Raw genomic sequence first — 115,343 nt, 5'->3', positions numbered from 1 at the left:
CCAGCAGGTCGTCCTTGTCGGCCACGTGCCGGTACAGCGACATGGTCGCCACCCCGAGCTCGGCGGCCACCCGGCGCATCGAGACCGCGGCCAGCCCCTCCGTGTCGGCGACCGTGACGGCGGCACCGACGATCCGTCCGAGCGTGAGCGCCGCCTGGGCCGAGGACGCATCAGACGGGCCGCCCGGACGTGCGGCGGCAGAAGGCCGGGCCGCCCGCACCGGGCGGCTCGGGGCCGCCACAACCGTCCCGACACCGGGGACGGCGCGGACCATACCCTCCCGGCGCAGCTCGGTGAGCACCTTGGTCGCGGTCGCCATCGCGACGCCCCACTGCTTGGTGATCTCGCGGGTCGAGGGCACGCGATCGCCCGGTGCCAGTTCGCCCGCCTCGATCTGCTGCCGTAGTTCGGCGACGATCTGACTGTAGCGCGGTACCGCCTGTCCGCCCACCGACCCTCCCCTGCACTAGTGCACCTGGATGGATGTCATCCTAGCTGTCGACGCCGGGCGATCCCGCGAACGAGCCACACTCTCGCCCAGCCGCACTAGTGCAGTAACGCCCAACAGCTCAGCTCGAAAAGCAATTTCATGCTTGCGCACTGTCTTGCGTACGGCGTACGTTCGGCGTCATGCCGAACAACGAGATACTCATCTGCGGTGCTGGCATCGCCGGGCCCGCGCTGGCGTACTGGCTACGCAGAGGAGGCTCCAGGGCCACAATCGTGGAACGCGCGCCGGAACCCCGGCCCGGCGGGCAGACCGTGGACCTGCGCGGCGCCGGCCGCACCGTGATCGAGCGGATGGGTCTGATGGACCGGGCCAGGGCGGAGAGCGTGGACCAACGCGGCCTCGCACTCGTCGACGCCTCCGGCCGGACCACCGCGCGGGTGCCCGCCGACAGTTTCGGCGGCGAGGGGATCGTCTCCGAGATCGAGATCCTCCGTGGCGATCTCGCCCACCTGCTGTACGAGGCCACTCTGCCGGACACGGAGTACCTGTTCGACGACACCGTCACGGGGATCGCCCAGGACGCGGACGCGGTCACCGTCACCTTCGAGAAAGCCGCGCCGCGCCGGTTCGGGCTGGTCGTCGGCGCGGACGGACCGCACTCCGTGGTACGAGCGCTGGCCTTCGGCCCGGAGCAGGAGTTCGTCCACCCGCTCGGCCTCTATACGGCCTGGTTCACCGCCACCGACGACCTGGACCTCGACGGCTGGTACCTGATGCACAACGCGCCCGGTGGACTGGTCGCCTCCGCACGGCCCGGCCGCCTCCCCGGCGAGATCAAGGTCGGCCTGAGCTTCCGATCGGCACCGATCGCCTACGACCGCCGCGACGTCGCCGCCCAGCAGGCACTCGTAGCCCAGCGCTTCGCCGGCGTCGGCTGGGAGACCCCACGCCTGCTGCGTGCCATGCGCGCTGCTCCGGACTTCTTCTTCGACTCCATGGGCCAGGTCCGCCTCGACCGCTGGTCGCGCGGCCGTGTGGCGCTGCTGGGCGACGCCGGATACTGCGCGACCCCGCTGACCGGCCTGGGGACCAGCCTGGCTCTGGTCGGTGCATACGTACTGGCCGGTGAACTCGCCGCTGCCGAGGGCGACCACCGTATCGCCTTCCGCCGATACGACGAGGTGATGCGCCCGTACGTGAGCCAGGCCCAGCAGCTCCCGCCGGGCGGCGCCTCGGGATTCGCGCCTTCGGGCCGACTCGGCATCCGTCTGCGGGACCTCTCCATGCGGCAGATGACCCGCTGGCCAATGCGGAACCTGCTCGCCGCACAGTTCGCCAAGGCTGGGGACATCGCGCTGCCGGAGTACGGTCTCGCCGCGGACATACGGTAATCGGCCCCAGCCACGGGTCAGCCCCGTTCCTCTCCGTCTCGTCGTGGAGGGCACGGACCGCTCGCCAGGGGTTGGGCCGGCGCGCTGCCCAAGCACTGCGCCGGCGCCCTACGCGCAGGTCTCGGCCGTGGGGCCGTACGCGGTCGGCTTCACCACCACGTCGGTGCGGGACGTGCCCGTGCAGGCCGCGGCCTGCCCACGCACTGACGGACGAGCCACGGACCGCCGGGCGCGCGGCACCGCCGTACGCCTCGCCCTGGACATCCCGGGCCGCGCGGCACCTTCCCGGCCTCGCCGGAGCGCACGCCCTGCTCACCGCCGCCGCCCGGAAACCGCTGAGAAGGGGGTGAAGGGCGGCCCCGGTGGTCAGGATGGAGGCATGGGATTCCACGTCGACTCCGAGGCCGGGCGCCTGCGCCGGGTCATCCTGCACCGGCCCGACCTAGAGCTCAAGCGGCTCACCCCCAGCAACAAGGACGCCCTGCTCTTCGACGACGTGCTGTGGGTGCGCCGGGCGCGTGCCGAGCATGACGGGTTCGCCGACGTCCTGCGGGACCGCGGGGTCGAGGTCCACCTCTTCGGGGACCTGCTCGCCGAGACCCTGGCGCTCCCCGAGGCCCGCGCCCTGGTCCTGGACCGGGTCTTCGACGAGAAGGAGTACGGCCCCCTCGCCACCGGCCACCTGCGCGATTCCTTCGACCGGATGCCCCCGGGCGAGCTGGCCGAGGCCCTGGTCGGCGGGATGACCAAGCGGGAGTACCTGGCCGGCCACGAGGAACCGGTCTCCGTGCGCTTCCACGTCATGGAGCTGGACGACTTCCTGCTGCGCCCGCTGCCCAACCACCTGTTCACCCGCGACACCTCGGCGTGGATCTACGACGGCGTCTCCATCAACGCCATGCGCTGGCCCGCCCGGCAGCGCGAGACCGTGCACTTCGAGGCGATCTACCGCCACCACCCGCTGTTCCGCGGCGAGGCGTTCCACGTGTGGTCCCGGGGGCAGGCGGACTACCCGTCCACCATCGAGGGCGGTGACGTCCTGGTGCTCGGCAACGGCGCCGTGCTGATCGGGATGAGCGAGCGCACCACCGCGCAGGCCGTGGAGATGCTGGCGCACAAGCTGTTCGCGGCCGGCTCCGCGCGCACCATCGTCGCGCTCGACATGCCCAAGCGGCGTGCCTTCATGCACCTGGACACGGTGATGACCATGGTCGACGGCGACACCTTCACCCAGTACGCCGGCCTCGGCATGCTCCGCTCCTACACCATCGAGCCGGGCGACGGCGAACGGGAGCTGAAGGTGACCGACCACCCGCCGGAGCACATGCACCGGGCGATCGCCGCCGCGCTCGGCCTCGGCGAGATCCGGGTGCTGACCGCCACCCAGGACGTGCACGCCGCCGAACGCGAGCAGTGGGACGACGGCTGCAACGTCCTCGCCGTCGAACCCGGTGTCGTCGTCGCCTACGAGCGCAACGCCACCACCAACACCCACCTGCGCAAACAGGGCATCGAGGTGATAGAGATCCCGGGCAGCGAGCTGGGCCGGGGCCGAGGCGGCCCCCGGTGCATGAGCTGTCCCGTCCAGCGAGACAGTGTATAGAAATGTGAAGGCTCGTATAGACTTACACGGTCCCCTGTAGTCGTACACCTGGAGCGCCCCCATGGCGACAGTCCCGACCGCCCTCGCCGGCCGCCACTTCCTCAAGGAGCTGGACTTCACCGAGGCGGAGTTCCGCGGCCTGGTCGAGCTGGCCGCCGAGCTGAAGGCCGCCAAGAAGGCCGGGACCGAGACCCCGTACCTGCGCGGGCGGAACATCGCGCTGATCTTCGAGAAGACCTCGACGCGCACCCGCTGCGCGTTCGAGGTCGCCGCCGCCGACCAGGGCGCCCACACCACCTACCTGGAGCCCTCCGGGTCCCAGATCGGGCACAAGGAGTCCGTCCGGGACACCGCCCGGGTGCTGGGCCGGATGTACGACGCCATCGAGTACCGGGGCGACAGCCAGGCCAAGGTGGAGGAGCTGGCCGCGTACGCCGGCGTACCCGTCTACAACGGCCTCACCGACGACTGGCACCCCACCCAGATGCTCGCCGACGTGCTCACCATGACCGAGCACTGCGCCAAGCCGCTCAGCGGCATCGCCTTCGCCTACCTCGGCGACGCCCGCTACAACATGGGCAACTCCTACCTGGTCACCGGCGCCCTGCTCGGCATGGACGTACGGATCGTCGCCCCGAAGTCCTACTGGCCCGCCCAGGAGATCCTCGACCGCGCCCGCGAGCTCGCCGCCTCCAGCGGCGCCCGGATCACCCTCACCGAGGACATCGCCGAGGGAGTGCGGGGCGCCGACTTCGTCGCCACCGACGTCTGGGTGTCCATGGGCGAGCCCAAGGAGGTGTGGGCCGAGCGGATCGCGGCCCTCGCCCCGTACGCGGTGACCATGGACGTGCTGCGCGCCACCGGCAACCCGGACGTGCGGTTCCTGCACTGCCTGCCGGCCTTCCACGACCTCGGCACCACGGTCGGACAGCAGATCTTCGAGGCGCACGGCCTGGACTCGCTGGAGGTGACGGACGAGGTGTTCGAGTCCGCCCATTCGGTGGTCTTCGACGAGGCGGAGAACCGGCTGCACACCATCAAGGCGGTGCTGGTGGCCACACTCGCCCGGGAAACCCTTGCCTGACCCTCCTCACCAGGCCTTATCCTGACCGGCGGCCCGGAACCACCCCTTCCGCGCCGCCGCCGCGGCCCCACCACGGCCGCCCGCACCACCAGAATCGAGCACCACCGGCATGCCCGCTCCCCGCATCAAGTCCCCGCGTCTGCTCGTCGCCGAATCCGGCGCCGACCGCGAGGGACACGGCCTGAAGCGCACCATGGGCCTCTTCCAGCTCATCTGCTTCGGCGTCGGCGCCATCGTCGGCACCGGCATCTTCGTCGGACTGTCCGACTCGGTCGCCCAGGCCGGCCCGGCCGTCGTCGTCTCCTTCGTCCTCGCGGCCCTCACCTGCGTCTTCACCGCCTTCTCCTTCGCCGAGCTGGGCGGCGCGATCCCGGTCTCCGGCTCCTCCTACTCCTTCGCCTACGCCGGCCTTGGCGAGTCCACCGCCTTCCTCGTCGGCTGGTGCCTGCTGCTGGAGTACGGCGTCTCCATCTCGGCCGTCGCGGTCGGCTGGAGCCAGTACGTCAACGAACTGCTGCACAGCCTCACCGGCCTCCAGCTCCCGGCCGCCCTGTCCGCGGGCCCCGGCGACGGCGGCGTGATCAACCTGCCGGCCGTGATCGTCATCGCCATGGCCTCGGCGCTGCTGGTGCGCGGGGTGCGGGAGAGCGCCGGGGCGACCGCCGCCATGGCCGCGGTGAAGCTCGCGATCCTGCTCGCCTTCTGCGCCATCGGCTACAGCGCCTTCAAGGACGGCAACCTCACCCCGTTCTCCCCGGCCGGCCTCGGCGGCATCGGCGCGGGCACCACCGCCGCCTTCTTCTCGTACATCGGCTTCGACGCGATCACCACGGCCGGCGAGGAGGCGAAGAACCCGCGCCGGCACATCCCCGTCGCGATCATGGTCTGCATGGGCATCGTGACCCTGCTGTACTGCGCGGTCGCGCTCGCCGCGATCGGCGCCATCGGCGGCGACCAGGTCGCCGGCCGCCCCGCCGCCCTGTCCTACGTCGTCAACGAGGTCACCGGCTCCGCCATCGGCGGCGGTGTCATCGCCTTCGGCGCGGTCGTCGCCATCGCCTCCGTGGTCCTCGCCGTGATGTACGGCCAGACCCGCATCCTGATGTCGATGTCCCGGGACGGCCTGATCCCGCGCGTCTTCGAGAAGGTCAGCCCGAAGACCTCCACACCGGTCGCCGGCACGCTGATCGTCGGCGCCGTCTTCGCGCTCCCGGCGGCCTTCGCCTCGCTGGACGCCGTGATGAACCTGTGCACCATCGGCACCCTCGCCATCATGGCCGTCGTCAACGTCACGGTGCTGGCCCTGCGCCGCCGCGAACCGGGCCTCGACCGCAGTTTCCGGGTCCCGCTGTACCCGGTGGCCCCGCTGCTCGGCATCGGCTTCTGCCTGTACCTGATGTGGGAGACCGGCTGGCGCACCTGGCTCCAGTTCGCCGTGTTCCTCGCGGCGGGCCTCGCGGTCTACGGACTCTACGGCCGCCGGCACTCCACGCTGGCCGGCGCCGTCCCGGCCGGTGAGGTCACGCCGGCCGGGGCCGAGCGGGAACCACAGGCAGTCTGAACCACACCGCCTTGCCCGAGGGGGTGGGGCGGTGACCGCAGGAGGAGCTCAGGGCCCGGATCAGCAGCAGCCCGCGCCCGTCCTCCTGCCACACGTCGGGCTCCTCGAGCACCGGCGCGGTCAGCCGGCCGGGCGGCGCCGGGTCCGGGTCGTGCACCTCGACCTGGCAGCCGGTCGGCCGCAACTCCACCACCAGCTCTATCGGGCCGCGCCCGGCGGTGTGCTCCACCGCGTTGGCCACCAGCTCGGCGGTCAGCAGCTCGGCCGTGTCGCAGTCGGTCACGTGGTCGACCTCGGTGAGGGCCGTGCGCACCAGGGCGCGCGCCACGGGCACCGCCGCCGCGGTGTGCGGCAGCGCGATGCGCCAGGAGGCCGATTCGGCGGGGGGTTCGTGCACGGCGAGTCCTTCATGGAGCAGGCTGTCCTGCTGTCCGACTCCAGGCATGGTACGGGCCCGGCGGGGCACGGCCGTCGCCGGGCCGGTCGACCGCCCCGTTTCTGTCGCGCCATCGTGACGATGGTCACAAACCGGTGATAACTTCATGGGGGAGCGCACCGTACGGCACCGTCCCCCAAGGAGGCCGCACGTCATGAGTCCCTTCACCGGCTCGGCCGCCCGCACCGGCGACTGGGAGCATCTGCGGGTGCGGATCGCCGACCAGGTCGCCACCGTCACCCTCGCCCGCCCCGAGAAGCTCAACGCCCTCACCTTCGGCGCCTACGCCGACCTGCGCGACCTGCTCGCCGAGCTGTCCCGGGAGCGCGCGGTACGGGCCCTGGTGCTGGCCGGCGAGGGCCGCGGCTTCTGCTCCGGCGGCGACGTGGACGAGATCATCGGCGCCACCCTCGCCATGGACACCGCCCGGCTGCTCGACTTCAACCGGATGACCGGGCAGGTCGTGCGGGCGGTCCGGGAGTGCCCGTTCCCGGTGATCGCCGCGGTGCACGGCGTGGCGGCCGGCGCCGGCGCGGTCCTCGCCCTCGCGGCGGACTTCCGGGTCGCCGACCCCTCGGCCCGGTTCGCGTTCCTCTTCACCCGGGTCGGCCTGTCCGGCGGCGACATGGGCGCGGCCTATCTGCTGCCCCGGGTCGTCGGCCTCGGCCACGCCACCCGCCTGCTCATGCTCGGCGACCCGGTCCGGGCCCCCGAGGCCGAGCGCATCGGCCTGATCAGCGAGCTGGCCGAGGAGGGCCGGGCGGACGAGTCGGCCGCCGCCCTGGCCCGCCGCCTGGCCGACGGCCCAGCCCTGGCCCACGCCCAGACCAAGGCCCTGCTCACGGCCGAACTGGACATGCCGCTGGCCGCCTCGGTCGAACTGGACGCCGCCACCCAGTCCCTGCTGATGACCGGCGAGGACTACGCGGAGTTCCACGCGGCCTTCACGGCGAAGCGCGCGCCGAAGTGGCGGGGGAGGTGAGCTTCCATGCCGACCTCAGGGAAACCGGCCCCAGGGGCGCGGGGCTCTGCTGATATGCGGCTCCGCCGCGGGGCGCGAGTGACCACGGACGGCCCGCATCCGCCGGCGACGAGAAACCACCCCCTACGCGTCGCGATAATCGGCGGCGGCCCCGGAGGGCTCTACGCCGCGGCCCTCCTCAAACGCCTCGACCCCGCCCGTGACATCACCGTCTGGGAACGCAACGCCCCCGACGAGACCTTCGGCTTCGGCGTGGTCCTGTCCGACGAGACCCTCGGCGGCATCGAACACGCCGACCCGGTCGTCCACGAAGCGTTACGGCGGGACTTCGTCCGCTGGGACGCCATCGACATCGTGCACCGGGGGAGGCGCCACCGCTCCGGCGGCCACGGCTTCGCCGCGCTGGGCCGCCACCGGCTCCTCGAAATCCTGCACGAGCGCTGCCGCTCCCTCGGCGTACGACTCCACTTCCGCACCGAGGCCCCCCACCCGGACACCCTGAGCGCCGAGTACGACCTGGTCATCGCCGCCGACGGGGTGCACAGCGCCACCCGTGAGACCTACGCCCACGTCTTCCGCCCCCAGGTGACCGAACACCGCTGCCGCTACATCTGGCTCGCCGCCGACTTCGCCTTCGACGCCTTCCGCTTCGAGATCGCGGAGACGGAACACGGCGTTGTGCAGCTGCACGGCTACCCCTACGCCCGCCCGTCGCCCGACCACCACCCCTCAACGGGGCCCTCCGGGCCGCAGAATCATTTCGGCGCCTCCACCGTGATCATCGAGATGCGCGAGGAGGTCTGGCGGGCCGCGGGCCACGGTGACCTCACCCCGCGCGAATCCGCCGAGCGCTGCGCCAAGCTCTTCGCCGACGCCCTGCGCGGACGCCCGCTGCGCTCCGGGAACTCCGCCTGGACCAGCTTCCGTACGGTCGTCAACGACCGCTGGTCGCACGGCAACGTCGTCCTCCTCGGCGACGCCGCGCACACCGTGCACTTCTCCATCGGCTCCGGCACCAAACTCGCCGTCGAGGACGCCCTCGCCCTGGCCGCCTGCCTGGAGGAGCAGCCGGACGTGCCCCGCGCGCTGGCGGCCTACGAGGAGGAGCGCAGGCCCGTCGTCGCCTCCACCCAGCGGGCCGCGCGGGCCAGCCTGGAATGGTTCGAGAACATACGGCTGTATCTGCGCCAGCCGCCCCGCCAGTTCGCCTTCAACCTGCTCACCCGCTCCCGCCGCGTCACCCACGACAACCTGCGGCTGCGCGACGCCCGCTTCACCGAGTCCGTGGAGCGCGAGTTCGGCTGCCCGCCCGGCACGCCGCCGATGTTCACCCCGTTCCGGCTGCGCGGCCTGACCCTGCGCAACCGGGTCGTGGTGTCACCGATGGACATGTACTCGGCCGCCGACGGCGTCCCCGGCGACTTCCACCTCGTCCACCTGGGTGCCCGGGCGCTCGGCGGGGCCGGTCTGGTGATGACCGAGATGGTGTGCGTCAGCCCGGAGGGCCGGATCACCCCGGGCTGCGCCGGCCTCTACACCGGCCGGCAGACCGAGGCGTGGCGGCGCGTCACCGACTTCGTGCACCGGCAGTCCCCGGGCACCGCGATCGGCGTCCAGCTCGGGCACAGTGGCCGCAAGGGGTCCACGAAACTGATGTGGGAGGGCATCGACGAGCCGCTGCCCACCGGCAACTGGCCGCTCGTGGCCGCCTCCCCGCTGCCGTACAAGCCGGGCAGCCAGATACCGCGCGAGCTGTCCCGGGCCCGGCTCACCGACATCCGCGAGCAGTTCACCGCGGCCGCCTGGCGGGCCGCCCGGGCCGGCTTCGACCTGCTCGAACTGCACTGCGGCCACGGCTATCTGCTCTCCGGCTTCCTCTCCCCGCTCACCAATCACCGCACCGACGCCTACGGCGGTTCCTTCGAGCGGCGCCTGCGCTTCCCGCTGGAGGTCTTCGACGCCGTACGCGGGGTGTGGCCGGCCGAGCGGCCGATGACCGTCCGGATCTCGGCCACCGACTGGGCCGACGGCGGGACGGGCGCCGAGGACGCCGTGGAGATCGCCCGCGCCTTCGCCGCGCACGGCGCCGACGCCATCGACGTGTCCACCGGGCAGGTGGTGGCGGAGGAACGCCCGGAGTACGGGCGGTCGTACCAGACGCCGTTCGCCGACCGCATCCGGCACGAGGTCCGCGTACCGGTGATCGCGGTCGGCGCGATCTCCTCCTGGGACGACGTCAACTCGCTGATCCTGGCGGGCCGTACCGACCTGTGCGCCCTGGGCCGTCCGCACCTGTACGACCCGCACTGGACCCTGCACGCGGCGGCCGAGCAGGGCTACGAGGGCTCCGGCGCCCCCTGGCCCGCCCCCTACCGGGCCGGCAGCCGCCCACCCCGAACCGGCCGCACGGATGCCTCCAAGCCCCGTCTTTCGCTGGGTGGTTGACGGAGTATCAGAGACCTACGAACCGCGCCCCCGCGTCCCGCAGGCGTTCGTGCAGGCCGCGGAAGACCTCCGCCGAGCGGACGCCGGGCCAGTCGGGCGGCAGCAGGCGGGCGGGCAGGCCCGGGTCGGTGTAGGGGAGGTGGCGCCAGGAGTCGAGGGCGAGGAGGTAGTCGCGGTAGGCCTCCTCGGGCGGGGTGTCCGGGCGCCGGGACCACGCTCGCAGCACCGGCGCGTGCGCGTCCAGGAAGCGCTCGTGCTCCTTGGCGATCGCGGCCAGGTCCCACCAGCGGGCCACCGCCTCCGCCGTGGGCGCGAAACCCAGGTGCTCGCCGCGGAAGAAGTCCACGTACGCGTCCAGCCGCAGCCGGCGCAGGGTGTGTTCCGTCTCCTCGTACAGCCGGGCCGGGGCGATCCACACCCCCGGCGCGGCGGTGCCGAAGCCCAGGCCGGCCAGCCGGGAGCGCAGCACGTGCCGCTTCTGCCGCTCCGACTCCGGGACCGAGAACACCGCGAGCACCCAGCCCTCGTCCGCCGCGGGCGCGCCCGCGTAGACGCGCCGGTCGCCGTCCTCCAGCAACTGGCGTGCGTCGGGCGACAGTTCGTAGCCGGCCGCGCCGGACGCCGTGCGGGCCGGCAGCAGCAGACCGCGCCGCTTGAGCCGGGACACCGAGGAGCGTACGGAGGGCGCGTCCACGCCGACCGCGGCCAGGAGCCGGATCAGCTCGGCGACGGGCACCGGGCCGGGCAGGGAGCGGCCGTACGCGCCGTAGAGCGTGACGATGAGGGACCGGGGGGCGTGCTGGTCGGACACGTTGATCATTTTAGGTCGTCGGCATCACGGCTGGTCACCACCGGTGCGCAGCAGGAACCGCTGCACCTTGCCGGTGGCCGTGCGGGGCAGCGCGTCGAGGAAGACGAACTCGCGCGGGCACTTGTAGGGCGCGAGTTCCGCGATGAGGAACGCGCGCAGCGCCTCGGGGTCCGGGCGGGCGCCGGGGCGCAGCACGGTGTAGGCGACGGCCACCTGACCGCGGGCCTCGTCCGGGCGGCCGACGACCGCGGTCTCGGCCACGTCGGGATGGCGCAGCAGCGCGTCCTCCACCTCCGGCCCGGCTATGTTGTACCCGGCGGAGACGATCATGTCGTCGGCGCGGGCCACGTACCGGAAATAGCCGTCGGCCTCGCGTATGTAGGTGTCGCCGGTGAGGTTCCAGCCGTCGCGCACGTACTCCCGCTGCCGCGGGTCGGCGAGATAGCGGCAGCCGACCGGGCCGCGCACGGCCAGCAGACCGGGCTCGCCGTCGGGCACCGGCCGGCCGTCGGCGTCCTGGACGCGCGCCCGCCAGCCCGGCACCGGCAGGCCCGTGGTGCCGGGCCGGACGTGCTCGTCGGCGGCGGACACGAAGATGTGCAGTAGCTCGGTGGCGCCGATGCCGTTGATCAGGCGCAGGCCCGTGCGCTCGTGCCAGGCCCGCCAGGTGGCCGCGGGCAGGTTCTCGCCGGCCGAGACACAGCGCCTGAGCGACGACAGGTCGTGGCCGTCCAGGTCGCGCAGCATCGCCCGGTAGGCGGTCGGCGCGGTGAACAGCACGGAGACGCGGTGCTCGGCGATCGCGGGCAGCAGCTGCCGGGGGCCCGCCTGTTCGAGCAGAAGGCTGCTGGCCCCGGCCCGCAGCGGGAAGATCACCAGCCCGCCGAGGCCGAAGGTGAAGCCGAGCGGGGGACTGCCGGTGAACACGTCGTCCTCATGGGGGCGCACCACATGCCGGGAGAACGTGTCGGCTGTCGCCAGTACGTCCCGGTGGAAGTGCATGCACCCCTTCGGGCGGCCCGTGGTGCCGGAGGTGAACGCGATCAGGGCGACGTCGTCGGAGGCGGTGTCCACCGCCGGGTAGGGGGCGGTGGGGGCCGGGCGGCGCAGCAGGTCGTCGGGCCCGTCACCGCCGTACGTCGTGACGCGCAGCCCCGGTACGGCCGCCCGCAGCAGGTCGTCCACCGCCCGCACGTCGCACAGCGCGTGCGTGATCCGGGCGATGGCGCACATCTCCGCCAGCTCCTGCGGGCGCTGCCGGGCCAGCACGGTGACCGCGATCGCGCCCGCCTTCAGCACGGCCAGCCAGCAGGCGGCCAGCCACGGCGTGGTGGGGCCGCGCAGCAGCACCCGGTTGCCCGGGACCACGCCCAGGGTGCCGGTGAGCACGTGCGCGATCCGGTCGACACGGGCGCGCAGGTCCCCGTACGTCCAGGCGGGGCCGGTCGCGGTGCGGAACGCCGGGCGGGCCGCGTCGGCGTGGTCCAGCAGCTCCGCGGCGCAGTTCAGCCGGGCGGGGTAGCGCAGTTCAGGCAGGTCGAACCGCAGCTCGGGCCACTCGTGCGGCGGGGGCAGATGGTCGCGCGCGAACGTGTCGACGTGGGCCGAGGGATGCATGACGATGGGCCCCCTTGCCGTGACTCCGGGTCCGGGCCTGGCCGCCCGAACGGGCTTCCTGGTGGGCTCGCGCTTCGAGCGTAGCGGGCTGGTGACGGCAGTCAACGGTCCGCGATACCGTCGGGGGACGGGCTGACCCGCCCCGGAGGGAGGAACGGCCGTGTCCGCATTCGCACTCGCGCCGGAGCAGGCCGCCTGGTGCGCCGAGCTGCGCGCGCTGGCCGCCGGGCGGCTGCGCCCGCTCGCCGACCGGGGTACACCCGGCCACGTCGACCGGCCGCTGCTCGCCGAACTCGGCCGGACCGGCCTGCTGGCCCGGCTGTTCGACTCCGGGGCGCTGGAGCTGTGCCTGCTGCGGGAGTCCCTCGCGCAGGGCTGCACCGAGGCCGAGACCGCCCTCGCCCTCCAGGGCCTCGGCGCCCACCCGGTGCACGCCCACGGCACCCCGGCCCAGCGGGAGCGCTGGCTGCCCCGGGTCGCCGACGGCAGCGCGGTCGCCGCGTTCGCGCTCAGCGAGCCCGGCGCCGGGTCGGACGCGGCGGCGCTGTCCCTCGCCGCCGAACCCGACGGCGACGGCTGGCGGCTCACCGGCGCCAAGTGCTGGATCTCCAACGCCCCCGACGCCGACTTCTACACCGTCTTCGCCCGCACCACGCCCGGCGCCGGAGCGCGCGGGGTGACCGCCTTCCTCGTCCCCGCCGACCGGCCCGGACTCACCGGCCGCCCGCTGGAGATGCTCGCACCGCACCCCATCGGCGCCCTCGACTTCGACGCCGTGCCCGTCACCGGCGCCGACCTGCTCGGCGCGCCCGGCCGCGGCTTCGCCGTCGCCATGGGCACCCTCAACCTCTTCCGGCCCAGCGTCGGCGCCTTCGCGGTCGGCATGGCCCAGGCCGCGCTGGACGCCACCCTCGCCCACACCGCCCGGCGCGAGGCGTTCGGCGGCACCCTGCGCGACCTCCAGGCCGTCTCCCACCAGGTCGCCGAGATGGCCTTGCGCACCGAGGCGGCCCGGCTGATGGTGTACGCGGCGGCCTCGGCGTACGACGCGGGGGCCGACGACGTGCCCCGGCGGGCCGCGATGGCCAAGCTGCTGGCCACCGAGACCGCGCAGTACGTCGTCGACACCGCCGTCCAGCTGCACGGCGCGTGCGCCCTGCGCCGCGGCCACCTGCTGGAGCACCTCTACCGCGAGGTGCGCGCGCCGCGCATCTACGAGGGCGCCAGCGAGGTGCAACGGAGCATCATCGCCAAGGAGTTGTACGCCACGGCGGCGAGGGAGGCCCGGTGACGGCCGAGCGCGTCAACCCGCCCGGGCTGTCCCCGCCCACCGGTTTCAGCCACGCCGTGGTCGCGGCCGGCACCCGCGTGGTGTTCCTGGCCGGGCAGACCGCCCTCGACGCCGACGGGGAGATCACCGGGGACACGCTGCCCGAGCAGTTCGACAGGGCCCTCGGCAACCTGCTCGGCGCCCTGCGCGCGGCCGGCGGCACCCCCGCCGACCTGGCCCGGGTCACCGTCTACGCCACCGACCTCGCCGCCTACCGCGCCCACGCGCCCGAACTGGGACGGATCTGGCACCGGTCGGCGGGCCGGGACTATCCGGCGATGGCCGTCGTCCAGGTCGTCCGGCTGTGGGACGAGCGGGCGCTGGTGGAGCTGGACGGGTTCGCCGTACTGCCCTGACCCCGGCCGCGGGCACCCGGCACAACCGTCGGGAGCACGGACGCGCCACCGTAGGGGTGACGGTCACGTCCGCGGGCCCGGCCGCCCGGTACCAGTGGAGGCCTCGAACCCCTGCACACGGGAGGTACCCCATGCCCGTCCGCCGTTCCCTCCTCGCCGCCGCCCTCGGCGCCGCGGCGCTGCTGTGCGCGACCGCCGCTCCGGCCGCCGCCGCGCCCGGCGAGTACATCACCGTCGACGCGACCGGCCGGATCGCGGCCGACGGCACGGTCACGCTCTCCGGCAGCTACCGCTGCACCGGCGCCACCGGGCCCGCGTTCATCGGCTCCTCGGTCAGCCAGGGCACCGTCCGCCAGCAGGGCATCGGCGGCAGCGGCGCCCGCTGCGACGGTGTCGAACACCGCTGGCAGAACTCCGGCAAGCCCTACGGCCAGACGCTGCGGCCGGGGCCCGCGCGGGTGCAGGCCACCGTCGTGGAGCTGCGCCCCTCGGGCATCGTCCTGCTGCCGGTCTTCCACGCCCAGTCGGACCGCGACATCACCCTCGTCCAGGGCTGAGCCCCGCGCCACCGGTTCAGTGACCCGTCCGGCGGCTGTCGCGGGCTCCCTGGCCGCTCAACGGCCCGTCCGGACGGCTGTGGGGCGGCTCCCAGCCGGTTCACGGCCCGTCCGGGCGGCTGCGGTCGGTCGGCTTCCTGCCGGTTCGAGGTCCGGGCCGGCTGTCGTCGGCTTCCCGCTCGCTGCCGGTTGACGACCCGCCCGGGCCGTCGCCCGCTCCTCCTCGGGTCACAGCCCCTCCAGGGCCGTGACCCGCTCCCCGCCGGTTTCCGGGCCGTCCACGGCCGGCGGGGCCGGTACGCGTCGGACCACCGTGCCGCCCGGCCGGCGCAGGGCGGCGACGAACTTGTAGCGGGAGCCGCGGTAGACCGAGCGCACCCACTCCACCGGGGTGCCCTGCGCGTCCCGCGAGTGCCGGGACAGCAGCAGCATCGGCAGCCCCACGTCGGTGGCCAGCAACTGGGCCTCGCGCGGGGTGGACAGCGACGTCTCGATGGTCTCGTCCGCCTCGGCCAGATGGACGCCGTAGACCTCGGCGAGCGCCGTGTACAGCGACGGGTAGGTGGCCAGCGAGCGGCGCAGGCCGGGGAAGCGGCGCACGGACAGGTGGGTCGTCTCGATCGCCATCGGGTCGCCGCTGGCCAGCCGCAGCCGCTCGATGCGCAGCACCCGTTCGCCGATCCCGATGCCGAGCAGGCCCGCCAGCTGTTCGTCGGCCGGCACCTCCCCGATGTCCAGCACCTGCGAGGCCGGGGTGAGGCCCTGGGCCCGCATGTCCTCGGTGTGCGAGGTGAGCTGGAGCGTGCGGTACAGCTTGGGCTGGGCCACGAAGGTGCCCTTGCCCTGGATCCGGTCGAGCCGCCCCTCGCCGACGAGCTCCTGCAGGGCTTGGCGCACGGTGGTCCGGGAGGTGTCGAACCGGACGGCGAGCAGCCGTTCGGCGGGCATGGCCGAACCGGGTTGCAGCGCTTCGGCCATCGTCAGGAGCTGCTGCTTGATCCGGTAGTACTTCGGCACGCGCGCGGTGCGGCCGGGCGCCCCCCGGTACGGATGGGCGCTGCTGACGTCGGTGGTCATGCCTGCCTTCCCGGCTGTGTCGATGGGCTCCCGTTATAGCGACCAACTCCCGTATGGTCTAGTCCAACTGAACGGTCCGGGCGAAAGGGACGGAACGCGGAGGGACGCGCTCCGGTGACTTTCTCGTAACGGCCCGGACCGGCTTCCCGAACCACCCTTGACACTCCAAAAGGTCTAGGCCAAGCTCCACCGTACTGGTCTACACCATTAGTGGCCAGGTCCCGAGCCCTACGTGCAACAGCGTCGTACCGCAGGTCACCGCCGAGGGCGTGGGGGGTTAGTGGCATCCCTGAGGAGGGTGGCGTGAAGCGCAAGCTTGCGGCCGCGATAGTGATCGCGGGCATGATGGTCTCCGTGTCGGCGTGCGGCGGGGACGACGGCGACGAGGGCAACGCGGGACCGGACAGCTTCAAGGGCCAGACGCTCACCGTCTGGGCGATGGACGGCTCCACCCCGGACCAGTGGGTCAAGGACGTGTCGGCCGCGTTCGAGAAGAAGACCGGCGCCAAGGTGAAGTTCGAGACCCAGAAGTGGGACGGGATCCAGCAGAAGATCACCACCGCCCTCTCCGAGTCCACCCCGCCAGACGTGATCGAGGTCGGCAACACCCAGACCCCGGCCTACGCGGCCACCGGCGGCCTCGCCGAACTGGACGACCTGAAGAAGGAGATCGGCGCCGACTGGACGCCGTCGGTCTCGCAGTCCTCCGTCTACGACGGCAAGCAGTACGCCGCTCCCTGGTACTTCACCAGCCGCGTGGTCATCTACAACAAGAAGATCTGGGCCCAGGCCGGCATCAAGGACGTCCCCAAGACCCGGGACGAGTTCTTCAAGGACCTGGAGACCATCGACAAGAAGACCGACGCCGAGCCGATCTACCTGCCCGGCCAGAACTGGTACTTCTTCGACGGCCTGACCATCGGCCAGGGCGCCGACCTGGTGAAGAAGCAGGGCGACAAGTACGTCTCCAACCTCGATGACCCCAAGGTCGCCAAGGCCATGGAGATCTACAAGAAGTACGCCTCCTACTCCCAGGCCCCCAAGGACAAGGACGAGGCCACCCCGCAGCAGGCCGAGGTGTTCGCCAACGGCAAGACCGGCGCGTTCATCGGCATGGGCTGGGAGGCCGCCACCGCGGTCAACGCGAACAAGGCCATCGAGAAGGACCTCGGCTACTTCCCCATCCCCGGCGAGAGCGCGGACAAGCCCGAGAGCGTCTTCCTCGGCGGCTCCAACCTCGCCGTCGCCGCGGGCAGCAAGAAGCAGGCCCTGGCCAAGGAGTTCCTGCGGATCGCGCTGTCCGACCAGTACGAGGGCCAGCTTGCCAAGCTCAACGGCGTCATCCCGAACAAGAAGGCGCTGGAGTCCAACCTCAAGGGCAACCTGATCGCGGAGGCCATCGCCCCGGGTGCCTCGGTCGGCGGCACCACCCCGCTGATCCCCGAGTGGGGCGCGGTGGAGAACAACCCCAACCCGATCAAGTCCTACATGACGTCCGTGCTGAACGGTAAGTCCCCGGCACAGGCCGCCCAGCAGGTCGAGGACGAGATCAACAAGCGCCTGGCCCAGCAGAACTAATCACCGCGCCGGGGGTGCCACCAGACGGCACCCCCGGCCCACGCCTTGGCCGTGCCACGGGTACGGCCACGGTGTTTCGTACGGCCACGGAAGAGATGGCAACTCATGTCAGTGCAGACCGAAGGCACGGACACGGCCGGGGAGCCCGCTGTCCGCAAGGCCCGGGTGCCGGCCTCGCCACGAGGTGACGACCGCACCTTCGGGGCCCCCTCCCGGCGTCGCGCCGCCGCCCCCTACCTGCTCCTGCTGCCCGCGCTGCTGGCCACCCTGGTGCTGCTCGGCTGGCCGCTCGTGAAGAACGGCATGCTGTCGTTCCAGAACCTCAACCCGCGCCAGCTCATCCAGCACCTCACCGAGTGGAACGGCGTCGACAACTACGAAGAGGTGCTGACCGCCGAGGAGTTCTGGCGGGTCGTCGAGCGCTCCGTGTTCTTCACCGCCGTCAACGTGGCGCTGATCATGGTGCTCGGCACGCTGATCGGGCTGCTGCTGGCCCGGCTCGGCAAGCGGATGCGGCTGCTGCTCCTGTTCGGCCTCGTGCTCGCCTGGGCCATGCCGGTGATCGCGGCCACCACCGTCTACAAGTGGCTGTTCGCCCAGCGCTTCGGCGTCGTCAACTGGGTGCTGGACAAGCTCGGCTGGCACTCCATGGCCGACCACAACTGGCTGGAGACCCAGTTCTCCACCTTCGCCGTGGTCACCCTGCTGCTCGTGTGGCAGTCCATCCCCTTCGTGGCGATCAACCTCTACGCCGCCACCACCACGATCCCCCGGGAGCTGTACGAGGCCGCCGCCCTGGACGGCGCCGGCACCTGGAAGGGCTTCACCTCCGTGACCCTGCCCTTCCTGCGGCCGTTCCTGTACGCCACGACGTTCCTCGAAGTCATCTGGATCTTCAAGGCGTTCCCGCAGATCTTCGCGATGAACGAGGGCGGCCCGGACCACCTCACCGAGACCCTGCCGATCTACGCCTTCGTGGAGGGCGTCGGCAACCAGCACTTCGGGCTCGGCGCGGCGATCTCCTTCCTGACCATCGCGGTGCTGCTCGTCATCACCTCGTACTACCTGCGCATGGTGCTCAAGCAAGAGGAGGACGAGCTGTGAAGCGCTCGCTCTTCGGCCGCTTCTGGCCCAACGCGACCGCCGTCGTCCTCTTCGTCGGCTTCGCGTTCCCCGTGTACTGGATGTTCGCCACGGCCTTCAAGCCGACCGGCGACATCATCACCGACGACCCGGTGTGGTTCCCGACCGACGCCACCCTGGAGCACTTCAAGACGGCCGTCGACGCCGACCACTTCTGGACCCTGGTCCTCAACTCGGTCACCGTCACGCTGCTGTCGGTCGCGTGCTCGCTCGTCATCGCCCTGCTCGCGGCCTTCGCCCTGACCCGGATGCGGTTCAAGGGCCGGCGCGGTCTCATCGTGACGTTCATGCTGGCGCAGATGGCTCCCTGGGAAGTCCTCATCATCGCCATGTACATGATCGTGCGGGACAACGACATGCTCGACAGCCTGGTCCCGCTCACCGCCTTCTACACCATGATGGTGCTGCCGCTGACCATCCTGACGCTGCGCGGCTACATCGCCGCCGTGCCCAAGGAGCTGGAGGAGTCGGCGATGGTCGACGGCTGCACCCGCCCGCAGGCCTTCGTGAAGGTGATCTTCCCGCTGCTCGCGCCCGGCCTGATGGCGACCTCGCTGTTCGGCTTCATCACCGCCTGGAACGAGTTCCCGCTCGTCCTGATCCTCAACAAGTCCGCGGAGAAGCAGACCCTGCCGCTGTGGCTGTCGCAGTTCCAGACCGCCTTCGGCGACGACTGGGGCGCCACCATGGCCGCCTCGTCCCTCTTCGCGCTGCCCATCCTGATCCTCTTCATCTTCCTGCAACGCAAGGCTGTCAGCGGTCTGACCGACGGCGCCGTGAAGGGATGACGCCCCGATGACCATCATCGCCCCCGGCACCGACACCCTCACCCGCAACGCCCTCGCGGTGCTCCAGCCCGGCTTCGACGGCACCACCGCCCCCGACTGGGTGCTCCGCCGCATCGACGAGGGCCTGGCCTCCGTCGCCCTGTTCGGCCGCAACGTCGTCAGCGAGGAACAGGTCACCGCGCTCACCGCGCAACTGCGCGCCGGACGGGACGACCTGCTCGTCGCCATCGACGAGGAGAGCGGCGACGTCACCCGCCTCGACGTGCGCACCGGCTCCGCCTTCCCCGGCAGCCACGCGCTCGGCGCCGTCGACGACCCCGGCCTGACCCGGTCCGTCGCCCGCGAGCTGGGCCGCCGCCTGGCCGCCTGCGGCGTCACCTTCGACTGGGCGCCCTCCGCCGACGTCAACGCCAACCCCGACAACCCGGTCATCGGCGTCCGCTCCTTCGGCGCGAGCCCCGACCTGGTCGCCCGGCACACCGCCGCCTGGGTCGAGGGCCTGCAGTCCTCCGGCGTCGCCGCCTGCACCAAGCACTTCCCCGGGCACGGTGACACCAACGTCGACTCCCACCACGCCGTACCCCGCATCGACGTCGACGCCGACACCCTCTACGAGCGCGAACTGCCCCCGTTCCGCGCGGCCATCGCCGCCGGCACCCGGGCCATCATGAGCGCTCACATCCTGGTGCCGGCCCTCGACCCGGACCGCCCCGGCACCCTGTCCCCGCGCATCCTCACCGACCTGCTGCGCGGCGAACTCGGCTACCAGGGCCTGATCGTCACCGACGGCATCGAGATGCGCGCCATCTCCGGCACCTACGGCCTGAACCAGGGTGTCGTCCTCGCGATCGCGGCCGGCGCCGACGCCATCTGCGTGGGCGGCGGACTGTGCGACGAGGGCACCGTGCTCGGCATGCGGGACGCGCTCGTCGCGGCCGTGCGCTCCGGCGAACTGCCCGAGGAACGGCTCGCCGACGCCGCCGCCCGGGTGCGCGACCTGGCCGCCTGGACCGCCGCGCACCGCGGGGACGCCGCCGAGGCCACGCCCGACCCGGAGATCGGCCTCGTCGCGGCCCGCCGCGCGGTGACCGTGACCCGCACCGGCACCGCGGCACCGGTCACCGGGCCGGTGTACATCGCCCGGTTCAACCCGGCCCCGAACATCGCCGTCGGCCACGAGACCCCCTGGGGCGTCGCCGACGAGCTGGAGCGGCTGCTGCCCGGCAGCACCTCCGGGACCTTCACCGGCGACGACGCCGGAGCCGCCGCCCTCGCCGCGGCCGGCGGACGCCGGATCGTCGCCGTGGTCCGCGACGAACACCGGCACCCCTGGATGCGCGCCGCACTCGACACCCTGCTCGCCGCCCGGCCCGACACCGTCGTGGTCGAGATGGGCCTGCCGCAGGCCCCGCCGCGCGGTGCCCTGCACCTCGCCACCTACGGCGCCGCCCGCGTCTGCGGAGCGGCCGCCGCCGAGGCTGTCCTGGCCGGCTGACCTCCTTTCACCCCCGGCCGCCCGCCCTCCCCGGCGGGCGGCCACCCTCCCCGTGCTTCCTTCCGTGGACCGGTGGCCTTTTCACGCCCTGACGTATGCCACCGGCACATGTCTCACGTCCGACCCGCAGGTGTTGTCGTCCCGATTCACCCCGGAGTGTGAACACATGCACGAGCCCACCCCCTACCTCCACCGAGCGGCGACCGGCCGCCCCTACTTCAGCGCCGACGGCGAGACCTACCTCGCCCCGACCCCGCTGCGCGACCTGGAGAAGACCGAGCCGCTGCGCGTGCTGTCCGAAGCGGACTTCGCGTTCTGGCAGACCTACGGCTACGTCGTCGTCCGCGAGGCCATCACCCCCGGCGAGGCCAAGGCCCTGCTCGACTTCGCCTGGGAGTTCCAGGGACTCGACCCCGACCGCCCTGACACCTGGTACGAGGAACCCGAGTTCCGCTCCGAACTCGACCGCCACCTGTACATCTACGGCTTCGTCGAGGCGTACCACCACCAGCTGATCTGGGACAGCCGGCAGAACCAGCGGGTCTACGACGCCTTCGTGGACGTCTGGGACAGCCCCGAGCTGTGGGTCACCCTGGACCGGCTCAACCTCAACCCGCCCAACGTACGCACCCGTTCGCGCTCCCTGATCGAACCCACCGACGAGGGCTTCGACATCGAGCTGCACTGGGACGTCGACTCCACCCGCGCCGTGCTGCCGCAGCGCGTCCAGGGCATCATCGCGCTCACCGACACCCGGCCCGAACTCGGCGGCTTCCAGTGCGCGCCGGAGCTCTTCCGCCGCTTCGAGGAGTGGCGGCTCGCCCAGCCACCCGGCCGCGACCCGGTCCGCCCCGCGATCGACCGCGCCGAGTTCCCGGTGGTCCGCCCCGACCTCCAGCCCGGTGACCTGCTGATCTTCAACGGGATGCTCGCCCACGGAGTGGCGCCCAACCTCTCTGACAACGCTGTCCGCGCCGTCCAGTACCTGTCGATGATGCCCGCCCTGGAGGAGCACACCGCCCTGCGCGACTCCCGCGTGCACTCCTGGCGCACCCTGGACACCCCCGACTGGAACGCCACCCTGCTCGGCGACGCGCGCACGCCGGAAGCCCTCCGCTACGGCCCCGCCGAACTGAACGACCTGGGCCGCAAGCTGCTGGGGCTGGACTCCTGGGCCGCCGGGGAAGGCCACCGGTGAACCGCGTCTGCCTCGCCCTGCCCACCAACCGCGCCTGTTCCGCCACCATCACCGCCCTGCACGCGGAAGCCGCCTACGCGGTACGGAACTCCGGCGCCGACGTCCAGATGCTGATCCTGGACTCCGCCGACGCCCGCACCCGGGCCGCCCACGCGGCGACCGTCGCGGCCCTGCCCCCGCAACCGGGCGTGACCGTCCACCACCTCGACGAGGAACACCAACGCGACTGGCTGCGCCGGACGATCGCCCGGTCCGCGCTGCCCGGCCCGGACCGGCTGCTCGACCTCATGCTCCCGCCCGCCGTCTCCTACGGCGCCTGCACCAACCGCGCCTTCCTGCTGGCCGCCTCCCTGGGCTGCCACTCCGTGCACCGCAGGGACTCCGACAGCACCTACCAGGTCCACGCCGGCGAACCGGTGTTCCCCGTCCACCACGAACTGCCCTGGCTCGGCCGCCCCGCCGCCGAGGCGACGGCAGCGGTCACCCGCACCGACCTCGACCCGGCCCTGGCCCACCGCCCGGTCGCCCTGGCCGGCGCCTCCTTCATCGGCGAACTCTCCGTCGACATCGCCGGGATACGCCGCCTGGACGAGGCTGTCTACCACGACGTGGTCGGCCTGTGGGCACCCGGCGACTGGCCCGAGGACCGCCGCCGCGCGCTGGTCGAGGAGTCCTTCACGGGCGCGGGCACCGACCCCTTCACCGGTGACCACTCGACCCTCACCGTGGTCGACCCGATGCGCGTCGACATGTGCAACATCGCCTTCGACCGGGCGGTGTACGAGCGGGTCCCGCTGCCGCCCGCCACCGACACCATCGGCAGCGACTACTTCCTCTTCCACCTCGTCCACGACGCGGGCCTGCCCGGCATCCTGCACAACCGCCACATCGAGAACTTCCACACCCCCGAACGCCGCACCGACACCGGCTTCCCCGCCTACCAGCGGCGGTTCGTGAAGTTCCTGCTGTCGATGCTCCACTTCCACCACGTCTACGACCGCATGGCCGCGGAGGGCGCCGCCGGCCTGCTCGACGCCGACCACCGGGTCCGCCCCGACCGGGTGGCACGGCTCGTGCGCGAGAGCACCACCCTGGACCGCGCCGAGAACATCTGGCGCCTGGACCGCGTGGACACGGCGTACCGCAAACTGGGCGGCAGATACGCGATGTTCGCCGACCAACTGGGCGAGGAACGCGGCGAGTTGCTGGACCAGGCGGCCAGGGACATGGAGGACTTCGCGACCCTCACCGAGGCATGGCCGGCATTGATCGAGGCGGCCCGCACATGAGCGCCCCGAAGGGGCGCGGGGAACGACGCGACAAGCCACAACGCACCCGCACCCGCGAGACAACATCCCCGGGCACATCGACAGGCGCACCCACAACCGACCACATCCGCTACGACCTCACCGGCATAGAGCACCAATACGACACCCTGCTCGGCGAGTTGCCCGGCACGGACATCCGCTTCGCCCTCAAGGCCTGCCCAGTGGACGAAGTACTCCGCTGCCTGGCGGACCGCGGCGCCGGCTTCGACACCGCGAGCCCCGCCGAGATCCGGCAAGCCCTGCGAGCCGGGGCGCAGCCCCACCGCGTCCACTACGGCAACACCATCAAGTCCGACCACGACATCGCCGAAGCCCACCGCCTGGGTGTCCGCACGTTCGCCACCGACAGCCTCGAAGACGTCACCGCGATCGCCCGGCACGCCCCCGGCGCCCGCGTGTTCTGCCGGCTGGCCACCAGCGGCCGGGGCGCCCTGTGGGGCCTGAACCGCAAGTTCGGCTGCGACCCGGACGACGCCGTCCGCATCATGGCCGCCGCCCGCGCGGCCGGCCTCGTCCCGGCCGGACTCTCCGTGCACGTCGGCTCCCAGCAGCTGACCGGCGAGGCCTGGCAGCAGGCCCTGGACACCCTCGCCGGGACGCTGCTCGCGCTGGCCGGGCGGGGGATCGTACCCGACCACGTCAACCTCGGCGGCGGCCTGCCCGCGCTCGGTTACCTGGACCGGCGCGGCACCCCGCTCGACCCGCCGCTGGACAAGATCCTCACCGTGCTCCGCGAGGGCATGGAACACCTGAACGGACTGGTCGCAGCCCCGCTGCGGTTCGTCCTGGAGCCGGGCCGGCACCTGGTCGCCGACCACGGCGCGGTCCGCGCGCACGTGGTCCGGCTGACCGAGCGCACCGGGCCGGACGGCCGGCCCGCCCGCTGGCTGTACCTGAGCGCCGGCAAGTTCAACGGCCTGTACGAGATGGACCAGGTGACCCACCCGCTGCTCTTCCCCGGGCGGGAGACCGAGGAGCACGTGCCCGCCGTCGTCGCGGGCCCCACCTGCGACGGCGACGACGCCTACGGCGGCGGCCGGCACCCGGTGCCCGTCCCCCGGTCCCTCGCCTCCGGCGACCCGGTGTGGATCCTCTCCGCCGGCGCCTACGCCCCCAGTTACACGACCCAGGGCTTCAACGGCATCAGCCCGCTGCCGTGCGTGTGCGTACGCGGCCCGGAAGGACTCCCACTGACATGAACGACCGTCTACGGGGCATCACCGAGGCCGACTGGCCCCGGCTGGCCGCCCTGGAGAGCGAGGCGTACGCGGACCTCTCCCTCGCCGAGGGCGAGGCGGCGCTGCGCTCCCGGGCCCGCGCCTCGGCCGGCACCTGCTTCGTCCTGGAACGCGACGGCCGGCCCGCCGGCTACCTCCTCGCCCTGCCCTACCCCCGGTTCCGCTGCCCCGCGCTGGGCAGTCCGGAACCGGCCGTCCACGACACCGCCAACCTGCACCTGCACGACATCGTCGTCAGCGTCCCGCTGCGCCGCCGGGGGCTCGGCACCCGGCTGGTGCGCCACCTGACCGAGACGGCCCGGGCGCGCGGCTTCGCCACCGTCTCGCTGGTCGCCGTCGGCGACAAGGCGGAGTTCTGGCGCGCCCGCGGCTACCGCGCCCACCCGTCGGCCCCGGTCCCGCCGGAGTACGGCCGGGGCGCGGTCTACATGTCGGCGCCGGTGACCGCCCTGGCCCGGCCGCACCGGGAGGCGGTGTGATGCCCGTACCGTCCTTCGCGCGCGCCAAGTGGTCGATCGCCGCGCTGTTCTGCTTCCTCGGCTTCCAGTACGGCACCTGGATCGCCCGCCTGCCCGCGCTGAAGACGCGGCTGGACCTCGGCGCCGGCGAGGTGGGGCTGCTGCTGATGGCCTGCGGGGCGGGCGCCGCGGTCTCCTTCCCGCTGATCGCCGTGCTGATGCGGCGGCTCGGCTCCCGGCGGCTGTCCCTGGTGTCCGCCGTCGCCCTGATCGCCGTACTGGCCGCCCTGTCCGTCGTACCGAACTACCCGCTGGCGCTGCTCGCCGTGGCCGCCGACGGGGTCGCGGTCGGCTGCCTGAACGTGGCCATGAACGCGCAAGGGGCGGCGCTGGAGAAGGCGTACGACCGCACCGCCATGTCCCAGCTGCACGCCACCTTCAGCGCCGGGCTGCTCGCCGCCGCCCTGCTGGCCTCCGGTGCCACCGCCGTGACCGGGTCCGTCCCGGCCCACTTCGCCGTCGCCGGCGCGCTGCTGCTGCTCCTGCTCGGCGGTGCCCGGCCGGGCCTGCTCGCGCACGAGGAGCCGGCCCCGGCCGCCGAGGACGGGCCGAAGCCCAGGGCCCGGCGCGGGCTGCCGTCCGGTACGACCCTGCTCATGGGCTGTGCCATGGCGTTCGGCACCATCACCGAGGGCGCGATGAACGACTGGTCGACGCTCTACATGGAGGACGTCGTGCAGGCGTCGCCGAGTATCGCGCCGCTCGGCATCGCGGTGGTCTCCGTGATGATGCTGCTGGCCCGGGTGTGCGCGGACCGCTGGCGCACCCGCTGGGGCGACGGGCCGGTGGTGCGCACCGGCAGCGCGGTGGCCGCCGTCGGCCTGGCCCTCGCCCTGCTGGCCGGGGGAGTGGTGCCCACGCTGCTCGGCTTCGCCTGCGTCGGCCTCGGCGCCGCCGCCGTCACCCCGTGCGTGTACGTGGCGGCGGCCGGACACGGCTCCGACGCCCTCGCCCTGGTCGCCGCGATGGGCACCACCGGGCTGCTGGGCGGCCCGGCCCTGATCGGCTTCGTGGCGAGCGCGGCCAACCTCACCCTGGGCATGGCCACGGTGGCGGCCTGCGCCCTGCTCGTCACGGCGACCGCCTTCCGCATCCCGTGGCGGACCCGGGCCGCCGCGCTCGCCGAGCCGGGCTGAGCGGACCCGGGGCCGCTAGGGTCTGCGGCGCCGGCCCGGCGCCCGCGGGGCCGGGCCGTCGTCCCAGGCCGGGGGCGGCAGCCCGGCCGAGTCCAGCAACTGCTCGCCGTACAGGTCGTGGAGCCAGTTGGTCTGGTACACGGTGTCCAGGTAGCGCTCGCCGAGGTCGGGGGCGATGGCCACCGCGGTCAGCTCCCGGGTGTCCTGCCGGGCCAGCCACTCCGTCGCCGCGCTGACCACCGTCCCCGTGGAGCCGCCGAACAGGAAGCCCCGCCGGGCCAGCCGGTGGCAGGTGCGGATGGTGTCCGCCTCCTCCACCCGGATCACCTCGTCGACGTAGGACTCGTCCAGCAGCGGCGGGCGCATGCTCATGCCCAGGCCGGGGATCATCCGGCGGCCGGGCGGGCCGCCGAACGCCACCGAGCCCATGCTGTCCACGGCGACGATCCGCACCGGCCGGTGCCACTCGCGGAACCAGCGCGCGCAGCCCATCAGGGTCCCGGCGGTGCCGGTCCCGACGAACAGCACGTCCAGGCCCGGGAAGTGACCGGCGATCTCCGGCGCGGTGGTGCGGTAGTGCGCCCGCCAGTTGCCCGCGTTGGTGTACTGGCTCAGCCACACGTAGCGGTCGTCCGACGCGCACAGCGAACGCAGGTACTCCAGCCGGGTCCCGAGGAAGCCGCCGTTCTCGTCCAGGTCGGTCACCACGTGCACATGACTGCCGAGGGCCTCCATCAGCAGCTTGGTGGACAGGTTGCACCGGGGGTCCGTCACGCACAGGAACCGGTAGCCCTTGCTCGCGGCGATCATGCTGAGCGCGACGCCCAGGTTGCCGGACGAGGACTCGACGAGGATGGAATCCGGTTTCAGGCTCCCGTCCCGCTCGGCGCTCTCCACCATCTCGTTCGCGGCCTTCAGCTTGATGGAGCCGGCGAAATTGAAGCCCTCGCACTTCAGGTAGAGGCGGTATCCGAATATCGACTCCAGATCGACGAAGAGGCTCCCTTCGTTGAACGCGTGGGGAGCGGAGATCACGGGCACGGCGGGCCTCCTGTTGCCAGGGCCGGGGGAAACGGCCTCAGCCGTACCGGCGCAGGTCGTGGAAGAAGTCGTCGACGAGGCGGAGTCGGCCCGCCCGGGCGACCTGGTCGTAGACGTACTTGCCCACGGCCAGGTCGAGGACGCCGAGGCCGAAGGGGGAGAAGATCACCGGCTGGTCCCGCGGCGGCGCGGCCCGGCCGAGCAGGACGTCGTTGAGGGTGCCGTTGAGGAAGTCGCGGTTTCCGGTGCGCTGTTCGACCAGGTGCGGGGAGGTGTCCGCCTTCAGACAGTGCTCCACGTCGTCCACGAAGTTGGCCGAGGCGAGCAGCACCTCGGGCGCGAGGTCGCGCAGCGAGATGTGCAGGACCAGCGGGTTGTGGTCGAACCACGCCGGGGTCGTGACGTGCGGCCGGCCGGCGACGGTGGCGAAGACCACCAGGTCGCTGGCGCGGATCAGGCCCTCCGCGCTGTCGTGCACGGTGACCGGCTCGGTGGCCCCGCTCTGCCGCAGGTAGCCGCAGAAGCCCTCGGTGCTGGCGGCGGACACGTCGTGCACGCCGATCGCCTCGAAGCTCCAGCCGGTGCGGGCCAGGAAGGTGTGGATGTACCGGGCGATCAGTCCGGTGCCGCAGAAGCCGACCCGGGTCGGCCGGGTCCGCTCGCGGCTGAGCCAGTCGGCGGCCAGCGCGGCGGACGCGGCGGTCCGGGTCGCGCTGATGATGGAACTCTCCAGGCAGGCGAACGGGTAGCCGGTGTCGTGGTCGTTGAGGATGAGCACGGCCGACGCCCGCGGCAGCCCGGCGTCCACGTTCTCCGGGAAGCTGGAGATCCACTTCAGGCCGTCCACGCGGACGGACCCGCCGATGGACGCGGGCAGCGCGATGATCCGGGAGCTGGGGCGGTCGGGGAAGCGCAGGAAGTACGACGGCGGGTTCACCGACTCCCCGGCGCCGTGCAGCCGGTAGGTGGCCTCGACCAGCTCCACCACCTGCCTCTCGGACCCTTCCAGGGCCTTCTTCACCTGCTCGCCGGGGATCACGGCGAAGGTCGGCACGGACGGCGGGCCGGACTCGGCCGCGCGGGCGGTGTGGTGCAGCACGTCGGTCATCGTCCGCTCGCCTCCGGGGTGAAGGAGCCGTCGGCCACCTGCCGGGGCTCGGCCATGCCGACCAGGACCCGCCGCTCACCGGTGAACGGCTCCCTGCTGTGCGCGGTCCGGATGTTGTCCACCAGCAGCAGGTCACCGGCCTGCCAGGGCTCGCGCCGGGTGTGCTCCTCGTACGTGGCGTTCAGACGCTCGACGACGTCCGCGCCGATCGGGCCGCCGTCGCCGTAGCGGGTGTTGAACGGCAGACCGTCCTGGCCGTACTCGTCCACCAGGTACTCGCGGACCTCCGGGGCGAGCGTCCACTCGTTGAGGAAGGCGATCTGGTTGAACCAGCAGCGGCGGCCCGTCAGCGGGTGCCGGACGACGGCGGCGCGGCGCTGCCGGGTGCGCAGCGAACCGTCGGCGAGCCAGGTGAAGTCGATGGCGTTGGCCCGGCAGTACTCCTCGATCGCGGTGCGGTCGGCGGTGCCGAAGGACTCCTCCAGGGACGCCCCGATCTCGTCGTTGTAGCTGCGGACCAGCAGCCAGCCCTCCTGTTCGAACCGTCGCGCCAGGTCGGCGGGGAGCGCCTTGAGGACCTCCTCGGCGTCGGCCACCGCGGTCGCCCCGCCCGTCTCGGGCGCGGTCAGGCACGCGAACAGCATCAGGCCGGGGACCCGCAGCCGGTAGCTCAGCTCGTGGTGCATGCACATCGGCTGGTTGGCCGGCCACGGCGTGGAGGTGTACAGCCCCGGGCCGGCGGCCTCGCGCGGCGCGAACGCCTCCGCCTCCGTCATCGGCTCGCCCGCCAGCCGGGTGAGGACGGCACCGACCTGCTCGGGGTCCGCCAGGCCGAGGCCGCGCACCAGCAGCGCCCCGTGCTCGGTGACCTGTGCGCGCAGTGCCTCGCGGTGCTCGGCCGCCCAGCCGGCGGGGTCGCCCGGCGGAGCGACGCGCAGCATCGCTGGTCTGTCCGGCCGCAGCTCCACGTCGAGCGGTGCTGCCAGGGATGAGGACGGCATCTCGGTTTCCTTTCCGGTCGCCCGTCGGATGGGGACGGGCCCTCAGGTGGAGGCCAGGGGCACGGCCGCGGTCAGGACGGCCCGCGCCGCCCCGGCCGGGCGCGTGCGCGGGAAGTAGTGGCCGCCGTCGGGCAGTTCGTGCAGGTCGACGTGGTCGGCCAGCAGCCGCCAGTCCCGGTGGCGCGCGGCGTAGCCGGCCGTGTGCGGGTCGTCGGCGGCCACGACCACCGTCACCGGCGCGGCCAGCCTGACCGGCGGCGGGGAGGCGAGCGCCGCCAGCAGATAGCGGTGCGCGGACACGCAGTCGTGCCGGTAGGCGGCGCCGATGTGCTCGGCGTGCCGCTCGTTCAGTTCGGCGAGTTCGGGGTAGCCGCTGTCCGCGGCCAGCCGCGCCGCGATCTCCGCGTCACTGCCGCGGGTCAGTTCGTCGACGGCGGCGCCGCGCTCGGCGGCGGTGCCCAGCAGTTGCGCGCCGAGGAACACCCGGGTCACCCGCACCCCCCGTTCTTCGAGCCTGCGGGCCGTCTCCAGGGCCGGGGCGGCGCCCGAGGAGTGCCCCCACAGCATGACCCGGGTCAGGCCGCGCGCCGTGATCTCGGCGGCGGCCCGCTCGGCCACCTCCGCGATCGGCGCGAACGGCTCGCGCCGGCCGGCCAGATCGTGCCCGGGCGGGTCGACGGCGAGCACCGCGAGACCGCTGCCGGCCAGCGCCGCCGCCATCGGCCGGTAGTTGACCGCGTTGCCGCCCGCGTAGGGGAAGCACACCAGCGCGCACTCCGGGGTGCCGTCCGGCTCCGACAGCGGTTGCAGCAGCCGGGCGCGGGAGCGGCCGGCCCCGTCGAGGAGGGCGGCCAGGTCGGCGAGGACCGGATGGCGGGTGATGTCCTTCAGCGACACCGCCCGGTCCAGCGCGACGCTGAGCTTGACGGCCGTCAGCGAGGTGCCTCCGGAGTCGAAGAAGTGGTCCGTGCGGCCGATCCGTTCCTCGGGCACGCCCAGCAGCTCCGCCCAGACCGCCGCCAGCCGCCGCTCGGTGGGGCCGAGCGCTTCCCCGGCCCCGGCGGCGCGGTCCGGCGGAGCGGCCCCCTCGGCCTGTCCGGCCCGCTCGGCCTGTCCGGCCCGCTCGGCCTGTCCGGCCCGCTCGGCCAGCGCGGTCAGCGCCTTGCGGTCGGTCTTGCCGTTGGCGGTCAGCGGAAGGCTCTCCCGCCAGTGGAAGGCCGAGGGCACCATGTAGGAGGGCAGGGCCGCCGCGAGCGCCTCGCGCAGCGTCTCCGGGGGGAGGCGCCGGCCGGTGTGGAAGGCGATCAGGTGCTTGTTGCCGCCGCCCCGCTCGGCGACGACCACGGCGCCGTCGCGCACCCCGGCCACCCGCAGCAGGGTGTTCTCGATCTCGCCGATCTCGATGCGGAAGCCGCGGATCTTGACCTGGTTGTCCCGGCGGCCGAGGAACTCCAGCTTGCCGCCGGGGTGCCAGCGGCCCAGGTCACCGCCGAGGTACAGCCGCTCACCGGGCCGGTAGGGGTCCGTCCGGTACGCCTCCCGGGTCCGCTCGGGATCGTTCACGTACCCCCGGCCCACGCACACGCCGGAGAACGCGATCAGCCCCGGGGCGCCCAGCGGCACCAGCGACAGGTGCTCGTCCACGACGTAGACGCGTACGTTGTGCACCGCGCGGCCCAGCAGCACCCGGTCCGGCACGCCGTCCAGCACCTCGTGGTTGGTGTCGTCCGAGGTCTCGGTCAGCCCGTAGGCGTTGAGCAGCCTGATCCCCGGCTGGAGCGCGAACCAGCGCTGCGTCAGCTCCCGTTTCAGCGCCTCCCCGGTCACCGACACGCACCGCAGGTCCGGCAGCGCGCGCGGACGCTGCTCCAGGTACGAGACGACGACCTCCAGGTAGGAGGGCACGAGCTGGGCCACGGCGACCCGGCCGCGCACCAGCGTGTCCACGAACCGCTCCACGTCCGTGATCACGTCCTGGCCGACCAGCAGCGTCCGCCCGCCGGTCAGCAGCGCGGACAGCAGCTGCCACAGCGAGATGTCGAAGCACTGCGGCGCGGTCTGCGCCACCACCGACCCCTCGCCGATCCCCAGGTCGTCGATCTTGGCGTACAGGTGGTTGAGCAGGCCCGCGTGCTCGCACATCGCCCCCTTCGGCTCCCCCGTGGAGCCGGAGGTGAAGTAGATGTACGCCAGCCGGCCGGGCTCGACGGGCAGAGCGGGGTCGGTGTCGGGGTGCGGCTCGGCGTACGCCGTCTCCACCGGCAGTTTCTCGGCCCCCGGTACGGCGGCCAGCGCCTCGTCGAGGTGTGCGGTGCTGCCGGACTCGGTGAGCACCAGCCGGCAGTCCGCCCGGGTCAGCATGGCCGCGATCCGGCCGGGCGGGAAGTGCGGTTCGACGGGCAGGTAGACGCCGCCCGCCTTGAACACCGCCAGTGTCGCCGCCGGCCAGTCCAGACCGCGCTCGGTGACGACGGCGACCACGTCCTCCGGGCCCAGCCCGCGCTCCAGCAGCGCGTGCGCCAGCCGGTTGGCACGCGCGTTCAGCTCCCCGTACGTCCACGCCCGCTCGCCGTGCACGACGGCCACCCGGTCCGGGTGCTCCCGCGCCCGCCGCTCGAACAGCTCGTGCGCGCGGGCGTCCGGCAGCTCCCGGTGCGGCCCCGCCAGCCCGTGGAGCTGCTCGCGCACCTCCTCCGCGGACAGCAGGCTCTGCTGCCCGTGGTCGGCGTCCAAGGCGGCCGCCAGCAGGGCCAGGGCCTTCAGGTGGTAGCCGCCGATCCGGGCGGCGGCACCGGAGTCCAGCACGTCGGCGCGGCAGCGCAGGCGCAGCACCAGCCGCCCGCCCCGGTCGTACCAGCGGACGTGCAGCACACCCTCGTCGGTGCTCTCAGCGCTCCCCGTGCTCCCGGGGCCCTCGGGGCCGAACACCACCTCGTACGGCGGCTCGGCCAGGCCCAGTTCCCGGCGCAGCGCGGCCACCGGGAACTCGCGGTGCGCCAGCAGCTCCGCCTCGGCCCGCTCGGCGGCCGTCACCAGCGTCCGCCAGGACCCCGGCGGGACGGTCAGCCGGCACGGCAGCGGCTCGCCGCGCACCCCGGCGGTGTACCCCGTCACCACCTCCGGTTCGCCGGACAGCGCGGCCAGCACCTTGGCGTGCGCCGCCAGCAGCACCGCGCTCAGCGGGAGCCCGGAGCGCCGCACCAGGGCGCGCACCGCGGCCGTCACCTCCTCCGGGACCGCCGTCTCCTGCTCCAGGACGCCCGGCACCGGCTCCGGGACCCAGCGCGGCACGGCGGTCGCGCCGCCGGCGGTCAGCACACGGCTCCAGTAGTCCCGGTCGGTCTCCACGCGCGTTTCCATCGATGGCCTTCCTCACCTGGTGGCGGCAGCGGCGGCGTCGGTCTTCTTCTCGGCGAGGTCGGGCGGCAGGGGCCCGCCGCCGGGCTCCGGCATGTCCACGGCCGGATTGCCGCCCCAGTGGGCGCCCGGCGGGACCTCCTCGCCCTTCATCAGGAAGGAGTCGGCGGCCAGCACCGAGCCCTCGCCCATGGTCACGCCGTAGTGCACGTGGGCGGCCACGCCCAGCGTGCAGCGGGCGCCGAGCGTGATGCCGTCGGACTTGAAGGTGCCGTCCTCCTGCGAGTGGCACTGGATCTTGCTGCCGGCGTTGAGGGTGCACTCGTCGCCGACGGCGGCGAGGGTGCGCTCGGTCATGAAGCAGCCGTCGTCGAACACCCGCTTGCCCATGCGCACGCCCAGCAGCCGCCACACAAGGCTCTTGTAGGGGGTTCCGTTGAAGATGTTCAGGTACTGCACCGGGACCTTCCACAGGCGCTCGTGCAGCCAGAAGTTCCGGTCGTAGATGGAGCACAGCTGGGGCCGCAGCGCGCGGAACCTGGTCATGCAGCGCTCCACCAGCACGTAGTACGCGGTGGTCATCAGCAGGGTCAGCGCCAGGAACAGGGCGATCACCACCTGACCGGCCACGCCGTACAGCTCGACGGAGACCAGGCCGAACAGGGTCAGCAGGAAGACGTGCAGCCAGCGCGCGAACAGCATCAACGTCATCGACAGCAGGTTGTAGCGGTTCTTCGCGGAGAGGTGGCGGCGCAGCTCCTCGCCCGTGCGCAGATGGTCGAACCGGGCGTCGCGGTCCACCGAGCGGGGGATCTCGAACGGCGGCGAGCCGAGCAGCCCGACGTTCGTGCGCACCTCGCCGTCCAGCGGCACCAGCACCTTGGTCGCCAGCAGGCAGTTCTCACCGGTCCGCCCGCCCGCCGGATAGGCGATGTTGTTGCCCAGGAAGTTGCGCGGCCCGATCGTCGCCCGGGACAGCCGGAAGGACGTACCCGAGTACTCGGCGTTCACCACCGACAGCCCGTCGGCGACCATCGTCCCGGTGCCCACGGTGACCAGGAACGGCGTCTCGTGCTGCACCTCGGTGCCGAAGTTGGACCCGGTCTGCTCGACGCGTGACAGGTCGTAGCCGAGCCTGCGGAGGTAGTGCACGATGTACGAGCTGTCGCCGAACAGCCAGGTGAAGAACTTGATGTTCGTGATGCGGACGGCCACCCGGTGCAGCGTGTAGTGCAGCCCGTACAGCGGATAGACCCGCTCGGGCCTGACCAGCAGGCGCAGCAGCCGCGGCACCGTGTACAGGGCGACCAGCCCCGCGCCGACGAAGCCGAAGAACAGGGCGAGGGAGACGGCCAGCGCGTCGGGTATCAGCTCCGGCCGGCTCAGCACGGCCGTCTGCGGATCGAGCCGCTTGCCGATCGCCGGTATGCCGGTGAACACCATGTACGCCCCGCCGAGGGCGATCGGGATGTAGACGAACAGCAGTTGCAGCAGCGTGACGGTGCCGAACCAGGCCCGGCGCAGGGTGCCGCACCGGGCGGGCGGGACCCGTACGTGGTCGACGTCGGTGGGCTCCGCCGGGGAGCCGTGCCAGCGCTCGCCGTCCGGGACGGCCTGGCCGCGGTGCAGCGCGGAGGAGTGGCCCAGCTGCGCGCCGTCGCCCAGCGCGGTGTCGATGTCCAGGACGGTCTTCTCGCCGACGAACGCGTCCCGGCCGATCGTGACCCGGCCGGTCTGGATCCGCCCGGCGTACGCCCGGTAGCCCAGGAAGAAGGAGTCCTTGCGGATCAGGGTCCCGGCGCCGATGGTCAGCAGGTCGGTGCAGACCGGGACCGAGCGGGAGAGGATCGTGACGCCTTTTCCGATCCGCGCGCCGAGGGCCCGCAGATACAGCACGTACAGCGGGGTGCCGACGAGGAACACCATCGGATTCGCGTGCAGCAGCACCTTGACGAACCACAAACGTACGTACGCCAGCCCCCAGACGGGAAACTCGCCCGGTTTCCAGCGGCCGACGAGAATCCATTTCGCGAGGACCGGAAAGGCGCACAGCGCGACGAACGCGGTGCCGCCGAACACCAGCGAGCGCAGATACACGCTGCCGGGGCCGGAAGCCTCGGAGATCCACTCGTATCCGTCGGCGGCTATGTATCCGTAAACGAGGGAGTAGACCAGGAAGACCAGCAGCTGGAACGCCCCGCACAACCGGTGGTGAAGCGGGTTCACCGGAGTCGCCGGAACCGGTGCCGGCGCCGTTTCCGCCGTGGGCGCGGGGGCCGCCGGTGTGTCGCCGTCGGGCGAGGCCGGTGCGAGGGCCTCGGCCAGGGCGCGGATCGTGGGGTGCCGGTAGATGTCCCGGATGGAGGGGGAGGGCAGGTCCGGTATTTTCCGCAGCCGGGCGCAGAACTGGGCCATGACCAGGGAATTGGCGCCCAGATCGGTGAAGAAGTGGCTGTCGGCCGCAACGTGGTCGGCCTCCACGAGTTCGGCCAGTGCCGCCGCGAGTTTCCTCTCGGTCTCCGCTCTGGCCGGGCCGGTGTCGCTCATAGTGACGGCGGTTTCGTCCGGCCCGGATATGGGGACCTCGGAGGACTGCTCCACCATTCGATCTCCTGAGGACGTATGGATGGCCCTTGCCGTCCGGATCCATTTCGATCACGAACCGCCGTTTTCAGTCTGGCGAGCCGGGCGGCACCCTGCCACTCAACGAGGACCGCCGCGCCCCCCGGAAAGCGGCCCCGGCACCGCACACTCCGGCCCCTCATGCCTCCCCCACCCCAGGGTTCACCCGATCGGCGGGCCCCGGACGCAGTAACGACGCCGCAGTAACGACGCCGCAGTAACGACGCCGCGGTGACGACGCCGCGGTGACGACAGCCGGGGCCGGCCCCCCGCGGGACCGGCCCCGGCTCGCGAACCCGGGCGGGACGGCCGTCAGCCGTCCTTGCCCATGGCCTTGCGCACCAGGTCCTTGGTGCGGTCCATCAACGCGGCCACCGGCCCGAGCGCCAGGTTCTTCGCCCCGGACTCGACCCCCGGGTGCGGATGCGTGGGCGCCATGGCCTCGGCGGCCTTGACGGCCTTGGCCATGGCCGCGAGGTTGGTGACGTCGGTGCTGCGCCGGATGTGCGTGAACTCGTAGCGCTCCTCGGCCCGCGCGTGCTCCTGGACGTCCGTGCGCAGCCGCGCCAGCCGGGGCAGGAACTCCGGGTCGTCGGTGTCCATCTCGTCCAGCGCGGCCAGCGCCTCCTTGGCGGCCCGCTCCTCCGCGAGCCGGTCCTTGACGACGTCCTCGCCGCCGGGCACGGCGCGCCGGGCGAAGGGGTGGACGACCTCCTCCTCGGCGGTCTCGTGCACGGCCAGCAGCCGTACCAGTCGCCGGAACGCAGCGCGCCGCTCGTCCCCGGTGGCGGCTTCGACCTCGTCGAAGAGGTTGCGGATGTCACCGTGCTGGCGCATCAGCAGCGCCACCACGTCCGTGTCCTTCGCCCCGTCGGCACCGGCCTGCGGCGTGTGCAGCTCGGACATGTCGGCTCCCTCACTTCTCGCGCATACGGGGGTCGGGGTGCTCGCCCTCGGACTCCACGCGGTACTCGCGGCCGAACATCTGGTCGTGCTCCGCCATGACCCGCTCGCTCGGCGGCTGCTCGCCGCCGTGGATCCGCTCCTGCATCTTCTCGAACCGCTCGTGCGCCTCGCGCACGTAACCGGCGCCGAGCGTGGTCAGGTCCATCTGGGTGTCGAGCAGGTTCCGCAGGTACTGCTTGTTCGGCTCGAAGGTGAGCACGGGCGGCAGCTCGGGCGCGAGGACCTCCTGCGGCTCCCGGCCGTCGTAGCGGCGCATCAGGTCGCAGGCCGTGTGCAGGTGCTCCAGCTCCATGTTCAGGTGCAGCTCCCAGACCGCCTTGACCTTGGGATCGCTCTCCTGCTCCATGAAGGAGTAGTAGAGGTAGCACTCGTTGTACTCGTGGTTGACCAGCTGCTCCCACCAGGTCTCCCCGGGGTCCACCAGGGACTCGTAGTGGGTGACGTGCTCCTCCTCGATCAGCCCGATCTCCTGGTACAGCTGGCGGGCGATCGGCTCCATGTAGGTGGGGCCGGTGTTCATGTAGAAGTTCATGGTCTGCTGCTCGGCGGACATGACCGTCAGCGCGTGCAGCTTCGACAGCGGGCTCGTGGCCGCCTTGTCGTAGGGGTCGCGGACGTTGTCGTACGGGTCGCGGTGATGGAACTTCGTGGGCCGGCCCGGCATGACCTCGGTGAGGTTGTCGACGATCGACTCGGCCTTGCGGTGCTCGATCATCTCGTACAGGTTGGCGTACCGGTACAGGTGGTCGAAGTCCTCCAGGACCCCGAACTCGTACGCCTGCTTCAGATACGGGTCCGGCTCCATCCGCGCCACCCACGCCGTCAGGTCCACCGCGACCTGCTCGTAGGCGATGGTGGTCTCCAGCACCGAGGACACGCCGGGCAGCAGCCAGTTGACGACCTTCTGCTGCTGGGCCTCGATGTAGCGGGTGCGGGCCAGCTGCCGCTTCACCTCCGGGTCGGCGGTGTTGCGGGCGAGCTGGTGGCTGAAGAGGATCGCCTCCACCTCGATGCCGTTCATGGTGATGACACGGCACCGGGTGTAGGGGTCGCAGCGGTCGGGGTCGATCGGCTGCACGTCGAGCTCGCGCCAGTTGCGCAGCTGACGGTCCAGCGGGATGCCCCGCTGTTCCAGGGGGTTGAAGGTCATGGGGGCCACTCCTGTGACGGTTCGGGGCGGGAGGTGCCCCCGTCGCCGTACCGGATGCGGGCGCCGGGGCACACCGCTCATGGTTCGGCCGCGCCACCCGCCCGGCCACCGCCCGCGCCCGGACGGCCGGAGCCTTCCTCCCTTCGTGCGAGCCACTGGGCCGTTCGCCCCGGCCGGGTCCGGTCCGCCCGGCCCTTTCCGTTTCCGCCCGGGTGGGCGGGGGACCCGGGCCGCGTGGCGGCGTACGGAGCGGAACAGCGGGTGCGGCTGCCCGCGCTGTGCGCGGGCTGGATGACGCAGACGTTCGTCCACTGGGCGTATCCGGTCCAGGCGGTGCGGGCGCTGGTGCCGGAGCCCTTGGTGGTGGAGGAGTACGAGGGCAGCGCCTGGGTGGGGTTCACCCCGTTCGTGATGACGGACGTGCGCCCGCCCGGCGTACCGTCCGCGCTGCCCGGACTCCCCGCCTTCCCGGAGACCAACCTGCGGACCTACGTCCGCCGCCCGGGCGGCCGGGACGGGCTGTGGTTCTTCTCCCTGGAGGTCGCCTGCCCGGTGATGCTGGGGGCGCGGGCGATCGGCGCGCCGTACCACCCCGGCGTCCTGGAGGTCGCCCGGAGCGGGGAGACCGTCCGCTACTTCGGCCGCAGGCGTCCGGGCCGCGCCTCGTACCGGCTGGTGGTCCGCCCCGGTGCCCCGCTGGAGCGGCCCACCGAGCGGGACGTCTGGCTGACCTCGCGCTGGCGGGCGTACACCCGGCGGCTCGGCCTGCTGTGGGAGACGCCCGTGGAACACGAGCCCTGGCCGCTGGCCGGCGCCACCGTCGAGGAACTGGAGGAGACCCTGACCGCAGAGGCGGGTCTGCCGGCCCCCGCCGGTGAGCCCGTCGCGCACTTCTCGGACGGAGTCAGGCATGTGCGGATGGGCGTCTCGGTGCCCTGCGCGCGGACGCCCTGAGCGCGGGCGGACCGGTACCGGGGGAGCCGCCCGGCGCCGGCGGACGCTCCGCTTCGAGGGCTGGATCGCGGGTCTGGGCACGGCCTCCGGCACCCGGGTCGTGCTCGGCCACTGGCAGCGGTCGCCGTTCGGCGCGTTCAGCGACGTGATGCTGGAGCACCCGGACGGCGAACGGCTGCTGCTCGCGCCCACGCGGGAGACGGCGGAGTTCATCGCCGGCACCTACGTCTTCGACACCGTACGCGTCGTACCGGTGCGCGTCGGCGTGGCGGACGGCGTCTGGACCGTCGTGGCGGGCCCGCTCCGGCTGCGGTTCGTCAGCGGACGGCGCCGGCCGCTGGGCCTGCTGCTGCGCGCCGTACCCGCCGCGCTCGCCCGCCGTCCCGCGTGGAGCGCGCTCACCGACGGCCCGGCCCGGCTGCTGCTGCCCGGCGTCCGCACCCGGGGCAGCGCCGGGGCGGGCCGTCGCGAGTGGTACGGCGCACGGGACCTGCGCGCGGTCCGCGCGCTCGCCGCGTCCTTCGACGGCGCCGACCTCGGTGCGCCGGCCCCGGTCGACCCGCCCGTCCGCTTCGGTTTCGGTTCGGTGCCGAGACGGCCGTCGCTCACCCGGGTCACCACGACGGTGCGGCTCGGGGCCGGGTGAGCGGCGCCGGCCGGGGTACCCGCCCCGCCCCGTGAAGGGAGGCTCGCATGGCCAGGACGCAGGACCGGGAGGCCGGGCGCGGTGTGGCGGTGGCGCACGGCGCCTTCAACGTGGTGGGCGGGCTGTGGCCGCTGGTGCACCTGCGCAGCTTCGAGTGGGTCTTCGGGCCGAAGACCGATGTGTGGCTCCAGATGACGACGGGCGGGCTGCTGGCCGGCTCCGGCCTCGCCCAGCTGGCGGCGGCGGCCGACCCCGGCGGGCCGGCCCACGCCCGCCGCATCGGCCTGGGCACGGCGCTGACCCTGCTGGCCGTCGATCTCGTCTACGTGCCCCGGGGACGCATCCGCCCGACGTACCTCCTCGACGCCGCGATGCAGACGGGCTGGATCACCGCCTGGCTGCGCACGACCGCACGGCGCGCCGGCCGGGCCGGCGCGGCGCGCCGCGGGGTGGCCCGGGTCAGCCGATGCCTTCCGTCCTCAGCAGGTGGGACGCGGTGATCGCCAGCTCGCGCAGCCGGTCCTGCGGCAACCGGGACGCCGGGCCGGACACCCCGAGGGCGGCCACGACGCGGCCGTGCCGGCGCACCGGCACTGCGGCGCAGCACAGCCCGGGCTGGTAGTCCTCCATGTCGACGGCGTAGCCGAGTTCGTGGACGGCGGCGACGTGCTCCTGCCAGCGGGCCCACTCCTCCGGCTGCTCACGCGCGAGGCGCTCGGCGGTGGCCGGCCGGAAGGCGAGCAGGACGTGCCCGATGGCGGTGCCGAAGAAGGGGTCGTGCCCGCCGACGGGTACGGCCAGCTTCAGCGGCTGGGAGGACTCCACGGTGTCGATGTAGACGTAGTCCCGCAGTGCGGGGACGGCGAGATAGCAGGTCTCGGTGCTGATCGAGGCCAGCTTGTCGAGCACCGGATGGATCATGTCGCGCAGCGCGTCGTCGCTGCCGACGGAGCCGCGGGCGAGTTCGGTCAGGCGTTCCGTGAGGATGTACCGCCCCGCCGAGGAACGCTGTGTCACGTAGCCGAGCGACTCCAGCGTGGCCAGCAGGTTGTGGGCGGTACTGCGGGACAGTCCGACGGACTCGGCCGCGTCGCTCAGGCGAACCCCGTCGGCGGCGGCGCCGACGGCTTCCAGCAGGGCGAAGGCGCGGGCAACGGACTGCACGCGATGCGGGCGTGTGGAGTCGGTTTCCACCATGCCGAATCTTCCTCTTCGTGATTGGGCACCGTCCCACATGAGGGGCAACGTGCTAGCGTTGTAGCGCAATGCAGAATTGAGCACGCTGATTGCGAGCTGCATTTCAACATACCGGAAACACTTGGTTTACGCCCTCGCTACGCGAAAACAACAGCAAGGGCTCACCGGACGTGCGGGAGCGCGCCGGCCGCGAGGCCGCGATCGGCGAGGCCGAGCGGCGCGCCGCCGTCCCGCGGGGCCGAGCACAAGGGGGAAACGTGCACACCGCCGACGCAGAAAAGGTCTCCTCAGCGGGGAAGGGCTCCTTACCCGAGGCCGGACCCGCTCCACACCGCGCCGAGTCGGCATCGTCCGTCGCCGCGGAGGTGAGACGCGGACTGGGCGGCCGCGTCGAAGAGGTGGCGGTCGGCCGCCTGCGCCCGGCCGCCTCCCCCAGACGCTGCCTCGACCCCGGCCACGTGGAGACGCTGGCCGCCCTGGACGACCCCTACCCGCCGGTCGTCGTCCACGCGGCGACGGGTCAGGTCATCGACGGACTGCACCGCCTGGAGGCCGCCCTGCGCAGGGGCGACCGGACCATCGCCGTCCGCTACTTCGACGGCGGACCCGACGAGGCGTACGTCTACGCCGTCCACGCCAACACCGCGCACGGCCTTCCGCTGTCGCTCGCCGAGCGCCGTACGGCCGCCCTGCGCATCCTTCGGTCCAGGCCCGCCTGGTCCGACCGCCGCATCGCCGCGGTCGCGGGTCTGTCGGCCCGCGTGGTGGCCGAACTGCGGGCCACGCGGGCCCCGGCCGGGGACCGCCCCGCGGTGCGGGTGGGCCGCGACGACCGCGCCCGCCCCGTCGATCCGCGCCGCGGCAGGGAACTCGCGGCCCGGCTGCTGCGCGAACAGCCGGACGCCTCGCTGCGGACCATCGCCGGGCAGGCCGGCGTGTCCCCCGGGACGGTGCGGGACGTGCGCGCCCGGCTGAACCGGGGCGAGGACCCGGTGCCGGCCCGCCAGCGCGGCCGGCGGCCGGCGCCGGTGGCGGCCCCAGCGCCCCTGCGGAGCGCCGAGGCGCGGAAGCCGCCGGACGACGTCCCCGCCGAGAAGCACGCCGACTTCCAGGCCGCCCTCCGCGCGCTGCGCCAGGACCCGTCCCTGCGGTTCACCGAGGTGGGCCGGTTCCTGTTGCGCATGCTGGAGCCCCAAGTGCCCCTGGCGACCCAGCAGCAGCGGATCCTGCACAGCGTTCCGGGCCATTGCGCCCCGCTGCTGTCCGCCGCCGCCCGTGCCTACGCCGACTCGCTGCGCCGGTTCGCCGACCGGCTGGAGTCCGAGGTGGCGGTCACCGGGCCGGACGAGGTCCCGCGTGCGTCCTGACGCGGCGTCCGCGGCGGTCAGGACGGCAGCGCGGGGTCCGGCTGCCGCGGGCCCGGCGTCCGCTCCGGGCGCCGGCTCGCGATGAACTCGGTCACCAGCCCGGCGAACGACTCCGGCGACTCGAAGGGGAAGGCGTGCCCGGCGGCCACGTGGGTCAGCCGGGCGCCGGGGATGAGCTCGGCCATCCGCTCCTGGTGGTACGGCGGGACCACCGTGTCGTCGGTGCCCGCGACGACGAGCGAGGGCGCCGTGACCCGGGGCAGCAGCCGCGCGATGTCGACCTCCTCGTCCAGCAGCAGGTGCCGGGCCGTGCCCTCCGGCCGGAACATCGCGGCGAAGGCCGCGACCTCGCGCTCGAACGCCGCCGCGTCCTTGAAGTGCGGGGCCGTGGCCCGGAAGGCGGTCAGCAGGACCAGGCGGGCCAGCAGCTCGGTGTCCGCCGCCAGCAGCCGCCGCCACAGGGCGAACTGGGCCGCCAGCCTGGTGTCGCTCGTCGCCCATCCCGCGTGCAGCACCAGCGAGCGGACGCGGTCGCCGGACCGGGCTGCCACCGCCGCTGCCACACAGGCCCCGAGCGAGTGCCCCACCAGGTGGAACTCCGTCAGGCCCGCGTCGTCGGCGGCGGCGATCACCTGGCGGGCGAGGTCGTCGACCGTCAGCGGCGCCCCGCTGTCCGTGGTCGTGCCCGCGCCGGACAGGAAGGGAGCCACCACCGTGTGGCGGGGGCGCAGCTCGTCGATCAGGTGGCCGAAGTTGCCGTCCGGGGTGGCCCCGGTGCCGTGGACGAGGACGACGCCCTCGCCGGAACCCGTGTGCAGGTACTCCACCACGCTCGGGCCGGATGACAGTTCGGTGTGTACTCGGGGCACTGCTGCTCCTTGTCGGGGAGGAAGTCGGGCCGCCGGGGAGGAGCCCGGCGGAAGAGCGGCCCCGCGCCGCCGGCGCGGGGCCGCACAAGGACGGGCGAGCGGGACGCCGCCGCGGTCAGCCGCCGGACGCGGAGGTGGTGACCGGCGAGGCCGGCGACGCCGGCGCGGTGTCCTGCCGGCCCCGGCGCTCCATGCCCACGGAGACGACGGCCAGCAGGATGCCGACGGTGGTGATGACGGCGCCCACCCAGTTCGGGGAGGTGTAGCCCAGGCCCGCGTCGATGGTGACACCGCCGAGCCAGGCACCCACCGCCGCGCCCAGGTTGAAGGCCGCGATGTTCGCCGCGGACACCAGCGTCGCCGGCCCGCCGGCCAGCTGCATGACCCGCGTCTGGAGCGGCGGAATGGTGCCGAACCCGACGCCGCCGAGCACGAACAGGGTGATGACGGCGGTCACCTTGTTGTGCGCGGTCGCGGTGAACAGCAGCAGGACGGCGGCGAGCGCGATCAGCAGGGTGAAGATGGTCGCGGTCAGGGCGCGGTCGGCGGCCTTGCCGCCCAGGTAGTTGCCGGCCACCAGACCCAGGCCGTACAGCGCCAGCAGCCAGGTGATGCTGGACTCGGAGAACCCGGCCACGTCCGTCATCATGGGCGTGACATAGGTGAAGGAGGCCAGCAGGCCGCTGAAGCCGATCGCGGTGACGGCGAGCGCCAGCCAGACCTGTGGCTTGCGGAAGGCCGCCAGCTCCGCGCGCAGGTTGCTCTCCTCGGCGACCGGTTCGCTCGGCACCAGGGTCATGATGCCGAGCAGGCCGATCAGGCCCAGCACCACAACGCCCCAGAACGCCGCCCGCCAGCCGAAGTGCTGGCCGAGTACGGTGCCCATCGGCATGCCCAGTACATTGGCGAGGGTGAGGCCGGTGAACATCAGCGAGATCGCGCCGGCCTTCTTGTCGGGGGCCACCAGGCCCGCCGCGACGACGGACCCGACGCCGAAGAAGGCGCCGTGGCACAGGGCCGACAGCACCCGGCCGGTCATCAGCAGGCCGTAGCTGGGCGCGACCGCCGCGACCAGGTTGCCCGCGATGAAGAGCAGCATCAGGCCGACGAGCAGGTGCTTGCGGCGCACTCGGGTGGTGGCCGCGGTCAGCACGGGCGCTCCGACGACCACGCCCAGCGCATAGCCGGAGGTCAGCAGACCCGCGGTCGGGATGGAGACGTCGAAGTCCGCGGCGACTTCGGGCAGCAGGCCGTTGGTGACGAACTCGGTCGTGCCGATACCGAAGGCGCTGATCGCCAGGGCCAGCAACGCGAGGGGCATGGGTGTCCTTCCTTTGTGCAGACGCTCATAGCAAGCGTGCACAACAGTTGCGCACGCCAGCTATAGGCGCAAGCGGATAGCGTGCACACGCATTGCTCAGAGAGAATCCCGGGAGGCGCCCATGTACATCCCCGACGACTCCTCGGAAGTCCGCGTGCGCGGCTGGCGCACCCTCGCCGCACTCCACTGCGATCTGGAACGGACCCTGGAGGGCGTGCTGCGTCCGCACGGTCTGTCGGTGGTGGAGTACACCGTGCTGGAGGCGCTGGCCCGGCAGGACGGCTGGCACCTGCGCATGAAACAGCTGGCCCGGGTGGCCGCGCTCAGCGACAGCGCCGCCACCCGCATGGTCAACCGGCTGGAGGCGCGCGGCCTGCTGGCCCGGGTGCTGTGCACGACGGACCGGCGCGGGGTCTCCACCGAACTGACCGCCGCCGGGCGGGACCTGCTGGCCGCGGCGAAACCGGCGCACGACGCCGCGCTCTGCCGGGCGCTGGAGGAATCGCCGCTCATCGGTGAACTGGCCGCCCTGCTCGGGTCCTTGGCCGAGGCGGGCCGGCCGGCGCGGGACGCCGGCGGGGTGTGCAACTGAAGCGATCAGCGGTTGCACACCCCGATCAGCGGTTGCACACCCTTCTGTCCAACTCATCTACCCACGGCGCGTGGCCGCTCACCTGAGCAGCCACTATCGTCCGAGGCCGACGAACCCCGGGGCCGGTAGAGGCCGTTGTCGACTCCCCGCCCCGCGGACGAACTTCCCCCCTCCCCACCGGGCGGTCAGGCGCGCCGCGCCGTGCCGCCGAAAGGAGTGACCGTGCCCGACCGGCAAGCCAGCGGGACCAGGCAGAAACTGCCCTCGCTCACCGGCCTGCGGTTCTACGCCGCAGCACTCGTCTTCTGCTTCCACACCTCGCTCACCAAGATGGTGGACCCGTTCGCCGACCGGGGTTTCGCCGACGGTTACGGCCTGCTCTTCAGCAAGGCGGGCTGGGCGGGGGTGTCCTTTTTCTTCATCCTCAGCGGCTTCGTGCTGGCCTGGTCGGCGCGGCCGGGCGAGCGGCTCGGCCCCTTCTACCGGCGCCGGCTGCTGAAGATCTTCCCCAACCACGTCGTCACCTGGGCCGTGACCCTCCTGCTGTTCTCCTCGACCGTCGGGGGAGTGGCGGTGTGGCTGCCGAACCTGTTCCTCGTCCACTCCTGGATCCCCCGCCTGGACACCTTCGTGAGCGTCAACCAGCCCAGCTGGTCGCTCTGCAGCGAACTGCTCTTCTACCTGCTGTTCCCGCTGCTGTGGCGCTGGGTCAAGGACTTCAGGAGCAGCCGGCTCTGGGCGTGGTTCGCCGTCACCTTCGCCGGCCTGCTCGTCACCCAGATCGTCATCGACACGGCCGTACCCGCCACCCCGCGGCTCGCGGAGTGGCCCCTGTCCGAGACGCAGTGGTGGCTCGCCTACAACATCCCGCCGCTGCGCCTGTTCGAGTTCGTCCTCGGCATGCTCATGGCCCGCATCCTGCGGGAGGGCCGGTGGACCGGCCTGGGCATCGCCCCCGCGCTGGGCCTGACCGGCCTCGGCTACGCCCTGGCCCTGGTCGTGCCCTGGCAGTACGGCCTGAACGTCACCCTGGCCGTGCCGCTCGCCCTGCTCGTGACGGCGGTGGCGGCCGCGGACGTCGCCGGCCGCCCGACCGGTCTGCGGGGCCGGGTCATGACCCTGCTCGGCGAGGTGTCGTTCGCCTTCTACCTGGTGCACTACCTGGTGCTCCTCGCCGTGCAGGACCTGCTGGACGGCCGCAGGTTCGCCACCCCGGCGGCGCTCGCCGTCGTCGCGGTGTCCTTCGTCGTCGCCCAGCTGCTGGGCTGGCTGCTCTACGCGGCGGTGGAGCGCCCGGTCATGCGCCGCTGGGCCGGCAGACCGCGCAAGCGCGAGGACACGCCCGCCGCCGGGCCCGCCGCGGGCACGCCCCAGCCCGTCACCCAGCAGGCCTGAGCGCGTCCGCACACGGCGAAGGGCGGGGAGAAACGTCTCCCCGCCCTTCTGCCCGTCCCGCGAGCGCCCTCACCGGTCCCGTCGGCCCCGCACCGGCCGGAGCGCCGCGCGGTCCGTCACAGCACGCCGCGCAGCACGCCGCCGTCCACCCGCAGCGCCGAACCCGTGGTCGCCGACGCCTGCTCGGAGCACAGGTACACCACCAGGTTCGCCACCTCCTCCGAGGAGGCGAGACGGCCGAGCAGCGAGGTGGGCCGCTCCTTCTCGATGAACAGCCGGCTCGCCTCCTCCGGCGACCCCGCGGCATCGCCCACCAGCTCGCGCACGAACTTCTCGACCCCCTCGCTGAGGGTCGGTCCGGGCAGCACGCTGTTCACCGTGACGCCGGTGCCGCCGACCGCCTCGGCCAGACCCCGGGCCACGGTCAGCTGAGCGGTTTTCGTCATGCCGTAGTGGACCATCTCCGGCGGCACCTGGACGGCGGATTCGCTGGAGACGAAGACGGTCCTTCCCCAGCCGCGTTCCACCATCTTCGGCACATAGTGCCGGGACAGCCGGATGCCGCTCATCACATTCACGTCGAAGAAGCGCTGCCACTCCTCGTCCGGAATTTCAAAAATCGGCTGAGGGGCGAAGATTCCGGCGTTGTTCACCAGAATATCCACGGTCGGAAATGCCTCCACCAGCGCCCGGCAGCCCGCCGCGGTGCCCACGTCGGCGGCCACCTTGTGGACCCGCTCGGTGGAGCCGAACTCGCCGAGGGCCTTGTCCAGGCGTTCCTCGGTCCTGCCGTTGAGCACCACTTCCGCACCGGCGGCGTGGAGACCCCTGGCGACGGCGAGACCGATTCCGGCGGTGGAACCGGTGACCAGCGCGACGCGGCCCGAGAGATCGATATGCACGGCGTGCGTCCTCCTTCTGTAGAGGGCTCGGTGAATTCGCTGTGCGACTCTAACCCGCACTGGACAAGAACCGGGGTGTGCGAGAAACACTCGTCCCGCACACACTCGTCAGGCACCGGAAAACACCGGAAGAGAACCGGAAGAGAGAGGAAGCCGTGCAACACAATCTCGCGGGAAAGGTCGTTCTCATCACCGGCGCGGGCGGCGGAATCGGTTTCGCCACGGCCCGCGCATTCCTGGAGGAAGGGGCGTCCGTGGTGGGGGGCGACCTCGATCCGGGAGCGCTCGCGGCACTGGGCGACGACCGGGTGCTGCCGGTCGAGGCCGACCTGCGCGACCCCGACGGGGCCCCACGGCTCGTCCAGGCGGCGCTCGACCGCTTCGGGCGCGTCGACGTCCTGCACAACAACGCGGGAGTGGCCACGGTCCGGCCGGGAGGCTTCCTCGGCGTCGGGGACGACGACTGGCGGGACGTCCTGGAGCTGAACCTGCTGGGATACGTCCGGATGTCCCGCGCCGTACTGCCCCACATGCTGGAGCGGGGCAGCGGTGTGCTGCTGCACACCGCCTCGGAGGCGGCCCGCATGCCCAACCCCAGGCTGCCGGACTACAGCGTGGCGAAGGCCGGGGTCCTCATGCTGTCGAAGACGCTGGCCAGGGAGTTCACCCCGCGGGGCGTGCGCTCCAACGTGATCTCGCCCGGCTTCATCCGCACCGCCGTCTACGACCGTCCGGGCGGCCTGGCCGACGCGCTCGCCGAGGAGTTCGGCACCGACCGCGAGACCGCGCTGAAGCGGTACGTCGAGCTGAACGGCATCCCGGCGGGCCGGCTCGGCAGGCCGGAGGAGGTCGCCGCGGCGGCCGTGCACCTGGCCTCCGACGCGTCGGCGTTCGTCTCCGGGGCCGAGATCGTCGTCGACGGGGGCGTCACCCCGACCGTGTGACGCGCGCGTCCCCTTAGCGCGAATTCTGCTGGGTGCGATTTGCAGTCGAACAAACCTTGATCCTTTTGGTGATGCGGGATCTAGGCTACGGTCAGTTGAACCCGGTGAGCGACAGCAGAGCTGCGGTGAGTGACCGCGCCGTCGTCCCGGACTCGTCCACGTGCGACAGAGTGGCCGCACGACCACGCGCCGGGGCACCGGCCTCCACAGTGCCCCGGCGGCGAAGATTCGAGGAGCTGTTCCGCCGTGAAGAGAGTCGCCCTTGTCATGGGCACCCGTCCGGAGGCAATCAAGTTCGCTCCGGTGATCCGTCTTCTCCAGCGCGACCCGCGCTTCGAGCCGGCCGTCATCTCCACCGGCCAGCACCGCGAGATGCTGCACGAGACCCTCGCCGCCTTCGGCCTGTCGGTGGACCACGACATGGCGGTGATGAGGGAGCGCCAGACACTCTCCGGAACGACCGCGCGCATCCTGGAGAGCCTCGACACCTACCTGCCGGAGGAACGCCCGGACGCCGTCCTCGTCCACGGGGACACCGCGACCACCCTGGCGGGCGCGCTGGCCGCCTTCCACCACCGCATACCCGTGGTGCACGTCGAGGCCGGACTGCGCAGCGGCACGCTGTCCTCGCCCTTCCCCGAGGAGGGCAACCGCCGGCTCGTCGCCCGGGTCGCCGACCTGCACCTGGCACCGACCTGGGGCAACCGCGACCACCTGCTGAAGGAGGGCGTGCCCGCCCGCGACATCGTGGTCACCGGCAACACCGTCATCGACGCCCTCCAGTGGGGCGCCCGGCACGCCGCCGACTGGGGACGCCCCGAACTCGAGGACCTGGAACAGGAGAGCCGCAGGGTCATCCTGGCCTCCGCCCACCGCCGGGACGCCTGGCCCCAGCTGAGCGACATCGCCCGTGCCTGGCGGCGCCTCGCCGACCGCGGTGACGTGCGCGTCGTCATCCCGCTGCACCGCAACCCGGCCGTACGCGAGGCGATCCTGCCCGTGGTCGCCGGCCACCCGGACATCACCGTCACCGACCCCCTGCCGTACCTCTCCTTCTGCCGGCTGCTCGACCGCGCCGACATGATCATCTCGGACAGCAGCGGCGCCCAGGAAGAAGGCCCCGCGCTCGGCACCCCGACCCTGGTGCTGGCCGACGTCACCGAGCGGGTGGAGACCATCGAGACCGGAGCGGCCCGGCTCGTGGGCAAGACCACCGAGGGCATCGTCGAGGCCGCCGTCTCCCTGCTGGACGACAGCACCGCCTACAGCGCCATGGCCCGCGCGGTCAATCCGTACGGCGACGGCTACGCGGCCGAGCGCACCGTCGGAGCGCTCGCCCACTACTTCGGCCTCGGCCCGGCGCCCTCCCTCTTCGCCCCCGAAACGGCCCTGGTCACCGGGCACTTCCCGGCCGGCGTCGCCCAGCTCGCCGGCTGACCCGGACCCGCGCCGCTCCCCGGACCGGGAGCACAGCCACTGACGAAGGACACCCATGGCACTCACCGAGACGGTGCTCGCCTTCTCCACCCGCACCCTGCGCGCCCGGCTCACCGCGCCCGGCGACGAGACACCCCTGCGCGAGGAGACCCTGGTCGTGAACCCCACGGCCCTCCCGCTCGACCTGGGCACCGACCAGCCCTCCCTGGTCCCCGCCCTGCGGTCGGCCGTGCTGAACCGGGTGACGCTCCGCCACCCCGGCCCGCTGCTGCTGTTCACCGGCTGGGAACAGGAGGACCTGACGGACCTCGGCGCCCGGGAGGGATGGCTCCGCATCGGCGACGACCCGTCGCTGGCCGCCGGCGCCGGCGAGGGCGCCCCCTTCCCCGCGCACACCCCCCTGTGGCGCTCGCCCGTGGAACAGCTCGGCACCGTGACGCTCCCGCCGGAGCTGCTGGGCACCCCGAGCGCGGCCCGCACCGCCGTCCCGCTGCGCCTCCAGGCCAACCTCTGGTACGCGCCGGCCGGCACCGACTGCCACATCCACCGCAAGCACGAGTTCCTGGAAGTCCACACCCAGATCGCGGGGCGCGGACGCATGCAGAAGTTCCACGCCCAGGACGCCGCCACCCGCTACCAGGACCTCGCCCTGGAACCGGGCGCCACCCACGCGCCGTTCTGCGCCCACGACGGCACCGGAGCCTGGCACTACCCCTGGCACCGCTACTGGTCGGACACCGACTGCGTCTGGCTGGCCCTGGAGTACCACCCCTGCTGACCCCGCCACCCGCACGATCCACCGATCCCGAGGAACACCACCGCACGCCACGTCCAGGAGAGTGACGCCGTGACAGACCACACGGACAGCCCGATGGTGCGCATCCCCCGCTTCGACTCCGAGACCGTCACCGACCAACTGCGCGACGGCTACTGGCTGGAGGCCACCGACCTCGACGGTGACGGCCGCGTCGACCTGTTCGGCTACGGCCTGCGTCTGGGCGAGATCTACTGGTACCGCAACGACGGGACCTGGGAGCGGCGGCTGGCCGCCGACGGGATCCACATGCCGGTGGGCGCCGACTTCGCCGACATCAGCGGCAACGGCGTCGACGACATCATCGTGTGCCACGAGCTGTACGGTCCCATCGGCACCATCGTGGACCCCGACCCGGAGGGCGGGAAGATCAGCTGGCTGGAGAACCCGGGCCAGCCGGACAAGGACCCCTCGCGCTGGAAGCGCCACTACGTGGGGCGGGCCGTGGGCATGCACCGGCTGCGCGCCGGCTACTTCACGCAGAGCGAGCGCCTGGAGATCATCGGACTGCCCATCGTGGCGGTGGAGGACGTCCACGCCGTCCTCCCGGTGGTGATGTTCACCCAGCCCGACGACGTGCACAGCGCCGCCGAGTGGCCCATGACCGTCATCGACGACCAGCACTTCCGCATGATCCACGGGGCGGAGAAGAAGAAGGGACTCATCCCCGGCAGCGACCGCGACAGCCTGCTGCTGGCCTCCGACGAGGGCGTCACCTGGCTGTACTGGGACGAGGAACGCGCGCAGTGGGAACGGGTCCTGATCGGCACCGGGGAGCGCGGCCAGTTCGAGCGGACCGGCTTCCGCGGCAGCGGCGACCTGAACGCCGGGCGCCTGGGCGACGACCCGATGGCCTACGTCGCCGCGGTCGAGCCCTTCCACGGCAACACCGTCGCCGTCTACACCAAGCGGCCCGAGCCCGGCGGCACCCACACCTGGACCCGCACGATCCTCGACGTGTTCGGGGACCCCAACGAGAACGGCGAAGGCCCCGGACACCAGATCGTCTGCGCCGACTTCGACGGCGACGGCGACGACGAGTTCCTGGTGGCCCTGCGCGGCCCCTGGCCCTGGCAGGGGGTCTTCTACTACAAGGCCCTCGACGCCCGGGCCGGGGTGTGGACCAAGTGGCGGGTCGCCGACGAGTCCGTGGCCCGGATCGCCCTCGGCGACTTCGACGGCGAGGGCCGGATCGACTTCGCCACCATCTCCTACGCCGTCGACAACTACTACGTGGCCAAGGACGCCAGGATCGTGCTGCACCGCAACCGCACCGGGGAGGACCGGTGAGCCGCGTCCGCAAGGCCGTCATCCCGGCGGCCGGCCTCGGGACCCGTTTCCTCCCCGCGACCAAGGCGACTCCCAAGGAGATGCTGCCGGTCGTGGACACCCCCGCCATCCAGTACGTCGTCGAGGAGGCCGCCGGCGCCGGACTGGACGACGTCCTGATGATCACCGGACGGAACAAGCGGGCGCTGGAGGACCACTTCGACCGCAACCACGAACTGGTCACCGCGCTCCGGCGCAAGGGGGACGAGCGGCGGCTGGCCGCCGTCACGGCCTCGGACGACCTCGCCACCGTGCACTACGTCCGGCAGGGCGATCCGCTCGGCCTCGGCCACGCCGTGCTGTGCGCGGCGGACCACGTCGGCGACGAGCCCTTCGCGGTCCTGCTCGGCGACGACCTCATCGACCCCCGGGACCCCCTCCTCGGCACCATGCTCGACGTGCAGGAGCGGCACGGCGGCTGCGTGGTGGCCCTGATGGAGGTCTCCGACGAGGACATCGGCCGCTACGGCTGCGCCTCGCCGGGCCCCGGGGGCACCCCCGACGTGCCCCGGATCACCGGGCTGGTGGAGAAACCGGCCCCGGGAACGGCGCCGTCCAACCTGGCGGTGATCGGGCGCTACGTCCTGTCGCCGGAGATCTTCGACGTCCTGCGGAACACCCCGGCCGGGAAGGGCGGCGAGATCCAGCTCACCGACGCCCTGCGGGCCCTGGCCTCCGGTGCGGCACCCGGCGGACCCGTCCACGGCGTGGTCTTCCGCGGCCGCCGCTACGACACCGGGGACCGCGGCGCCTACCTGCGCGCCGTGGTCCGCCTCGCCTGCGAACGCGAGGACCTGGGACCGGACTTCCGCGACTGGCTGCGCAAGTACGTCGCCAACGAACTCTGAGCCCGCCACCGCCCCCTCACGCGGATCACTTGGTCGCGCCCTGCGCGAAGCCGTTGTAGATGTAGCGCTGGAGGAACAGGAAGACGACGAGGGTCGGCACGATCACGAGGATCGTGCCGGCCGAGATGTTCTCCCAGTGCGCGCCGAACGGGCCCTTGAAGCGGAACAGGGCGGTGGAGACGGTGCCGAGGTCCTCGGACGGCATGTACAGGAAGGGGATGTAGAAGTCGTTGTACACGGTGATCCCCTTGATGATGACGACCGTGGCGATCGCCGGTTTCAGCAGGGGCAGGATGATCCGCCAGTAGATGGTGAGGGAGTTGGCCCCGTCCAGCCGCGCCGCCTCGTCCAGGGACACCGGGATGCCGCGGACGAACTGCAGGAAGATGTAGATCGAGACGATGTCCGTGCCCATGTAGAGCAGGACCGGCGCCCAGATGGTGTTGAACAGCCCGAAGCTGTTGACCACTTGGAAGGTCGCCACCTGTGTGGTGACCCCGGGCACCAGGGTGGCGATGAGGAACAGCGCCATCACGGGTTTCTTCAGCCGGAAGCGGAAACGGTCGATGGCGTACGCGGTCATCGACCCGATGAGCACCGTGCCGGTGAGGGAGAACAGCAGGATGACGGCCGTGTTGACGAAGGCGGACAGCATCTTGCCGTCGTTGAACGCCGTCACGTAGTTGCCGAAGTTCAGCCAGTCGCCCGGCGGCGACAGCGCACCGCCCTCCGCGACCTCCTCGGAGGTCTTCAGCGAGGTCAGGAAGACGACGGCGAGCGGGACCAGCACCACCAGCGAGGCGACGACCAGCGACAGATAGGTCAGCGCGGGGCCGGTCCGGCGGCGGGCGGGCAGGGGCGAGGTCATACGAGGTCCACCTTCTCGTCGGGCACGAGGCGGCGCTGGATCCAGGTGATCAGCAGGATGATCAGGAGCAGGACGACGGCGGCGGCCGAGGCCAGACCGGTCTTGTTGAACTGGAAGGCGAGCTTGACCGTCTGGATGACGAACGTCGTCGTACCGGTCGCCCCGCCGGTCATGATGTAGGGGATCTCGAACACCGACAGTGAGCCGGACACGGCCAGGATGACGCTCAGGCCGACCACCGGCCGGATGCCCGGGGCGATGATGTGCCGGAACTGCTGCCAGCGGGAGGCCCCGTCGAGCTGGGCGGCCTCGTACAGTTCCCCCGGGATCGACTGGATCGCGCCGAGGAACAGCACGAAGTTCAGCCCGGTGAACCGCCACACGGACACCCCGGCCAGGGAGGTGTTGGCCGACTCGGGATCGCCGAGCCAGGCATGGCCGGAGCCGGCGCCGAACCAGGACAGCACTGAGTCGAGGGTGCCGCCGTCCTGGAAGAAGTACAGGAAGACGAAGCCGATGGCCACGCCGTTGATCAGGTAGGGGAAGAACAGGATGCCCTTGAACAGATTGCGGAAGCGCAGGTCGAAGCTGAGCACGGTCGCGAAGTACAGGGCGATCACGATCTGCGCGGCCGAGGCGGCGAGGTAGTAGAAGCTGACGAAGAACACCCGGAACAGCTCGGGCCGGGTGAAGATCTGCCGGTAGTTGTCGACGCCGGTGAAGCGGCGGTCGGGACTGACGCCGTCCCAGTCGGTGAAGCTGTAGTAGATCATGTTCCCGACCGGCACATAGGTGAACGTCACCAGCAGGGCCAGGGGAACGGCGAGGAACAGCCAGGGGGTCAGCCGGCGCAGCGCCCGGCCGCCCCGGCGGCTGCCGTCCGGCGTGGGCGCCCCGCCCGGTGTTGTGGCGGCGCGGGGCACCTTGGCGGGTGCCGTACGGGTCGTCTCGGTCATCTCGGCCTTCCGTCTTCCATCTCGGCCTTCCGTCTTCGCGGGTGGTACGGCGGCGGGCGCCCCGCCCGGCGGCAACGAGACCGGCCGGGGCGCGTACGGGCTGCGGGCGGTCGCGCGTACGGGCCACGGGCGGTCGGGCCCGGCGCCGTTCAGGAACCTGCGGTCCGTGCCGCCTCGTTCCACCGCTTGTCCAGGTCGGCGAAGTAGCCGTCGAGACTGCCGCGCTGCGCGCCGCGGGCGAGGTCGACCAGCTTCTGGCGGTAGTCGGGCTTGTTCAGCCCGATCTCGGCCGCGTTGTCGATCGCGTTGACCTCACCGGTCCGCGCCTCGGACCGCTCCAGGAAGGTGACATCGTTGTCGGTGAAGTCCTTCAGCGTGCCGGGCATCGCGGCGGACTTCAGGGCCGGGACGGCGCCTTCCGCGTTCGCGTAGCCGGACTTCTGGGTGAACCAGTCGATCCAGGCGCGTGCCGCCGCCTTGTGCGCGGAGTGGGCGTTGACGGCCTGCTGGTAGTCGGAGGCGAGAACGGCGCAGTACGTGCCGTCCTTCCGCACGGGGAAGGGCATGAAGCCGATGTCGTCCGGGTCGGTACCGGCCTTCTTCGCCGCGTCGCGCATCTGGGTGATGGCCCAGGAGCCGAGCTGCATGGTGGCGACCTCGCCCCGCGCGATCAGGCCCTTGGACGCCTCCCAGTTGGTGGTGCTGGGGTCCTTCTCCGCCAGGCCGCCCTTGACGATGTCGTGGAGCAGGGTGTCGATCGTGCGCAGTTCGCCGCCCTCGCGCCAGGGCGAGACGGCGCCGGCGAGCTTGTCACCGGCCCTGGCGTCGCAGCTGACGGAGCCGATGCTGTTGCTCCAGGCGGTCAGCGGCCAGCCGTCCTTGAAGTTCGTGTAGTACGGCAGGGCGTCCGTCCTCGCCTTCACGGCCCGCAGGCCGGCCAGGAACTCGGCCGGCGTGGCAGGCCAGTCGGTGACGCCGGCCTTCTTCCAGACGGCCTTGTTGTAGACGAAGCCGTTGGCCGTGCCGAACTGGGCGATGCCGTAGACCTTGCCGCCGACCTCGGTCTTGTCGCTGAACCGGTAGGTGCCGCCCAGTTCGGCGGCGGTGCCGAGGGGGGCGAAGAACTTCGGGTAGTCGTTCTTGGCCACGGCGGCCGGGATCATCAGGACGTCACCGTAGTCGTCGGTGTTCATCCGGATCTTGACCTCCCCCTCGTAGTCGGTGAGGGCCTCGAACTTCACCTTCACCCCGGGGTAGACCTTGTTGAACTCCTCGGCGTACCGGGCCATCGTCCCGTTCTGCACGAGGTCGGTGCGGTGGGTGAGGACCTTGATCGTGCCCGAGGCCCCGGCCGGGTCGGCCGGGGCCTTCGCCGTCTCGCCGGAGACCGCGCCCCCGCCGCCGCACCCCGCGGCGGTCAGCACCGCGGCGGCCAGCAGCCCGCCGCGCCACCGACGCCCCGCGAACGTCGTGTTCTTCCCCATGTGCCCAACTCCTCCAGGATCGCGGCTCAGCTCTGCGAGTGGGATGTCGGCACTATGGCAGCCGCTGATGAACCGGTAAAGCTCCAATTTCCAGCGTGATGCACAATCGTTACCGTCGCCGGAGCCGCGATCTTCTGACGTGCTCTTTTCTCTTGGGCTCATTGCGGATGCGTAGATAGACCGGTTTATAGACAGGGGGTGGTTCGCACGTTAGGTTGTGCGCCGTTGTCCTCAGACCGGCCTGAGCCAGGCGATTGGAGCCGCACCATGAAGGACGTCACCCAGCTCACCGAGGGCTGGAGCCTGCGCCACGGCGAGGAGCTGCTGGACGCCCGGGTGCCCGGTTGCGTCCACACCGACCTCCTCGCCGCCGGGGCCATTCCCGACCCCTTCCTCGCCCGCAACGAGACGGACGTCGCCTGGGTGGGCCGCCGCGCCTGGACCTACGTCCGCCGGCTCGGCCACGACAGCGGCCACGAGCGCACCGACCTCGTCTTCGAGGGCCTCGACACGGCCGCGTACCTCACCCTCGCGGGCCGCCCCCTCGGCACCACCCGCAACATGCACCGCACCTACCGCTTCGACGTCACCGGACGCACCGGCGAACTGGAGGTCCGCTTCGCCTCCGCCTACGACGAGGCGGCGGCCGTCCGCGCGGTGACGGGGGAGCGGCCCAACGTCTATCCCGAACCCTCCCAGTACATCCGGAAGATGGCGTGCAACTTCGGCTGGGACTGGGGGCCCACCCTGGTCACCGCGGGCATCTGGCGGCCGGTCCGGCTGGAGCACTGGTCCACCGCCCGGCTGGCCGAGGTGCGGCCCCAGGTCACCGTGGCCGAGGGCACCGGCCGCGTCGAGGTACGGCTGCGCGTGGAGCGCACCGAGCGGGGACGGGACCGGCGCCTGCGCGTCACGGCGCAGACGGCCGGCGTCCGGGCCGAGGCCGAACTCACCGGCGACGAAACGGTCCTGAGCCTGGACGTTCCCGACCCGCGCCTGTGGTGGCCGCGCGGATACGGCGAACAGCCCCTGTACGACCTCGGTCTCACCCTGAGCGACGACAGCGGCCCGCTCGACACCTGGCACCGCCGGATCGGCTTCCGCACGATCGAGCTGGACCGCTCCGCCGACGAACACGGCACCGGCTTCACCCTGGTCGTCAACGGCGTACGGGTCTTCGCCCGGGGCGTCAACTGGATCCCCGACGACGCCTTCCCCTCCCGGATCGCCCCCGAGCGCTACCGCACCCGGCTCACCCAGGCCGCGGACGCGGGCGTCGACCTGGTCCGGGTGTGGGGCGGCGGCATCTACGAGGACGAGGCGTTCTACGACGCCTGCGACGAGCTGGGCCTGATGGTCTGGCAGGACTTCCTCTTCGCCTGCGCCGCCTACCCGGAGGAACAGCCGCTGCGCGGGGAGATCGAGGCCGAGGCGCGCGACAACGTCGTCCGGCTGATGCCGCACCCCTCGCTGGCGCTGTGGAACGGCAACAACGAGAACCTGTGGGGCTTCCGCGACTGGGACTGGGAGGGCCCGCTCGCCGGGGACTCCTGGGGCGAGGGCTACTACCTGGGCCTGCTGCCCCGCATCGTCGCCGAACTCGACCCGACCCGCCCCTACACCGCGGGCAGCCCCTGGTCCGGCTCCTGGGACCACCACCCCAACGACCCCGCCCACGGCACCCACCACTCCTGGGAGGTGTGGAACCGCCAGGACTACGCCGAGTACCGGGCGACCGTGCCCCGCTTCGTCGCCGAGTTCGGCTGGCAGGCACCGCCGGCCCTGGCCACCCTGCGCCGCGCGCTGCCCGGCGAGCCCCTCGCGCCCGGCTCCCCGGGCATGCTCCACCACCAGAAGGCCGAGGACGGCAACGGCAAGCTGAACCGCGGCGTCGCCCGCCACTTCCCGCTGCCGGAGGACGACTTCGACCGCTGGCACTACCTGACCCAGCTCGTGCAGGCCCGCGCCGTCGCCGCCGGCGTCGAACACTGGCGCTCCCACTGGCCGGTGTGCGCCGGCACGGTGGTCTGGCAGCTCAACGACTGCTGGCCGGTGACCTCCTGGGCCGCCATCGACGGCGACGGCCGCCCCAAACCGCTCTACCACGAGCTGCGCCGCGTCTACGCCGACCGGCTGCTCACCCTGTGCCCGGACCCCGGCGGCCTGGTGCTCGCCGCGGTCAACCAGGCCGCCACGCCCTGGCGGCCGGCGGTGACCCTGCGCCGGGTCGACGCCGACGGCACCACGCTCGCCGAAGCCGTGGTCGAGCCGGCCGCGGACCCCCGCTCGGTCGCCCGCGTCCCGGTCCCCGGACACCTCGTACCGGACCCGCGGACCGGCAGGGAATTCCTGGTAGCGGACGCCGGGGAGGCCCCCCGCCCGGGCGGCGCCGGGAGCGGGGAAGGACTGCGCGCACTCCATTTCCCCGTCCCCGACAAGGACTTCGCCTACCCCAGCCCCCGGTACGACGTCACCCTGGAGCCCGTGCCCGGCCCGGGGGATAGAGTCGACGTCGTGGTGAGCGCCCAGACCCTCGTCAGAGACCTTCTGCTCCAGCCCGACCGGCTGGGCCCGGCCGCCGTCTGCGACCGCGGCCGGCAGACCCTCCTGCCCGGTGAGCGCGCACGCATCCGGGTCGAGGGCTGCGGCCCGGTCGCCGTGGACGCCGTCGAAGCCGCCCTGTTCTGCGTGGACCTCGGGTGAAGGGGACCGGGGAGCGCGTCACCATCAAGGATGTCGCGGCGCGTGCCGGGGTGTCCAAGGGCGCCGTCTCGCTCGCCTTCAACCACAAGCCCGGCGTCTCCGAGGCCACCCGGGAACGGATCTTCGCGGCGGCCCGGGAACTGGGCTGGGCCCCCAGCGCCACCGCGCGCAGCCTGTCCGGCAAGCGGGTCGACATCGTCGGGCTGGCCCTGTGCCGGCCCGCCCGGCTGCTCGGCCTGGAGCCGTTCTACATGGACTTCATCTCGGGCATCGAGAGCGTCCTGGCGGAGCGGTCCTGCTCCCTGCTGCTGCGGCTGGTGCGGGACCTGGACGAGGAGATCGCGCTCTACCAGGAGTGGTGGCGCGGCCGGATGATCGCCGGCGCCATCCTCGTGGACTTCCGCGAGGACGACCCCCGGGTGCCCGCCCTGCAGCGGCTCGGCATGCCGGCGGTCGCCGTCGGTCACCCCCGCCTCACGGGCACGTTCCCGGCGGTCTGGACGGACGACGCGTCGGCGGTCGCCGAGGCCGTCCGCTATCTGGCGGCCCTGGGCCACCGGCGCGTCGCCCGGGTCGGCGGCCCGGCCGACCTGGGACACAGCGCCATCCGGACCCGCGCCTTCGCCGACACCGTCCGGGAACTGGGCCTGGCGGAGGCGCGGCAGATCGCCACCGGCTTCGACGAGAAGGAGGGCGCCAGGGCCACCCGCACCCTGCTGCTCGCCGCCGACCGGCCGACCGCGATCGTCTACGACAACGACATCATGGCGGTCGCGGGGGCGGGCGTCGCCGCGGAGATGGGGTTCACCGTCCCCGACGACGTGTCGCTGCTGGCGTGGGACGACTCCCAGCTGTGCCGGATCACCCATCCGACCCTGTCGGCCATGAGTCACGACGTGCACCACTTCGGCGCCGAGGTGGCGCGCGTCCTCTTCGACGTGCTCAACGGCGTGCAGACCGACGGCCACCAGGTCCCGACCCCGTCCCTGACCCCCCGCGGCTCCACGGCACCGGCGCCGGGGGCGTAGACCGGTCCCGCACCGGACCGGCCCTCAGGTGTGGGCTGGTGGCGGGCTTGTGATTGAGGCGTTGGTCGGTGGCCCGGTCGGTGGGTTCGTGGTCCCGGTCCGGGCTCCTGGACCGGACGCGCGCGAGCCCGGTGTGCCGGAGCGGAGCGGGGGGCGGCGTGCCGGGACCGAGCGGGCCCGCCGACCGGGCCCGCTCGCCCCTGCGGAGGGTCAGGTGAGCGGGATCTGCTTGTCGCTCGGGTCGACCGACTGCCTGTCGGGGTGGACGGCCACCAGCCGGCTGCCCTGGGCGAAGCCGCTGGTCCGGTCGTAGAAGCGGTAACCGGACTCGATGAGCTGGAGGATCTCGTGGCCCAGCATCGCCTGCGGCCCGCCTTCCTCCGGCGCCTTCGTGGGGTCCCAGAGGGCGCTGTCCCCCAACCTCTCGATCTCCGTCCAGAAGTTGGCCGCGTTGAGCTGCCCGGAGGTGAGCATGCCCTCGATCTGCGGCCCCAGACTGGTGACGATCTTGAAGACGGCGCGCTCCTCGATACCGCCGTCCATGAAGGCGTAGTTGACCGGGACGGACCACTTGGTGGTGTTCAGCCGGCGGCCCATCCGGGCGTCCAGGTCGAGTTCGCCGGGTTGCTGGGCCTTGTTCTTCTGGTACTCGGCCCACCGGCCGGTGTCGGTGGTGCGGCCGAGGATCAGCTTGTACTTGGCGATGGCCGCCGCCGTCCTGGTGCTCGCGACCGTCTCCGAGGCGGTGGTGGTCAGATCGGCGCGGATGGTGCTGTCCAGCGCCTGCAGCAGCTCCGTCTTGGAGCGCCCCTGGGGGTCGCCGACCTGCGCCTCGATCGTCTCGTAGGAGTCGTTGAGTTCGTCGTTGTTCACCACCCACTTGAAGTTCGTCCGGTTGATCTGCCACTGGTCGTAGCCGGCGATGTAGGCGTCGATGCTCGGCTCCGCCTGGGCGACGAGCCGCGCCACCTCGTCGTCGATCTTGCCCGGGTGTTGCATCCGCTGCACGTCGCCCCCGCCCGCCGGGGAACCCGCGGCGGGGGAGGCCGCTTCCGGGGCGGAGGACTTCGCGGGCCCGCTCAGCACGCGGCGCGCGGTGGCCTCCGCCTCCCGTTCGAAGCGGTCGGAGGGGTCGCTGACCCGCAGCCCGTTCCCCCGGTCGGTCCCGGCCACCGGCCCCGAGCGCTGCTGGAGGACGTGGGTCAGCTCATGGGCCAGGGTGTGCCGGTCGATGCCGGAGGGGCCGGCGACGATATGGCTGCCCGAGGTGTACGCCACCGCGCCGAGCTGGGCCGCGGAGTCCCGGGCGGCGGCGTCGGTGTGCACGCGCACGTCGGAGAAGTCGGCGCCGAAACGGGCCTCCATGTCGGTGCGGCTCCGCTGGTCGAGCGGCCGGCCACCGCTGCGCAGGACGGCGTGCACGGCGGAACGCTGCACCGGCTGCGAGTCCTCGGCGTGGCCGCAGCCGGGGCCGTGCCGGTGGGCGTCCTGCGCCTCCTCCCCGGCCCGGCGCACCATCTGCACCACGGCCGCGTTCCCGGCGGAGCGCTGGAGGGCGAGCAGCGCCGCGGCCGGTGCCACCGCCCGTGACCCGGACGTGCGGGCAGCCGCGGGAGCCTGCCGCCCCTTCCGTGCCCGGCTGTCGGCGTGGTCGTACAAGGCGGTTCCCTCCCGGCGTCGGTGTGCGTGCCTCCCCGGTGTACCGCGAGATCCGGCCCCTGACCATGTACGCGAGGGCAGTCCCCGGTCCCTTCCCGTTGCCCCCGGGCCCGCACGCGGTCCACCGGACCGGCCACCGTGCCCATCTCCTGACCGCCGGAGCATGCCGTCCGGCGCGGGCGACCCGGGGACGGCATTGGTATGGACATGTCCAGGCGGCCGCAATAGCCTGGGCCTTGGTCTAGACCAAACGTACGGTTCGGCTCGATCAACTCCCCACACGTTCCGAGGAGCGGCTACATGCGCACCAAGGGCAAGTTGTACGCGGCCGTATTGGGCCTCGCCACCACCGGCGCCTTCGTGCTGTCCACCGGCGGCGCCAGCGGTCACGGCTACACCGACCTCCCCATCAGCAGGCAACTGCTCTGCGCCGACGGCACGGTGCGGGGCTGCGGCGAGATCCAGTGGGAGCCGCAGAGCGTCGAGGGACCCAAGGGCTTCCCGGCGGGCGGACCGGCCGACGGGCAGCTGTGCTCCGGCGGCGAGACCCGGTTCGGCCAGCTGGACGGCGCCCGCACCCCCAGGGGCGCGGAGTGGCCCACCACCAAGGTCACCGGCGGCCAGAGCTACACCTTCCGCTGGCAGTTCGAGGCCCGGCACGCGACGACCGACTTCCGGTACTACGTCACCAAGCAGGGCTGGAACCAGGGCCACGCCCTGACCCGCGCCGACCTGAACACGACACCGTTCCTGACGGTTCCCTACGGCGGCAAGCAGCCGCCGGCCACCCTCAGCCACAGCGGCACCCTGCCGACCGGGCTGAGCGGCCACCACGTCATCCTCGGCGTCTGGACCATCGCCGACACGGGCAACGCGTTCTACGCCTGCTCGGACGTGACGTTCTGACCCGGGACCCGGCGACCCTGGACCACTGCCGGTCCCGGCGGCGACCCTGAACCACCGGCCCCGGGCCGCACACGAAGCCCTGTCCGGCCCCGGCCCCTCGACGCGGGGCCGGGGCCGGACAGGGCTTCCAGGCCGCCGACCGCCGGCGGTGCGCACAAAGGGCGCGGCGGGATCAGCCGGCCGACCGGGGCCGGCGGGAGCGCCGGCTGTCGGCGAGTGCCGCGCCGACGAGCGAGATCACGCCGCCGGTCAGTCCCAGGGGGGTGGGCAAGGTGTGCAGGAGGACCAGAGAGACCAGGAGGCTGAGCACGGGCAGCGCGTACAGGGCGGAGGTCGTGGCGGCGACACCGAGCCGCGACATGGCGTGGTTCCACAGCAGATAGGCGACGGCCGCGGGGAACACGCCCAGGTAGACGACCACGGCGACGCTCCCGATGGAGGCCGCGCTCACCTGATGGCCGAGCCCGCCCAGGCAGGGAAGCGTCATCGCGGTTCCCAGCACCGTCACGAAGGCGTTGAACTCCGTCGAGGTGTAGCGCCCGAGCAGCGGCTCGGACAGGATGAAGTAGAGGCTCTCGGCGATCGCCGCGGCGAGGACGTAGAACGTGCCGAGGTTGATCCGCAGGCCCGCCTGATCGGCGAAAGCATCACCACCGTGCCCGCCGTTCCCAGCCCGACGCCCAGCCGATAGATCACGATGACCAACAGGGCACACAGCAGGAGCAGCGGCAGGTCGCGTGGCGTGGGCAGCCGCAGACCGCGGCGGGCCGTGGCCACCCAGATCACGATGACGCTGACCGAGGCGACGGAGAACCGTGACAACGCCATCGGACCGGGGCTGAAGTCGTCCAGGACCGCTTTGATCCGACGAACACGGACGACCACAGAGTGAGGGCGATGCCGAGGGCGAGCCAGACCCGGACGGACGTGGCGCCGCTGGTGCCCGGCCGGCCGGGCTCGGTGCCGGCGGCGGCGCCGGAAGTCGGCTCAGCGGTCATGAACGGGTCCTGTCTACGAGTAGGCCGCCGAGCAACGCCTGCGGACGGCCTCCCCGCCCGGCTCGGCCTACGCCCGGGTCCCGGTACTGGTACCAGTCCGAAGCCGTGCAGAAGACAGGGCATGCCGACGGGCGTTGCGGCGGCGTTCACCATGACAGGCAGCCATCGTAGGAGCCCGCGCCGCGGCCGCCGTAGGCCCCAAGTCCTGGGAGACAACCCGGAGATGCCGCCCGCACCCGTCCGGGCCCGCGGAACGAGCGCCGCAGACCGCGCAGGTTGACAAGTCCCGGCCGTCGGGCAGGATCAACCGTCCCGCACCAGACGCAGAAGGCGTTCTCTCCGTGCGGGCGACGGGGACGGGGCGTCCCTGGCTCGCCTAGCGCTGTCACCAGCTGGGCGGAAGGGCCGCTCTGCCAGGGACCGGCACCGCGTACGATCCGTCAGCAGGTCGCTGCCCTGGCAGGGGCATCAGTCGCCATGGGCGACCGGCTCGGGATCGGCGTCGAGCGCGTCGAGCACCGCGTCGCCGTTCGCCCTCGCCCACTCGGTCAGCGTATGGATCGGTTCGATCAGCGTCGCCCCGAGCGGGGTGAGCTCGTACTCGACGCGGGGCGGGACCTCGGCGTAGGCGTGGCGGCGGACGAGTCCGTGTGCCTCCAGCCGTCGGAGCGTCTGGGTGAGCATCTTGCGGGAGATGCCGCCGATCAACTCGATCAGCTCGCCGTGGCGCACCGGGCCTTTGCTGAGGCCGGCGAGCACGACCACCGTCCACTTGTCGGCGATGAGCTCGACCGCCAGACGCGCCGGGCAGTCGGCGAGAAAGAGATCACCGGGACCGAAACCACTCATGGCGCCGAAGGTACCTGCGCCACAGGCACCTGCTGGTTCCTGTCGGAAACCTAGCCTGGGTCCCCTCCCCCTTCGAAAGCCAGGAGAGTCATGCGAGTCATCACCCAGCAGGTGCTCGGCGGTCCCGAGGTGCTCACCATCGTGGACGCGCCCGAGCCCCGGCCCCTCCCGACGGAGGTTCTCGTCCGCGTCAAGGCGATCGGGCTGAACCCGCTGGAGGCGCGCCTGCGCGCGGGCGAGTTCCCGCTGATCGGCCGACCGCCGTTCATCCTCGGCTGGGACATCAGCGGCGTGGTCGAGGAGTCGCCGCGGACGTGGCGGTTCAGGCCCGGCGACGAGGTGTTCGGGATGCCGCTGTTCCCGCGGGCGGCGAGCGCGTACGCCGAGGTCGTGTCGGTGCCGGCGTTGCACCTGGCGCGCAAGCCGGCGTCGCTCTCGCACGTCGAGGCGTCGGCGCTGCCGGTCGTCGGGCTGACGGCGTGGCAGGGTCTGGTCGATCTCGGCGGCGTGAGCGAGGGCGACCGTGTCCTGGTCCACGGCGGTGGGGGCGGGGTCGGCCACGTCGCGATCCAGATCGCGAAGGCGTTCGGCGCGCACGTGATCACGACGGCCAGTGGGAGCAAGCGCGAGTTCGTCGAGGGATTCGGCGCCGACGAGGTGATCGACTACACGGCGGTCGACTTCGCCGAGGCGGTCCGTGACATCGACGTCGTGCTCGACACGATCGGCGGCGACACCGTCGAGCGGTCGCTCGGAGTGCTCCGCCCGGGCGGTCACCTGGTGACGGCGGTCGCCGAGGAGGACCCGGAGCTCGTTGCCAGGTACGAGGCGGCCGGCATGCGCTTCAGCGGCATCGCGGTCGACCCCGATCCGGTCGCCCTGCGAGGTCTCGCCGGACTCGTCGAAGAGGGCAGGCTCCGGGTCCACGTGCAGGAGACGTTCCCGTTCGAGCGCGTCACCGACGCGCACCGGCTGCTCGACTCCGGTCACCTCCAGGGCAAGCTCGTCCTCACTGTCTGATTCCGCCGTGGGTCCTCGCGTCCGCACACCGAGGACAGCGTCCACCGCCGTCCGCGGAAGGGGCGGTGCGGAGGCAGCCGGTCAGGATCAACTACCGGACGGAGGCAGATTGCTGGACATGCGCCGCCCAGGGAGCCGCACTCGGCGGGCCGGCCGACGGGGCCACCAGCGCGCCTTGCAACCGCTCGGCCAGGCCCTGCTCACCGAACTCCCACAGCAAGGGGCAGGGCGGACCGCTCCAGCCGCAGGACACAGCCCGCGGCGCTGTCCGACCCGCTTCACCGCAGGCCGGACAGCCTGTGGCGGCATTCGCGCGTCAGATGTCCCGGAAGAGACCTGGCAGCGTGGTGACCTGCGGAGACGGGGATGAGTTGGCCGCTGACCTGCGAGAATGGTCTTTCAGTTCTTTCAGGCTCGTGCCGGTTGATGAAGCCGGAAGTCCCAGAGAAATCCCAGAGGACTCCCACGGCTGACGGGTGCCCTTTCGGTTCAACGCCGTAGGGCAGCACGGCTGGGACCGGGAGTGCGCGTTGGAGGTGGGCCCTTTCGCCGTGTGGTCAGCCGAGTCGGCCCGGTTCCGCAGTACGTAGGACCCCGCAAGGAACGTCACAACGTGGCCGGCGCGGGTGTCCTGCTTGGCGCTCACCGTGGCACTGGGGACTGGCCTGTCGGGCGGAAACATGCCCCCCACCCGACCCGGGCAGGCGGTTTCGGCATCTGGTGACGCAGTGAGGGGTGGCCAGCGGTGGCCGATGGATTACGCCTCATTCTTGTTTCTTAGAGGTCGATTTCAAAGATTTCTTTTCGTGAGTACGGATCGCCGGACCCATGAGCGGTCCACTGGGTTATGCTCCCGGGTCTCAGTCAGGGGCAGCGGTGGTTTAGCGGCTGCCGAGCTCTCCCTTGGTGAACCCGTATTCGTGTGCCGCGAGCACAGTGGCGAGTGCAGGGACGAGCAGTGCGAGCGTGACCCAACTCAGCCAGGACGCACCCAATCCGCTGAGGACGATGCCTCCGATGATGCCACCACCGGCGATTCCGACGTTCCATCCGGTGGTGAGGAGTGCTTGGGCGACATCGCCGGCGTCGCCTGCTGCTTCGGCGACTGCGGTCTGCAACAGGGTAGAGGTGCCGCCGAACGCGAGCCCCCAGAGCGCCGCGCTGGCGTAGACGAGCGAAGGCACGCCGGAGAAGATGCCGAGCAGCAGCGCGCATGTCGCGAAGAGCACACACGCGAGGATCATGAGGAGGCGCAGGTGCCGATGGACGAGCGCTCCGGCGACCCAGACGCTCACCAGCGACACCAGACCGAAGGTGAGCAGCACGGCGTCGACTTGACCTGCCATGCCGAGCGGCTTGAGGAACGGGGCGATGTAGGTATAGAGGATGCTGTGGGCGAGCACGAACGTGAGGGTCACGAAGAGCACGGGCGCTACGCCGGGAATGCGGAAGGTACGGGTGAGCGGGAGCCGTGAGCCCTTGGGCTGTCCGGGGAAGTTCGGCACCGCCGCGACGACCCACACGATCAACGCGAGCGTGAGGACGGTCATGATCCCGAACGCGTATCGCCACTCGACGAGCTTGGCCAGAAACGCCGCTGCAGGAACTCCGACGGACAGGGCGACGATTGCGCCCCCCATCGCGATCGCCATTGCCTTGCCGCGCTGATGTGAGGGAACCATCCGTACCGCGTACCCGGCCAACAGCGCCCAGAGCAACCCGCCGACGATGCCGCCGAGGCACCGGGCGGCTAGCGTAAGTGCCAAGTTCTCGGAGAGCGCGGTGACGGTGTTGGCGATCGCGAGTCCTGCGATCGCCACCAGCAGCAAGTGTCGGCGCGGCCAGCCGATCGTCGCCTTGGTGAGCGGGATCGCGGCGAGGATCGCCCCGATCGCGAAGACGGTGACGCTCTGCCCGGCAGCACTCTCGCTCACACCCAGGTCTCGGCTCATCCCGGGAAGCAGTCCGGCGGGCATCGTCTCGGTCAGGAGCGTAATGAACCCGGTGGCGGCCAAGGCCAGAAGACCCGCCAGTGGGAGCCGGGCGTTCGTTATCGAGGGAGATGGCACGGCATGTGTTCGTGTCATGGCCTTATGATCGAAGGGTGACATTAGTGTGAGGGTCAATTCGGTGTCCGCTGAGTCACACGACGCCAGCCACAGAGGGCGAGGAGAGGGATATGCGGATCGGTGAGTTATCGACGCGCACGCGGACTCCGGTGAGGTTGCTGCGCTACTACGAGGAGCAGGGACTGATCGCGTCAGATCGACTGCCCAACGGATACCGGGACTATGAGGAGTACGTCGTCGACCGGGTTCTCCAGGTACGAGGCCTGCTCGACGCAGGGCTGCCCACACGGATCATCAAGCAGATCCTGCCCTGCCTGAACACCCCCCGCACGATCCACCTGCCCTACGTCACGCCAGACATGGTCGCAACGCTCGAACGCGAACGCGATCGCATGGCCGAAAAAATCGAATGCCTCACCAAGAACCACCGAGCCATCACCGACTACCTCGACGCCGTACGCCGCGATATCCGAGCCTCCTAGTGGGTGTCTGAGAAGTCCTGTTCAGGGCAGGCGACTTGGTAGTTCCTGCACGTCGGGGAGGTGGGGATGGCTGGCCGCGTGCCTATCCGAGGGATCTTTCCGACGCCGAGTGGGTGGTGCTCGAGCCACTGGTTCCGCCGCCGACGCCGGGCGGCCGCCCGCCCAAGCACTCACGCCGCGAGTTGATCGACGCGTTGGCGTACTGGGTGCGGGCCGGCTGCGCCTGGCGGCTGCTCCCGCACGACTTCCCATGCGCTCGCGACGGGACTTCGTCGTCTCCGCCCTGATCCGCAGCGTCCGGTGAGCAGGATCGATGTCCTCGGGCCCGCAGCGAGCACAACTCCTCGCGCCGCAGAGCGGCGTCGTAGGCCAGAGCGAGCATCACCCGGTTCCGTACCGGCTCTTCGCGTACGACGTCCAGCAGGTCGAGCCCCTGCTGTTCGCTGGGGATCTCCACGGCAGCTTGACCAGGCGGGGCACCAGCCCGCGCTCGTGGCTGCCGAACTTCCGGCCCGGCGTGTAGCGGCCTCGGCCGACCGGGTTCGACTCCCGCAGCCCTTCCTCGATCAGGTAGCCGTAGAACAGGCGGACCGGCACCAGTCGCTGCTGCAAGGTCGCGTTCGCCAGACCCGCCCCGGAGTCCAGTGCGACCACGTTCACTCCGCGGTGCCGGCCCAGGGCCGACCACTTCTCCTCCAGCGCCACCGCGCTGCCCAACACGCCTCCTCAGCCCATGGGGGCGCCGCAGGATACGAGACGCATCCTGCGGCGCGTGATTCCACGTAACTGATAGGAAGTCGTGCGGGTGGTAGCGCCACTGAACCCCGGTCCGGTCGACATACGAGATCATGAACGCGATCCTGTACGTGGACCGCACCAGGGTGCGGTGGCGCTACCTGCCGCACGACTTCCCGCCTGAGGAACCGTGTACGGCTACTTCGCCAAGTGGCAGAAGGACGGTGTGTTCGCCCAGCTCACCGGCGTACTGCGCACACTGGTACGGAAGAAGGAGGGCAGGCGTGCGGAGCCGTCCGCGTGTGTCATCGATCAAGGGGAGGCGGCCATCGACCGGAACCACTTCAACTCCTACGTGGGGAAGCCCGCCTTGGCTGCGGCCGACGTGATCGCCCCTTTGGAGGAGGGCGGCGCCAACGGCGGTCGCGTGTGGGAGCCGTCCCGTGGACATGGCTTCCACGCCTTGCGGCGCTTCTACGCCTCGGAGGTGCTGGAGGCCGGCGAATCGATCATCTCGCTGGCCCGCTGGCTGGGGCACTCCGACCCGGGGTTCACGCTGCGGAAGTACGCCCACTTCCTGCCGCGCGCGGGCGCACGGGGCAGCGCCGCGATCGACGCTGTCTTCGTGTAGCGAGGCCGGACGTCGGCGCTCGTGGCGCGCGGTCGGAGAGCCCGCCGCCGGCGCAAAGTCCCAGAGAAGTCCCACGGATGTCGCAGCCTCCCTGTCTGACCCGCTTCACCGCAGGTCAGACAGGGTGCCGCGGCAGCGGCGTATCAGATGTCCCGGAAGATCTCGATCTGCGCCCCGATCGAGTTCAGGCGCTCGGCCAGGTCCTCGTAACCGCGGTTGATGACGTAGACGTTGCGGAGCACGGACGTGCCCTCCGCCGCCATCATCGCCAGCAGGACGACCACCGCCGGGCGCAGGGCCGGCGGGCACATCATCTCGGCAGCGCGCCAGCGGGTCGGGCCCTCGACCAGCACCCGGTGCGGGTCCAGCAGCTGGAGCCGGCCGCCGAGGCGGTTGAGGTCGGTCAGGTAGATGGCGCGGTTGTCGTAGACCCAGTCGTGGATGAGGGTCTTGCCCTGCGCGGTCGCCGCGATGGCCGCGAAGAACGGGACGTTGTCGATGTTCAGGCCGGGGAACGGCATGGGGTGGATCTTGTCGATCGGCGCCTCCAGCTTGGAGGGGTGGACCGTGAGGTCGACCAGACGCGTACGGCCGTTGTCCGCGCAGTACTCGGGGCTGCGCTCGTGGTCGAGCCCCATCTCCTCCAGGACCGCCAGCTCGATCTCCAGGAACTCGATCGGCACCCGGCGCACCGTCAGCTCCGACTCGGTGACCACGGCGGCGGCCAGCAGGCTCATCGCCTCGACCGGGTCCTCGGAGGGGGAGTAGTCGACGTCGACGTCGATGTTCGGCACGCCGTGCACGGTGAGCGTGGTGGTGCCGATGCCCTCCACCTTCACCCCCAGTGCCTCCAGGAAGAAGCACAGGTCCTGGACCATGTAGTTGGAGGAGGCGTTGCGGATGACCGTGACACCGTCGTGGCGGGCGGCGGCCAGCAGCGCGTTCTCGGTCACGGTGTCGCCGCGCTCGGTCAGCACGATCGGCCGGTCCGGGCGGACCGAGCGGTCCACCTGCGCGTGGTACTGGCCCTCGGTGGCCGCGATGTCCAGGCCGAACCGGCGCAGGGCGATCATGTGCGGCTCGATGGTCCGCGTGCCCAGGTCGCAGCCGCCGGCGTACGGCAGCTTGAAGCGGTCCATGCGGTGCAGCAGCGGGCCGAAGAACATGATGATCGAGCGGGTGCGCACGGCGGCCTCCGCGTCGATCGCCGCCATCTCCAGCTCGGCGGGCGGGACGATTTCCAGGTCGACGCCGTCGTTGATCCAGCGGGTACGCACGCCGATGGAGTTCAGTACCTCCAGAAGGCGGTACACCTCCTCGATGCGCGCCACCCGGCGCAGCACCGTGCGTCCCTTGTTCAGCAGCGACGCGCACAGCAGGGCCACGCACGCGTTCTTGCTGGTCTTGACGTCGATGGCGCCGGACAGACGGCGACCGCCGACCACGCGCAGATGCATCGGACCCGCGTAACCCAGGGACACGATCTCACTGTCCAGGGCTTCACCGATTCGGGCGATCATCTCAAGGCTGATGTTCTGGTTGCCGCGCTCGATGCGGTTGACCGCGCTCTGGCTGGTGCCGAGCGCCTCCGCGAGCTGCGTCTGCGTCCAGCCCCGGTGCTGCCGGGCGTCACGGATGAGCTTGCCGATGCGTACGAGGTAGTCGTCTGACATGACCTTGAGGCTATCTCAGATATGAGATGGCGCTCGCCAGGGGGGTCTGTCCGGGTGACAGGATGACGCGACGTCAGCCGGTCGGCCGTACGGGAGGCCGCCGCGCCGGCCGGGAAGGGGTCCGTACCCAGGCCGGCCGGAGCCGCGGGGGAACCGCGTGCGCGGCGGGAGAGGCGCTCGCCCTCCGTCGCGAGGGCCGGCCGGGTGCCGTACCTCTCGCGGCCGAGGGCGAGCGCCGGTGCCGCCACTCAGAAATCGTCCGCGCCTTCGCGGAGTTCGGGGGTCCAGTAGCCGGTGAGCGCCTTGGCCGGGTCGACGGCGATGCCTTCGCTGCCGGGCGCGGTCACGGCGATGACCGTGGGGTCGCCCTCCAGCATGACGGAGAAAGCCGTCACGGGCTCGGCGTCCTCGTCGATTCCGCCGTCCGACAGCTTCACCAGGGCGTAGGCCGGGGCTCCCGCCGTGAGCACGACCGGGGTGGCCGGCTTGCTCTTGGCGACGGCCGGGACATCCTGCTTGTGACTCTCCAGGAACTGGATGTGCGGGAAGCCCGTCAGCCGGCAGGCGTGGGAGGAGGTGTTCTTCGCGGTGAGGACGATGTGGGTGTAGGGCGGACCGTCCTGCGTGGCGGCACTGATGGTGACGTTCCCCGCGGTGCAGAGCGGGGGGGAGGCGGAGGCCCGCTCACCGGTGGTGCCGCTGGAGCCGGTCGAGCCCGCGGAGTCCTTCGATCCCCGCGAGCGCGCCGAGTCGGTCGAACCCGTCGCCCCGGACGTGCCGGTGCCCTTTTCACCGGCCGGCTGGGCGGTCACCTCGGTCGCCGCCACGGTGGCCGCCACGGTGGCCTCGGGGGTGGCCGAGGACGCGGTGTCCCCGCCGCTCTGGCAGGCGGTGAGGGAGAGAACGAGAGCCGTGCCCGTGACGGCCAGCAGCGCGGAGCGGTGACGCCGAGTGTTCATGGAGGTTCCCCCTGGAGAGAGCGGGGCCGCGGCGCGGTGCCGTCGGCCGAGGTCGTGATGCCGGGTGGTGCGTGGTCGTTTCCGTCGACGGCGGGTGGTCCGGGCCGGCCGGGAGCGTGCGCGCCCCGAAAAGCGCCGACCGTTCCGCGTCGGCCTTCAGTCGATCACTTCCGGTCTCCGCCGCCCAGGCGGTTCCCCCGGCAGAAGTACCGTCGGCCATACTTCTGCCGGGCGCTCGCAACCGGACGAGCCGGACGAACGGGGACATCGACGGTGCGCGACGGCACGCCATCCAGCAAGGGCCACGGCACACCACCCGGCGGGGACTTCGGGCAGGAGTTGCGTCGACTGCGGGCCCGTGCCGGACTGAGCCAGGAAGCCCTCGCGCACGCCGCCGGGGTGAGTGTCAGGGCGCTGGCGGACATGGAACGCGGGCGTACCCGGGGACCGCAGCGCCGTACCGTGGGGGCGCTGGCCGAAGCGCTGGGGCTGGACGACGGCGAGGCGGCGGGCCTGGAGGGGGCCGCCGCCCTCGGCCGTCCGCGCCCCCGGCCGGCCATCGGCCCGGCCGGCCCCGGCCCGCTGGCCCTGCCGCGCGACATCGGGGACTTCACCGCACGCGGCCCGGCCCTCGCCCGGCTGCTGGACCTGGCGCGGAGCACCGCCGGGGACCGGCCGGTGGTCAGCGTGGTCGCCGGGCAGCCCGGTCTGGGCAAGACCGCGTTCGCGGTGCACGCCGCGCACCGCCTCGCCCCGCACTTCCCCGACGGGCGGTTCGCCCTGGACCTGCACGGAATGGACCCGGAACCGGTCACGCCCCGCGACGCGCTGGCCCGGCTGCTGGGCGCGCTGGGGGTCCCCGACGCCACGCTGCCGGCGGGCACCGACGACCGCGCCGGCCTGTGGCGGTCCCTGGCCGGTGAACGGCGCCTGCTCCTGTTGCTGGACAACGCCGCCGACGAGGCCCAGGTCGCCCCCCTGCTGCCCGGCGCCGGCCCGTCCCTGACCCTCGTCACCAGCCGTAACGCCCTGGCGGGCCTGGAGTCCGTGCACCGCACCGATCTGGCCCTGCTGCGGCGCGAGGAAGCGGTGGAACTGCTGTCCCGCATCATCGGCCCGGACCGGGTGCGGGCGGAGGCACAGGCCGCCCGCGACCTCGCCGACCTGTGCGGACACCTCCCGCTGGCCGTCCGGATCGCCGGCCAGCGGCTCCTCAGCCGTCCGCACGAACGCCTCGCCAAGCTCGTGGCCCGCCTCGCCGCCGAGGGCCGGCGGCTGGACGGCCTCCAGGCCGGGAGCCTGGGGGTGCGCGCCACCTTCGCGCTCTCCTACCGTCAACTCCCCCCGGAGTCCCGGACCTTGCTGCGCCGCGCCGCGCTGGCCGCCGGGGCGGACTTCAGCCCGGAGACCGGCGCGCTCCTGGCCGGCCTGTCCTACGACGAGGCGGTCGCCCGCGCCGAGGAACTGACCGATGCCGGTCTGCTGCAGAGCGACGCCGCCGCCGAGCGGTACCGCTTCCACGACCTGCTCAGGCTCTACGCGGCCGAACAGGCAGACGCCGAGGACGGCCCCGAGGTCCGGGACGCCGCCCTCGACCGGACCGCGGACTGGATGCTGCGCCGGGCCACCGCCGCCGCGCTGCACTTCGACGTCGACCACGAGCGGACCGGGCCGGAGGCGGACCCCGACCCGGACACCGCGCCCACCGGCCGGGACGAGGCACGGGCCTGGCTGGAGGCCGAGCGGGCGCAGTGGCTCGCCGCGCTGCGCCGGGCCCACGAGACCGGGCGGCACCGGCAGGTCCTGGACGCGGCGGAGGCGATGCACTGGTTCTCCGACCTCAACCAGCACTGGGAGCAGTGGGTGGAGATCTTCCAGCGCTCCGCCGACGCCGCCCGCGCCCTGGGCAGCAGACGTGAGGAGGCGGTCCACCTCAACTACCTCGCCTGGGCCTACAACCTGTGCGTCCACGACCCCCGTGCCGCCCTGACGAGCGCCGACGCCGCGCTCACGGCGGCCCGCGACTGCGGGGACGGGCTGCAGGAGGGCTGGGCGCTCGGCTACGGCGCGGGCGCGCTCAGCCGGCTGGGCCGTACGGCAGAGGCCCAGGAGCGCTTGCGCGGCGCGGTCCGCTGCCTCGCCGCACAGGAGTCCCCGCAGGGCCGGCTGGCCGAGCTGACGGCCCTCAACTCCCTCGGCACCCTGCTGCGCCAGACCGGCCGGGCGGCCGAGGCCCTGGACATCCACCGGCGCAGCGAGCGGATCTGCCTCGCGGGGGTCCCGGGCCGGACCGAGGAGGTGATCGCGCTGTACCACGCGGTCGCCCGGCAGCAGATCGGCAACGATCTGGCGGCCCTGGGGCGCTGGCAGGAGGCCGAGGCACCGCTGCGGCAGGCCCTCGACGCCTTCGAGGCGGCGCAGATGCCGGCCTGGGCCTCACAGGCCCGGCTCGACCTCGGCCAGGCGCTCGGCGCCGTGGGACACCCCGAGGCCAGGGAGACGCTGGTCGCCGCCCGCGCCGCCCTGGGAGCGCTGAGGAGCCCGCTCCAGGCCGAGGCCGACGCCGCGCTCGCCGCGCTCGACCAGGCCACCGCCGACACGTAGGCCGCACCGCCGTCCGGCGGCCGGGGACGGTGTGGAGTACCCGGGGAAAGACGCGGCCTCCACCGTCGGAGAACGGCCTGTCGCAGCGAAGGGTGAGCGTTCTAGCCAAAGGGTGAGTGGCTGCCCCGTGCGCGGCGCAGGAGGACGGCCGCCCGCCGGAAGCGAGTCCAGGGGCGGCCGCGGGAGGCCGACCGGAGCCCGGGGGGCTTGGCGGCGGGTGGGTCAGATGTGGCCGAAGAAGATGCTGCCCGGGGCGTCGGGGTCGTTGGAGAGGAAGTGCTCGCGCACCGCGCGGATGAACTCGTGGCGGGAGATCGCGCCGTCCCCGTCGGTGTCCAGCCTGAAGAACAGGTCCATCGTCGCCGGCGAGTGGTCCCTCCAGACGTCCCGCGTCAGACGGGCGAACTCGTCCCTGCTGATCTCGTTGTCGCCGTCGGCGTCGACGATGTCGAAGATCGCGTGGCCGCCGCCTTCGGTCACGTTGAGGCGGCTGGTGTCGATGACCGCGAGGCGGTTGGCGAGGACGAACTGCTCCTTGGTGAGCCGGTCCCCGTCCGCGCCCGCGTGGCGCAGCAGCTCCAGCCAGTAGATCTGGCAGAAGGTCTGGAGCGCCCTGGCCCGGCGGTCGTCCCTGGACAGCCCGTACCCCTGGATGTAGCGGTCCGCGAGCTTCTGGTAGTCCGTCCAGTCGAGGTAGCCGTCCTTGTTGGCGTCCATCTGGTCGAAGGTGCGCTCGAGCTTGACGGTGATGATGTCCTGCGCCGCAGTGGTCATGGGTATCCCTTTCCGCGATCAAGTCCGCTGACCGGTTCAGGGTCGGTCACGGCCGTCCACCGGGGGCCCAAATGCCTAGGTGATCACCTGATCGAGTGATCACCTTGCGTTCGGCACGACCGTCCGATCCGGCTGCGGGTCCTCGCCGAGGGGGAAGCGGGTGAAGGCCGGTCACCCAGGTTGTGACATGACCAAGCCGCGCCCATGTACTAGTGTTATCTCGACATCGAGATATCTGCCGAGGCGCACCGCGGTCGCCACACTGGTAAGGCACGCCTAACTTAGCCTGACCTTACTGGTTCGGCCAAGCCGGCGTGGCGGCACGATTGACGGTGGTACGCGCACATCAATGAAGGAGACTGTCGTGTCGGCGAACAGCTTCGACGCCCGCAGCACGCTGCAGGTGGGCGGCGAGTCGTACGAGATCTTCCGGCTGGACAAGGTGGAGGGCTCGGCCCGGCTGCCGTACAGCCTCAAGGTCCTGCTGGAGAACCTGCTCCGCACGGAGGACGGCGCGAACATCACCGCCGATCACATCCGCGCTCTCGGCAACTGGGACTCCCAGGCCCAGCCCAGCCAGGAGATCCAGTTCACGCCGGCCCGCGTGATCATGCAGGACTTCACCGGCGTCCCCTGCGTCGTGGACCTCGCCACGATGCGCGAGGCCGTGAAGGAGCTGGGCGGCGACCCGGCGAAGATCAACCCGCTGGCGCCGGCCGAGCTGGTCATCGACCACTCCGTCATCGCCGACAAGTTCGGCACCACCGACGCCTTCAAGCAGAACGTCGAGCTGGAGTACGGCCGCAACAAGGAGCGCTACCAGTTCCTGCGCTGGGGCCAGACCGCCTTCGACGAGTTCAAGGTCGTCCCGCCGGGCACCGGCATCGTCCACCAGGTGAACATCGAGCACCTGGCCCGCGTCGTCATGGTCCGCGACGGCAAGGCCTACCCCGACACCCTGGTCGGCACCGACTCGCACACCACCATGGTCAACGGCCTCGGCGTCCTCGGCTGGGGCGTCGGCGGCATCGAGGCCGAGGCCGCCATGCTCGGCCAGCCGGTCTCCATGCTCATCCCGCGCGTCGTCGGCTTCAAGCTCACCGGCGAGCTGAGCCCCGGCACCACCGCCACCGACCTCGTGCTCACCATCACCGAGATGCTCCGCAAGCACGGTGTGGTCGGCAAGTTCGTCGAGTTCTACGGCGAGGGCGTGGCCGCCACCTCCCTGGCCAACCGCGCCACCATCGGCAACATGTCGCCGGAGTTCGGCTCCACCGCCGCCATCTTCCCGATCGACGGCGAGACCCTGAACTACCTGCGCCTGACCGGCCGTTCCGAGCAGCAGGTCGCCCTGGTCGAGGCGTACGCCAAGGAGCAGGGCCTCTGGCTGGACCCGGCCGCCGAGCCCGACTTCTCCGAGAAGCTGGAGCTGGACCTCTCCACGGTCGTCCCCTCCATCGCCGGCCCGAAGCGCCCGCAGGACCGCATCGTCCTCGCGAACGCCGCCGAGCAGTTCAAGCAGGACGTCCGCAACTACGTGGACGCCGTGGACGAGGCGGGCCAGGAGTCCTTCCCGGCCTCCGACGCCCCGGCGGTCGCCCCGAACGGCGCCCCGAGCAACCCGGTCCAGGTGACCGCCCCCGACGGCACCGTCTACGAGCTGGACCACGGCGCGGTGACGGTCGCGGCCATCACCTCCTGCACCAACACCTCCAACCCGTACGTCATGGTCGCCGCCGCCCTGGTGGCCAAGAAGGCGGTCGAGAAGGGCCTGACCCGCAAGCCGTGGGTGAAGTCCACCCTGGCCCCGGGCTCGAAGGTCGTCACCGACTACTTCGACAAGGCCGGCCTCACGCCGTACCTGGACAAGCTCGGCTTCAACCTCGTCGGCTACGGCTGCACCACCTGCATCGGCAACTCCGGCCCGCTGCCGGAGGAGGTCTCCAAGGCCGTCAACGACCACGACCTCGCCGTCACCTCGGTGCTGTCCGGCAACCGCAACTTCGAGGGCCGGATCAACCCCGACGTCAAGATGAACTACCTGGCGTCCCCGCCGCTGGTCGTCGCCTACGCCATCGCCGGCTCCATGAAGCTGGACATCACCCGCGAGGCCCTGGGCACCGACCAGGACGGCAACCCGGTCTACCTGAAGGACATCTGGCCCTCCGAGGCCGAGGTGAACGACGTCGTCGCCAACGCCATCGGCGAGGACATGTTCTCCAAGTCCTACAGCGACGTCTTCGCCGGCGACGCCCAGTGGCAGTCGCTGCCGATCCCGACCGGCGACACCTTCGAGTGGGACGCGGAGTCCACCTACGTCCGCAAGCCCCCGTACTTCGAGGGCATGACGATGGACCCGGCCCCGGTCGAGGACATCGCCGGCGCCCGTGTCCTGGCCAAGCTGGGCGACTCGGTCACCACCGACCACATCTCCCCGGCCGGTGCCATCAAGGCCGACACCCCCGCCGGCAAGTACCTCACCGAGCACGGTGTCGAGCGGCGTGACTTCAACTCGTACGGCTCCCGCCGGGGCAACCACGAGGTCATGATCCGCGGCACGTTCGCCAACATCCGCCTGCGCAACCAGATCGCGCCGGGCACCGAGGGCGGCTACACCCGCGACTTCACCCAGGACGGCGGGCCGGTCTCCTTCATCTACGACGCCTCGCAGAACTACCAGGCCGCCGGCATCCCGCTGGTCGTCCTGGCCGGCAAGGAGTACGGCTCCGGCTCGTCCCGCGACTGGGCGGCCAAGGGCACCGCGCTGCTCGGCGTGAAGGCCGTCATCGCCGAGTCCTACGAGCGCATCCACCGCTCCAACCTCATCGGCATGGGCGTGCTGCCGCTGCAGTTCCCGGAGGGCGCCTCCGCCGAGTCCCTCGGTCTGACCGGCGAGGAGACCTTCTCCATCTCCGGCGTCACCGAGCTGAACGAGGGACGCACCCCGCGCACGGTGAAGGTCACCACCGACACCGGTGTGGAGTTCGACGCGGTCGTCCGCATCGACACCCCCGGTGAGGCCGACTACTACCGCAACGGCGGCATCATGCAGTACGTGCTGCGCAACCTGATCCGCAAGTAAGCGGCAGGGCACAGCGGTTCAGCGGCAGAGGGCCGCGTCCCCGGCACCCGGGGGCGCGGCCCTTCGCCGTTCCGGGCGGGAAAGCTCTGGCGGACCCGGTGGCCGAGTGCACCGGGTCCGCGAGCCGGGCAGGTGAGGGGGGCGGGTACCTGCCCGGAGAGGGGGGTCGGGGCGCGCGGCCGACGTGACCGCCGAGCCTCGCGACATCGTTGTCATCGGCCTGTCCCGACTGTACCGCCGCCACCGCCGACCCCGTCAACCCGCTTGCCTAGCCCGACCGGGTGATACCGGCGCGCGCCTGCCGGAGCGTACGCGGGCCTCTGTGGTACCGGTGGCCCCCGCTGTTACGGGTGGGGCGCGAGTGGTGCTCGGCGCGCCGTCCGTCCGTGGCGCGGGCTGCCTGCCGCCGTCCCGAGGGCGAGGGCGGGCGGCCGTACCCGCGGCCCCTCCTGGCCGGCGGTTGACCTCAAGCGGACTTGAGCTTCTACGTTCGTCCTGTTGCCGGCGACGGCGAGCCGCAGGCCGCCGACCGGCCGAAGTGCCGTGTTGTCAGGAGGGGTTGAACGATGAAGGCTGTCGCGTTCCGCGCATACGGAGGGCCCGAGGTCTTGGAGCTGATGGAGCTGCCGATGCCCGAACCGGGACCGGGCGAGGTACGGGTGCGGGTGAAGGCGGCCGGTACCCAGCCCACCGACTGCGCGGTGCGCACCGGCTGGTCCCCGCCCGGCTTCACCGTCACCTTCCCGCACATCACCGGCGGCGACTTCGCCGGCGTGGTGGACGCCCTCGGCGAGGGCGTCACCGGTTTCTCGGCCGGCGACGAGGTCCTGGGCTACCGCGTCCAGCTCACCTACGCCGAGTACCTCGTCGCCCCCGCGGACCAGATCGTGCCCAAGCCCGCCGCGCTGTCCTGGGAGGTGGCCGGCTGCCTGTCCGCCTCCGGCCAGACCGCCCACACCGCGATCGAGGACCTCGGCGTCGGCGAGGGCGAGACCGTGCTGGTCAACGGCGCCGCCGGCGGGGTCGGCACCATCGCCGTGCAGCTCGCGGCGGCCCGGGGCGCCAAGGTGATCGCCACCGGCCGCGAGGAGAATCACGCCTACCTGCGTGAGCTGGGCGCCGTCCCGGTCGCCTACGGCGCCGGCCTGATCGACCGGGTCCGCGCGGCGGCGCCCGAGGGCGTGGACGCCGCCCTGGACACGGCGAGCGTCGAGGGCCTGCGGGTCGCGGCCGAACTCGTCGAGGACAAGGACCGGGTCGGCACCGTCTTCGCCCACGAGGTCCACGAGGAGCTGGGCGTGCGCTGGATCACCAGCCGGCGCTCGGCGCGCCGGCTCGCCGAACTGGCCGGACTGGTAGCGGGCGGCAAGCTCACCGTGCACATCCGCAAGACCCTGCCGCTGGCCCGGGCCGCCGAGGCACACCGCGAGCTGGAGACCGGCCACGGCCGCGGAAAGATCGTCCTGCTGGCCGGCTGAGCCGCCACCACCCGGCCCCGGGAACAGCGGCGGAGCCGTCCCCGGAGCCCGTGACCACCGTGCGCCGCCGCCTGTTTCTTTCCTCCTTCCTTGCTTCCTTCCACCCGTACGAGGAGTCCTCTCATGCCCACGACCCCCCTCAGGATCGGCGTCATCATCGGCAGCGTGCGCACCGGCCGCTTCGCCGACAAGGTCGCCCAGTGGTTCCTCTCCGAGATCGGCCGGCGCGATGACATGGACGTCCATGTCATCGACCTCTCCGAACCGGCGCTCGTGGCGGAGCTGAAACTCACCCTGGACGCCACCGAGCCACAGGAGGGCGCCCTCACCCTGGCCCAGCGCATCGGCGGACTGGACGGGTACGTCGTCCTCACGCCCGAGTACAACCACGGCTACCCGGCCTCGCTGAAGCTCGCCATCGACTACGTGTACCGCGAGTGGCGGGCCAAGCCCGTCGGCTTCGTCTCCTACGGCGGCATGGCCGGTGGTCAGCGGGCCGTGGAGCAACTGCGCCAGGTCTTCGCCGAACTGCACGCCGTCACCCTGCGCGACACCGTCAGCTTCCACATGGCCTGGGACCAGTTCGACGAGCGGGGCCGCCCCAGGGACGCCGACGGCATCGGCAAGGCCGCCTCCGTGCTGCTCGACCAGCTCGCCTGGTGGGGCCTGACCCTGCGTGAGGGCCGCGCCGCCCGACCCTACGACGGCTGATGCCGGGGCGGCGCCGCCGCGTGGGCCAGCAGGCACTCCTCCAGGAAGGCCAGGGCCCGCAGGTGGTAGGTGCGGGCGGCCCAGCCGAGGCTGATGTTGTGCCCGGCGTCGGACAGCCGGTCCACCACCGCGCGCGGAGCGGCGAGCGGCGCCAGCAGGGCGCGCACCGCCTCCTCGTCGCTGCGCCACCACTGCTCCTGCTCGGCGAAGGTGAACCGGACCGGTACCCGCACCCGGGCCGCCAGCTGCGGGTACATCCGGGGCCACGACAGGGTCTCGCGGGCCTCCGTGACCGGCACCGGGGCCACCAGCCGCTGCCCCTCCCGGAAGGCCTCCGGCGGGTACAGCCGCAGCTGCCCCCAGTGCCGCCGCCAGGCCCCGGGCGCGCCGGCGCCCGGCAACTCGTCGGGTGGCACCGCGAAGGCGCCGCCCAGCCCGGACAGGTCCAGCCCGATCAGCGGGACCGGCAGGGCGTCGGCCGCCGCGGTGGACAGCGCGAGCCGGCCGCCGCCGGAGTGGGCGAGCAGGAAGAACCCGGCGCCGGTCGGCCACCGTCCGGCGAAGTCGGCGAGGGCCGAGCCGAGCGTGGCCGTCTGCCCGGCCAGGTCCTGCCCGTCCGGCAGCGCGGCGGCCGAGGCGCCGTAGCCCGGGCGGTCGAGCGCCAGCACGGTGCAGCCGAGCCGGCTGCCCAGCTCCAGCAGCGACAGGCCCGGCCGCGCCCGGTTGTCGAAGTAACCGGCCCGCATGCCGCTGCCGTGCAGGGCGACCACCACGGCCCTGGGCGCCTGACCCGCCTCCGGTTCGGCGAGGAGCCCCGACAGCCGTACTCCCTCGCCGCCGTCGAGCGTCAGCTCCCGGGGGCCGGGCGGGCCGTCCGGCGGGGTGGGCGCGGGGGAGTCCGGACGGGTGAGCCCCGGCGACGATACGGCCTGCACCTGGGGTACCTCCTGTCGTGGGCGGCGGGGTGACCAGCGGTGCGGTGACCGACGGTGCGGTGGAGCAGCGGCCCGCGGAGCCGATCGGTCCTCCCGCCCTGCCTTTCTACCAAGCCCCGCGCGCGATCGCCGCGCGTCAGGCGCCGATGGCGGCCTTCCACCAGCCGGGGTGGTCGCGGTACCAGGCGACGACGTCGGCGAGTCCTCGCTCGAACGGGATGCGCGGGGCGTAGCCCAGTTCCTCGCGGATCTTGGTGTCGTCCAGGGCGTAGCGCAGGTCGTGTCCCTTGCGGTCGGGCACGTGCCGCACCCGCGACCAGTCGGCGTCGCACAGCGCGAGCAGCCGTTCGGTGACCTCGCGGTTGGTGCGCTCGTCGCCGCCGCCGACGTTGTAGACCTCGCCCGGCCTGCCCCGGTCGAGCACCAGCGCGACGGCCCGGCAGTGGTCGTCGACGTGCAGCCATTCGCGCACGTTGCGTCCGTCGCCGTAGAGCGGCACCGGCCGGCCCTGAAGCAGGTTGGTCACGAACAGCGGTATCAGCTTCTCGGGGTGCTGGTAGGGGCCGTAGTTGTTCGAGCAGCGGGTGATCGACGCGTTCAGGCCGTGCGTGCGGTGACAGGCGCGGACGAGCAGGTCCGAGGACGCCTTGGAGGCCGCGTAGGGAGAGTTGGGCAGCAGCGGGTGGTCCTCCGTCCAGCGGCCCTCGGCTATGGAGCCGTAGACCTCGTCGGTGGAGACGTGGACGAACCGCTCGGTGCCGGCCGCGAGGCAGGCGTCCAGCAGCGTCTGGGTGCCGGCCACGTTGGTGCGCACGAACTCCGGCGCCGAGCGGACCGACCGGTCCACGTGCGACTCCGCGGCGAAGTGCACCACCGCGTCGTGCCCGGGCAGCAGCCGGTCCAGCAGCTCCGCGTCGCAGATGTCCCCGCGTACGAAGTCCAGCCGGGGGTGCGCCGCGGGCAGGCTGTCCCGGTGTCCGGCGTAGGTGAGCTTGTCCAGGACGGTCACCCGGGACGTCTCGTGGCCCGGGTAGCCGCCGTCGAGCAGCGTGCGCACGAAGTGCGAGCCGACGAACCCGGCTCCGCCGGTGACCAGCAGTCTCATGCCGTCGCCGCCTCCCGTGCGGTGCTGGCGGGGGTGCGTGGTGTCATCGGTGCTCCTGTGGCCTGTCGGGTCCTCGAAGGCAGTATGGGCGGGGGACGGATCACCCCGCCGCCCGGCCCCCGCCGCCCGGCACCATCCCTCACCTGGTCCGCACCGCCTCGCAGGGTCCCGCCCGCGCGACACCGGCCCGCCGGAGGAGCCGTGGGGCTCCTCCGGCGGGCCGGCCGCCGTACTCGGAGTGCGCTCAGGTCAGCAGTTCCACCTCCGCCAGGGTGGCCTCGCCGTCCAGGACCAGGCGGTAACGGGTGTACGTGCCCGGCGCGGCGACGGTGAAGGGGCGGGTCTGGCGGTCCCAGGCGAACGTCTCACCGGTGCGGCGGTCCAGGGTCCGCCACGTCGTGCCGTCGGCGGAGCCCTGGAGGGTCCAGCCGGACGGCGCGGTGGTGTGGTCGGCCCCCGAGGTCAGCGTGTACCGGACGGGCCGTACGGCGCCCCGGGCCGGCAGGTCGGCGGAGGTGAGCCTCGCGCTGGTCGCCGAGGTGTCGTCGAAGAGCGGCCCCGCGCCCTTCAGGACGTCCGCGCGCGGCTCGGGCACCTTGTCGTCCCGGGTGATCGAGACCGGCGCCGCGTGCTCGCCCGTGCCCCAGGAGGACGGTTCCGGGCCCATGGCGAAGTCCAGCACCCCGCCCTTGGCCAGCAGCGAGTGGGGGAGCGAAGTGGACGTCCAGGGGCGGCCGTTGAACCTGACCCCCTGCACGTAGACGTTCTCCGCGCTGTTGCGCGGGGCCCGCACCACCAGGTCCCGGCCGTTCTCCAGGTGCACGGTCGCTTGCTTGAACAGCGGGGAGCCGATGGCGTACTCGCCGCTGCCCATCACCAGCGGGTAGAAGCCGAGCGCCGAGAACAGGTACCAGGCGGACTGCTCGCCGTTGTCCTCGTCGCCGTGGTAGCCCTGCCCGATCCCGCTGCCGGTGTACAGCCGGGACAGCGCCTCGCGCACGTACGCCTGCGTCTTCCACGGCTGGCCGGCCGCGTCGTACATGTACAGGACGTGGTGCGCGACCTGGTTGGAGTGGCCGTACATGCCCATCCGGACGTCCCGGGCCTCGGTCATCTCGTGGATGACACCGCCGTAGGAGCCCACGTAGTCCGGGGAGGCGGTCTCCGGGGTGGCGAAGTAGGCGTCGAGCTTGTCGGCGAGGCCCTGCCGGCCGCCGTACAGGTTGGCCAGGCCCCGGCTGTCCTGCGGGACGGTGAAGGCGTAGCCCCAGCCGTTGGTCTCGGTGTAGTCGTACCCCCACACCCGCGGGTCGTACTTCGCGGAGTCCACCCGCCAGTCACCCTTGGCGTCCCGGCCCTGGAAGAAGCCCGCCTGGGTGTCGAACAGCTTCACGTAGTCGCGGGCCCGGTCGAGGAAGTACCGCGACTCCTCCCGGTAGCGGCTCTCGCCCGTCTTCTTGTACAGCGCCTCGCCCATCTTCGCGATGCCGTAGTCGTTGACGTAGCCCTCCATCGCCCAGGACAGGCCCTCGTGGGTGTCGGTCGGGGTGTAGCCGAGGAAGGGGGAGACGGCCATGCCCTTGCGGCCCACGCCCGGGGCGGGCGGGACGACGGTGGCGTTCTTCACGGCCGCGTCGTACGCCGCCTTCGCGTCGAACCTCACGCCCTTGACGTAGGCGTCGGCGAAGGCCACGTCCGAGGAGGTGCCGGTCATCAGGTCCGCGTAGCCGGGGGAGGACCAACGGGAGGTCCAGCCGCCGTCCTTGTACTGCTGCACGAACCCGTCGACCAGTTCCCCGGCCCGAGTGGGCGTCAGGAAGGAGTAGGCGGGCCAGGTGGTGCGGTAGGTGTCCCAGAAGCCGTTGTTGACGTACACCTTGCCGTCGACGATCCTCGCGCCGGTGTGCGTGGGGGTGTCCGGGCCCGGCATGGGGGAGAACGGGGACGCGTAGCGGTCCTTGCCGTCCACCTTCTCGAAGCCGGAGTTGGGGTACAGGTACAGCCGGTACAGCCCGGAGTAGAGCGTGGTCAGCTGGTCCTCGCTCGCGCCCTCCACCTCGACCTTGCCGAGCAGCTGGTCCCAGGCGTGCCGGGCGCGCGCCTTGACGGTGTCGAAGGACGTGCCCGCGGGGATCTCCCGGCGCAGGTTCTCCCGCGCCTGGTCGACGCCGATCAGCGAGGTCGCCAGGCGCAGGGTGACGGTGCGGTCGGCGCCCGCGGCGAAGCGCAGATAGCCCTTCACCCCGCTCGCCGCGCCGTCCGTCACCGGCTTGTCGAACTCGCCGTACACGAACAGCCGGGTGGCGCCCGTGGACAGGCCCGACTTCACGTCCGAGTAGCCGGTGACCCTCCCGTGCTCCTCGTCGAGCGTCAGCCCGGCCTGCTCGGTGACGTTGTCGAACAGCACGCTCGCGTCGTCGCCGGGGTAGGTGAAGCGCAGCACGGCCGCGTGGTCGGTGGGGGTCATCTCGGCCTTGAGGCCGCCTTCGAACCGGACCCCGTAGTAGTAGGGCCGCGCGGTCTCGTTCTCGTGCCGGAAGGCCAGTTCGCGCGCCTCGCGGCCGGTGTCCGGGGTACCGGCCGCGGCCGACGGCATCACCTGGAAGGTCTGCCGGTCGCCCATCCACGGGCTCGGCTCGTGACTCGCGCTGAACGCCTGGATCGTCGGCAGGTTGTCCGCGTTGTTCGCGCGCGCGTACTCGTACAGCCAGCTCAGCGAGGACGCGTTGGTCACCGGCGTCCAGAAGTTGAAGCCGTGCGGCACGGCGGTCGCCGGGAAGGTGTTGCCGCGCGAGAAGCTGCCGCTGGAGTGGGTGCCGCGAGTGGTCAGCGCGTAGTCGGCCAGGTGCGCCTTCGGCCTGGCGGGCGCGACCGGCTTCAGGGACACGTCGTCCAGCCAGCCGCGGAACTTCGCCGGGCCGTCCGGGGAGTCGTAGGCCACCAGGATGCGGTCGACGGTCTTCCCGGCCGCCACCGGGCCGATCCGCGCGGCCACGTCGTTCCACTGGTTGACGTACAGCGCCTTCGCCGCGCCCTGCCCGCGCGGGGAGAGCGGGAAGCCGTGCCGGTCCAGGGCGCCCAGGTCGCTGAGGTAGGTGCCGTCGGTGAAGGCCAGGTCGACGGAGACGTTGGTGGCGTCGTAGTCGCGGTCGCCGTCGGCCATCGACGGGAAGATCCGGTACGCCAGCTCGGTGTCGCGGCCGACCCGCACGTTCACGTCGAAGACCTTGTTGGAGGAGAAGGCGCGGCCGTCCGCCGTGTGCCGGCCGGCGTAGCGCAGGGCCCGCTTCCCGGTGAACCCGGCCCGCGCCTTGGCGGTCGGGGAACCACTGGGGCCCTTGTCCACCAGGGTCAGCATGTCCTGCGGCACCGGCCCGCCGCCGCCACCGGTGGAGAACTGCACATCGGCGAGCTGGAGGATGTCCGGGGCGCCGTTGTTGCGCGTCACCTCCAGCCGGAAGTGCTGGTAGACGGCCGGTTCCGCCAGGTCGTACGACTTGGTCAGGTACCGCTCGGAGAAAGTCTCGCCCGAGCGGGTGTCGAGCGTCGTCCAGTGCGTGCCGTCGGCGGAGCCCTTCAGGGTCCAGTCCCTCGGGTCGCGCTCGGCGTGGTCGTTGGCCGAGGTGAGCGCGTACGTCCGCAGCCCGACCGGCTTGTCCAGGTCGAACTCCGCCCAGCCGGACGGCTCGAAGGTCAGCCATTTGGTGCCGGGCTCGCCGTCGGCCAGGTTCTCCTTGACCTCGCCGGCGCCCGCGTTCTCGCCGCCGGCCCGGACCTCGGTGACATGGTCGGTCACATTGCCGGGGATGCCGGTGCTGTAGCCGCCGTCGACGCCCGACGCCCGTTTGCTCCCGTCCGGGCCGGTGTCCACGGTGTTCAGCCAGTCCGGCGCCGGCTCGCCCGCCTCGAACGAGGACGCGAACTCCCGGTCGGGCACCGCGGGCCGGGCCGGCAGGGCGACCGCCGCGCCCTGCGCGCCGACGGCCATGACGAAGGCGGCCGTGAGGACGGCCGCCGGACCCCATCTGTGCCGAGTTCTCCGCTGCATCTACGGATTTCCCCTCCTGCGCCCATCGGACAACGTTGTCAGCTACGGGCGCAGGAACCAGTAGGTGGTCAAGTGACCCGTGATGTCAAGGGTGTTGGCCGTGGCATTCAGGGAGTAATGTCGCGAATTTTTCCCGCGCGGCACGAGTCGTGGGCCCATATTTCCGGCAGGTCTCAACTCGGAAAAGACCCATGGGGAACCCTGCACTCGATCTTGTCCGCCGGGGTTAAGTGGACTATACCTGTCGGCACTTCCCGCACGACCCTGCACGACCCGACCTGCGGTGCCGGCGCAAGGATCCGGTTCACCGCCTGAGTCCTGGAGAAGGCGAGGACTTGAGCATGGGATCCACTGCGCACCACCGTGCCGAAGGCGTCGGCCGCCGCGATCTGATCAAGCGCTCGGCGGCGCTCGGTCTGGTCGCCACGCCGGGGATGGGCCTGCTGTCCGCCTGCGCGAGCAGCGGCGGCGACGGACAGGACAAGGCCGAGCAGGGCAAGAAGACCGCCAAGAACCCGCTCGGTGTCAACGACACCGCCGGGATGGAATTCGTCCTCTTCGACGGCGGCTTCGGCAAGGAGTACGCCGAGGACGCGGTGAAGATCTACGAACGCGACTTCCCCAAGGCCAAGGTGAAGTTCGCGGCCACCCAGAAGATCCAGTCCACCCTCCAGCCCCGCTTCAACCAGGGCACCCCGCCGGACCTCATCGACAACTCCGGCGCCGAGCAGATGGACATGGGCGTCCTCGTCGGCAAGAACCAGCTCGCCGACCTCACCGCGCTGCTGGACGCGCCGTCGTACGACGACCCGAAGAAGAAGGTGCGCGACACCCTGCGCCCCGGCATCGTGGAGATGGGCCAGTTCGACGGCGACCCGGTCTGGATCCTGTACTACGCCTACACGGTCTACGGCGTCTGGTACTCGCAGAAGGCCCTGGACTCGCTGGACGCGGCGTACCCGGAGACCTGGGACGACATGCTCGCGCTGTGCGCCAAGGCCAAGAAGAAGGGCATCGCGGGCTGGACCTACGCGGGCAAGTACCCGTACTACATCCCCTTCTCGCTGTACCCGATGATCGCCAAGGTCGGCGGGCGCGAGGTGCTCGACGCCATCGACAACCTGGAGCCGAACGCCTGGAAGCACCCCGCGGTCAAGGCCTGCTTCGAGGCCTACTACGAGCTGTACAAGAAGGGCTACATCCTCCGGGGCACCCCGGGCCTGGACCACATCCAGTCGCAGACCGCGTGGGCCGAGGGCAAGGCGCTGTTCCTGCCGAACGGCTCCTGGGTGGAGAACGAGTCGGCCAACGTCATCCCGGCCGACTTCGGCCTCGCCGTCTCCGCGCCCTCCGGCCTCGACGCCTCCGACAAGCTGCCGTTCGGCACCCTCTGGGCCTCCGGCGGCGAGCCCTTCATCGTCCCGGCCAAGGCGAAGAACGCCGAGGGCGGCATGGAGCAGCTGCGCATCATGCTCTCCGAGGCGTCCTCGAAGAACTTCACCAGCAAGGTGAAGTCGCTGACCGCGTTCAACGGCGGCACCTCCGGCATCGACCTCACCCCGGGCCTGAAGTCGGGTGTGGCGGCGCTGGAGAAGGCCGGGAGCAACGTGGTGAACCCCCGGCTGCAGGACTGGTACGTGCAGTTGCAGAAGGAGAAGATCGGGGTGTCCGGCCTCGGCGAGTTGATGGCCGGCCGGCTCACCCCCGCCGAGGCGATCAGGAAGATCCAGTCATTCGCCGACGAGGCGGCCAAGGACTCCTCCATCAAGCACTACAAGCACCAGTAATCCGGCACCCTGACAGCACCGGAGTGGCGATGCGGCACGGCAAATACCGGTTCATCGTGGGGTTCCTGGCACTGCCCCTGGGACTGTACGCGCTCTTCGTGGTGTGGCCGTTCATCCAGTCCATCTACTACTCGTTCACGGACTGGACGGGCCTCAGCCCCGATTTCCAGATGGTCGGGTTCGACAACTACGAAAGGATGCTCGACGACGACATCTTCTGGAAGTCGTTGTGGCACAGTCTCCTGTTCGCTCTGGTGCTGCCGGTGCTGACGCTCGGTCTGGCGCTGTTCTTCGCCTTCATGATCAATGTGGGCGGCCGGCGGAGGAAGGGCGGCCCCGCCATTTCCGGGGTGCGGGGCTCGGCCTTCTACAAGATCGTCTATTTCTTCCCGCAGGTCCTCTCGATCGCGATCGTCTCGCTGCTGTTCGCCTTCGCGTACAACCCGGACAGCGGAGCGATCAACTCGCTGCTGCGCGGCATCGGCCTCGACGGCGTGCAGCCGCTGTGGCTGGGCGATCCCGGTCTCGCCCTGTGGTGTGTGATGGCGGTGCTCGTGTGGTCCACGGTCGGCTTCTTCGTGGTCCTGTTCTCCGCGGGCATGGCCTCGATCCCGGCCGAGCTGTACGAGGCGGCGCTGCTGGACGGCGCGAGCCGGGCCACCACGTTCTTCCGCGTCACCCTGCCGCTGCTGTGGGACACCGTGCAGTCCGGCTGGGTCTACATGGGCATCCTCGCCCTCGGCGCGGAGTCGTTCGCGGTCGTGCAGATCATGACGACCGGACCGGGCGGGCCGGACTACTCGACCACCGTGATGGTCCTGTACGTGTACCAGAAGGCGTTCCGGGACGGTCAGGCCGCGTACGCCACCACCATCGGCGTCGCCCTGCTGATCGTCACGCTCGCGTTCGCGGCGATCGTGATGCGGCTGGGCCGTCGCGAGCGGCTGGAGTTCTGAACCGATGAAGACGACCGAGACCCCCGCCACGCCGCCGGCCGAGTCCGGCGCCACCGTGTACAAGACGGACCAGGACCCGGCCGCGCGCCGGCCCTCCGGGCAGCGGGAGGGGACCGTCCTCAACGTCTTCTCCCACGGCGTCCTCGTGATCTGGGCGATCATGGTGGTCATGCCGCTGGTGTGGGCGGTGATGACGTCCTTCAAGGACGACGGCTCCATCTTCGGCTCGCCCTGGTCCCTGCCGGACCGGCTGCACTTCGACAACTGGGCCCGGGCCTGGACCGACGCCCACATGAGCGACTACTTCCTGAACACCGTCCTGGTGGTCGGCGGCTCGCTCGTCGGCACCCTGGTGCTCGGCTCGATGGCCGCCTATGTGCTGGCCCGGTTCGACTTCCCGGGCAACCGCTTCATCTACTACCTGTTCGTCGGCGGCATGAGCTTCCCGGTCATGCTCGCGCTGGTCCCGCTGTTCTACGTCGTGAACAACATGGGCCTGCTGAACACGATCCACGGCCTGATCCTGGTGTACATCGCCTACTCGCTGCCGTTCACGGTGTTCTTCCTCACGGCGTTCTTCCGCACCCTGCCCACGTCGGTGGCGGAGGCGGCCTTCGTGGACGGCGCTTCGCACACGCGTACGTTCTTCCAGGTGATGCTGCCCATGGCCAAGCCCGGCCTGATCAGCGTGGGCATCTTCAACTTCCTCGGCCAGTGGAACCAGTACATGCTGCCCACGGTCCTGAACACCGACCCGGACAAGAAGGTGCTCACCCAGGGGCTCGTCCAGCTCGCGGTCAGCCAGGGCTACAAGGGCGACTGGTCCGGTCTGTTCGCCGGCCTGGTCATGGCGATGCTGCCGGTGCTCGCGGCGTACATCGTCTTCCAGCGGCAGGTGGTGCAGGGGCTGACCGCGGGGGCGCTGAAGTAACCCCGGCGGACAGGCGGGGCCACCCGCCGTGATTGCGCGTGCGCACACCGTCCCGGCACCTTCGGGGCGGTGTGCGCCGTCGTGCCCGGGTACCCGGAAACGGTTCAACCTCTTGACGTGAGTCGCCCCGAACGGCTCAGCTTAGAGTTCACTAGTTGGACATACACGGGGCCTCGCCGAAGCGGCCCCGCGCTCAGGAGGTCGTCGTGGAGACTCCAGGGTCGCAGTCGTCACTGCACCGAGCCAACCTGGAGCGGGTGGTCCGGGCCGTACGACTGGCCGGGTCCCTCACCCAGGCGGAGATCGCGCGGACGACCGGGCTGTCCGCCGCCACCGTCTCCAACATCGTGCGGGAGCTGAAGGACGGCGGAACCGTCGAGGTCACCCCCACGTCGGCGGGCGGGCGGCGGGCCCGCAGCGTCAGCCTGAGCGGGGACGCGGGCATCGTGATCGGAGTCGACTTCGGGCACACCCACCTGCGCGTCGCGGTCGGCAACCTCGCCCACCAGGTGCTCGCCGAGGAGGCCGAGCCGCTGGACGTCGACGCCTCCGCCGACCAGGGCTTCGACCGGGCCGAACAACTGGTCAACCGCCTCGTCGCGGCGACCGGCGTGGACCGGACCAAGGTGGCCGGCGTGGGCCTGGGCGTGCCCGGCCCGATCGACGTCGAGTCCGGCACCCTCGGCTCCACCGCGATCCTGCCCGGCTGGGGCGGCACCAAGCCCGCCGAGGAACTGCGCGAGCGGCTCGGCGTACCCGTGCACGTCGACAACGACGCCAACCTCGGCGCCCTCGGCGAGCTGGTCTGGGGCAGCGGCAAGGGCGTGCGCGACCTGGCCTACATCAAGGTGGCCAGCGGTGTCGGCGCCGGCCTGGTGATCGACGGCAAGATCTACCGGGGTCCGGGCGGCACGGCCGGCGAGATCGGGCACATCACCCTGGACGAGTCCGGCCCGGTCTGCCGCTGCGGCAACCGCGGCTGCCTGGAGACCTTCGCGGCGGCGCGCTACGTGCTCCCGCTGCTCCAGCCCAGCCACGGCCCCGACCTGACCATGGAGGGCATCGTCCGGCTGGCCAGGGACGGGGACCCGGGCTGCCGCCGGGTCATCGCCGACGTCGGCCGCCACATCGGCAGCGGAGTGGCCAACCTCTGCAACCTGCTGAACCCGAGCCGGGTCGTCCTCGGCGGCGACCTCGCCGAGGCCGGGGAGCTGGTGCTCGGACCGATCAGGGAGTCCGTCGGCCGCTACGCCATCCCCAGCGCCGCCCGTCAACTGTCCGTTCTCCCCGGGGCACTTGGCGGCCGGGCCGAGGTGCTCGGCGCGCTCGCCCTCGCCCTCAGCGAGATGGGTGATTCCACCCTTTTGGACGGCGCCCTGCAGGTTACGGCGCCTGCCTTCACTTAGAGAACGGATGGCACCGTTGCCATCTCGTTAAGGATTTACTTCTTGACGTCGCACGTGTGGCCGAGTTGACTTCCAGCCACCTCGGCCGCAACGACGCGGCCTCGTCAGGGAGGTTTCTCAAGTGAACGCACGTATGCGTCGTGCCGCCGTTGCCGTTGCCGCCGGTGCGATGGCCGTCTCGCTGGCCGCCTGTGGCAGTGCCAAGGAGTCGAAGGGCGACGACGACTCCTCGGCCGCGTCGGCCCCCAAGAAGGGCGACGACATCACGGTCGGTCTGCTCCTTCCGGAGAACAAGACCGCGCGGTACGAGAAGTTCGACCGGCCGATGATCGAGCAGAAGGTCAAGGAGCTGACCAACGGCAAGGGCAAGGTCGAGTACAACAACGCCCGCCAGGACGCCAACCTCCAGGCCCAGCAGGTCGACACCATGATCACCAACAAGGTGGACGTCCTGATCATCGACGCGGTGGACGCCAAGGCGATCCAGAACTCCGTCAAGAAGGCCGTGGACCAGGGCATCAAGGTCGTCGCCTACGACCGCCTCGCCGAGGGCCCGATCAGCGCCTACACCTCCTTCGACAACGTCGAGGTCGGCAAGACCCAGGGCGAGGCCCTGCTGAAGGCACTGGGCGACAAGGCCACCAAGTCCTCCAAGATCGTCATGATCAACGGCTCGGTGACCGACCCCAACGCCAAGCAGTTCAAGGACGGCGCGCACTCCGTCCTGGACGGCAAGGTCACCATCGCCAAGGAGTACGACACCAAGGAGTGGGCGCCGGACAACGCCAACTCCGAGATGGAGGCGGCCATCTCCGCCGTCGGCAAGAAGAACATCGTGGGCGTCTACTCCGCCAACGACACCATGGCCGGCGCCATCATCACCGCCCTCAAGGCCGCGGACCTCAACGTCCCGGTCACCGGCCAGGACGCCGAACTGGCAGGTGTGCAGCGCATCGTCACCGGCGACCAGTACATGAGCGTGTACAAGTCGTACCCGCAGGAGGCGCAGACCGCCGCGCAGATGGCCGTCGCGCTCGCCAAGGGCGAGAGCCTGGACTCCATCGCCAAGGACAAGGTCTCCAGCACCAGCGCCAAGGACATCCCGTCCGTCCTCGTCCCGGTCGTGTCCCTCACCAAGGACAACATCAAGGACACCGTGATCAAGGACGGCATCTACACCGTCGACGAGATCTGCTCCGGCAAGTACAAGGCCGCCTGCGACAAGCTCGGCCTCACCAAGTAGGCGAACGCCCGGTCCCCTCCCGGCCGCCGGGCGTTCGGCCCCTGAACGCCCGCCGTACCGGACGACGACCGGCCGCGTCCCCGCTCCTCCGGCGCCCCGGCGCATTCACCCAGCCCCGCGAGCTCGGCCCGGGGCGCCGGACGGAATTCCCCCCAAACTTCTGCACAACCTCCCGCCGGGTCAGGCGGCGAAGGAGATGGTTCACGTGTCCGCTACGCCCGTGCTGGCGTTGCGCGGGGTCTCCAAGCGGTTCGGTGCCGTTCAGGCGCTCACCGACGTAGAGCTCGAGATCCACGCCGGTGAGGTGGTCGCCCTGGTCGGCGACAACGGCGCCGGAAAGTCCACGCTGGTCAAGACGATCGCCGGCGTCCACCCCATCGACGAGGGTGCCATCGAATGGAATGGCAGGCCCGTGTCGATCAGCAAGCCGCACGACGCCCAGGCGCTGGGCATCGCGACGGTCTACCAGGACCTCGCGCTGTGCGACAACATCGACGTCGTCGGCAACCTCTTCCTCGGCCGTGAGCTGAGGAAGTGGGGCGTGCTCGACGAGGTCGAGATGGAGCGCCGCGCCCGCGAGCTGCTCACCACGCTGTCGATCCGCATCCCCAGCGTCCGCATCCCGATCGCCTCGCTCTCCGGCGGTCAGCGCCAGACCGTGGCCATCGCCCGCTCCATGCTGGGCGACCCCAAGCTGGTCATCCTGGACGAGCCCACCGCCGCCCTCGGCGTCGAGCAGACCGCCCAGGTGCTCGACCTGGTCGAGCGGCTGCGCGAGCGCGGCCACGCCGTCATCCTCATCAGCCACAACATGGCGGACGTGAAGGCGGTGGCCGACAAGGTCGCCGTCCTGCGCCTCGGCCGCAACAACGGCGTCTTCGAGGTCAGCACGACCTCCCAGGAAGAGATCATCTCCGCCATCACCGGCGCCACCGACAATGCCGTGACCCGCCGTGCCGCGCGCACGTCCAGCGCGAACGGGGAGGCTTCCCAGTGAGCATCGACAAGACCTCCGCCACCGAGCCCGGCACGACGTCCGCGCAGGACGCCGCCCCGGTCGAGAACCCCGAGGCCGCCGCGGCCGCGGTCACCGCCGTCGACCCGCGCCTGCTGGTGCAGGAAGAGGGCCTGCTCGGCTACTGGAACGAGTTCAAGCGCAAGATGAAGGCCGGTGAGCTGGGCTCCCTGCCGGTCGTCGTCGGCCTGGTGATCATCTGCGTGATCTTCCAGGCGCTGAACTCCAACTTCCTGTCCGCGCAGAACATCAACGACGTGACGATCACCATGGTCGGCACGGGCATGATCTCCGTCGGCATCGTCTTCGTGCTGCTGCTCGGCGAGATCGACCTCTCGGTGGGCTCGGTCAGCGGCGCGGCCAGCGCCCTGATGGCCGTCCTCGCGGTCAACCAGGGCTGGCCCGAGTGGGCGGCCGTCCTCCTCGCCATCGCCGCCGGCGTCGCCATCGGCGCGCTGCACGGCTTCTTCTTCGCGGTGCTCGGCGCCCCCGCCTTCGCCGTCACGCTGGCCGGCCTGCTGTTCTGGCTCGGCTTCATGCTGAAGGTGCTGGGCGAGGACGGCACGATCAACCTCGACGGCGAGGGCCTGGTCGCCAAGCTGACCACGTACTACTTCTCCGACATCGCCGCCGCCTACGGGCTCGCCGTGGTCGTGGTCGCGGTGTTCTTCCTCACCTCCTTCCTCGGCAACCGGCGCCGGGAGGCCGCGGGCATCCCGGCCCGGCCGCTGAGCGACACGGTGCTGCGCACGGTGCTGCTGGCCGTGGTCGCCTTCGCCGCCGCCTACATGTACAACCAGTACAAGGGCCTGCCGCTGGCCACGGTGATCTTCCTGGTGTTCCTGGTCGCCACGGACTTCCTGCTGCGGCGCACCACCTACGGGCGCAAGGTCTTCGCGCTCGGCGGCAGCGTCGAGGCGTCCCGGCGCGCGGGCATCAACGTCACGGCGGTGCGGATCTCCGTGTTCGCGATCTCCGGCGGGTTCGCCGCGATCGGCGGCCTGTTCCTGGCCTCGAAGATCGCCTCGGCCAACCAGAGCGCCGGCACCGGCGACCTGCTGATGAACGCCATCGCCGCGGCCGTCATCGGCGGCACCTCGCTCTTCGGCGGGCGCGGCCGGACCTGGAACGCGCTGCTGGGTGTGCTGGTGATCGTGTCCATCCAGTACGGTCTTCAGCTGCAGTCCATCGCGGAGCCGGTGAAGTACATGATCACCGCCGCCGTTCTGCTGACCACCGTCGTGATCGACTCCATCACGCGCAAGACGCAGAAGACCGCGGGCCGCGCCTAGCGCCCGCCCGCTCGCCCCAGGGGCGCGGAACGACCGCGTACCGGCCCGTCGTGGCCGGTCGCGCGGCCGACCGCGCCCCTTCGGGGTGCCCGTCGGGCCCGGCATTAGACTCGGGCGGGCCCGGCAACAGCTCGATCAGCTCTAGTTCAAGGAGGCACGGGTGCCGCTGCTGACCCGCATCAGGGGACCGCGCGATCTGGACCGGCTCAGCCTGGAGGAGCTGGACCAGCTGGCAGAGGAGATCCGTACCTTCCTCGTCGACGCTGTCTCCAAGACCGGCGGCCACCTCGGTCCGAACCTCGGTGTGGTGGAGCTGACCATCGCCCTGCACCGCGTCTTCCACTCGCCCGCGGACAAGGTGCTGTGGGACACCGGCCACCAGTCCTACGTGCACAAGCTGCTCACCGGCCGGCAGGACTTCTCCCGGCTGAAGATGAAGGGCGGCCTGTCCGGCTACCCGGCGCAGGCCGAGTCCGAGCACGACGTCATCGAGAACAGCCACGCCTCGACCGTGCTCGGCTGGGCCGACGGCATCGCCAAGGCCAACCAGCTGCGCCGGCGGGACGACCACGTCGTCGCCGTCATCGGTGACGGCGCGCTCACCGGCGGCATGGCCTGGGAGGCGCTGAACAACATCGCCGAGGCCAAGGACCGCCCGCTCGTCATCGTCGTCAACGACAACGAGCGCTCCTACGCCCCGACCATCGGCGGCCTCGCCAACCACCTGGCGACCCTGCGCACCACCGACGGCTACGAGCGCTTCCTCGCCCGGACCAAGGACATCCTCGACCGCACCCCGGTCGTCGGCAAGCCGCTGTACGAGACCCTGCACGGCGCGAAGAAGGGGCTGAAGGACTTCATCGCCCCGCAGGGCATGTTCGAGGACCTGGGCCTGAAGTACGTCGGCCCGATCGACGGCCACGACATCGAGGCGCTGGAGTCCGCGCTGGCCCGCGCCAAGCGGTTCGGCGGCCCGGTCATCGTGCACTGCCTGACCGAGAAGGGCCGCGGCTACCAGCCCGCCCTCCAGGACGAGGCCGACCGCTTCCACGCCGTCGGCAAGATCCACCCGGACACCGGGCTGCCGATCAGCTCCTCCGGCGCCGACTGGACCTCGGTCTTCGGCGAGGAGATGGTCAGGCTCGGCGAGGAGCGCGAGGACATCGTCGCGATCACCGCCGCCATGCTCCAGCCGGTCGGCCTGGACAAGTTCGCCAAGCGCTTCCCCGACCGGGTCTACGACGTCGGGATCGCCGAGCAGCACGGCGCCGTCTCCGCGGCGGGCCTCGCCCACGGCGGGCTGCACCCGGTCTTCGCCGTGTACGCCACCTTCCTCAACCGCGCCTTCGACCAGGTCCTCATGGACGTGGCCCTGCACAAGTGCGGGGTGACCTTCGTGCTGGACCGGGCCGGGATCACCGGCACCGACGGCCCCTCGCACAACGGCATGTGGGACATGTCGATCCTCCAGGTGGTGCCCGGGCTGCGGCTGGCCGCGCCGCGCGACGCCGACCAGGTGCGCGCCCAGCTGCGCGAGGCCGTCGCCGTCGAGGACGCGCCGACCGTGGTGCGCTTCTCCAAGGGAGCCGTCGGCCCCGCCGTACCCGCCGTGGGCCGCGTCGGCGGCATGGACGTACTGCGCGAGCCCGGCACGGACCGCCCGGATGTGCTGCTGGTCTCCGTGGGCGCCCTCGCCCCGATGTGCCTGGAGATCGCCGCCCTGCTCGACAAGCAGGGCATCTCCACCACCGTGGTCGACCCGCGCTGGGTCAAGCCCGTGGACGAGGCCATGGCCCCGCTGGCCGAACGGCACCGGGTCGTCGTCACCGTCGAGGACAACAGCCGGGTCGGCGGTGTCGGCTCCGCGATCGCCCAGGCCCTCAGGGACGCGGGCGTGGACGTGCCGCTGCGCGACTTCGGCATCCCGCCGCGCTTCCTCGACCACGCCTCCCGCGCCGAGGTCATGGCCGAGATCGGGCTGACCGCGCCCGACATCGCCCGCCAGGTCACCGGACTGGTCGCCAAGCTCGACGGCCGGTTCGAGCGCCAGGCCGACGCCGCGGACCCCGTGGAGCACGCGCGCGACTAGCGAGCGCCCCCGCCCGCGACAGGCCGGTCCCGCCGCCTCCCCGGTGGCGGAACCGGCCTGTTTGCGTGAACCTGCCTGTGCCGGGGCAAACCGCACCACCGGCCCTCTCGATCATGTCGAGGCCGGCAAGCGTGGGAGGTGGGTTCGTGAGCAGCACGCTGTTCCGGACGAAGAACGTCGAGCAGTCCATCCAGGACACCGAGGAACCCGAGCACGCGCTCAAGAAGTCACTGTCCGCCCTGGACCTGACCGTCTTCGGCGTCGGCGTCATCATCGGCACCGGCATCTTCGTCCTCACCGGCACGGCGGCGAAGAACACCGCCGGTCCCGCGGTCTCGCTGTCCTTCGTCATCGCCGGCGCCGTCTGCGCGCTCGCCGCCCTCTGCTACGCCGAGTTCGCCTCCACCGTCCCGGTCGCGGGCTCCGCCTACACCTTCTCCTACGCCTCGCTCGGCGAACTCCCCGCCTGGATCATCGGCTGGGACCTGGTGCTGGAGCTGGCGCTCGGCACGGCGGTGGTAGCGGTCGGCTGGTCCGGCTACATCCACTCGCTGCTCGACAACTGGGGCTGGCACCTGCCCGAGGCGCTCGGCGGGCGGGACGGCGCCACCGGCTTCGGCTTCGACATCCTCGCCGCCGCCCTCGTGCTGCTGCTCACCGCCATCCTCGTCGTCGGCATGAAGGTGTCCGCCCGGGTCACCTCGGTGGTCGTCGGGATCAAGGTGGCCGTCGTCCTCATCGTGATCATCGCGGGCGCCTTCTTCGTCAAGGGCGCCAACTACGACCCGTTCATCCCCGAGGAGCAGCCCGTCGCGGCCGGCGGCAGCCTCAAGGCCCCCCTGGTCCAGCTGATCTTCGGGTGGGCCCCCTCGCACTTCGGGGTCATGGGCATCTTCACCGCCGCCTCCGTGGTCTTCTTCGCCTTCATCGGCTTCGACGTCGTCGCCACCGCCGCCGAGGAGACCCGCAATCCGCAGCGCGACGTCCCGCGCGGCATCCTGGGCTCCCTGGTCATCTGCACCGCCCTGTACGTCGCCGTGTCGATCGTCGTCACCGGCATGCAGAAGTACAGCTCGCTGTCCGTCGAGGCGCCCCTCGCCGACGCGTTCAAGGCCACCGGGCACCCCTGGTTCGCGGGCCTGATCAGCTTCGGCGCCGCGGTCGGCCTGACCACCGTGTGCATGATCCTGCTGCTCGGCCAGTCCCGGGTGTTCTTCGCGATGAGCCGCGACGGGCTGCTGCCCCGGTTCTTCTCCCAGACCCACCCGAAGTACCGCACCCCCTACCGGTCGACCATCCTGCTCGGCGTCGTCATCGCGGTCGTGGCGGGCTTCACCAGCCTCAGCGAACTGGCCGAGCTGGTGAACATCGGCACCCTCTTCGCCTTCGCCATCGTGGCGCTCAGCGTGATCATCCTGCGCCGCACCCGCCCCGACCTGCCCCGGGCCTTCCGCACCCCGCTGGTCCCGCTGGTCCCGGTGCTGTCGGTGCTCGCCTCGCTGTGGCTGATGCTGAACCTGCCCGCGGAGACCTGGCTGCGGTTCGCCGTCTGGATGCTGATCGGGTTCGTCGTCTACTTCCTCTACGGCCGCTCGCACAGCCGGCTCGCCCCGCGCGGGCACCCCCCGGCCGGCGAGAGCCCGCGCCCGCCCGCCTGACCGGCGGCGACACTCCCGGCCCCGCACGTCCTGTGGCACTCGGCGCCAGGGGTCCGGATAGCGTGCTGCCCATGCTCGCCGCCCCACTCGCCCCCGCCCGGACCGCGATCACCCGGACGGCGTACTGGGGGCGGCTGCTGCCCCTGCTGGCCGCGCTGGCCTGCGTCACCCGCATCCCCTCCTTCGTCCGCCCGCTGTGGAACCCCGACGAGGGCTACCTCGCCGTCGAAGCCCGGCTGCTGGCCCAGGGCGGGCAGCTCTACGACACGGTGGTGGACCGCAAACCGCCGCTGCTGCCCTGGCTGTACGAGGCCGCGTTCGCGCTGTGCGGCTCCGGCTCCCTGACCCCGCTGCGGATCCTCGCCGTCCTCGCCCAGCTGCTCACCGCCGTGCTGCTGGCCTCCCTGGCCCGCCGCCACTGGGGCGACAAGGCGGGTCGCACCGCCGGGGTGCTGTATCTGCTGGTGTCGGTGGGGCTCAACCCGGAGGACGCGCAGGCCGCCGGTTTCGAGGTGTTCATGCTGCCCTGGACGGCCGCCGCCGTGTGGTGCGCGGACCGGGGCCGCTGGGGCGCGGCCGGCACCGCCGTCGCCGCCGCGTTCCTGACCAAGCAGACCGGCGGTGCCGTCCTGCTGCCGGTGCTCTGGCTGCTCCACCGGCGCGGCGCCGTCCGGGCGGGCCTGCCCCGGCTCGCGGCCGGGTGCGCCGCCCCCGTGCTCGGCGCCGCGCTGCTGACGGACCCCGGCGGCTTCGTGTTCTGGACGGTGACCGGCTCCGCCGCCTACGCCACCGTCTCCGGCTCCGTGACCCACGTCCTCGGCCGCGCCCTGGCCAACACCGCGCTTGTCGCGGCGGCCTCGGCGGGGCTGCTGGCGCCGGTCGCGCGGGCCTTGCGCGACGCCCGCGCCCGGGCGGCCGAGCCGTGGCCCTGGCTGTGGCTGTGGCTCGCCTCCTCGGCCGTCGCCGTGACCCTCGGCTGCCACTTCTTCGGCCACTACTACCTGCAACTCCTCCCGCCGCTCGCCCTGCTGGCCACCGCCGCGCTGCACACCCGGCCCGGGCAGCGGCGCCTGGCCGCCGTCCTCACCTCCTGCTGCGCCTGCGCCCTCTTCGTCGGCTGGGGCCTCGTCGCCCCGCGCCCCGAACTCGCGCACGCCGAGCGGCTGGCGGCGGCCCTCGCCCACCGCACGGCACCCGGCGACCGGGTCCTGGTGTGGGGGATGCACCCCGAGACGTACTGGCTGGCCGGCCGCACCCCCGCCACCCGCTACCTCACCGCGGGGCTGCTCACCAACTACAGCGGCGGCCGGGACGGCTCCCGGGTCGGCGAGGCGTACGCCGTGCCCGGCGCCTGGTCCGTCTTCCGCCGGGAGCTGGCGGCGCACGCCCCCGCCCTGATCGCCGACGACTCCCGCGGCAAGCCGTACGCCCCCGCCCGCCTGCCCACCCTGCGCCGCCTGCTCGCGAGCGACTACACGGAGGTCGCCCGCGTGGACGGCGCGGTCCTGTACGCCCGCGCGACGGCACGGCCGGGCGCGGAATCGTAGCGGGCACGCGGCGCGGCGCAGGGCGGGCCGACTCCCGGCGCGCGGCTCCCGTCGGCCGTCGGGGTGGGCTGTGGGCCCCGTCGGCCGTGACTCGCGTGGCGCGGGGGCCCGGCGGGGGCCGGGTGTGGTGCGTGGCGGGGTGGCACTCGGCGACCGGCCCCGCGGAGCGTCGTGGCGGCTGCGGTTCCCGGTGCGCGGCCCCCGCCGGCCGTCGGGGCTTCGGTGGCAGCGCATTCCGGCGGCCGGCCGGGGCCGCCGTCGGTGTGGCTCAGCCCAGGACCGTACGCGGTCCCGCCACCCGCGCGCCCAGTTCGGTCACCCGGCGGCGCAGCTCGCGGTCGGCGGTCACCACCAGGCGGGGGCGGCCGGGGCTGGCGGCGGCCAGTTCCACGACGCGGTCGTCCCCGCTGCCCGGCGCCGACTCCACCCGTACGCCCGGCACCGAGGCCACGCCCCGGGCCGCGCCCTCGACCACGAGCACGATCTCCACCGGCCCCGGGTGCCCGGGCAGGCCCTCGCCCGCCAACCGGTCCCGCAGCCGCTCGGCCGCCCCCCTGCGGTCCTTCCACCAGCCGTCGGGCCGCGACCCGACGACGTTCGCGCCGTCCACGATGACGAGCGGCGGGGTGGGGGAGGGCGGGGTGTCGAGGGGACCGGTCATACCGCAAGGGTCCCATGGCCCGACCCCGGGGGCCGTGCCCCGTGACCGGTACGGGGCGGCTTAAAGTGAACCGGTGAACGGCGACTGGCTCCTTCGCGGCCGAGACGGCCGGCTCAGTGTGTACCAGCTGTCGGGCGACGCCGTCCTGTGCCGGGCGGAGCGCGGCCCCGGCGGCCCCTGGTCCGCCCCCCGCAGGATGGGCGGCGACCAGAAACTGCACCCCGTCCTGGCGATCGGCCAGGGCACCGACCGCTATGCCCACCTGGTCTCCTGGCGGCCCACCGTCAAGGGCGAGTCCGGCCTGGTGCACTCCACGCACTTCCGCCCGCACCTGGCCGCCCTGGACTGGCAGCCGATCGGCCACCCGGACAAGACCGGCGAGCGCACCGGCACCCCCGCGGTCACGGTCGACGCGCAAGGCCGCGCCCACGTGTTCGTCCGGAACAAGGGCGGCGGCGTGAGCATGCTCGGCCAGAAGGAGAAGGGCGGCTGGGGCCCCTGGCGGGACCTGGGGGGCAGCGAGGTGCACGACCAGCCGGCCGCGGTCACCACGGCGTCCGGCACGGTGGAGCTGTACGCGGCCGTCCCGCAGGGCCTGCTGTACTGGCGTCAGGAGTCGCCGGGCGCCGTGCCCGTGCTCCAGGAGTCCCTCACCACCCCGGTCCGTCCGGGCACCCTGCGCGCCCTGGTCACCTCCCCGGACAGCACGACGGTCTTCTACACCGACGCCGACGACACCCTGTGCGCCTGGCGGCCCGGCGGCAAGCCGGCCACGCTGCTGCCCGCGGCGGGCCCCGGCCCGGTCTCGGCGGTCCGCTGCGAGCTGGACGGCTACGACTGCACGCTGCTGGCCCAGCGGACGGCGAGCCGCCGGGTCGCCTTCGCCGCCTATCCGACCGAGCAGGAGTCGGCGGGGGCGTGGTGGACCGAGTCGGGCCCCGAACTGCCGCTGGACGCGCTGGTGTCCCTCGCGACGGACGAGACCGGCCGGGTGGTGGCGGCCACGCTGTCCCCCTCGACGGGACAGCTCCTGCTGACCCGCCGCAAGGACGAGCCGGGACTGGCGCTGGAGGCGTGGCGGCAAGCCTGAGCACGCGGAAGGGCCCCCGCCGAGGCGGGGGCCCTTCACACGTCGTACGGGGTTACGCCGGGACGCTCGCCACGCCCGGGGCCAGGAACTTCTTGCCGTTCACCCGCTCGGAGACGCCCTCGCGGTCCAGGTACGGCGTGACGCCGCCCAGGTGGAAGGGCCAGCCGGCGCCCGTGATCAGGCACAGGTCGATGTCCTGGGCCTCGGCGACGACGCCCTCGTCGAGCATGAGCCCGATCTCCTGCGCCACCGCGTCCAGCACCCGCGCCCGCACCTGCTCCTCGGTCAGGACCGTGTCGCCCTGCTTGAGCAGCGCGGCGACCTCCGGGTCCAGCTCCGGCTTGCCGCTGTCGTAGACGTAGAAGCCGCGCTTGCCGGCCTCGACGACCGCCTTGAGGTTCGGGGAGACCTTGAAGCGGTCCGGGAACGCGCCGTGCAGCGTCTCGGAGACGTGCAGGCCGATCGCGGGGCCGACCAGCTCCAGCAGCACCAGCGGGGACATCGGCAGGCCGAGCGGCTCGACGGCCTTCTCGGCGACCTCGACCGGGGTGCCCTCGTCGATGACGTTCTGGATCTCGCCCATGAAGCGGGTCAGGATGCGGTTCACGACGAACGCCGGGGCGTCCTTGACCAGCACCGCGGTCTTCTTCAGCTTCTTGGCGACGGCGAACGCGGTCGCGAGGGAGGCGTCGTCGGTCTGCTCGCCGCGGACGATCTCCAGCAGCGGCAGGACGGCCACCGGGTTGAAGAAGTGGAAGCCGACGACCCGCTCGGGGTGCTTCAGCTTCGACGCCATCTCCGTCACGGACAGCGAGGAGGTGTTGGTGGCGAGGATGGCGTGCGCCGGGGCGACCGCCTCGACCTCCGCGAACACCTGCTGCTTGACGCCGATCTCCTCGAACACGGCTTCGATGACGAAGTCCGCGTCCGCGAAGCCCTCGGCCTTGTCCAGGACACCGGTGACCAGCGCCTTGAGGCGGTTGGCCTTGTCCTGGTTGACGCGGCCCTTGGCGAGCAGCTTGTCGATCTCGGCGTGGACGTAAGCAACGCCCTTGTCGACGCGCTCCTGGTCGATGTCGGTCAGCACGACCGGCACCTCCAGGCGGCGCAGGAACAGCAGGGCGAGCTGGGAGGCCATCAGACCGGCGCCGACGACACCGACCTTGGTGACCGGGCGGGCCAGGTTCTTGTCCGGGGCGCCGGCCGGACGCTTGCCGCGCTTCTGGACGAGGTTGAACGCGTAGATGCCGGCGCGCAGTTCACCGCCCATGATCAGGTCGGCGAGGGCCTGGTCCTCGGCGTCGAAGCCCTGCTGGAGGTCGCCGTCCTTGGCGGCGGCGATGATGTCCAGGGCGCGGTAGGCGGCCGGGGCCGCGCCGTGCACCTTGCCGTCGGCGATGAACCGGCCCTTGGCGACGGCCTGGTCCCAGGCCTCACCGCGGTCGATCACCGGGCGCTCCACGGTGATGTCGCCCTTGAGGACCTGGGCCGTCCAGATCAGGGACTGCTCCAGGAAGTCGGCGCCCTCGAAGATCGCGTCGGCGATCCCGAGGTCGAAGACCTGCTGCCCCTTGAGCTGCTTGTTCTGGTTCAGCGAGTTCTCGATGATGACCGAGACGGCCTTGTCGGCGCCGATCAGGTTCGGCAGCAGGGTGCAGCCGCCCCAGCCGGGGACCAGGCCGAGGAAGACCTCGGGCAGCGAGAACGCCGGGATCGCCTTGGAGACGGTCCGGTAGGAGCAGTGCAGACCGACCTCGACGCCGCCGCCCATGGCCGCGCCGTTGTAGTACGCGAAGGTCGGCACGGCCAGCTTCGACAGTCGCTTGAAGACCTCGTGGCCGCCCTTGCCGATGGCGAGCGCGTGCTCGTGTTCCTTCAGCAGCTCGACGCCCTTGAGGTCGGCGCCGACGGCGAAGATGAACGGCTTGCCGGTGATGCCGGCACCGACGATCGCGCCCTCGGCCGCCTCCTTCTCGACCTGGTCGATGGCGGTGTTCAGGTTCGCCAGCGAGGCCGGGCCGAAGGTGGTCGGCTTGGTGTGGTCCAGGCCGTTGTCCAGCGTGATCAGCGCGAACCGGCCCGCGCCGAAGGGCAGGTCGAAGTGGCGTACGTGCGCGCTGGTGACGACCTCGTCGGGGAACAGGTCCGAGGCCTGCTGCAGAAGCTCGGCGGTGGTGCTCACTTGTCCCCCTCGAAGTGCGGGTTCTCCCAGATGACCGTCGCGCCCATGCCGAAGCCGACGCACATGGTGGTCAGGCCGTAGCGGACGTGCGGCTGCTCCTCGAACTGGCGGGCCAGCTGCGTCATCAGCCGGACGCCGGAGGAGGCCAGCGGGTGGCCGAAGGCGATGGCGCCGCCGTACTGGTTGACGCGCGCGTCGTCGTCGGCGATGCCGTAGTGCTCCAGGAAGGCCAGGACCTGGACGGCGAAGGCCTCGTTGATCTCGAACAGGCCGATGTCGGAGATGGACAGGCCCGCCTTGGCGAGGGCCTTCTCCGTGGCCGGGATCGGGCCGTAGCCCATGACCTCCGGCTCGACGCCCGCGAAGGCGTACGACACCAGGCGCATCTTGACCGGCAGGCCGTTCTCGCGGGCGAAGTCCTCGCTCGCGATGATCGACGCGGTGGCGCCGTCGTTCAGCCCGGCCGCGTTGCCCGCGGTGACCCGGCCGTGCACGCGGAACGGCGTCTTCAGGTTCGCCAGGTTCTCCAGCGTGGTGCCCGGGCGCATCGGCTCGTCGGCGGTGACCAGGCCCCAGCCGGTCTCGCCGCCCTCCGGGTTGGTGCGGCGCACCGAGATCGGCACCAGGTCGGCCTGGATCTTGCCGTTGGCGTACGCCTTGGCGGCCTTCTCCTGCGAGCGCACCGCGTACTCGTCGGCGCGCAGCTTGGTGATCGTCGGGTACCGGTCGTGCAGGTTCTCCGCGGTCATGCCCATGAAGAGGGCGGACTCGTCGACCAGCTTCTCGGAGACGAACCGCGGGTTGGGGTCGACGCCCTCGCCCATCGGGTGCCGGCCCATGTGCTCGACACCGCCGGCGATGACGGCGTCGTAGGCACCGAACGCGATCGAACCGGCGGTGGTGGTCACGGCGGTCAGCGCGCCGGCGCACATGCGGTCGATCGAGTAGCCGGGCACGGACTGCGGCAGGCCCGCGAGGATGCCGGCCGTGCGGCCGAGGGTCAGGCCCTGGTCGCCGATCTGCGTGGTCGCGGCGATGGCGACCTCGTCGATCTTCTTCGGGTCCAGGCCGGGGTTGCGGCGCAGCAGCTCCCGGATCGCCTTCACGACGAGGTCGTCGGCGCGGGTCTCGTGGTAGATGCCCTTCGGGCCCGCCTTGCCGAACGGGGTGCGGACGCCGTCGACGAAGACGACGTCCCTGACGGTACGAGGCACGATGGCTCTCCTCCAGATGCGGGATGGCACTGCTGCGTTGCGCTGAGCGCGCGCTCAGCCCCATGCTACTTATGAGTAACGTGGCTGCACAGCCCTGTACGGGGGAGCGGTGAACGTCACACCTCCGGGGGAGCCGTCGAACCCCGTTCGCGTCCGCCCAGCAGGAGGCAGATCACGACCGAGAGCACCGCGCACCCGGCCGTGCTCGTCCACAGCACCGTCTGCCAGGCGTCGGTGAGGCCGTGGGTCACGAGGGAGGTGAAGCCGGGCCGCGCGGGGGCGGGCAGCCCGGCGAGCGGGCCGGCGAGATCCCCGGCGTTGACGCTGTTGGCGAGGGTGCCCGAGCCGCCGTCGTACGACGGGAACCCCTTCAGCCCCGTGTCGAAGGGCTTTCGTACGAGGTTGACGAGGGCGGCGCTCGCGGCGGCGATCGCCAGGGCCTCGCTGCCGAGCCGCAGGGTGTTGAGGAAGCCCGCGGCCGCGCCGGTGGTCTCGGGCGCCACCACGTCCAGGACCGCCCCGTCCACCAGCCCGAAGTTGAGGCCCAGCCCGACCCCCAGGGTGATCAGGGGGCCGGCCAGTGCCCCGGGTGTCAGCCCCGGTTCGAGCGCGGAGGCGAGCCACCCCACCCCCACGGTCAGACACAGCAGGCTCAGCCCGAACACGCCCCGCAGCGCCAGTCCGCGCCGCAGCAGCCAGGTCGCCAGCAGCGGGCCCACCAGGATCGGCAGTGTCATCAGCAGCATGACGCCGCCCGCCGCACGACTGGAGTAACCGCCCGCCACCACGAGGTAGTTGGGAAGCAGGGGCAGCAGGATCACGAACGACAAGGTGGCCACGACGGGTATCAGGCACAGCGCCATGAACCGGCCGTTGCGCAGCAGGCGCAGGTCCAGCATCGGATGCCGTACCCGCGACTCCACCAGTGCGAAGGCCGCGAGCAGCACCACCGATCCGGCCAGCAGGCCCAGCACCTCGCCGCTGCCCCAGCCCCGTTGGGGCCCCTCCACCGTGCCGAGCGTCAGCAGGAACAGCCCGCCGGAGAAGGTGGCGGTACCGGGCCAGTCGGCCCCGGCCGGGCGGGGGCCGTCCGCGTCACCCCGGGGCAGGAGGGGCACCGTGCACCACACCAGGGCCATGAGCACCGCGTGCAGCCCGAAGAAGGCGCGCCAGCCGAGGGTGTCGGTCACCGCCCCGGCCACCATCGCGCCGAGCGCGAGCCCGGCGCCCGTCGTGATGCCGACCGCCCCGAACGCGCGGCCGCGTGCCCGGCCGTCGAACGTCTCGCCGATCAGGGAACTGCCACTGGTCAGCAGCGCGGCCGCGCCGACCCCGGCCAGGGCACGCGCCAGGTCGAGCACCAGGATGCCGGGTGCCGCCGCGCTCACCGCGGACGCCACCGTGAAGAGGGCGGCACCCCCGCCGAACACCCTCCGCCTGCCCCAGCGGTCGGCCAGCGAGCCGCAGGCCAGCAGCAAGCCGGCGAAGGTGAGGTTGTAGCCGTGCACCACCCATTGCGACGCCGCGAGCGACGCGCCGCTGTCCCGCCCGATGGCCGGCAGCGCCACGCCCGAGCCGGTCACCGATGTCGGCAGCACCAGCAGGGCCAGGAGGACGGCGACCAGCACGGCCGCCGCTCCCCGTCGCGCGTCCGCCCGCCGGGGCAGGGTGTCCTGCGCCGCGCTCATGCGGCCGGCACCGATCCGACGAGGCCGCCGTCGACGACCAGATCCTGACCGGTGATGTACGCGGCGTCGTCGGAGGCCAGGAAGGCGACGGCCGCGGCGACGTCGTCGGGGTGACCGAGCGAACCGAGCGGCACCAGGGCCGAGTCGCGGGCTTCGGCGTCCGGGTGCGGGTTGGCCTCCCGCCACATCGCCGTGTCGATGTAACCGGGGCTGACGGAGTTGACGCGGATACCGCGAGCGGCCAGGTCGGAGCCCAGCGTGCGGGCGAGGTTGTGCACCGCCGCCTTGCCGGCGGAGTAGACCGATGCGACGGGCAGCCCGCGGTGCAGGGTCCAGGAGGCGTTGATGACGACGGCGCCACCGCGCGGCATCAGCCGCAGTGCCTTCTGCACGGTGAAGAAGACGCCCTTGAAGTTGACGTCGACGGTCCGGTCGAAGTCCTCCTCGGTGATCTCCGTGGTCGGCTTGAAAACGCCGGTCCCGGCGTTGGCGAAGACCGCGTCCAGGGTGCCGCGCCAGGTCTCGATCCGGCGCATCAGCGCGTCGAGGTCGGACAGGGAGGCCACGTCGGCCCGGACGGCGAGCACCCGGTCGTCCACCGCGTCGAGCCGGGCGACCGCCGCGTCCAGGCGCGCCCGGTCACGTCCGGTGATGACGACGTAGGCGCCCTCGTCCAGGAGCCGCCGCGCCGTGGCGAGGCCCATGCCGCTGGTCCCGCCGGTGATCAAGGCCGTCTTGTTCGTGAATCGCTGCATGGCAGTGATCCTCGGGCGGCGCGGACGGCCGTGGCAGTGTCGCCTGAGCCTGGGTCTGTCACCACCACCTTCGCCGCATGCCCGCGGCGAAGGGCAGCTCAGGAGGGGCGGGGCCGCTACGTGGCAGGGACCGGTGCCCAGGCGGGCGCGGGAGGCTCTACGTCCGCCGCCAGCAGGCCGGCCAGGCGGCTCTCGGTCGGCGTTCCCTCCGCCGGGGTGTACAGCAGCAGACGCGCGCCGGGCAGATCGGAGACGGGCAGCATCGTGTAGTCGAAGGTCAGCTCGCCCGCCCCGGGGTGCCGCAGCGACTTGATTCCCTCGGTCGCGGCCCCCACCGGGTGTTCCGCCCAGACCGCGGCGAACGCGGGACTGGCCGCGCACATGTCCTGGGCCAGCCGGCCGAACTCCGGATCGTCGGGGTAACGCGCGGCGTCCGCGCGGAACTGGCCGACGATCTGCCGCGCCGCGTCCTCCCAGCCGCACAGCGAGGCGCGGAAGTGCGCGCTGGTGAAGAAGCTGACCAGACAGCTGTGGGCCGACTCCTCGTAGCCGAAGACCAGCCGGGCGGCCCGGTTGACGGCGATCAGCTTCCAGTGCCGGTCGATGACGTACGCCGGCCGCGGCAGCCAGCCGTCGACGACCCGGCGGATCCCGGCCGGTACCGCCCGTTCGGCGGGCCGGGCCTGCGGCGGGTTCAGCCCGGCCAGCAGGTACAGGTGCTCACGCTCGGCGGCGTCCAGCCGCAGCACGCGGGCGACGGCGTCCAGCACGTCGGCCGACACGTTGATGTCGCGCCCCTGTTCCAGCCACGTGTACCAGGAGACCCCGACCCCGGCGAGCACCGCGACCTCCTCGCGCCGCAGGCCCGGCGTACGGCGCCCGCCGCCGGCCGCCATTCCCACGTCCGCGGGGGTCAGCCGTGCGCGCCGCGAGCGGAGGAACGCCCGTATCTCCGCGCTGCGCCGCTCGCGGGCCTCGGCCGGCAGCCTGGAAATCTCCACGCGCCTACGCCCCCTTGGTCACCAGCGCGTCCACCAGCACCGGCGTCACCAGCTCGATCTGCCACGGACGCGCGCCGTACCCGGCCAGCGCGGCCGCCACGGAAGCGGCGTCCACCACCTTCGGCGGCTCCCAGCAGATCCTGCGCACCGTGTCCGGGGAGATCACGTTCTCCTGCGGCATGGTGACCCGCTCGGCGAGGGAGGACACCCCGGCCCGCGCGGCGGACAGCCGGGCCGCCGCGGCCGGGTCCTTGTCGGCCCACGCCCGGGGCGGCGGCGGTCCCGCCACCGGCTGCCCCGGCTGCGGCAGCGCGGTCTCCGGCAGCGCCCTGGCGCGGTCCACCGCGGCCTGCCACTGCTCCAGCTGCCGCCGGCCCATCCGGTGCCCGAAGCCGTTCAGCGCGGCGAGGGCGTGCACATTGCCCGGCAGGGCGAGCGCGGCCTCCACGATGGCCGCGTCGCTCAGCACCTTGCCCGGCGAGACGTCCCGGCGCTGGGCGATCCGGTCCCGGGTCTGCCACAGCTCCCGGACCACGGCGAGCTGCCGCCGGCGGCGCACCTTGTGCATCCCGGACGTACGACGCCAGGGGTCCTTGCGGGGCTCGGGCGGCGGCGCCGTCGCGATCGCGTCGAACTCCTGGAGGGCCCACTCCAGCTTGCCCTGCCGGTCCAGCTCCTTCTCCAGGGCGTCCCGCAGGTCGACGAGCAGCTCGACGTCGAGCGCGGCGTAGCGCAGCCACGGCTCGGGCAGCGGGCGGGTCGACCAGTCGACGGCGGAGTGGCCCTTCTCCAGGACGTAGCCGAGGACGCCCTCGACCATGGCGCCGAGGCCGACCCGGGGGAAACCGGCCAGCCGCCCGGCCAGCTCGGTGTCGAACAGGCGGGCCGGGACCATGCCTATCTCGCGCAGGCAGGGCAGGTCCTGGGTGGCCGCGTGCAGCACCCACTCGGCGTCGGACAGGGCCGCGCCGAGTCCGGACAGGTCGGGGCAGGCGACGGGGTCGATGAGCGCGGTCCCGGCGCCCTCGCGGCGCAGCTGCACCAGGTAGGCGCGCTGGCCGTAGCGGTAGCCGGAGGCGCGCTCGGCGTCCACGGCGACCGGGCCGGAGCCGGCGGCGAAGGCGGCCGTCACCCGGGCGAGGTCCGCCGCTTCGGCGATCACGGGCGGAATGCCCTCGCGCGGTTCGAGCAATGGAGTCGGCGCCCCCGTCACAGAAGATCCGGCGTCGTCCGGAGGAGTGCCTCCGGTGGTGCGCAGGGAGCTGTCTGCTGCGGTGTCTTGGGCGTCGGTCACCTGTCAAGGGTATCCGTGCGCACACCGCGCCCGTCGACGGAACGTTCCGTCGACGGGCGCGGCAGGGTCGTAAACCGGTCAGCGGCGGGCCGCCGCCGGTTCGCCGGGGTGAACGGGAATTGCGCCGAAGGGGGCATCCGGTGGGCTCAGTGGATGATCCCGGTGCGCAGGGCGACGGCCACCATGCCGGCCCGGTCGCCGGTGCCCAGCTTGCGGGCGATGCGGGCCAGGTGGCTCTTGACGGTGAGGGCGGACAAACCCATGGACACGCCGATCGCCTTGTTCGACTGGCCCTCCGCGACCAGCCGCAGCACCTCGACCTCGCGTCCGGACAGCTCCCGGTAGCCGCCCGGGTGGCTCGGGGCACCCGGGGGGCGGCGGTGCATACGGGCGGCGGCACCGAGGGGAGCGGCGCCGGGACGGGTGGGGAGCCCGATGTTGGTACGGGTGCCGGTGACGACGTAGCCCTTGACGCCGCCGGCCAGCGCGTTGCGGACCGCGCCGATGTCGTCGGCGGCGGAGAGCGCCAGTCCGTTGGGCCAGCCCGCGGCCCGGGTCTCGGACAGCAGGGTGAGGCCGGAGCCGTCAGGGAGGTGGACGTCGGCGACGCAGATGTCGCGCGGGTTGCCGATGCGGGGACGAGCCTCCGCGATGGACGAGGCTTCGATGACATCGCGCACGCCGAGCGCCCACAGATGGCGGGTGACGGTGGAACGGACACGCGGGTCGGCCACGACCACCATGGCGGTCGGCTTGTTCGGGCGGTAGGCGACCAGGCTTGCGGGTTGCTCAAGGAGAACGGACACCAGGCCTCCTGGGTGGGGGGACGGGGCCGGCTTGTGGGGATGAAGCCGGGACGAACCGTGCTTTCAAGGTCACAGTCGTCTTCGGCAGCAAACTCGTCCGCCTTTAGGGAGTGATCACGATCTAGTGAGTAACAATCCGTGCGCTTCGGACACACGATCGATCAACCGAAGATCGAGTCGGTTCGAGCGAGTGCGATTCGAGTGCGGAAAGTGGCCGTATCGACAAAGAGATGGTCAATACGGCGTTTCATGACCACCCCTCGGCGGGATTGCGGACCGGAGCAGGTCTCCGGGCAGGCCGCGGATGCGGATCGGCGCGGGCACCTGGGCAGGCCGCGGACGCGGACCGGTCCCGGCCGCTCGGCGGAACCGCGAAATCGGTGTGGCGGGCGCCCGCTCAGCGGGACTGCGGGCCCCGGCGCTGCGGCAGCGTCACCACCGACGCGTCCCCGGGACCGGCCGGCGGCAGGCCCGCGACCTGCGCCAGCAGATCGCACCAGGAGGTCAGATGCGCGGCGGTGTCCGGCACCCCGCCCAGCCCCTCCCGAGGCGTCCAGGAGGCGCGGATCTCGATCTGCGAGGCCGCGGGCCGCTCCGCCAGCCCGCCGAAATAGTGCGAACCCGCCCGCGTGATCGTGCCGCTCGGCTCGCCGTAGGCCAGCCCGCGGGCCTGGAGCGCCCCGGTCAGCCACGACCAGCACACCTCCGGCAGCAGCGGATCGGCCGCCATCTCCGGCTCCAGCTCCGCCCGCACCAGCGTCACCAGCCGGAACGTGCCCTGCCACGCGTCATGCCCGTCCGGGTCGTGCAGCAGCACCAGACGCCCGTCGGCCAGCTCCTGCTCGCCGTCGACCACCACCGCCTCCAGCGCGTACGCGTACGGGGCGAGCCGCTGCGGGGCGGGCGTCGGCTCCACCTCGACCTGCGGCCGCGGTCGCGCCGCCCGCAGCGCGTCGACCGCGGCGCGGAACGCCGGCGGCAGCCCGCCGCCCGCCCGCGCCTGAGCGGTGTCCTCCGCGTCGTCCATTCCGTCAGCGCCGTCCGACAGTCGTCCCTGAGCCGCAGCCATGCGGGGAAGAGTAAGGGGAAGCGGGCCGTCGCGCAGGGCAAGACACCCCGCGCCACCGCTCCCCGGTGTCATGCGAGACTTGCCCCGTGACCGCGAACGACACCTTCACGGGCCAGGGGCCCGCAGCCACGTACGACAGCGCGTTCCTCAAGGCGTGCCGGCGTGAACCCGTGCCGCACACCCCCGTGTGGTTCATGCGCCAGGCCGGCCGCTCCCTGCCCGAGTACCGCAAGGTGCGCGAGGGCGTGCCCATGCTGGAGTCCTGCATGCGGCCCGAGCTGGTCACCGAGATCACCCTCCAGCCGGTGCGCCGGCACGGCGTGGACGCGGCGATCTACTTCAGCGACATCGTCGTCCCGCTCAAGGCCATCGGTCTCGACCTGGACATCAAGCCCGGCGTCGGCCCGGTCGTCGAGCAGCCCGTCCGCACCCGCGCCGACCTGGCCCGGCTGCGCGACCTCGCCCCCGAGGACGTTCCGTACGTCACCGAGGCCATCGGCATGCTCACCCGCGAGCTGGGCGCCACCCCGCTGATCGGCTTCGCGGGCGCGCCCTTCACCCTGGCGAGCTATCTGGTCGAAGGCGGCCCCTCGCGCACGTACGAGAACGCCAAGGCCATGATGTACGGCGACCCCGAGCTGTGGGCCGACCTGCTCGACCGCCTCGCCGACATCACGGCCGCCTTCCTGAAGGTGCAGATCGAGGCCGGCGCCAGCGCCGTCCAGCTCTTCGACTCCTGGGCCGGCGCGCTGGCCCCGGCGGACTACCGGCGCTCGGTCATGCCGGCCTCCGCGAAGGTCTTCGACGCGGTCGCCGGGTACGGCGTCCCGCGCATCCACTTCGGCGTCGGCACCGGCGAGCTGCTGAAGCTCCTGGGCGAGGCAGGCGCGGATGTCGTCGGCGTCGACTGGCGCGTCCCGCTGGACGAGGCCGCCCGCCGCGTCGGCCCGGGCAAGGCCCTCCAGGGCAACCTGGACCCGACCGTGCTGTTCACCGACAAGGACACCGTCGAGGCCAAGGCCCAGGAGGTGCTGGACGCCGCCGCAGGGCTGGAGGGGCACGTCTTCAACCTCGGCCACGGCGTCATGCCGAACACCGACCCGGACGCGCTGACCCGGCTCACGGAGTACGTCCACACCGCGAGCGCGCGCTGACTCACCAGGTGTAACGGGGCCGCGCGCGCCTGCCGAACAGCAGGCCGGGCGGCTCCGGCGGCGGTGGTGTGCCGGGCTTGAGCGGCCAGGCGAGCAGCATGCCCGCCACGAAGCCGACCACGTGCGCCGCGTACGCCACCGTGCCCGCTCCGGACACCCCGAGCCCGGAGGAGTACACCGCCTGGAGCCCGAACCAGAACCCGAGCACCAGCCAGGCGGGCAGCCTGAGCGGCAGGAAGACCAGGAACGGCACCAGCACCCACACCCTGGCCCGCGGATACAGCACCAGATAGGCGCCGAGCACTCCGGCGATCGCCCCCGACGCGCCGATCAGCGGGTCGGCGGAGGCGGCGTTGAGCAGCGCGAAGCCGTACCCGGCCGCGTAGCCGCACACCACGTAGAAGAGGAAGAAACGGATGTGGCCCATCCGGTCCTCGACGTTGTTGCCGAAGATCAGCAGGAACAGCATGTTCCCCAGCAGGTGCGGCCAGCCGCCGTGCAGGAACATCGCGGTGAACACCGACAGCGGCGGCGACTTGTCGTAGCCGGGCGGCGCCACTACGCACCCCGGCCCCTGCGGGCCCACCCCGACCTCCCCGGTCGGCACCAGCCGGGGCAGCTGATCGTGGACGAGCTCCCGGGGGACCGCCGCGTAACGGTCCAGGAACGCCTGCAGATCGCACAGCTGCGCCAGCTTGGTGCCGCCGGTCACGGAACCGGCCATGCCGGGCATGGTGACGAACACCAGCACATTGGCGGCGATGAGCGCGTACGTCACCCAGGGGGTGCGGCGCACCGGGTTCACGTCATGGACGGGGATGACCACACACAAGTAGTGCCCGCGATCCGGCCAGGCTATCAGCGCGTCCGCCGTCGGCGGGTCCGGCCGCCGCGGGTCAGCCCGGCCGCACCTTCGAGGCGGCCTTCCGCGCGGCCACCAGCACCGGGTCCCACACCGGTGAGAACGGCGGGGCGTACCCCAGGTCCAGGGCCGTCATCTCCTCCACGGTCATCCGCGCGGTGAGTGCCACCGCCGCGATGTCCACCCGCTTGCCCGCTCCCTCCCGGCCGACGATCTGCACGCCCAGCAGCCGTCCCGTACGGGCCTCGGCGAGCATCTTCACCGTCATGGGGGCGGCCCCCGGGTAGTAGCCGGCGCGGCTGGTCGACTCGATGGTGACCGTCTCGTACCGCAGGCCCGCCCGGCGGGCGTCCTTCTCCCGCAGGCCGGTGCGGGCGATCTCCAGGTCGCACACCTTGCTCACCGCCGTGCCGACGACACCCGGAAAAGTGGCGTAGCCGCCGCCCGCGTTGGTGCCGATGACCTGGCCGTGCTTGTTGGCATGGGTGCCGAGCGGAACGTACTGCAGCTGTCCGGAGACCAGGTTCAGCACCTCCACGCAGTCGCCGCCCGCCCAGACGTTCTCCTGCCCGCGCACCCGCATCGCCAGATCGGTGAGCAGCCCGCCGTGGGCGCCGAGCGGCAGCCCGGCCGCCCGGGCGAGGGCGGTCTCCGGGCGGACGCCGATGCCGAGGACCACCACGTCCGCCGGGAACTCGGCGTCCCGCGTGGCCACCGCCCGCACCCGGCCGTCCGCGCCGGTGAGCACCTCGGTCACCTCGGCGTCGCCGACCATGGTGATGCCGAGCCCCTCCATGGCCCGGTGCACCAACCGGCCCATGTCCGGGTCCAGCGTCGACATCGGCTCCCGGCCCCGGTTGACGACCGTCACCTCGAAACCCCGGCGGATCAGCGCCTCGGCCATCTCGACCCCGATGTAGCCGGCGCCCACGACCACCGCCCTGCGGCCCCGCGTGCCGGCCAGGGTGTCCAGCAGCGCCTGGCCGTCGTCGAGCGTCTGCACCCCGTGCACCCCGGGGGCGTCCACGCCGGGCAGGTCCGGGCGGACCGGCCGGGCACCGGTGGCGATGACCAGCTTGTCGTACGGTGTCCAGTACTCGGCGCCGGAATCGACGTCACGCGCGCGTACCCGCTGCCCGGCCACGTCGATCTCCGTGATCTCCGTGCGCATCCGCAGGTCGATGTCCCGCGCGCGGTGCTCCTTCGCCGTCCGCGCGATCAGCCGGTCCCGCTCCGGGACCTGGCCGCCCACCCAGTACGGGATGCCGCACGCCGAGAAGGAGGTGAAGTGGCCGCGCTCGAACGCCACGATCTCCAGCTCCCCGGGACCCCGCAGCCGCCGCGCCTGCGAGGCCGCGGACATGCCCGCGGCGTCGCCCCCGATCACGACCAGCCGTTGTCTGCCGCCAGCGATGCTCATGGGAACACGCTACGGGGTGCGGCCGGTCCGGCCCCCGCCGGCCGGACACCGGGCCCCGGCCGGAGTGTCAGTGGGGTCTGAGAGAGTGGGGAACATGAGCACAACGGGTAGGGGCCTGGGGCACGTCGTCGTCATCGGGGCCGGCATCGCCGGGCTGGCCGCCGCGCACCGGCTGCTGGGGCGCGGCGCGCGCGTGACGGTGCTGGAGGCCGGCGACCGGGTCGGCGGCAAGCTGCTGCCCGGCGAGATCGCCGGCGTCCGCGTCGACCTCGGCGCCGAGTCCATGCTGGCCCGCCGCCCGGAAGCGGTGACCCTCGCGCGCGAGGCGGGCCTCGGCGCATCGCTCCAGCCGCCGGCCACCGCGACCGCCTCGATCTGGACCCGGGGTGCCCTGCGCCCCATGCCCAAGGGCCATGTGATGGGCGTCCCCGGCACCGCCGCCGCGCTCTCCGGCGTCCTCTCCGCCGAGGGCCTGGCCCGCAT

93 protein-coding genes and 1 pseudogene (2 of these 94 running past the window's edge) are annotated in these 115,343 nt (G+C 72.1%); 53 read left to right on the top strand and 41 right to left on the bottom strand.

Annotation, left to right across the window (positions count from 1 at the left end; all coding sequences use genetic code 11):
* On the bottom strand, nt 1-451 hold the 5' end (the start) of the coding sequence (locus Srubr_RS22075) for a TetR/AcrR family transcriptional regulator C-terminal domain-containing protein (protein ID WP_189989911.1). It extends 512 nt beyond the left edge of the window; the window shows 451 of its 963 coding nt (coding positions 1-451); its start codon is at nt 449-451; the stop codon falls past the left edge of the window.
* 179 nt (nt 452-630) lie between these two features.
* Between Srubr_RS22075 and Srubr_RS22070 the strand changes: the two genes are divergently transcribed.
* The 4 genes from Srubr_RS22070 (at nt 631) to Srubr_RS22055 (ending at nt 6,090) form a co-directional block, all read left to right on the top strand.
* Nucleotides 631-1,842, top strand: a complete 1,212-nt coding sequence (locus Srubr_RS22070) for an FAD-dependent monooxygenase (RefSeq protein ID WP_189989913.1) — start codon at nt 631-633, stop codon at nt 1,840-1,842.
* 379 nt (nt 1,843-2,221) lie between these two features.
* The gene (locus tag Srubr_RS22065; RefSeq protein ID WP_189989915.1) at nt 2,222-3,445 is read left to right on the top strand and encodes an arginine deiminase; all 1,224 of its coding nucleotides are present in this window, start codon (nt 2,222-2,224) and stop codon (nt 3,443-3,445) included.
* Nucleotides 3,446-3,506: 61 nt separating this feature from the next.
* The gene (gene argF, locus Srubr_RS22060; RefSeq protein WP_189989917.1) at nt 3,507-4,529 is read left to right on the top strand and encodes an ornithine carbamoyltransferase; all 1,023 of its coding nucleotides are present in this window, start codon (nt 3,507-3,509) and stop codon (nt 4,527-4,529) included.
* A gap of 109 nt (nt 4,530-4,638) precedes the next feature.
* Nucleotides 4,639-6,090: an amino acid permease gene (locus tag Srubr_RS22055; RefSeq protein WP_189989919.1), complete on the top strand. Its 1,452-nt coding sequence runs from the start codon at nt 4,639-4,641 to the stop codon at nt 6,088-6,090.
* On the opposite strand, the gene Srubr_RS22050 is transcribed toward Srubr_RS22055, so the two are convergent.
* Nucleotides 6,050-6,535 (bottom strand): ATP-binding protein, encoded by a 486-nt coding sequence (locus tag Srubr_RS22050; protein WP_189989922.1) that lies wholly within the window; start codon nt 6,533-6,535, stop codon nt 6,050-6,052. The genes Srubr_RS22055 and Srubr_RS22050 overlap by 41 nt on opposite strands.
* A 145-nt stretch (nt 6,536-6,680) precedes the next feature.
* Between Srubr_RS22050 and Srubr_RS22045 the strand changes: the two genes are divergently transcribed.
* Nucleotides 6,681-7,508 (top strand): enoyl-CoA hydratase family protein, encoded by an 828-nt coding sequence (locus tag Srubr_RS22045; RefSeq protein ID WP_189989924.1) that lies wholly within the window; start codon nt 6,681-6,683, stop codon nt 7,506-7,508.
* 54 nt (nt 7,509-7,562) lie between these two features.
* A complete protein-coding gene (locus Srubr_RS22040; protein ID WP_229926435.1) occupies nt 7,563-9,953 on the top strand; it encodes a bifunctional salicylyl-CoA 5-hydroxylase/oxidoreductase in 2,391 nt (796 codons plus the stop codon).
* Nucleotides 9,954-9,960: 7 nt separating this feature from the next.
* On the opposite strand, the gene Srubr_RS22035 is transcribed toward Srubr_RS22040, so the two are convergent.
* Together Srubr_RS22035 and Srubr_RS22030 are read right to left on the bottom strand one after the other, a co-directional pair.
* On the bottom strand, nt 9,961-10,773 hold the full coding sequence (locus Srubr_RS22035) for a PaaX family transcriptional regulator (RefSeq protein WP_189989928.1): 813 nt from the start codon (nt 10,771-10,773) through the stop codon (nt 9,961-9,963).
* 15 nt (nt 10,774-10,788) lie between these two features.
* A complete protein-coding gene (locus Srubr_RS22030) occupies nt 10,789-12,381 on the bottom strand; it encodes an AMP-binding protein (protein WP_189989931.1) in 1,593 nt (530 codons plus the stop codon).
* A gap of 160 nt (nt 12,382-12,541) precedes the next feature.
* Here Srubr_RS22030 and Srubr_RS22025 point away from each other — a divergent pair, with 160 nt between their 5' ends.
* From Srubr_RS22025 to Srubr_RS22015, 3 genes are all read left to right on the top strand, one after another.
* Entirely contained in the window at nt 12,542-13,672 is a 1,131-nt protein-coding gene (locus Srubr_RS22025) for an acyl-CoA dehydrogenase family protein (protein WP_189989933.1), read from the top strand.
* The gene (locus Srubr_RS22020; RefSeq protein ID WP_189989936.1) at nt 13,669-14,067 is read left to right on the top strand and encodes a RidA family protein; all 399 of its coding nucleotides are present in this window, start codon (nt 13,669-13,671) and stop codon (nt 14,065-14,067) included. The genes Srubr_RS22025 and Srubr_RS22020 overlap by 4 nt, the downstream gene beginning before the upstream one ends.
* Before the next feature lie 131 nt (nt 14,068-14,198).
* Complete coding sequence (locus tag Srubr_RS22015) at nt 14,199-14,624, top strand: DUF6299 family protein (protein WP_189989937.1); 426 nt, start codon at nt 14,199-14,201, stop codon at nt 14,622-14,624.
* A 228-nt stretch (nt 14,625-14,852) separates the two neighbouring features.
* Here Srubr_RS22015 and Srubr_RS22010 read toward each other — a convergent pair whose 3' ends face one another.
* Nucleotides 14,853-15,701: a GntR family transcriptional regulator gene (locus tag Srubr_RS22010; protein WP_189989940.1), complete on the bottom strand. Its 849-nt coding sequence runs from the start codon at nt 15,699-15,701 to the stop codon at nt 14,853-14,855.
* A gap of 303 nt (nt 15,702-16,004) precedes the next feature.
* Between Srubr_RS22010 and Srubr_RS22005 the strand changes: the two genes are divergently transcribed.
* The 9 genes from Srubr_RS22005 to Srubr_RS21965 all read left to right on the top strand — a co-directional run bounded on the left by Srubr_RS22005 (nt 16,005) and on the right by Srubr_RS21965 (nt 26,123).
* Nucleotides 16,005-17,279, top strand: coding sequence for an extracellular solute-binding protein (locus tag Srubr_RS22005; protein ID WP_189989943.1), 1,275 nt, complete (start codon nt 16,005-16,007; stop codon nt 17,277-17,279).
* Between the two features lie 105 nt (nt 17,280-17,384).
* The gene (locus Srubr_RS22000; RefSeq protein WP_189989946.1) at nt 17,385-18,383 is read left to right on the top strand and encodes a carbohydrate ABC transporter permease; all 999 of its coding nucleotides are present in this window, start codon (nt 17,385-17,387) and stop codon (nt 18,381-18,383) included.
* Nucleotides 18,380-19,210 (top strand): carbohydrate ABC transporter permease, encoded by an 831-nt coding sequence (locus tag Srubr_RS21995; RefSeq protein ID WP_189989948.1) that lies wholly within the window; start codon nt 18,380-18,382, stop codon nt 19,208-19,210. The genes Srubr_RS22000 and Srubr_RS21995 overlap by 4 nt, the downstream gene beginning before the upstream one ends.
* A 7-nt stretch (nt 19,211-19,217) precedes the next feature.
* Complete coding sequence (locus Srubr_RS21990) at nt 19,218-20,705, top strand: glycoside hydrolase family 3 protein (protein ID WP_189989951.1); 1,488 nt, start codon at nt 19,218-19,220, stop codon at nt 20,703-20,705.
* Nucleotides 20,706-20,871: 166 nt separating this feature from the next.
* Nucleotides 20,872-21,903 carry a phytanoyl-CoA dioxygenase family protein gene (locus tag Srubr_RS21985; protein WP_189989953.1) on the top strand — a complete coding sequence of 344 codons (1,032 nt, stop codon included), beginning with the start codon at nt 20,872-20,874 and terminating at the stop codon, nt 21,901-21,903.
* Nucleotides 21,900-23,192 carry a DUF6271 family protein gene (locus Srubr_RS21980; protein WP_189989956.1) on the top strand — a complete coding sequence of 431 codons (1,293 nt, stop codon included), beginning with the start codon at nt 21,900-21,902 and terminating at the stop codon, nt 23,190-23,192. The genes Srubr_RS21985 and Srubr_RS21980 overlap by 4 nt, the downstream gene beginning before the upstream one ends.
* Entirely contained in the window at nt 23,189-24,430 is a 1,242-nt protein-coding gene (locus Srubr_RS21975; RefSeq protein ID WP_189989959.1) for a type III PLP-dependent enzyme, read from the top strand. Before Srubr_RS21980 ends, Srubr_RS21975 begins: the two co-directional genes overlap by 4 nt.
* Nucleotides 24,427-24,948: a GNAT family N-acetyltransferase gene (locus Srubr_RS21970; RefSeq protein WP_189989962.1), complete on the top strand. Its 522-nt coding sequence runs from the start codon at nt 24,427-24,429 to the stop codon at nt 24,946-24,948. The genes Srubr_RS21975 and Srubr_RS21970 overlap by 4 nt, the downstream gene beginning before the upstream one ends.
* On the top strand, nt 24,948-26,123 hold the full coding sequence (locus Srubr_RS21965) for an MFS transporter (RefSeq protein WP_189989964.1): 1,176 nt from the start codon (nt 24,948-24,950) through the stop codon (nt 26,121-26,123). Before Srubr_RS21970 ends, Srubr_RS21965 begins: the two co-directional genes overlap by 1 nt.
* 15 nt (nt 26,124-26,138) lie before the next feature.
* Here Srubr_RS21965 and sbnA read toward each other — a convergent pair whose 3' ends face one another.
* From sbnA to Srubr_RS21930, 7 genes are all read right to left on the bottom strand, one after another.
* Nucleotides 26,139-27,164 (bottom strand): 2,3-diaminopropionate biosynthesis protein SbnA, encoded by a 1,026-nt coding sequence (gene sbnA / locus Srubr_RS21960; protein ID WP_189989967.1) that lies wholly within the window; start codon nt 27,162-27,164, stop codon nt 26,139-26,141.
* A 37-nt stretch (nt 27,165-27,201) separates the two neighbouring features.
* Nucleotides 27,202-28,272: a 2,3-diaminopropionate biosynthesis protein SbnB gene (sbnB, locus tag Srubr_RS21955; RefSeq protein ID WP_189989969.1), complete on the bottom strand. Its 1,071-nt coding sequence runs from the start codon at nt 28,270-28,272 to the stop codon at nt 27,202-27,204.
* Entirely contained in the window at nt 28,269-29,273 is a 1,005-nt protein-coding gene (locus tag Srubr_RS21950; protein ID WP_189989972.1) for a TauD/TfdA family dioxygenase, read from the bottom strand. Before Srubr_RS21950 ends, sbnB begins: the two co-directional genes overlap by 4 nt.
* Nucleotides 29,274-29,315: 42 nt before the next feature.
* On the bottom strand, nt 29,316-32,633 hold the full coding sequence (locus tag Srubr_RS21945) for a non-ribosomal peptide synthetase (protein ID WP_189989974.1): 3,318 nt from the start codon (nt 32,631-32,633) through the stop codon (nt 29,316-29,318).
* A gap of 12 nt (nt 32,634-32,645) precedes the next feature.
* Entirely contained in the window at nt 32,646-35,234 is a 2,589-nt protein-coding gene (locus tag Srubr_RS21940; RefSeq protein ID WP_189989976.1) for a Pls/PosA family non-ribosomal peptide synthetase, read from the bottom strand.
* 330 nt (nt 35,235-35,564) lie between these two features.
* Complete coding sequence (locus Srubr_RS21935) at nt 35,565-36,158, bottom strand: hemerythrin domain-containing protein (protein ID WP_189989978.1); 594 nt, start codon at nt 36,156-36,158, stop codon at nt 35,565-35,567.
* 10 nt (nt 36,159-36,168) lie between these two features.
* Nucleotides 36,169-37,368 carry a hypothetical protein gene (locus tag Srubr_RS21930; RefSeq protein ID WP_189989981.1) on the bottom strand — a complete coding sequence of 400 codons (1,200 nt, stop codon included), beginning with the start codon at nt 37,366-37,368 and terminating at the stop codon, nt 36,169-36,171.
* Between the two features lie 234 nt (nt 37,369-37,602).
* Here Srubr_RS21930 and Srubr_RS21925 point away from each other — a divergent pair, with 234 nt between their 5' ends.
* Genes Srubr_RS21925 through Srubr_RS21915 form a run of 3 tightly spaced genes read left to right on the top strand, consistent with a single transcriptional unit; the run spans nt 37,603 to nt 39,468 of the window.
* Nucleotides 37,603-38,322, top strand: coding sequence for a YqjF family protein (locus tag Srubr_RS21925; RefSeq protein WP_229926436.1), 720 nt, complete (start codon nt 37,603-37,605; stop codon nt 38,320-38,322).
* Nucleotides 38,279-38,968: a hypothetical protein gene (locus tag Srubr_RS21920; protein WP_229926437.1), complete on the top strand. Its 690-nt coding sequence runs from the start codon at nt 38,279-38,281 to the stop codon at nt 38,966-38,968. Before Srubr_RS21925 ends, Srubr_RS21920 begins: the two co-directional genes overlap by 44 nt.
* Before the next feature lie 47 nt (nt 38,969-39,015).
* Nucleotides 39,016-39,468, top strand: coding sequence for a hypothetical protein (locus Srubr_RS21915; protein ID WP_189989984.1), 453 nt, complete (start codon nt 39,016-39,018; stop codon nt 39,466-39,468).
* Here Srubr_RS21915 and Srubr_RS21910 read toward each other — a convergent pair.
* On the bottom strand, nt 39,428-40,165 hold the full coding sequence (locus tag Srubr_RS21910) for an IclR family transcriptional regulator (protein ID WP_189989988.1): 738 nt from the start codon (nt 40,163-40,165) through the stop codon (nt 39,428-39,430). The two genes, Srubr_RS21915 and Srubr_RS21910, sit on opposite strands and share 41 nt — an antisense overlap.
* 365 nt (nt 40,166-40,530) lie before the next feature.
* Between Srubr_RS21910 and Srubr_RS21905 the strand changes: the two genes are divergently transcribed.
* The gene (locus Srubr_RS21905; RefSeq protein WP_189989991.1) at nt 40,531-41,532 is read left to right on the top strand and encodes a streptomycin biosynthesis regulator; all 1,002 of its coding nucleotides are present in this window, start codon (nt 40,531-40,533) and stop codon (nt 41,530-41,532) included.
* A 17-nt stretch (nt 41,533-41,549) separates the two neighbouring features.
* Here the strand turns inward: Srubr_RS21905 and Srubr_RS21900 are convergent, their stop codons facing one another.
* Together Srubr_RS21900 and Srubr_RS21895 are read right to left on the bottom strand one after the other, a co-directional pair.
* The gene (locus tag Srubr_RS21900; RefSeq protein ID WP_189989994.1) at nt 41,550-42,401 is read right to left on the bottom strand and encodes an alpha/beta fold hydrolase; all 852 of its coding nucleotides are present in this window, start codon (nt 42,399-42,401) and stop codon (nt 41,550-41,552) included.
* A gap of 115 nt (nt 42,402-42,516) precedes the next feature.
* Nucleotides 42,517-43,722 (bottom strand): MFS transporter, encoded by a 1,206-nt coding sequence (locus Srubr_RS21895; RefSeq protein WP_189989996.1) that lies wholly within the window; start codon nt 43,720-43,722, stop codon nt 42,517-42,519.
* A 121-nt stretch (nt 43,723-43,843) separates the two neighbouring features.
* Here Srubr_RS21895 and Srubr_RS21890 point away from each other — a divergent pair, with 121 nt between their 5' ends.
* Together Srubr_RS21890 and Srubr_RS21885 are read left to right on the top strand one after the other, a co-directional pair.
* Nucleotides 43,844-44,314: a MarR family winged helix-turn-helix transcriptional regulator gene (locus Srubr_RS21890; RefSeq protein WP_189989999.1), complete on the top strand. Its 471-nt coding sequence runs from the start codon at nt 43,844-43,846 to the stop codon at nt 44,312-44,314.
* 222 nt (nt 44,315-44,536) lie between these two features.
* Nucleotides 44,537-45,709 (top strand): acyltransferase family protein, encoded by a 1,173-nt coding sequence (locus tag Srubr_RS21885; protein ID WP_229926438.1) that lies wholly within the window; start codon nt 44,537-44,539, stop codon nt 45,707-45,709.
* Between the two features lie 116 nt (nt 45,710-45,825).
* Here the strand turns inward: Srubr_RS21885 and Srubr_RS21880 are convergent, their stop codons facing one another.
* The gene (locus Srubr_RS21880) at nt 45,826-46,611 is read right to left on the bottom strand and encodes an SDR family NAD(P)-dependent oxidoreductase (RefSeq protein WP_189990002.1); all 786 of its coding nucleotides are present in this window, start codon (nt 46,609-46,611) and stop codon (nt 45,826-45,828) included.
* Between the two features lie 155 nt (nt 46,612-46,766).
* Here Srubr_RS21880 and Srubr_RS21875 point away from each other — a divergent pair, with 155 nt between their 5' ends.
* The 5 genes from Srubr_RS21875 to Srubr_RS21855 all read left to right on the top strand — a co-directional run bounded on the left by Srubr_RS21875 (nt 46,767) and on the right by Srubr_RS21855 (nt 51,983).
* A complete protein-coding gene (locus Srubr_RS21875; protein WP_189990005.1) occupies nt 46,767-47,555 on the top strand; it encodes an SDR family NAD(P)-dependent oxidoreductase in 789 nt (262 codons plus the stop codon).
* Between the two features lie 303 nt (nt 47,556-47,858).
* Nucleotides 47,859-48,992, top strand: coding sequence for a non-hydrolyzing UDP-N-acetylglucosamine 2-epimerase (gene wecB / locus Srubr_RS21870; RefSeq protein ID WP_229926439.1), 1,134 nt, complete (start codon nt 47,859-47,861; stop codon nt 48,990-48,992).
* Between the two features lie 55 nt (nt 48,993-49,047).
* Complete coding sequence (locus Srubr_RS21865; protein WP_189990011.1) at nt 49,048-49,770, top strand: hypothetical protein; 723 nt, start codon at nt 49,048-49,050, stop codon at nt 49,768-49,770.
* Between the two features lie 93 nt (nt 49,771-49,863).
* Nucleotides 49,864-51,096 (top strand): FG-GAP repeat domain-containing protein, encoded by a 1,233-nt coding sequence (locus Srubr_RS21860; protein ID WP_189990857.1) that lies wholly within the window; start codon nt 49,864-49,866, stop codon nt 51,094-51,096.
* The gene (locus Srubr_RS21855; protein WP_189990013.1) at nt 51,093-51,983 is read left to right on the top strand and encodes a UTP--glucose-1-phosphate uridylyltransferase; all 891 of its coding nucleotides are present in this window, start codon (nt 51,093-51,095) and stop codon (nt 51,981-51,983) included. The genes Srubr_RS21860 and Srubr_RS21855 overlap by 4 nt, the downstream gene beginning before the upstream one ends.
* A 25-nt stretch (nt 51,984-52,008) precedes the next feature.
* On the opposite strand, the gene Srubr_RS21850 is transcribed toward Srubr_RS21855, so the two are convergent.
* The 3 genes from Srubr_RS21850 to Srubr_RS21840 all read right to left on the bottom strand — a co-directional run bounded on the left by Srubr_RS21850 (nt 52,009) and on the right by Srubr_RS21840 (nt 55,291).
* Nucleotides 52,009-52,851, bottom strand: a complete 843-nt coding sequence (locus Srubr_RS21850) for a carbohydrate ABC transporter permease (RefSeq protein ID WP_189990016.1) — start codon at nt 52,849-52,851, stop codon at nt 52,009-52,011.
* Nucleotides 52,848-53,807: a carbohydrate ABC transporter permease gene (locus Srubr_RS21845; RefSeq protein ID WP_189990018.1), complete on the bottom strand. Its 960-nt coding sequence runs from the start codon at nt 53,805-53,807 to the stop codon at nt 52,848-52,850. Before Srubr_RS21845 ends, Srubr_RS21850 begins: the two co-directional genes overlap by 4 nt.
* Nucleotides 53,808-53,956: 149 nt before the next feature.
* A complete protein-coding gene (locus Srubr_RS21840; RefSeq protein WP_189990021.1) occupies nt 53,957-55,291 on the bottom strand; it encodes an ABC transporter substrate-binding protein in 1,335 nt (444 codons plus the stop codon).
* A gap of 267 nt (nt 55,292-55,558) precedes the next feature.
* Between Srubr_RS21840 and Srubr_RS21835 the strand changes: the two genes are divergently transcribed.
* Entirely contained in the window at nt 55,559-57,994 is a 2,436-nt protein-coding gene (locus tag Srubr_RS21835) for a glycoside hydrolase family 2 protein (protein ID WP_189990023.1), read from the top strand.
* On the top strand, nt 57,991-59,022 hold the full coding sequence (locus Srubr_RS21830) for a LacI family DNA-binding transcriptional regulator (RefSeq protein ID WP_189990024.1): 1,032 nt from the start codon (nt 57,991-57,993) through the stop codon (nt 59,020-59,022). The genes Srubr_RS21835 and Srubr_RS21830 overlap by 4 nt, the downstream gene beginning before the upstream one ends.
* Nucleotides 59,023-59,232: 210 nt before the next feature.
* On the opposite strand, the gene Srubr_RS21825 is transcribed toward Srubr_RS21830, so the two are convergent.
* Nucleotides 59,233-60,603, bottom strand: a complete 1,371-nt coding sequence (locus Srubr_RS21825) for an eCIS core domain-containing protein (RefSeq protein ID WP_373313347.1) — start codon at nt 60,601-60,603, stop codon at nt 59,233-59,235.
* Between the two features lie 378 nt (nt 60,604-60,981).
* Between Srubr_RS21825 and Srubr_RS21820 the strand changes: the two genes are divergently transcribed.
* Entirely contained in the window at nt 60,982-61,587 is a 606-nt protein-coding gene (locus Srubr_RS21820; RefSeq protein WP_189990030.1) for a lytic polysaccharide monooxygenase auxiliary activity family 9 protein, read from the top strand.
* 172 nt (nt 61,588-61,759) lie between these two features.
* Here the strand turns inward: Srubr_RS21820 and Srubr_RS21815 are convergent, their stop codons facing one another.
* Nucleotides 61,760-62,302, bottom strand: coding sequence for a DMT family transporter (locus Srubr_RS21815; protein ID WP_189990032.1), 543 nt, complete (start codon nt 62,300-62,302; stop codon nt 61,760-61,762).
* Nucleotides 62,303-63,053: 751 nt separating this feature from the next.
* Complete coding sequence (locus tag Srubr_RS21810; protein WP_189990035.1) at nt 63,054-63,434, bottom strand: winged helix-turn-helix transcriptional regulator; 381 nt, start codon at nt 63,432-63,434, stop codon at nt 63,054-63,056.
* A gap of 90 nt (nt 63,435-63,524) precedes the next feature.
* Here Srubr_RS21810 and Srubr_RS21805 point away from each other — a divergent pair, with 90 nt between their 5' ends.
* Nucleotides 63,525-64,454 (top strand): NADP-dependent oxidoreductase, encoded by a 930-nt coding sequence (locus Srubr_RS21805; RefSeq protein ID WP_189990037.1) that lies wholly within the window; start codon nt 63,525-63,527, stop codon nt 64,452-64,454.
* Nucleotides 64,455-65,335: 881 nt separating this feature from the next.
* Here Srubr_RS21805 and Srubr_RS21800 read toward each other — a convergent pair.
* Nucleotides 65,336-66,541 (bottom strand): MFS transporter, encoded by a 1,206-nt coding sequence (locus tag Srubr_RS21800; RefSeq protein ID WP_189990040.1) that lies wholly within the window; start codon nt 66,539-66,541, stop codon nt 65,336-65,338.
* 92 nt (nt 66,542-66,633) lie between these two features.
* Between Srubr_RS21800 and Srubr_RS21795 the strand changes: the two genes are divergently transcribed.
* Both Srubr_RS21795 and Srubr_RS42090 read left to right on the top strand, forming a co-directional pair.
* Nucleotides 66,634-67,005 (top strand): MerR family transcriptional regulator, encoded by a 372-nt coding sequence (locus Srubr_RS21795; RefSeq protein WP_189990042.1) that lies wholly within the window; start codon nt 66,634-66,636, stop codon nt 67,003-67,005.
* A gap of 113 nt (nt 67,006-67,118) precedes the next feature.
* Entirely contained in the window at nt 67,119-67,292 is a 174-nt protein-coding gene (locus Srubr_RS42090; protein WP_373319177.1) for a transposase, read from the top strand.
* Between the two features lie 94 nt (nt 67,293-67,386).
* Here the strand turns inward: Srubr_RS42090 and Srubr_RS21785 are convergent, their stop codons facing one another.
* The gene (locus Srubr_RS21785) at nt 67,387-67,722 is read right to left on the bottom strand and encodes a hypothetical protein (RefSeq protein WP_229926440.1); all 336 of its coding nucleotides are present in this window, start codon (nt 67,720-67,722) and stop codon (nt 67,387-67,389) included.
* A 128-nt stretch (nt 67,723-67,850) separates the two neighbouring features.
* On the opposite strand from Srubr_RS21785, the pseudogene Srubr_RS42085 reads away from it, so the two are divergent.
* Nucleotides 67,851-68,053: pseudogene (locus Srubr_RS42085) on the top strand (transposase); the annotation flags it as partial.
* Between the two features lie 461 nt (nt 68,054-68,514).
* On the opposite strand, the gene Srubr_RS21770 reads toward Srubr_RS42085, so the two are convergent.
* A complete protein-coding gene (locus tag Srubr_RS21770; RefSeq protein ID WP_181793548.1) occupies nt 68,515-70,044 on the bottom strand; it encodes a helix-turn-helix domain-containing protein in 1,530 nt (509 codons plus the stop codon).
* A 248-nt stretch (nt 70,045-70,292) separates the two neighbouring features.
* Entirely contained in the window at nt 70,293-71,003 is a 711-nt protein-coding gene (locus tag Srubr_RS21765) for a DUF4232 domain-containing protein (protein ID WP_189990046.1), read from the bottom strand.
* Between the two features lie 273 nt (nt 71,004-71,276).
* On the opposite strand from Srubr_RS21765, the gene Srubr_RS21760 reads away from it, so the two are divergent.
* Nucleotides 71,277-73,607, top strand: a complete 2,331-nt coding sequence (locus Srubr_RS21760; protein ID WP_189990049.1) for an ATP-binding protein — start codon at nt 71,277-71,279, stop codon at nt 73,605-73,607.
* Between the two features lie 222 nt (nt 73,608-73,829).
* On the opposite strand, the gene Srubr_RS21755 is transcribed toward Srubr_RS21760, so the two are convergent.
* Nucleotides 73,830-74,381 carry an EF-hand domain-containing protein gene (locus Srubr_RS21755; protein ID WP_189990052.1) on the bottom strand — a complete coding sequence of 184 codons (552 nt, stop codon included), beginning with the start codon at nt 74,379-74,381 and terminating at the stop codon, nt 73,830-73,832.
* 364 nt (nt 74,382-74,745) lie between these two features.
* On the opposite strand from Srubr_RS21755, the gene acnA reads away from it, so the two are divergent.
* The 3 genes from acnA to Srubr_RS21740 all read left to right on the top strand — a co-directional run bounded on the left by acnA (nt 74,746) and on the right by Srubr_RS21740 (nt 79,652).
* On the top strand, nt 74,746-77,463 hold the full coding sequence (gene acnA, locus Srubr_RS21750; RefSeq protein ID WP_189990054.1) for an aconitate hydratase AcnA: 2,718 nt from the start codon (nt 74,746-74,748) through the stop codon (nt 77,461-77,463).
* A 566-nt stretch (nt 77,464-78,029) separates the two neighbouring features.
* Nucleotides 78,030-78,941 carry an NADP-dependent oxidoreductase gene (locus tag Srubr_RS21745; RefSeq protein WP_189990057.1) on the top strand — a complete coding sequence of 304 codons (912 nt, stop codon included), beginning with the start codon at nt 78,030-78,032 and terminating at the stop codon, nt 78,939-78,941.
* Nucleotides 78,942-79,064: 123 nt separating this feature from the next.
* Nucleotides 79,065-79,652 carry an NADPH-dependent FMN reductase gene (locus Srubr_RS21740; protein WP_189990060.1) on the top strand — a complete coding sequence of 196 codons (588 nt, stop codon included), beginning with the start codon at nt 79,065-79,067 and terminating at the stop codon, nt 79,650-79,652.
* Here Srubr_RS21740 and Srubr_RS21735 read toward each other — a convergent pair.
* The 3 genes from Srubr_RS21735 to Srubr_RS21725 form a co-directional block, all read right to left on the bottom strand.
* On the bottom strand, nt 79,640-80,503 hold the full coding sequence (locus Srubr_RS21735) for an alpha/beta hydrolase (RefSeq protein ID WP_229926481.1): 864 nt from the start codon (nt 80,501-80,503) through the stop codon (nt 79,640-79,642). The two genes, Srubr_RS21740 and Srubr_RS21735, sit on opposite strands and share 13 nt — an antisense overlap.
* Nucleotides 80,504-80,723: 220 nt before the next feature.
* Nucleotides 80,724-81,692 (bottom strand): dTDP-glucose 4,6-dehydratase, encoded by a 969-nt coding sequence (gene rfbB, locus Srubr_RS21730; RefSeq protein WP_189990065.1) that lies wholly within the window; start codon nt 81,690-81,692, stop codon nt 80,724-80,726.
* Between the two features lie 244 nt (nt 81,693-81,936).
* On the bottom strand, nt 81,937-85,740 hold the full coding sequence (locus tag Srubr_RS21725; RefSeq protein WP_189990068.1) for a GH92 family glycosyl hydrolase: 3,804 nt from the start codon (nt 85,738-85,740) through the stop codon (nt 81,937-81,939).
* Between the two features lie 341 nt (nt 85,741-86,081).
* Here Srubr_RS21725 and ngcE point away from each other — a divergent pair, with 341 nt between their 5' ends.
* The 10 genes from ngcE (at nt 86,082) to Srubr_RS21675 (ending at nt 99,664) form a co-directional block, all read left to right on the top strand.
* The gene (gene ngcE / locus Srubr_RS21720; RefSeq protein WP_189990070.1) at nt 86,082-87,527 is read left to right on the top strand and encodes an N-acetylglucosamine/diacetylchitobiose ABC transporter substrate-binding protein; all 1,446 of its coding nucleotides are present in this window, start codon (nt 86,082-86,084) and stop codon (nt 87,525-87,527) included.
* A 29-nt stretch (nt 87,528-87,556) separates the two neighbouring features.
* Entirely contained in the window at nt 87,557-88,483 is a 927-nt protein-coding gene (locus Srubr_RS21715) for a carbohydrate ABC transporter permease (RefSeq protein ID WP_189990072.1), read from the top strand.
* 4 nt (nt 88,484-88,487) lie between these two features.
* On the top strand, nt 88,488-89,414 hold the full coding sequence (locus Srubr_RS21710; protein WP_189990074.1) for a carbohydrate ABC transporter permease: 927 nt from the start codon (nt 88,488-88,490) through the stop codon (nt 89,412-89,414).
* A 206-nt stretch (nt 89,415-89,620) separates the two neighbouring features.
* Complete coding sequence (locus tag Srubr_RS21705; RefSeq protein WP_030606849.1) at nt 89,621-90,820, top strand: ROK family transcriptional regulator; 1,200 nt, start codon at nt 89,621-89,623, stop codon at nt 90,818-90,820.
* A gap of 133 nt (nt 90,821-90,953) precedes the next feature.
* Nucleotides 90,954-92,063: a sugar ABC transporter substrate-binding protein gene (locus Srubr_RS21700; RefSeq protein ID WP_189990861.1), complete on the top strand. Its 1,110-nt coding sequence runs from the start codon at nt 90,954-90,956 to the stop codon at nt 92,061-92,063.
* 196 nt (nt 92,064-92,259) lie between these two features.
* A complete protein-coding gene (locus tag Srubr_RS21695) occupies nt 92,260-93,060 on the top strand; it encodes an ATP-binding cassette domain-containing protein (RefSeq protein WP_189990078.1) in 801 nt (266 codons plus the stop codon).
* Nucleotides 93,057-94,370 (top strand): sugar ABC transporter permease, encoded by a 1,314-nt coding sequence (locus tag Srubr_RS21690; protein ID WP_189990080.1) that lies wholly within the window; start codon nt 93,057-93,059, stop codon nt 94,368-94,370. Before Srubr_RS21695 ends, Srubr_RS21690 begins: the two co-directional genes overlap by 4 nt.
* 160 nt (nt 94,371-94,530) lie before the next feature.
* Nucleotides 94,531-96,459 (top strand): 1-deoxy-D-xylulose-5-phosphate synthase, encoded by a 1,929-nt coding sequence (gene dxs, locus Srubr_RS21685; RefSeq protein WP_189990083.1) that lies wholly within the window; start codon nt 94,531-94,533, stop codon nt 96,457-96,459.
* Between the two features lie 146 nt (nt 96,460-96,605).
* Entirely contained in the window at nt 96,606-98,117 is a 1,512-nt protein-coding gene (locus Srubr_RS21680) for an amino acid permease (RefSeq protein WP_189990086.1), read from the top strand.
* Nucleotides 98,118-98,188: 71 nt separating this feature from the next.
* On the top strand, nt 98,189-99,664 hold the full coding sequence (locus Srubr_RS21675; RefSeq protein WP_189990089.1) for an ArnT family glycosyltransferase: 1,476 nt from the start codon (nt 98,189-98,191) through the stop codon (nt 99,662-99,664).
* A 268-nt stretch (nt 99,665-99,932) separates the two neighbouring features.
* Here Srubr_RS21675 and Srubr_RS21670 read toward each other — a convergent pair whose 3' ends face one another.
* On the bottom strand, nt 99,933-100,325 hold the full coding sequence (locus Srubr_RS21670; protein ID WP_189990091.1) for a PIN domain-containing protein: 393 nt from the start codon (nt 100,323-100,325) through the stop codon (nt 99,933-99,935).
* Between the two features lie 73 nt (nt 100,326-100,398).
* On the opposite strand from Srubr_RS21670, the gene Srubr_RS21665 reads away from it, so the two are divergent.
* Nucleotides 100,399-101,415 (top strand): PLL family lectin, encoded by a 1,017-nt coding sequence (locus Srubr_RS21665; RefSeq protein ID WP_189990094.1) that lies wholly within the window; start codon nt 100,399-100,401, stop codon nt 101,413-101,415.
* Between the two features lie 52 nt (nt 101,416-101,467).
* Here the strand turns inward: Srubr_RS21665 and Srubr_RS21660 are convergent, their stop codons facing one another.
* The 8 genes from Srubr_RS21660 to Srubr_RS21625 all read right to left on the bottom strand — a co-directional run bounded on the left by Srubr_RS21660 (nt 101,468) and on the right by Srubr_RS21625 (nt 111,424).
* A complete protein-coding gene (locus tag Srubr_RS21660) occupies nt 101,468-103,597 on the bottom strand; it encodes a 3-hydroxyacyl-CoA dehydrogenase NAD-binding domain-containing protein (protein ID WP_189990097.1) in 2,130 nt (709 codons plus the stop codon).
* On the bottom strand, nt 103,594-104,811 hold the full coding sequence (locus Srubr_RS21655) for a thiolase family protein (RefSeq protein ID WP_189990101.1): 1,218 nt from the start codon (nt 104,809-104,811) through the stop codon (nt 103,594-103,596). The genes Srubr_RS21660 and Srubr_RS21655 overlap by 4 nt, the downstream gene beginning before the upstream one ends.
* Before the next feature lie 116 nt (nt 104,812-104,927).
* Entirely contained in the window at nt 104,928-106,499 is a 1,572-nt protein-coding gene (locus tag Srubr_RS21650) for an MFS transporter (protein ID WP_189990104.1), read from the bottom strand.
* Complete coding sequence (locus Srubr_RS21645) at nt 106,496-107,254, bottom strand: SDR family NAD(P)-dependent oxidoreductase (protein WP_189990106.1); 759 nt, start codon at nt 107,252-107,254, stop codon at nt 106,496-106,498. The genes Srubr_RS21650 and Srubr_RS21645 overlap by 4 nt, the downstream gene beginning before the upstream one ends.
* 116 nt (nt 107,255-107,370) lie before the next feature.
* Nucleotides 107,371-108,255: a helix-turn-helix transcriptional regulator gene (locus Srubr_RS21640; protein ID WP_229926442.1), complete on the bottom strand. Its 885-nt coding sequence runs from the start codon at nt 108,253-108,255 to the stop codon at nt 107,371-107,373.
* A gap of 4 nt (nt 108,256-108,259) precedes the next feature.
* A complete protein-coding gene (locus tag Srubr_RS21635; protein ID WP_189990109.1) occupies nt 108,260-109,549 on the bottom strand; it encodes a ribonuclease D in 1,290 nt (429 codons plus the stop codon).
* A gap of 146 nt (nt 109,550-109,695) precedes the next feature.
* Nucleotides 109,696-110,355 (bottom strand): response regulator transcription factor, encoded by a 660-nt coding sequence (locus Srubr_RS21630; RefSeq protein WP_030777669.1) that lies wholly within the window; start codon nt 110,353-110,355, stop codon nt 109,696-109,698.
* 397 nt (nt 110,356-110,752) lie between these two features.
* A complete protein-coding gene (locus Srubr_RS21625; RefSeq protein WP_189990111.1) occupies nt 110,753-111,424 on the bottom strand; it encodes a DUF3000 domain-containing protein in 672 nt (223 codons plus the stop codon).
* An 86-nt stretch (nt 111,425-111,510) separates the two neighbouring features.
* Here Srubr_RS21625 and hemE point away from each other — a divergent pair, with 86 nt between their 5' ends.
* On the top strand, nt 111,511-112,578 hold the full coding sequence (gene hemE, locus Srubr_RS21620) for a uroporphyrinogen decarboxylase (RefSeq protein WP_189990114.1): 1,068 nt from the start codon (nt 111,511-111,513) through the stop codon (nt 112,576-112,578).
* Between the two features lies 1 nt (nt 112,579).
* Here the strand turns inward: hemE and Srubr_RS21615 are convergent, their stop codons facing one another.
* Both Srubr_RS21615 and Srubr_RS21610 read right to left on the bottom strand, forming a co-directional pair.
* Nucleotides 112,580-113,404, bottom strand: a complete 825-nt coding sequence (locus Srubr_RS21615; protein WP_189990115.1) for a rhomboid family intramembrane serine protease — start codon at nt 113,402-113,404, stop codon at nt 112,580-112,582.
* Between the two features lie 70 nt (nt 113,405-113,474).
* Complete coding sequence (locus Srubr_RS21610) at nt 113,475-114,860, bottom strand: FAD-dependent oxidoreductase (protein ID WP_189990117.1); 1,386 nt, start codon at nt 114,858-114,860, stop codon at nt 113,475-113,477.
* 94 nt (nt 114,861-114,954) lie between these two features.
* Between Srubr_RS21610 and hemG the strand changes: the two genes are divergently transcribed.
* Nucleotides 114,955-115,343: the start of a protoporphyrinogen oxidase gene (gene hemG, locus Srubr_RS21605; RefSeq protein WP_189990119.1), read on the top strand. 1,063 nt of this gene lie beyond the right edge of the window; 389 of the gene's 1,452 nt are visible here — the first part of the coding sequence; its start codon is at nt 114,955-114,957; its stop codon lies beyond the right edge, outside the window.

The sequence above is a fragment of the Streptomyces rubradiris genome, from assembly GCF_016860525.1.
GTDB classification, from domain to species: Bacteria; Actinomycetota; Actinomycetes; order Streptomycetales; family Streptomycetaceae; genus Streptomyces; species Streptomyces rubradiris.
Note: the sequence above shows the minus strand (reverse complement) of the source record. Positions and strands in the feature narration are given on the sequence as shown.

Coding starts and splice junctions, on each gene's coding strand:
- Srubr_RS21770 (WP_181793548.1), bottom strand. CDS start 70,044: ATGTCAGACGACTACCTCGTACGCATCGGCAAGCTCATCCGTGACGCC.
- Srubr_RS21670 (WP_189990091.1), bottom strand. CDS start 100,325: ATGACCGGTCCCCTCGACACCCCGCCCTCCCCCACCCCGCCGCTCGTC.
- Srubr_RS21805 (WP_189990037.1), top strand. CDS start 63,525: ATGCGAGTCATCACCCAGCAGGTGCTCGGCGGTCCCGAGGTGCTCACC.
- Srubr_RS21795 (WP_189990042.1), top strand. CDS start 66,634: ATGCGGATCGGTGAGTTATCGACGCGCACGCGGACTCCGGTGAGGTTG.
- Srubr_RS22070 (WP_189989913.1), top strand. CDS start 631: ATGCCGAACAACGAGATACTCATCTGCGGTGCTGGCATCGCCGGGCCC.
- Srubr_RS22000 (WP_189989946.1), top strand. CDS start 17,385: ATGTCAGTGCAGACCGAAGGCACGGACACGGCCGGGGAGCCCGCTGTC.
- Srubr_RS21835 (WP_189990023.1), top strand. CDS start 55,559: ATGAAGGACGTCACCCAGCTCACCGAGGGCTGGAGCCTGCGCCACGGC.
- Srubr_RS21915 (WP_189989984.1), top strand. CDS start 39,016: ATGGCCAGGACGCAGGACCGGGAGGCCGGGCGCGGTGTGGCGGTGGCG.
- Srubr_RS21935 (WP_189989978.1), bottom strand. CDS start 36,158: ATGTCCGAGCTGCACACGCCGCAGGCCGGTGCCGACGGGGCGAAGGAC.
- sbnB (WP_189989969.1), bottom strand. CDS start 28,272: ATGACCGACGTGCTGCACCACACCGCCCGCGCGGCCGAGTCCGGCCCG.
- Srubr_RS21985 (WP_189989953.1), top strand. CDS start 20,872: ATGCACGAGCCCACCCCCTACCTCCACCGAGCGGCGACCGGCCGCCCC.
- Srubr_RS21940 (WP_189989976.1), bottom strand. CDS start 35,234: ATGGTGGAGCAGTCCTCCGAGGTCCCCATATCCGGGCCGGACGAAACC.
- Srubr_RS21840 (WP_189990021.1), bottom strand. CDS start 55,291: ATGGGGAAGAACACGACGTTCGCGGGGCGTCGGTGGCGCGGCGGGCTG.
- Srubr_RS21755 (WP_189990052.1), bottom strand. CDS start 74,381: ATGACCACTGCGGCGCAGGACATCATCACCGTCAAGCTCGAGCGCACC.
- Srubr_RS21920 (WP_229926437.1), top strand. CDS start 38,279: ATGTGCGGATGGGCGTCTCGGTGCCCTGCGCGCGGACGCCCTGAGCGC.
- Srubr_RS21860 (WP_189990857.1), top strand. CDS start 49,864: ATGGTGCGCATCCCCCGCTTCGACTCCGAGACCGTCACCGACCAACTG.
- Srubr_RS21965 (WP_189989964.1), top strand. CDS start 24,948: ATGCCCGTACCGTCCTTCGCGCGCGCCAAGTGGTCGATCGCCGCGCTG.
- Srubr_RS21845 (WP_189990018.1), bottom strand. CDS start 53,807: ATGACCGAGACGACCCGTACGGCACCCGCCAAGGTGCCCCGCGCCGCC.
- Srubr_RS21800 (WP_189990040.1), bottom strand. CDS start 66,541: ATGACACGAACACATGCCGTGCCATCTCCCTCGATAACGAACGCCCGG.
- Srubr_RS21650 (WP_189990104.1), bottom strand. CDS start 106,499: ATGAGCGCGGCGCAGGACACCCTGCCCCGGCGGGCGGACGCGCGACGG.
- ngcE (WP_189990070.1), top strand. CDS start 86,082: ATGGGATCCACTGCGCACCACCGTGCCGAAGGCGTCGGCCGCCGCGAT.
- Srubr_RS21610 (WP_189990117.1), bottom strand. CDS start 114,860: ATGAGCATCGCTGGCGGCAGACAACGGCTGGTCGTGATCGGGGGCGAC.
- rfbB (WP_189990065.1), bottom strand. CDS start 81,692: ATGAGACTGCTGGTCACCGGCGGAGCCGGGTTCGTCGGCTCGCACTTC.
- Srubr_RS22035 (WP_189989928.1), bottom strand. CDS start 10,773: ATGATCAACGTGTCCGACCAGCACGCCCCCCGGTCCCTCATCGTCACG.
- Srubr_RS21975 (WP_189989959.1), top strand. CDS start 23,189: ATGAGCGCCCCGAAGGGGCGCGGGGAACGACGCGACAAGCCACAACGC.
- Srubr_RS21990 (WP_189989951.1), top strand. CDS start 19,218: ATGACCATCATCGCCCCCGGCACCGACACCCTCACCCGCAACGCCCTC.
- Srubr_RS21700 (WP_189990861.1), top strand. CDS start 90,954: ATGCGTCGTGCCGCCGTTGCCGTTGCCGCCGGTGCGATGGCCGTCTCG.
- Srubr_RS21895 (WP_189989996.1), bottom strand. CDS start 43,722: ATGCCCCTCGCGTTGCTGGCCCTGGCGATCAGCGCCTTCGGTATCGGC.
- Srubr_RS22040 (WP_229926435.1), top strand. CDS start 7,563: ATGCGGCTCCGCCGCGGGGCGCGAGTGACCACGGACGGCCCGCATCCG.
- Srubr_RS21950 (WP_189989972.1), bottom strand. CDS start 29,273: ATGCCGTCCTCATCCCTGGCAGCACCGCTCGACGTGGAGCTGCGGCCG.
- Srubr_RS21710 (WP_189990074.1), top strand. CDS start 88,488: ATGAAGACGACCGAGACCCCCGCCACGCCGCCGGCCGAGTCCGGCGCC.
- argF (WP_189989917.1), top strand. CDS start 3,507: ATGGCGACAGTCCCGACCGCCCTCGCCGGCCGCCACTTCCTCAAGGAG.
- Srubr_RS22055 (WP_189989919.1), top strand. CDS start 4,639: ATGCCCGCTCCCCGCATCAAGTCCCCGCGTCTGCTCGTCGCCGAATCC.
- Srubr_RS21765 (WP_189990046.1), bottom strand. CDS start 71,003: ATGAACACTCGGCGTCACCGCTCCGCGCTGCTGGCCGTCACGGGCACG.
- Srubr_RS21745 (WP_189990057.1), top strand. CDS start 78,030: ATGAAGGCTGTCGCGTTCCGCGCATACGGAGGGCCCGAGGTCTTGGAG.
- Srubr_RS21625 (WP_189990111.1), bottom strand. CDS start 111,424: ATGGCTGCGGCTCAGGGACGACTGTCGGACGGCGCTGACGGAATGGAC.
- Srubr_RS22065 (WP_189989915.1), top strand. CDS start 2,222: ATGGGATTCCACGTCGACTCCGAGGCCGGGCGCCTGCGCCGGGTCATC.
- Srubr_RS21715 (WP_189990072.1), top strand. CDS start 87,557: ATGCGGCACGGCAAATACCGGTTCATCGTGGGGTTCCTGGCACTGCCC.
- Srubr_RS21850 (WP_189990016.1), bottom strand. CDS start 52,851: ATGACCTCGCCCCTGCCCGCCCGCCGCCGGACCGGCCCCGCGCTGACC.
- Srubr_RS21865 (WP_189990011.1), top strand. CDS start 49,048: ATGGCACTCACCGAGACGGTGCTCGCCTTCTCCACCCGCACCCTGCGC.
- Srubr_RS22030 (WP_189989931.1), bottom strand. CDS start 12,381: ATGCATCCCTCGGCCCACGTCGACACGTTCGCGCGCGACCATCTGCCC.
- Srubr_RS21725 (WP_189990068.1), bottom strand. CDS start 85,740: ATGCAGCGGAGAACTCGGCACAGATGGGGTCCGGCGGCCGTCCTCACG.
- Srubr_RS22015 (WP_189989937.1), top strand. CDS start 14,199: ATGCCCGTCCGCCGTTCCCTCCTCGCCGCCGCCCTCGGCGCCGCGGCG.
- Srubr_RS21820 (WP_189990030.1), top strand. CDS start 60,982: ATGCGCACCAAGGGCAAGTTGTACGCGGCCGTATTGGGCCTCGCCACC.
- Srubr_RS22010 (WP_189989940.1), bottom strand. CDS start 15,701: ATGACCACCGACGTCAGCAGCGCCCATCCGTACCGGGGGGCGCCCGGC.
- Srubr_RS21970 (WP_189989962.1), top strand. CDS start 24,427: ATGAACGACCGTCTACGGGGCATCACCGAGGCCGACTGGCCCCGGCTG.
- Srubr_RS21945 (WP_189989974.1), bottom strand. CDS start 32,633: ATGGAAACGCGCGTGGAGACCGACCGGGACTACTGGAGCCGTGTGCTG.
- Srubr_RS21810 (WP_189990035.1), bottom strand. CDS start 63,434: ATGAGTGGTTTCGGTCCCGGTGATCTCTTTCTCGCCGACTGCCCGGCG.
- Srubr_RS21930 (WP_189989981.1), bottom strand. CDS start 37,368: ATGACCTTCAACCCCCTGGAACAGCGGGGCATCCCGCTGGACCGTCAG.
- Srubr_RS22050 (WP_189989922.1), bottom strand. CDS start 6,535: ATGCCTGGAGTCGGACAGCAGGACAGCCTGCTCCATGAAGGACTCGCC.
- Srubr_RS22045 (WP_189989924.1), top strand. CDS start 6,681: ATGAGTCCCTTCACCGGCTCGGCCGCCCGCACCGGCGACTGGGAGCAT.
- Srubr_RS21675 (WP_189990089.1), top strand. CDS start 98,189: ATGCTCGCCGCCCCACTCGCCCCCGCCCGGACCGCGATCACCCGGACG.
- Srubr_RS21910 (WP_189989988.1), bottom strand. CDS start 40,165: ATGGTGGAAACCGACTCCACACGCCCGCATCGCGTGCAGTCCGTTGCC.
- Srubr_RS21890 (WP_189989999.1), top strand. CDS start 43,844: ATGTACATCCCCGACGACTCCTCGGAAGTCCGCGTGCGCGGCTGGCGC.
- Srubr_RS21645 (WP_189990106.1), bottom strand. CDS start 107,254: ATGCAGCGATTCACGAACAAGACGGCCTTGATCACCGGCGGGACCAGC.
- Srubr_RS21695 (WP_189990078.1), top strand. CDS start 92,260: ATGGTTCACGTGTCCGCTACGCCCGTGCTGGCGTTGCGCGGGGTCTCC.
- Srubr_RS21740 (WP_189990060.1), top strand. CDS start 79,065: ATGCCCACGACCCCCCTCAGGATCGGCGTCATCATCGGCAGCGTGCGC.